The sequence below is a fragment of the Salipiger sp. PrR002 genome (genome assembly GCF_010500775.1).
Lineage (GTDB): Bacteria > Pseudomonadota > Alphaproteobacteria > Rhodobacterales > Rhodobacteraceae > Salipiger.
In genome coordinates this window covers 1-91,346 of record NZ_JAAGOU010000018.1, presented here as the reverse complement: position 1 = coordinate 91,346, position 91,346 = coordinate 1, and the positions used below count along the sequence as shown (strand labels likewise).

Annotated in this window: 82 protein-coding genes and 1 riboswitch; of the genes, 42 read left to right on the top strand and 40 right to left on the bottom strand. The window is 66.1% G+C overall.

The window, feature by feature from the left end:
* The first annotated feature begins 446 nt into the window (after positions 1-446).
* Positions 447-2,180, top strand: a complete 1,734-nt coding sequence (locus tag G0A00_RS17415; RefSeq protein WP_164183876.1) for an alpha-amylase family glycosyl hydrolase — start codon at positions 447-449, stop codon at positions 2,178-2,180.
* 130 nt (positions 2,181-2,310) lie between these two features.
* The gene (locus tag G0A00_RS17410; protein ID WP_164183878.1) at positions 2,311-2,949 is read left to right on the top strand and encodes a DedA family protein; all 639 of its coding nucleotides are present in this window, start codon (positions 2,311-2,313) and stop codon (positions 2,947-2,949) included.
* A gap of 48 nt (positions 2,950-2,997) precedes the next feature.
* On the opposite strand, the gene G0A00_RS17405 is transcribed toward G0A00_RS17410, so the two are convergent.
* The 4 genes from G0A00_RS17405 to metF form a co-directional block, all read right to left on the bottom strand.
* Positions 2,998-4,383, bottom strand: a complete 1,386-nt coding sequence (locus G0A00_RS17405; RefSeq protein WP_164183880.1) for a GntP family permease — start codon at positions 4,381-4,383, stop codon at positions 2,998-3,000.
* Positions 4,384-4,566: 183 nt separating this feature from the next.
* A complete protein-coding gene (locus tag G0A00_RS17400) occupies positions 4,567-5,787 on the bottom strand; it encodes a glycosyl transferase (protein WP_164183882.1) in 1,221 nt (406 codons plus the stop codon).
* 12 nt (positions 5,788-5,799) lie between these two features.
* Positions 5,800-6,564: a mannosyl-3-phosphoglycerate phosphatase gene (locus G0A00_RS17395; protein ID WP_164183884.1), complete on the bottom strand. Its 765-nt coding sequence runs from the start codon at positions 6,562-6,564 to the stop codon at positions 5,800-5,802.
* Positions 6,565-6,891: 327 nt separating this feature from the next.
* Positions 6,892-7,758: a methylenetetrahydrofolate reductase [NAD(P)H] gene (metF, locus tag G0A00_RS17390; protein ID WP_164183886.1), complete on the bottom strand. Its 867-nt coding sequence runs from the start codon at positions 7,756-7,758 to the stop codon at positions 6,892-6,894.
* A gap of 97 nt (positions 7,759-7,855) precedes the next feature.
* On the opposite strand from metF, the gene G0A00_RS17385 reads away from it, so the two are divergent.
* Complete coding sequence (locus G0A00_RS17385; RefSeq protein ID WP_066105724.1) at positions 7,856-8,761, top strand: LysR family transcriptional regulator; 906 nt, start codon at positions 7,856-7,858, stop codon at positions 8,759-8,761.
* Between the two features lie 120 nt (positions 8,762-8,881).
* Here the strand turns inward: G0A00_RS17385 and G0A00_RS17380 are convergent, their stop codons facing one another.
* Complete coding sequence (locus G0A00_RS17380) at positions 8,882-9,088, bottom strand: cold-shock protein (protein WP_008885598.1); 207 nt, start codon at positions 9,086-9,088, stop codon at positions 8,882-8,884.
* Positions 9,089-9,317: 229 nt separating this feature from the next.
* On the opposite strand from G0A00_RS17380, the gene G0A00_RS17375 reads away from it, so the two are divergent.
* Complete coding sequence (locus G0A00_RS17375; RefSeq protein WP_066105727.1) at positions 9,318-9,632, top strand: arsenate reductase family protein; 315 nt, start codon at positions 9,318-9,320, stop codon at positions 9,630-9,632.
* Between the two features lie 127 nt (positions 9,633-9,759).
* On the opposite strand, the gene thrS is transcribed toward G0A00_RS17375, so the two are convergent.
* Positions 9,760-11,706: a threonine--tRNA ligase gene (thrS, locus tag G0A00_RS17370; protein WP_164183888.1), complete on the bottom strand. Its 1,947-nt coding sequence runs from the start codon at positions 11,704-11,706 to the stop codon at positions 9,760-9,762.
* A 251-nt stretch (positions 11,707-11,957) separates the two neighbouring features.
* Here thrS and G0A00_RS17365 point away from each other — a divergent pair, with 251 nt between their 5' ends.
* The gene (locus G0A00_RS17365; protein WP_164183890.1) at positions 11,958-12,626 is read left to right on the top strand and encodes a DNA-3-methyladenine glycosylase I; all 669 of its coding nucleotides are present in this window, start codon (positions 11,958-11,960) and stop codon (positions 12,624-12,626) included.
* A 102-nt stretch (positions 12,627-12,728) separates the two neighbouring features.
* Positions 12,729-14,003, top strand: coding sequence for an MFS transporter (locus G0A00_RS17360; protein ID WP_164183892.1), 1,275 nt, complete (start codon positions 12,729-12,731; stop codon positions 14,001-14,003).
* Here G0A00_RS17360 and G0A00_RS17355 read toward each other — a convergent pair.
* On the bottom strand, positions 13,982-14,869 hold the full coding sequence (locus G0A00_RS17355) for a LysR family transcriptional regulator ArgP (RefSeq protein WP_164183894.1): 888 nt from the start codon (positions 14,867-14,869) through the stop codon (positions 13,982-13,984). The two genes, G0A00_RS17360 and G0A00_RS17355, sit on opposite strands and share 22 nt — an antisense overlap.
* 93 nt (positions 14,870-14,962) lie before the next feature.
* On the opposite strand from G0A00_RS17355, the gene G0A00_RS17350 reads away from it, so the two are divergent.
* The 5 genes from G0A00_RS17350 (at position 14,963) to G0A00_RS17330 (ending at position 18,041) form a co-directional block, all read left to right on the top strand.
* Positions 14,963-15,562 carry a LysE/ArgO family amino acid transporter gene (locus G0A00_RS17350; RefSeq protein WP_164183896.1) on the top strand — a complete coding sequence of 200 codons (600 nt, stop codon included), beginning with the start codon at positions 14,963-14,965 and terminating at the stop codon, positions 15,560-15,562.
* 45 nt (positions 15,563-15,607) lie between these two features.
* Positions 15,608-16,507, top strand: a complete 900-nt coding sequence (locus G0A00_RS17345) for a DMT family transporter (protein ID WP_235953209.1) — start codon at positions 15,608-15,610, stop codon at positions 16,505-16,507.
* Positions 16,508-16,653: 146 nt separating this feature from the next.
* Positions 16,654-16,851 (top strand): hypothetical protein, encoded by a 198-nt coding sequence (locus G0A00_RS17340; RefSeq protein ID WP_066105746.1) that lies wholly within the window; start codon positions 16,654-16,656, stop codon positions 16,849-16,851.
* A 249-nt stretch (positions 16,852-17,100) separates the two neighbouring features.
* The gene (locus G0A00_RS17335) at positions 17,101-17,691 is read left to right on the top strand and encodes a thermonuclease family protein (protein WP_368667711.1); all 591 of its coding nucleotides are present in this window, start codon (positions 17,101-17,103) and stop codon (positions 17,689-17,691) included.
* A 98-nt stretch (positions 17,692-17,789) separates the two neighbouring features.
* A complete protein-coding gene (locus tag G0A00_RS17330; protein ID WP_164183899.1) occupies positions 17,790-18,041 on the top strand; it encodes a YdcH family protein in 252 nt (83 codons plus the stop codon).
* 12 nt (positions 18,042-18,053) lie between these two features.
* Here G0A00_RS17330 and G0A00_RS17325 read toward each other — a convergent pair whose 3' ends face one another.
* On the bottom strand, positions 18,054-18,581 hold the full coding sequence (locus G0A00_RS17325) for a glutathione peroxidase (protein WP_164183901.1): 528 nt from the start codon (positions 18,579-18,581) through the stop codon (positions 18,054-18,056).
* Positions 18,582-18,743: 162 nt separating this feature from the next.
* Between G0A00_RS17325 and G0A00_RS17320 the strand changes: the two genes are divergently transcribed.
* Positions 18,744-19,013 (top strand): DksA/TraR family C4-type zinc finger protein, encoded by a 270-nt coding sequence (locus G0A00_RS17320; RefSeq protein ID WP_164183903.1) that lies wholly within the window; start codon positions 18,744-18,746, stop codon positions 19,011-19,013.
* On the opposite strand, the gene G0A00_RS17315 is transcribed toward G0A00_RS17320, so the two are convergent.
* The 7 genes from G0A00_RS17315 to G0A00_RS17285 form a co-directional block, all read right to left on the bottom strand.
* On the bottom strand, positions 19,006-19,353 hold the full coding sequence (locus G0A00_RS17315; RefSeq protein ID WP_235953210.1) for a hypothetical protein: 348 nt from the start codon (positions 19,351-19,353) through the stop codon (positions 19,006-19,008). The two genes, G0A00_RS17320 and G0A00_RS17315, sit on opposite strands and share 8 nt — an antisense overlap.
* 86 nt (positions 19,354-19,439) lie before the next feature.
* Positions 19,440-21,254, bottom strand: coding sequence for a M3 family oligoendopeptidase (locus tag G0A00_RS17310; RefSeq protein WP_164183905.1), 1,815 nt, complete (start codon positions 21,252-21,254; stop codon positions 19,440-19,442).
* Positions 21,255-21,422: 168 nt separating this feature from the next.
* Positions 21,423-23,717 (bottom strand): arginine/lysine/ornithine decarboxylase, encoded by a 2,295-nt coding sequence (locus tag G0A00_RS17305; protein WP_164183907.1) that lies wholly within the window; start codon positions 23,715-23,717, stop codon positions 21,423-21,425.
* Positions 23,718-23,885: 168 nt separating this feature from the next.
* The gene (locus tag G0A00_RS17300) at positions 23,886-25,478 is read right to left on the bottom strand and encodes an ATP-dependent DNA ligase (RefSeq protein ID WP_164183909.1); all 1,593 of its coding nucleotides are present in this window, start codon (positions 25,476-25,478) and stop codon (positions 23,886-23,888) included.
* The gene (locus G0A00_RS17295) at positions 25,475-26,491 is read right to left on the bottom strand and encodes a ligase-associated DNA damage response exonuclease (protein WP_164183911.1); all 1,017 of its coding nucleotides are present in this window, start codon (positions 26,489-26,491) and stop codon (positions 25,475-25,477) included. Before G0A00_RS17295 ends, G0A00_RS17300 begins: the two co-directional genes overlap by 4 nt.
* Before the next feature lie 85 nt (positions 26,492-26,576).
* Positions 26,577-27,545 (bottom strand): alpha/beta fold hydrolase, encoded by a 969-nt coding sequence (locus G0A00_RS17290; RefSeq protein WP_066105764.1) that lies wholly within the window; start codon positions 27,543-27,545, stop codon positions 26,577-26,579.
* On the bottom strand, positions 27,542-27,847 hold the full coding sequence (locus G0A00_RS17285) for an SCP2 sterol-binding domain-containing protein (RefSeq protein WP_164183913.1): 306 nt from the start codon (positions 27,845-27,847) through the stop codon (positions 27,542-27,544). The genes G0A00_RS17290 and G0A00_RS17285 overlap by 4 nt, the downstream gene beginning before the upstream one ends.
* 176 nt (positions 27,848-28,023) lie before the next feature.
* Between G0A00_RS17285 and G0A00_RS17280 the strand changes: the two genes are divergently transcribed.
* The 5 genes from G0A00_RS17280 to G0A00_RS17260 all read left to right on the top strand — a co-directional run bounded on the left by G0A00_RS17280 (position 28,024) and on the right by G0A00_RS17260 (position 33,234).
* On the top strand, positions 28,024-28,599 hold the full coding sequence (locus G0A00_RS17280; protein ID WP_235953211.1) for a hypothetical protein: 576 nt from the start codon (positions 28,024-28,026) through the stop codon (positions 28,597-28,599).
* Positions 28,600-28,652: 53 nt separating this feature from the next.
* Entirely contained in the window at positions 28,653-31,619 is a 2,967-nt protein-coding gene (locus G0A00_RS17275; RefSeq protein WP_164183915.1) for a helicase-related protein, read from the top strand.
* Positions 31,620-31,640: 21 nt separating this feature from the next.
* A complete protein-coding gene (locus G0A00_RS17270; RefSeq protein WP_066105775.1) occupies positions 31,641-32,024 on the top strand; it encodes an RNA-binding S4 domain-containing protein in 384 nt (127 codons plus the stop codon).
* 49 nt (positions 32,025-32,073) lie between these two features.
* The gene (gene fdxA / locus G0A00_RS17265) at positions 32,074-32,412 is read left to right on the top strand and encodes a ferredoxin FdxA (RefSeq protein ID WP_092430094.1); all 339 of its coding nucleotides are present in this window, start codon (positions 32,074-32,076) and stop codon (positions 32,410-32,412) included.
* Positions 32,413-32,724: 312 nt separating this feature from the next.
* Positions 32,725-33,234 carry a CarD family transcriptional regulator gene (locus G0A00_RS17260; protein WP_066105780.1) on the top strand — a complete coding sequence of 170 codons (510 nt, stop codon included), beginning with the start codon at positions 32,725-32,727 and terminating at the stop codon, positions 33,232-33,234.
* Positions 33,235-33,311: 77 nt separating this feature from the next.
* Here the strand turns inward: G0A00_RS17260 and G0A00_RS17255 are convergent, their stop codons facing one another.
* The gene (locus G0A00_RS17255) at positions 33,312-34,628 is read right to left on the bottom strand and encodes an NAD(P)/FAD-dependent oxidoreductase (RefSeq protein ID WP_164183917.1); all 1,317 of its coding nucleotides are present in this window, start codon (positions 34,626-34,628) and stop codon (positions 33,312-33,314) included.
* 354 nt (positions 34,629-34,982) lie between these two features.
* Positions 34,983-36,845, bottom strand: a complete 1,863-nt coding sequence (locus tag G0A00_RS17250; RefSeq protein ID WP_164183919.1) for a monovalent cation:proton antiporter-2 (CPA2) family protein — start codon at positions 36,843-36,845, stop codon at positions 34,983-34,985.
* A 166-nt stretch (positions 36,846-37,011) separates the two neighbouring features.
* A riboswitch (SAM riboswitch) is annotated at positions 37,012-37,088 on the top strand.
* 76 nt (positions 37,089-37,164) lie between these two features.
* Here G0A00_RS17250 and metZ point away from each other — a divergent pair.
* The 4 genes from metZ (at position 37,165) to G0A00_RS17230 (ending at position 41,555) form a co-directional block, all read left to right on the top strand.
* On the top strand, positions 37,165-38,349 hold the full coding sequence (gene metZ / locus G0A00_RS17245) for an O-succinylhomoserine sulfhydrylase (RefSeq protein ID WP_164183921.1): 1,185 nt from the start codon (positions 37,165-37,167) through the stop codon (positions 38,347-38,349).
* Positions 38,350-38,509: 160 nt separating this feature from the next.
* Positions 38,510-39,607, top strand: a complete 1,098-nt coding sequence (gene folE2, locus G0A00_RS17240; protein WP_164183923.1) for a GTP cyclohydrolase FolE2 — start codon at positions 38,510-38,512, stop codon at positions 39,605-39,607.
* A gap of 190 nt (positions 39,608-39,797) precedes the next feature.
* Entirely contained in the window at positions 39,798-40,037 is a 240-nt protein-coding gene (locus G0A00_RS17235) for a hypothetical protein (protein ID WP_164183925.1), read from the top strand.
* Positions 40,038-40,106: 69 nt separating this feature from the next.
* Complete coding sequence (locus G0A00_RS17230; RefSeq protein ID WP_164183927.1) at positions 40,107-41,555, top strand: TrkH family potassium uptake protein; 1,449 nt, start codon at positions 40,107-40,109, stop codon at positions 41,553-41,555.
* A 132-nt stretch (positions 41,556-41,687) separates the two neighbouring features.
* Here G0A00_RS17230 and G0A00_RS17225 read toward each other — a convergent pair whose 3' ends face one another.
* On the bottom strand, positions 41,688-43,061 hold the full coding sequence (locus G0A00_RS17225; RefSeq protein ID WP_164183929.1) for an FAD-binding oxidoreductase: 1,374 nt from the start codon (positions 43,059-43,061) through the stop codon (positions 41,688-41,690).
* Between the two features lie 167 nt (positions 43,062-43,228).
* Here G0A00_RS17225 and G0A00_RS17220 point away from each other — a divergent pair, with 167 nt between their 5' ends.
* A complete protein-coding gene (locus G0A00_RS17220; RefSeq protein ID WP_235953215.1) occupies positions 43,229-44,887 on the top strand; it encodes a chloride channel protein in 1,659 nt (552 codons plus the stop codon).
* 52 nt (positions 44,888-44,939) lie between these two features.
* On the opposite strand, the gene G0A00_RS17215 is transcribed toward G0A00_RS17220, so the two are convergent.
* Positions 44,940-45,368, bottom strand: a complete 429-nt coding sequence (locus tag G0A00_RS17215; protein ID WP_164183933.1) for an organic hydroperoxide resistance protein — start codon at positions 45,366-45,368, stop codon at positions 44,940-44,942.
* Positions 45,369-45,471: 103 nt separating this feature from the next.
* Here G0A00_RS17215 and G0A00_RS17210 point away from each other — a divergent pair, with 103 nt between their 5' ends.
* The gene (locus G0A00_RS17210; protein ID WP_164183968.1) at positions 45,472-45,900 is read left to right on the top strand and encodes a MarR family winged helix-turn-helix transcriptional regulator; all 429 of its coding nucleotides are present in this window, start codon (positions 45,472-45,474) and stop codon (positions 45,898-45,900) included.
* Positions 45,901-46,047: 147 nt separating this feature from the next.
* On the opposite strand, the gene G0A00_RS17205 is transcribed toward G0A00_RS17210, so the two are convergent.
* The 6 genes from G0A00_RS17205 to cobS form a co-directional block, all read right to left on the bottom strand.
* Positions 46,048-46,392: a DUF427 domain-containing protein gene (locus G0A00_RS17205; protein ID WP_203595418.1), complete on the bottom strand. Its 345-nt coding sequence runs from the start codon at positions 46,390-46,392 to the stop codon at positions 46,048-46,050.
* A gap of 56 nt (positions 46,393-46,448) precedes the next feature.
* Positions 46,449-48,227 carry an aminopeptidase P family protein gene (locus G0A00_RS17200; protein WP_164183935.1) on the bottom strand — a complete coding sequence of 593 codons (1,779 nt, stop codon included), beginning with the start codon at positions 48,225-48,227 and terminating at the stop codon, positions 46,449-46,451.
* Positions 48,228-48,439: 212 nt separating this feature from the next.
* Positions 48,440-50,317 (bottom strand): cobaltochelatase subunit CobT, encoded by a 1,878-nt coding sequence (gene cobT / locus G0A00_RS17195; protein ID WP_164183937.1) that lies wholly within the window; start codon positions 50,315-50,317, stop codon positions 48,440-48,442.
* Positions 50,318-50,406: 89 nt separating this feature from the next.
* Positions 50,407-50,772, bottom strand: a complete 366-nt coding sequence (locus tag G0A00_RS17190) for a hypothetical protein (RefSeq protein WP_164183938.1) — start codon at positions 50,770-50,772, stop codon at positions 50,407-50,409.
* Complete coding sequence (locus G0A00_RS17185; RefSeq protein WP_164183972.1) at positions 50,769-51,452, bottom strand: aspartate/glutamate racemase family protein; 684 nt, start codon at positions 51,450-51,452, stop codon at positions 50,769-50,771. The genes G0A00_RS17190 and G0A00_RS17185 overlap by 4 nt, the downstream gene beginning before the upstream one ends.
* A gap of 150 nt (positions 51,453-51,602) precedes the next feature.
* A complete protein-coding gene (cobS, locus tag G0A00_RS17180; RefSeq protein WP_066105820.1) occupies positions 51,603-52,589 on the bottom strand; it encodes a cobaltochelatase subunit CobS in 987 nt (328 codons plus the stop codon).
* Between the two features lie 234 nt (positions 52,590-52,823).
* On the opposite strand from cobS, the gene G0A00_RS17175 reads away from it, so the two are divergent.
* The 4 genes from G0A00_RS17175 to msrB all read left to right on the top strand — a co-directional run bounded on the left by G0A00_RS17175 (position 52,824) and on the right by msrB (position 55,350).
* Entirely contained in the window at positions 52,824-53,327 is a 504-nt protein-coding gene (locus tag G0A00_RS17175) for a sigma-70 family RNA polymerase sigma factor (RefSeq protein WP_164183974.1), read from the top strand.
* Positions 53,324-54,028 carry an anti-sigma factor gene (locus tag G0A00_RS17170; RefSeq protein WP_164183940.1) on the top strand — a complete coding sequence of 235 codons (705 nt, stop codon included), beginning with the start codon at positions 53,324-53,326 and terminating at the stop codon, positions 54,026-54,028. Before G0A00_RS17175 ends, G0A00_RS17170 begins: the two co-directional genes overlap by 4 nt.
* Positions 54,029-54,146: 118 nt before the next feature.
* Positions 54,147-54,698, top strand: coding sequence for a fasciclin domain-containing protein (locus tag G0A00_RS17165; RefSeq protein WP_164183942.1), 552 nt, complete (start codon positions 54,147-54,149; stop codon positions 54,696-54,698).
* A 190-nt stretch (positions 54,699-54,888) separates the two neighbouring features.
* Entirely contained in the window at positions 54,889-55,350 is a 462-nt protein-coding gene (msrB, locus tag G0A00_RS17160) for a peptide-methionine (R)-S-oxide reductase MsrB (RefSeq protein ID WP_164183944.1), read from the top strand.
* 291 nt (positions 55,351-55,641) lie between these two features.
* Here the strand turns inward: msrB and G0A00_RS17155 are convergent, their stop codons facing one another.
* Positions 55,642-56,268 (bottom strand): DnaJ domain-containing protein, encoded by a 627-nt coding sequence (locus G0A00_RS17155; RefSeq protein ID WP_066105832.1) that lies wholly within the window; start codon positions 56,266-56,268, stop codon positions 55,642-55,644.
* 72 nt (positions 56,269-56,340) lie between these two features.
* Here G0A00_RS17155 and G0A00_RS17150 point away from each other — a divergent pair, with 72 nt between their 5' ends.
* Complete coding sequence (locus tag G0A00_RS17150) at positions 56,341-56,598, top strand: BolA family transcriptional regulator (protein WP_066105835.1); 258 nt, start codon at positions 56,341-56,343, stop codon at positions 56,596-56,598.
* A gap of 7 nt (positions 56,599-56,605) precedes the next feature.
* Here G0A00_RS17150 and G0A00_RS17145 read toward each other — a convergent pair whose 3' ends face one another.
* Both G0A00_RS17145 and G0A00_RS17140 read right to left on the bottom strand, forming a co-directional pair.
* Positions 56,606-57,007 carry a DUF4177 domain-containing protein gene (locus tag G0A00_RS17145; protein ID WP_164183946.1) on the bottom strand — a complete coding sequence of 134 codons (402 nt, stop codon included), beginning with the start codon at positions 57,005-57,007 and terminating at the stop codon, positions 56,606-56,608.
* Between the two features lie 360 nt (positions 57,008-57,367).
* On the bottom strand, positions 57,368-58,534 hold the full coding sequence (locus G0A00_RS17140) for a benzoate/H(+) symporter BenE family transporter (protein WP_164183948.1): 1,167 nt from the start codon (positions 58,532-58,534) through the stop codon (positions 57,368-57,370).
* Between the two features lie 131 nt (positions 58,535-58,665).
* Between G0A00_RS17140 and G0A00_RS17135 the strand changes: the two genes are divergently transcribed.
* Positions 58,666-58,932, top strand: a complete 267-nt coding sequence (locus G0A00_RS17135) for a DUF6525 family protein (RefSeq protein WP_164183950.1) — start codon at positions 58,666-58,668, stop codon at positions 58,930-58,932.
* 97 nt (positions 58,933-59,029) lie between these two features.
* On the opposite strand, the gene G0A00_RS17130 is transcribed toward G0A00_RS17135, so the two are convergent.
* Positions 59,030-59,599, bottom strand: coding sequence for a carboxymuconolactone decarboxylase family protein (locus G0A00_RS17130; protein WP_164183952.1), 570 nt, complete (start codon positions 59,597-59,599; stop codon positions 59,030-59,032).
* 125 nt (positions 59,600-59,724) lie between these two features.
* Between G0A00_RS17130 and G0A00_RS17125 the strand changes: the two genes are divergently transcribed.
* The 3 genes from G0A00_RS17125 (at position 59,725) to G0A00_RS17115 (ending at position 62,995) form a co-directional block, all read left to right on the top strand.
* Entirely contained in the window at positions 59,725-60,321 is a 597-nt protein-coding gene (locus G0A00_RS17125) for a TetR/AcrR family transcriptional regulator (RefSeq protein ID WP_164183954.1), read from the top strand.
* A gap of 121 nt (positions 60,322-60,442) precedes the next feature.
* A complete protein-coding gene (locus tag G0A00_RS17120; RefSeq protein ID WP_164183956.1) occupies positions 60,443-62,056 on the top strand; it encodes a glucan biosynthesis protein in 1,614 nt (537 codons plus the stop codon).
* Between the two features lie 57 nt (positions 62,057-62,113).
* A complete protein-coding gene (locus G0A00_RS17115) occupies positions 62,114-62,995 on the top strand; it encodes a serine hydrolase (RefSeq protein ID WP_164183958.1) in 882 nt (293 codons plus the stop codon).
* A gap of 73 nt (positions 62,996-63,068) precedes the next feature.
* Here the strand turns inward: G0A00_RS17115 and gatB are convergent, their stop codons facing one another.
* Together gatB and G0A00_RS17105 are read right to left on the bottom strand one after the other, a co-directional pair.
* On the bottom strand, positions 63,069-64,583 hold the full coding sequence (gene gatB, locus G0A00_RS17110) for an Asp-tRNA(Asn)/Glu-tRNA(Gln) amidotransferase subunit GatB (protein ID WP_164183960.1): 1,515 nt from the start codon (positions 64,581-64,583) through the stop codon (positions 63,069-63,071).
* Complete coding sequence (locus G0A00_RS17105) at positions 64,571-65,875, bottom strand: hypothetical protein (protein ID WP_164214217.1); 1,305 nt, start codon at positions 65,873-65,875, stop codon at positions 64,571-64,573. The genes gatB and G0A00_RS17105 overlap by 13 nt, the downstream gene beginning before the upstream one ends.
* Before the next feature lie 241 nt (positions 65,876-66,116).
* On the opposite strand from G0A00_RS17105, the gene G0A00_RS17100 reads away from it, so the two are divergent.
* Positions 66,117-67,022, top strand: a complete 906-nt coding sequence (locus G0A00_RS17100; protein WP_224899701.1) for a lytic transglycosylase domain-containing protein — start codon at positions 66,117-66,119, stop codon at positions 67,020-67,022.
* A gap of 130 nt (positions 67,023-67,152) precedes the next feature.
* On the opposite strand, the gene G0A00_RS17095 is transcribed toward G0A00_RS17100, so the two are convergent.
* From G0A00_RS17095 to G0A00_RS17075, 5 genes are all read right to left on the bottom strand, one after another.
* Positions 67,153-67,893, bottom strand: coding sequence for an SDR family oxidoreductase (locus G0A00_RS17095; protein ID WP_164184966.1), 741 nt, complete (start codon positions 67,891-67,893; stop codon positions 67,153-67,155).
* Positions 67,890-70,439 (bottom strand): aminopeptidase N, encoded by a 2,550-nt coding sequence (gene pepN, locus G0A00_RS17090; RefSeq protein WP_164184967.1) that lies wholly within the window; start codon positions 70,437-70,439, stop codon positions 67,890-67,892. Before pepN ends, G0A00_RS17095 begins: the two co-directional genes overlap by 4 nt.
* Before the next feature lie 311 nt (positions 70,440-70,750).
* On the bottom strand, positions 70,751-71,104 hold the full coding sequence (locus G0A00_RS17085) for a hypothetical protein (protein WP_164184969.1): 354 nt from the start codon (positions 71,102-71,104) through the stop codon (positions 70,751-70,753).
* Between the two features lie 86 nt (positions 71,105-71,190).
* Complete coding sequence (locus tag G0A00_RS17080) at positions 71,191-74,883, bottom strand: efflux RND transporter permease subunit (RefSeq protein WP_164184971.1); 3,693 nt, start codon at positions 74,881-74,883, stop codon at positions 71,191-71,193.
* Complete coding sequence (locus G0A00_RS17075; protein ID WP_164184973.1) at positions 74,880-76,220, bottom strand: efflux RND transporter periplasmic adaptor subunit; 1,341 nt, start codon at positions 76,218-76,220, stop codon at positions 74,880-74,882. The genes G0A00_RS17080 and G0A00_RS17075 overlap by 4 nt, the downstream gene beginning before the upstream one ends.
* A gap of 254 nt (positions 76,221-76,474) precedes the next feature.
* On the opposite strand from G0A00_RS17075, the gene G0A00_RS17070 reads away from it, so the two are divergent.
* Together G0A00_RS17070 and G0A00_RS17065 are read left to right on the top strand one after the other, a co-directional pair.
* Positions 76,475-77,131, top strand: coding sequence for a tetratricopeptide repeat protein (locus G0A00_RS17070; protein WP_164184975.1), 657 nt, complete (start codon positions 76,475-76,477; stop codon positions 77,129-77,131).
* A gap of 46 nt (positions 77,132-77,177) precedes the next feature.
* The gene (locus tag G0A00_RS17065; RefSeq protein WP_164184978.1) at positions 77,178-78,497 is read left to right on the top strand and encodes a PQQ-like beta-propeller repeat protein; all 1,320 of its coding nucleotides are present in this window, start codon (positions 77,178-77,180) and stop codon (positions 78,495-78,497) included.
* 100 nt (positions 78,498-78,597) lie between these two features.
* Here G0A00_RS17065 and G0A00_RS17060 read toward each other — a convergent pair whose 3' ends face one another.
* From G0A00_RS17060 to G0A00_RS17050, 3 genes are all read right to left on the bottom strand, one after another.
* Entirely contained in the window at positions 78,598-79,590 is a 993-nt protein-coding gene (locus G0A00_RS17060) for a GntR family transcriptional regulator (RefSeq protein ID WP_164184980.1), read from the bottom strand.
* 225 nt (positions 79,591-79,815) lie between these two features.
* Entirely contained in the window at positions 79,816-81,198 is a 1,383-nt protein-coding gene (locus G0A00_RS17055; RefSeq protein ID WP_066105888.1) for an aspartate aminotransferase family protein, read from the bottom strand.
* Positions 81,199-81,230: 32 nt separating this feature from the next.
* Complete coding sequence (locus G0A00_RS17050) at positions 81,231-82,268, bottom strand: histone deacetylase family protein (protein ID WP_164184982.1); 1,038 nt, start codon at positions 82,266-82,268, stop codon at positions 81,231-81,233.
* Between the two features lie 187 nt (positions 82,269-82,455).
* On the opposite strand from G0A00_RS17050, the gene G0A00_RS17045 reads away from it, so the two are divergent.
* From G0A00_RS17045 to G0A00_RS17020, 6 genes are all read left to right on the top strand, one after another.
* A complete protein-coding gene (locus G0A00_RS17045; protein ID WP_164184984.1) occupies positions 82,456-83,151 on the top strand; it encodes a paraquat-inducible protein A in 696 nt (231 codons plus the stop codon).
* Complete coding sequence (locus tag G0A00_RS17040) at positions 83,118-83,753, top strand: paraquat-inducible protein A (protein WP_164184986.1); 636 nt, start codon at positions 83,118-83,120, stop codon at positions 83,751-83,753. The genes G0A00_RS17045 and G0A00_RS17040 overlap by 34 nt, the downstream gene beginning before the upstream one ends.
* On the top strand, positions 83,750-85,858 hold the full coding sequence (locus G0A00_RS17035; RefSeq protein WP_164184988.1) for an MlaD family protein: 2,109 nt from the start codon (positions 83,750-83,752) through the stop codon (positions 85,856-85,858). The genes G0A00_RS17040 and G0A00_RS17035 overlap by 4 nt, the downstream gene beginning before the upstream one ends.
* A gap of 14 nt (positions 85,859-85,872) precedes the next feature.
* Positions 85,873-86,430, top strand: coding sequence for a membrane integrity-associated transporter subunit PqiC (locus G0A00_RS17030; protein WP_164184990.1), 558 nt, complete (start codon positions 85,873-85,875; stop codon positions 86,428-86,430).
* A gap of 401 nt (positions 86,431-86,831) precedes the next feature.
* Positions 86,832-87,431: a redoxin domain-containing protein gene (locus G0A00_RS17025; RefSeq protein WP_164184992.1), complete on the top strand. Its 600-nt coding sequence runs from the start codon at positions 86,832-86,834 to the stop codon at positions 87,429-87,431.
* 120 nt (positions 87,432-87,551) lie between these two features.
* Entirely contained in the window at positions 87,552-88,637 is a 1,086-nt protein-coding gene (locus G0A00_RS17020) for an AbrB family transcriptional regulator (RefSeq protein WP_066105905.1), read from the top strand.
* Between the two features lie 75 nt (positions 88,638-88,712).
* Here the strand turns inward: G0A00_RS17020 and G0A00_RS17015 are convergent, their stop codons facing one another.
* Positions 88,713-90,542, bottom strand: coding sequence for an ABC-F family ATP-binding cassette domain-containing protein (locus tag G0A00_RS17015; RefSeq protein WP_164184994.1), 1,830 nt, complete (start codon positions 90,540-90,542; stop codon positions 88,713-88,715).
* An 87-nt stretch (positions 90,543-90,629) separates the two neighbouring features.
* Here G0A00_RS17015 and G0A00_RS17010 point away from each other — a divergent pair.
* Positions 90,630-91,346: helix-turn-helix domain-containing protein (locus G0A00_RS17010; RefSeq protein WP_235956749.1), on the top strand; the 717-nt coding region annotated here is incomplete at its 3' end.

Below are 91,346 nucleotides of genomic sequence, written 5' to 3'. Positions count from 1 at the left end.
GCGGCGACGATGCCGCGGGTCGAGGGGCATTGCACGGTGAGGGCGTAGGAGGAGCTCATGATCGGTCCGTTTCTTTCCCGAAGGTCTGTCTGGGGATGTCGCTGCCGCCTGCGCCGGGGGAGGTCAAGCGGAATACCGCGCCATCAAAGCGCAACTTTCTGCGCTTGCGCGGTGCCGGGGCGACATGTTTCTCGGCAGATGCGACAGGGACGTCATCGGAAACTCCTGCCCGCCTGCGCGGCATAGGGCAGGCGGCGGGCAGGCCGCGTCGCTGCCCAATGCGCGGGCGGCGGCGATGCGGGAAGATGCACCTCAGAGGTGTGTTTGCGGACTAACCGCTTGTGAAATAGGGAAGGAGGCCTTACCCCAAGGGAAAGTGCCCGGAAGTCCGTGCCGTCCTCTCGGCTTCCCGGCCTGCAAACCCGGACCCGTCGAGACACGTTTTCATGACCGAAACTTCCTTCAGCGCCCGCCTTTCAGAACTTCTGCATTTCATCTATCCCGATCTCAATGCCGACATCCTGTCCAGTCAGGTCATCGACGCCTTCTGGCCCGAGAACAAGAGCCGGCGCCGACAGCCGCGCAAACCGGGCAACAATCTGTGGTCGCAAAAAGATGCGGTGCTGATCACTTATGGCGACAGTCTGATCGACGGCAGCCACAAGCCGCTCGATTTGATGAACCACTTCCTGCGCAGCCGGATGAAGGGCGTGGTCAACGGCGTGCATGTTCTGCCGTTCTTCCCCTTCACCTCTGACGACGGCTTTGCGGTGACCGACTATCGCAAGGTGAACCCGCAGCTTGGCGACTGGGTGGACATCACCCGCATCGGCGACGAGTTTCACCTGATGTCGGATCTGGTGCTCAACCACGTCTCTTCGCAGGGGGTGTGGTTCAACGCCTACCGGCAGGGGCAGAAGCCGTTTGACGAATTCTTCTTCGAGGCCTCGCCCGACGACGATGTGTCGATGGTGGTGCGCCCGCGCACGACGCCGCTGCTGCAGGAGGTCGAGACGGCGATGGGCACGCGCTATGTCTGGTGCACCTTCAGCCACGACCAGATCGACCTCGACTTCCGCAACCCCGAGGTGCTGCTGGAGATCCTGCGCATCATCCGCCTGCATGTGGACAATGGCGTGCGGATCATCCGGCTCGACGCGGTGGCCTTCCTGTGGAAGGAGATCGGCACCAACTGCATCCACCTGCCGCAGACCCACGCGGTGATCCGCCTGCTGCGGCTGCTGATGGATTACGCCACCGAAAGCGTCATCCTGCTGACCGAGACCAATGTGCCGAAGGCCGAGAACCTCTCGTATTTCGGCCACCGCAACGAAGCGCATATGGTCTACAACTTCCCGCTGCCGCCGCTGGTGCTGCACGCGATGATGGCGGGGACGGCGAAATATCTCAACGACTGGCAGCGTGCCATGCCGCCCGCGCCGCTGGGCTGCGCCTATCTCAACTTCACCGCGTCGCACGACGGCATCGGCATGCGCCCGGCCGAGGGGCTGCTGCCGCCTGAGGAAGTGGGCAAGGTCATCGACACCGCCAAGGAACTGGGCGGGCTGGCCTCTATGCGCTCGCTGCCCGGCGGCGGCGAGAGCGTCTATGAGCTCAACTGCGCCTTCTTTGCCGCCATGGCGCGCACCTATAAGGGCGAGGATGACCAGCATCTGCCGCGGTTCCTGTGCTCGCAGACCATCGTCATGTCGCTGGAGGGGATCCCGGCCTTTTACATCCACTCGATGCTGGGCACGCCCAATGATCTCGAGGCGGTGCAGCGGCGCGGGATGAACCGCGCGATCAACCGCCACCGCTGGGACTATGGGCAGCTCAACGCCTACCTCGATGATCCAGAGACCGTGCATGCGCAGGTGCTGGAGATGCTGTCGGACCGGCTGCGGCTGCGCGCCGAGCAGGCGGGCTTCCATCCCAACGCGACGCAGTTCACGCTCAATCTCGACGAGCGGGTGTTCGGCCTGTGGCGGCAATCGCTGGACCGCTCGCAGTCGATCTTTGCGTTGCACAATTGCTCGGACGAAGAGGTGGTGATCCCGCACGAGGGGCTGAACCTGATCGCCGACGAGCATTGGGTCGACCTGCTGTCGGGTGAGACCATCGAGGCCGGGCCGGTGACATTGGCGCCCTATCAGTGCCGCTGGATCTCGAACCAAGGGTAGGGGTCTCAAGGGGGCGCTGCCCCCGTCCGCCGGTGGCGGATTCCCCCGGGATATTTGTGTCTAGACGAAGCGGGCGGTGAACCTTCGGGCGTTTTCGCGCGTTGACCTGTGCAAACGTCTGGAGGGTGGCATGTTCGACTGGATCTCGGGGTTCATTGACGCGGTAGGGGCGTTCGGCATCGGTTTGCTGATGTTTCTCGAAAACGTCTTCCCGCCGATCCCGTCCGAACTGATCATGCCGCTGGGTGGGTTCAACGCCGCCGCCGGGACCGAGCATCTCTTCTGGGTGATCGTCGCGGGCTCGATCGGCTCGCTCGCCGGGGCGCTGTTCTGGTACTGGATCGGGCGCAGGCTGGGCACGCACCGGCTGAAGCGGCTGGCCGCGAAACATGGCCGCTGGCTCACCATTCTTCCCGAAGACCTCGACCGCTCCAACGATTGGTTCACGCGCCATGGCGGCAGCGCGGTGCTTATCGGGCGGCTGATCCCGACGGTGCGCACCTTCATTTCGGTGCCTGCGGGCGTGGCGCGGATGCCGCTGGCGAGCTTCATGGCTTTCTCGGCGGTGGGCACGGTCAGTTGGACCGCGTTTCTGGCCTTCGCGGGGTTCCTGCTGGGCTCGCAATACGGACTGGTGGCGGGCTGGCTCGACCCGGTGTCCACCGCCGTCGTCGTGGGGATCGTCGGCGTCTACATCTGGCGCGTGGCCACCTACGGGCGGCGCAAGACCCGCAAGGCGGGCGCGCGGGAGGATCAGACCGAGGCATGAAAAAAGGGGCGCCAGCGGCGCCCCTTTCTCAGTCATCCGTGCGCTGCGTCAGAGACCCAGCGAGCCCAGCACGATCACGGTGATCGTCGCGAAGACCGGGATCGCCACGGCGACCACGAAGATATCGGCGTAGCTCTTCTTATGGGTCATGCCGGTGATCGCCAGCAGGGTGATCACCGCGCCATTGTGCGGCAGCGCGTCAAAGCCGCCCGAGGACAGCGCCGTCACCCGGTGCATGAGCCCCATGGAGACGCCCTGATCCATGCCCATGGCCGCGAATTGCTCGCCAAGCGCGTTGAGCGCGATGGACATGCCGCCCGAAGCCGAGCCGGTGATGCCCGCAAGCACGTTCACCGCCACCGCCAGCGAGGCGACCGGGTTCTCGGGAAAGAGGCCCAGCACGGCGTCGCGGATCAGCCCGAAGGCGGGCAGCGAGGCGATGACCGCGCCGTAGCCGACCTCGGAGGCAGTGTTGAAGATCGGCAGGAGCGAGCCCATCGTACCGTTGTTCACCGTCTCTTTCACGTCCGCGAAGCGGCGCCAGTTCAGCGCCACGGCGAGGATGATCGAGACCACCAGCGACACGATGATCGCCCAGATGCCTGCGACGCGCGACAGCGAGGTCTCGCCGTATTGCGGGTCTGCGAGGTAGTCGGCGGACATGTTGGGGATCACCACATAGGTGAAGAGCGCGTTGAGCGCGATCACCGCAATCACCGGCGCGATCGCCGCGGCAAAGCCCGGGCGGTCGGCATCCTCGGGCAGCGAGGAATCCGCCGCGGTGCGCTCATGGGTGCCGTAGCCCTCGCCGCGGCCCTGCGCGGCCTTGGCGCGGCGGCTCAGCCAGAGCGTGCCGCCCGCCAGCATGATCAGACCCGCCAGCGTGCCCAGCAGCGGCGCCGCAAAGACGTTGGTGCCGAAGAACGGGATCGGGATCGCGTTCTGGATCGCCGGGGTGCCGGGGAAGGCGGTCATGGTGAAGGTGAACGAGCCGAGCGCGATGGCTGCGGGCAGCAGGCGCTTGGGCACATCAGCGCGGCGGAACAGCGCGTTGGCGATCGGGTAGATGGCGAAGGCCACCACAAAGAGCGACACACCGCCGAAGGTGAGCACGCCGCAGGCCAGAACGACGGCGAGGATCGCGCGGTCACCGCCGACCCATTCGACGATCTTCTCGGCGATGGTCCGTGCCGCGCCGCCATCGGCCATGACCTTGCCGAAGATCGCGCCCAGCAGGAACAGCGGGAAATAGGTGATCACGTAGCCGCCGAGCGACTTCATGAAGACCTGCGTATAGGTGGCCAGAACCGGCAGACCGCCCGACATCAGCACGGCCAGCATGGCCAGAAGCGGTGCCAGGATCAGCACGTTGATGCCGCGGTAGGCCAGATACATCAGCAGGCCAAGCGACACTATGATCCCAATGAGACCCATTCTTCTCCTCCTCTCGATTTGAAGCACCCCGCGGGGAGGCACCGGGCATGGGAGGTCCGGCGCGGGCAGGGCTCTAAAAATCCTCTACTCGGACGAGAGTTAGGGGAGGTCAATGCGACGTCCCGGTGAAGGACGCGACGTCGCAAGGGATCTGTGATCACTGTGACGTGAGGTCGGCGGGCTTCAGCCGAATTCGGCCTCATCTGCCGCCACCGCTGCGCGGAAATCGGCCAGCAGCGAGGGGTCGGCGGAATGCACCCGGTTCCACGTGGGAATGAACGGCGTCTCCTGCGGGTTCTCGATAAAGAGCTGCCCGGCCCGCACGATGTTTTCGCCGAACATCTCGATGCTGCGCTCTTCGGCGTGGCGGTCGATGGTCAGGCCGTTCATCTTGGCATCCGCCGAATAGGCCTCCAGCAGGTCGAGCGCGGAGCGGTAGTAGGTGGCCTTCAGCGTTCGGAAGACATGCGGGGTGAACACCGTGCCATCGGCGGCGAGCTTGCGGAAGATCGCCTTGCAGATGTCGACGGACATGCGCGACAGACCTTTGGAGGCGTCTTCCTGCGACAGATCCTGATGTTTGTGGTCGTAGATGTCGGCGATCTCGACCTGACACACCTGCCGCGGGCCAAGGTTGCGCCACGCCTCAGACAGAACGCCGATCTCGAGCCCCCAGTCCGAGGGAATGCGCAGGTCCGGCAGCAGGCCGGTGCGCAGCGCCATCTCGCCCGAGAGCGGGTAGCGGAAGGCGCGCAGGTAGTCGATGTAATCGCGGTCTCCGATGGTGCGCTTGAGCGCGATCAGCAGCGGCGAGACCAGCAGGCGGGTGACCCGGCCATTGAGCTTTCCGCCGCCGACGCGCGGGTAATAGCCCTTTGACAGCTGATAGCTGAAAGTGGGGTTGGCCACCGGGTAGACCAGCCGGTCGAGAAGCTCGCGCGTGTAGGTGACGATATCGCAATCGTGGATCGCCATGACCGAACTGTCGGCGCAGGAGATGAGATAGCCCATGCAGCCCCAGACGTTCTTGCCCTTGCCGGGCTCCTGCGGCGCAAGGCCGAGCGCCTCCAGCCGTCCCATGATCTCGAGCATGCGCGGGCTGTCGTTCCAGATCACCGTGGTTTGCTGCGGCAGCACCGAAAAGAACTCGCGGGCGTGGCGGTACTGCGCCTCATCGGCGCGGTCGAGGCCGATGACTATGCGGTGCAGATAAGTGACCTTGCTCAGTTCCGACAGGATGTTGGGCAGCGCGTCGCCTTCAAGCTCGGAAAAGAGCGAGGGCAGGATCAGCGAGATTTTCCGGCTCTGCGCATAGGTCTCGAGCTCGTAGATCATCTCTTCGATGGGGCGCGAGCGCAGGTTGTGGAACTGGGCAATATTGCCGTTCTGCTGGAAGTCGGCCATGGCGGTAGTCTCCTAGAGCCCGAGGTCGTCGAGTAGTGAAAGAATGGCGGTGTTCCAGCCCTCGGGGCCGGGCAGGGCGGTGCGACGGATTTGGCCCGTCTGCTCGCCCGGCAAGGGCGGGATGCCGTTGCCATGATCGTTGCGGATGATGACGCCATGATCGGCGCTCTCGATCATTTCGATGTCATTGGGGGCGTCGCCAAGCGCGATGGCGGTGTCGCAACCCAGGTCGTGCAGGATGCCCGCCATTTGCTGCGCCTTGGTGCCGCCGAAGGACAGCGTGAGAAAGCGGCCGCCCTTGCGGGCGTGGATGCCTCGCTCGGCCAGCGCGGCAAGGAAGTCATCCTGCTCGGCCTCGCTGCCGGACCAGAGGCCGGGCTCGGTGAAACGCCGTTTGCGGGCCAGAGCGGCGCCATCGAGGGGCAGGCCAGTGACCCGCGCCACCTCGGCAGCGTCCATATCGCCGAAGCCTTTGAAATGCTGTGCCTGTTCCGGAAGGGCTGCCAGCGCGTCGCGCAGTTTCGCGTAAACCGGCGCATCCTCGGAGAGCGCGCCGGGCGCGATCCGATCGGCGCCGTTCTCGACGATGGCGGGCCAGTCGCCAAGGCCCAGCTCGGCATGTAGCGGCGCGATTTCAGCTGCGGTCTTGGAAGAGGCGAGGATCAGCGGGATGCCGCGCGCCTTCAGCGCGCTGAGGGCGGGCTGCGCCGCGGCATAGGAGTAGCTGCCATGATCGAGCAGCGTCCCGTCGAGATCGGTGAAAACCGCCAGCCGCAAACCCTGCTCCTTATTCTGTCCCCGAGGTCAGTTAAGCCGATGGGATCGGGGAAGGGAACAGGCCCGCGCCGAGGAAATGACTAAGATGCGGGGATTGGGTGGAAAAGAGGCAGTGTGCAACACAGGCTAAGAGCGGGGGGAGCCGGGCGAGCGCCGGCCCGTGGGGTGGCGCATCGACGAGTGAGGTCTGCGCTTTATCTCGGCCAAGTTCGTGCGAAAACCGAACGCCGTGCTACGATGAAAAAGCGCCAGCCCGCCGGGACGGGCCGGCGCTCGCCCGGCGGCTTCGCCTTGATCCCGGGCGCAGTCCAGCGCTCGCAAATGCCCTCAGGCCACGTTCTCGAGCTTGTTGTCCGGCGTCACGCCAAGGGCGTAGCACACGTCGCGGGTCAGCTCGGGGCGGTTGAGCGTATAGAAGTGCAGCTTGTCGACGCCGCCTTCGATCAGCTCGTTGCACAGTTCGGTGCACATTGCCGTGGCCAAAAGGTCCTGACGGTCGTCACGCTCGGCCTTCTCGAAGGCTTCGATCACCCAAGCGGGGATCTTGGTGCCGGTGGCTTCGGCGAAGCGGCGCGCGCCCTTCCAGTTCTCGATCGGCAGGATGCCCGGCACGATCGGTTTGTCGATCCCGGCCTTCTCGCATTCGTCGCGGAAGCGGAAGAAGCTCTCGGCCTCGAAGAAGAACTGCGTCAGCGCCTCGGATGCGCCCGCGTCGAACTTGCGCTTGAGGTATTCCACATCCGCCGTGGCGGTGGGCGCCTCGGGGTGCTTGTCGGGGTAGGCGCCGACGCGGATGTTGAAATCGCCCGCCTCGCGCAGCGCTTCGATCAGTTCGATCGACGAGTTGAAGCCCTCGGGGTGCGGGGTGAAGCCGTTGGCGCCCTTGGGCGGGTCGCCGCGCAGCGCAACGATGTCGTTCACACCTGCCTCTTTGAACTGGCGCGCGATGGCCAGCGTTTCCTCGCGGGTGGCGTCGACGCAGGTGAGATGCGCGGCGACCTTCAGGCCCGAGTTCTTATGCAGCGTCGCCACCACGTCACGGGTCAGCTCGCGGGTGGTGCCGCCCGCGCCATAGGTGACCGACACAAAGCGCGGACCCAGCGGCGAGAGCGCCTGCACGGTGTCCCACAGGCGGAAGGTCGCCTCGATGTTGCGGGGCGGGAAGAATTCGAATGAGATGTCGGGGCGCGTCATGGGCCGGGACTCCAGTTTGGATTTCGGTCCTTGTGACAGAAGAGCGTCCGTGAGACAAACTCATACTTCTCAAGAACAACATGAGGCGAACGCGAAGATGCACATCGAGTTCCGTCACCTGCGCACGATCAAAGCCATCCATGAAGCAGGGGGGCTCGCGCGTGCCGCCGATCAGCTGAACATAACGCAATCGGCGCTTTCGCACCAGATCAAGGGGCTGGAGGATCAGGCCGGGGTGGAGCTTTTCGTGCGCCGTTCAAAGCCGATGAAGCTTTCGGCGGCGGGGCTGCGGCTGCTGCGGCTGGCGGATCAGGTGCTGCCGCAGGTGGATGCGGCGCTGGCCGAGTTCGACGGTCTGCGCAAGGGCTCGGCGGGGCGTCTGCATATCGCCATCGAGTGTCACGCCTGTTTCGAATGGCTTTTCCCGGTGCTCGAGGGCTTTCGCAAAAGCTGGGGCGACGTGGATGTGGACATCCGCCCCGGCCTCGCCTTCGACGCGCTTCCGGCGCTGATGAAGGAAGAGGTCGATGTGGTGATCTCTTCCGACCCCGAGGACCTGCCGGGCATCACCTTCACCCCGCTCTTCGAGTACCATCCGGTCTTTGTCGCCTCCTCGCAGCACCCGCTGGCCGAGAAACCGTGGATCGAGGCGCAGGACTTCCGCGGCGAGACGCTGATCACCTATCCGGTGGAGCGCTCGCGGCTCGATATCTTCTCGCAATTGCTGAGCCCGGCGAAGGTCGAACCGGCGGCGATTCGCCAAGTGGAGCTCACCGCGGTGATTCTGCTATTGGTTGCATCGAATCGCGGCGTTTCAGTTTTACCGGATTGGGTGGTGCGCGAGGTGAAGTATAATTCCGATTATATCACCCGCCCGCTGACCGAAGCGGGGATCACCCGGCGGCTCTATGCGGCGACGCGCAGCGAGGATCTGGAAAAGCCCTATATGCAGGATCTGATCCGGCTGGCCGGGCAGGAGGCGCGCCGCCTGCAGGCGCAATAGGCGTTAAAGGGGCCCAAAAAACAAAACGCGCCGGAGCCACAGGGCAGGCCGACGCGCAGGCAAAGACTTATTGGACCCGACCCCAAGAAGGGGGAGGGTCAGATTCGAAGATTTTGATTTTTAAAGAGTTTTCAGGTCAGACGCCATCATGCGTCCGTCGCGACCTTCCTTGAGCTCGTAGCTCACTTTCTGGTTGTCGGCGAGGCCGGTGAGCCCAGAACGCTCAACAGCCGAGATATGGACGAATACGTCCTTGCCGCCTTCTTCAGGTGCGATGAAGCCGTAGCCTTTGGTGGTATTGAACCATTTCACGGTGCCGCTCGGCATGTCTCCGTGCTCCTTCCAACTTTCCTGTTTCTGCCCGTAATGCGGGCGCCCCGTCACATTCGCCTCTCAGGGAAAGGAAGCCGGTCCCAGCGGATTTCCTGACTTTCCGGGTCTGATCATCGAAGGTCACGACCCAAGAGTTGCATGGTGCCTGCAAAAATCAAGCGAAAGGCTTCGCACCTGCGGCATTAAGCAATAAATTGTGCCGGGAAGATGAAGGAGATGGCGTATGCTGATCTACGGGTTAAAGACCTGCGATACCTGCCGGAAGGCGGTGAAAGCCCTGCCGCAGGCGGAATTTTTGGATGTTCGCGCTGACGGTGTGCCGACCGATGTGCTGGAAGCGGCGCAGGCCCGTTTTGGCGACAAGCTGCTGAACACCCGCTCGACCACATGGCGCGGTCTGGACGAGGCAGAGCGCGCGCGCCCGCCGCTGGAATTGCTGGCCGACCATCCGACGCTGATGAAACGCCCGCTCATCGTGGACGGCGACAGCATGTATCTGGGCTGGACCAAGGACGTGCAGGCGGCGCTGGCAGGCTGAGGGTTTCGCCCGGAGCCAAGGCGAAGCCGCCGGGCCAGCGAACGCTCGGCTCTCATTGCACCGGCACCGCGACGAAAAAAGCCCCGGGCCTGTGCCCGGGGCTTTCTCATGTCACGAACTGAACAGCTCAGCGCAGATCGGGCGCGGTGGCATCCAGCGACAGCGCCGCGATCAGCTCGTCGAGCGCCTGCACCTGGGTCTGCTTCTCGCCAAGGCGGCGCACGGTGACCGTGCGTTCCTCAACCTCGCGGTGACCCACGGCAAGGATCACCGGCACTTTGCCGACCGAGTGCTCGCGCACCTTGTAGTTGATCTTCTCGTTGCGCGTGTCGGCCTCGGCCCGCACACCCGCATCGCGCAGCGCCGCGACGACCTCGTTCACATAGTCATCCGCCTCGGAGGTGATCGAGGCGACCACCACCTGCCGCGGCGCGAGCCAGAACGGCAGCTTGCCGGCGTGTTCCTCGATCAGGATGCCGATGAACCGCTCGAAGCTGCCCAGCACGGCGCGGTGCAGCATGACGGGGCGGTGCTTCTCGCCATCTTGGCCGATGTAGGACGCATCCAGACGCTCGGGCAGGTTGGGGTCCACCTGCAGCGTGCCGCACTGCCAATCCCGGCCGATCGCGTCGGTCAGGGTGAACTCCAGCTTCGGGCCGTAGAAGGCGCCTTCGCCTTCCTGCAGCTCGAAATCGTAGCCCGCGGCCTTGCAGGCATCGCCAAGCGCCGCCTCGGTGCGGTCCCAGCTTTCGTCCGAGCCGATGCGCTTTTCGGGGCGGGTCGAGAGCTTGATCGTCCAGTTCTCGAAGCCCAGATCGGAATAGATCGACGCAAGGAACTCGATGAACTTCTTGGTCTCCGCCTCGATCTGCGCGTCGGTGCAGAAGATATGCGCGTCGTCTTGGGTGAAACCGCGCACCCGCATGATGCCGTGCAGCGCACCCGAGGGCTCGTAGCGGTTGCACGAGCCGAACTCGGCCATGCGCAGCGGCAGGTCGCGGTAGGACTTCAGGCCCTGATTGAACACCTGCACGTGGCACGGGCAGTTCATCGGCTTGAGCGCGTTGATCGCCTTCTCGCGGGCATGTTCCTCGTCCACTTCGACGATGAACATGTTCTCCTGATAGTTGTCCCAGTGGCCCGAGGCTTCCCACAGCTTACGGTCCACAACCTGCGGCGTGTTCACCTCCACATAGCCGTCCCGCTCTTGGCGGCGGCGCATGTAGTCCTGCAGCGTGGTGTAGATTTTCCAGCCATTGGGGTGCCAGAAGATCTGCCCCGGCGCTTCCGGCTGCAGGTGGAACAGATCCATCTCGCGGCCCAGCTTGCGGTGATCGCGCTTGGCGGCTTCCTCAAGGAAGTTGAGGTATTTCTTCAGCTCGTCGCGGTTGCGGAAGGCCACGCCGGTGATCCGCTGCAGCATCGGGCGCGAGGTGTCGCCGAACCAATAGGCCCCCGAGACGCCCATCAGCTTGAAGGCGTCGGCGGGCAGCTGCCCGGTGTGCTGCAGGTGCGGGCCGCGGCAGAGGTCCTGCCACTCACCGTGCCAGTACATACGGATCGGCGCACCTTCGGGGATGCGGTCCACCAGCTCGACTTTGTAGCCCTCGCCGCTGTCCTCGTAGAACTTGCGCGCGCGGTCGCGGTCCCAGATCTCGGTCTTCACCTCGTCACGGGCGGCGATGATCTCTTTCATCTTCGCCTCGATCTGCCCCAGATCCTCGGGAGTGAAGGGCTCGGCGCGGTCAAAATCGTAGAACCAGCCGTATTCGGTGACCGGGCCGATGGTGACCTTGGTGTCGGGCCAGATCGCCTGCACCGCGCGCGCCATGACGTGCGCCAGATCGTGGCGGATCAGCTCGAGCGCCTGCTCTTCGTCCTGCAGGGTGTGGATCGCGATCGTGCTGTCGGCGTCGATGGGCCACTGCAGGTCCCAATGCGCGCCGTTTACGGTGGCGGAGATGGCCTTTTTGGACAGGCTCTTGGAGATGGCGGCAGCGACCTCGGCAGGGGTCACACCCTGCTCGAATTCACGCGCGTTACCATCAGGAAATGTCAGGGAAATCTGGCTCATTGGCCTAGTCTCCTCGTCGGTCTGGCGCCCACGGAACGCCCGGTTGCGGGTTATATGTCGTGCCGCCTTGTGGCGCCCGCGGGTAGGGCTGTCAAGCCAAGGGTGCTTCTTCTCTTTCTAAATACGCCGGGGGAGTCGCGGCGCAGCCGCGGCGGGGGCAGAGCCCCCTACATCACCGTAGCCATCAAGTCCGAAGGGCTAGGCAAGCGCTTGGCGATGCGCCACGCTGGCCAAGGTTCACGGAGATCTCCATGCGCACATTCGACGACATCCTTCAAATCGCCGCCGAGCGCCATGGCGGGCGCGACGCGGCGCTTGCCGACATTCCCGCGCCGCTGTCGCCCGAAGAGATCGCCGCACTGCCTGACGCGCGCTTCCTTGCGGCCATGGCCCGCGGCATCTTTCAGGCCGGGATCAGCTGGAAGGTGGTCGACGCCAAATGGCCCGGCATCACCGAGGCCTTCCACGATTTCGAACCGGGCCCGGTCTCGATGATCGAAGGTGAGGCGCTGGATGCGCTTCTGTCGGACCGGCGGGTGATCCGCTCGGGGCCGAAGATCACCGCGATCCGCGACAACGCCGTGTTCATCCTCGACACCGCCGCCGAGCATGGCAGTTTCGCCCGCCGTATTGCCGATTGGCCGGTCAGCGAGTTCGACGGGCTGCTCGATTGGCTCAAGCGCGGCGGCGCGCGTCTCGGCGGCAACACCGGCGCCTATATGCTGCGCGCCGTGGGCAAGGATGGCTATGTGCTCAGCCGCGACGTGGTGGGGCGGCTGATCGCCGAAGGGGTGATCGACAAGGCGCCGACCTCCCGCCGGGCGATGGCGGCGGTGCAGGGGGCGTTCAACCTCTGGGCAGAGCAAGGCGGCCAGCCGCTGACCACCATCAGCCGCGTGCTCGCGCGCAGCATCGGCTGAAAGGCGCGGCCCGGCGGGAACCTGCCGATGCGCTGCCGCGTTCTCCTGCCGGACCCACCGGCCCAGACCCACCGACATGGCAACAGCGGCAGGCACAGAGACATGACCCATATCGACGAGACGCGGCTCTACGACACCCTCACCGAAGGCGAGGACGGGGCGCCGCCCTCCGAGGCCCGCAACGGGCTGCGTCATGTGGCCTCGCTGTCGATGACCAAGCTCGCCGACGGGCTGATCAATCCCAAGCTGGTTCTGACGTGGCTGGCGCAGACGCTCGGCGCTCCGGCGGCGATCACCGGGCTGCTGGTGCCGATCCGCGAGGCGGGGGCGCTGCTGCCGCAGCTGCTGCTTGCGGGCGTGGTGCGGCGCTCGAAACAGCGCAAATGGGTCTGGGTCGCGGGCTCGGTCGGGCAGGGGCTTGCGGCGGCGGCCATGGTCGTCGTGGCGCTGACCCTGCAGGGGGTGGCTGCCGGGATCGCGCTATGCGTGCTGCTCGGGCTGCTGGCGCTGTCGCGCGCCGCCGCCTCGGTGAGCTACAAGGACGTTCTGGGCAAGACCGTTGCGAAAACCCGGCGCGGTTCGATCACCGGCACGGCGGGATCGGTCGCCTCTGCCGGGGTGGTGGTCTTTGCGCTGCTGCTGATGTCGGGCCTCTTGCAGGACGTGCCGCCCATCGCGGTGGCCATCGGCATCGCCGCGGCGCTCTGGCTTGGCGCGGCGGCGCTGTTCTCGACCCTCGAGGAAGAGGACAGCGCGCCCGAGACCGAAGCGCGGCACATTGATCTGTCGCCGCTGCGCGAAGACCCGCAGTTCCGCCGCTTCATCGCCTGTCGCGGTGCGCTGACCGTGACCTCGCTGGCGCCGCCCTATCTGGTGCTGCTCGAACAGCATGAGGGCGCGCTGCAAAAGCTCGGTGCCATGGTGCTGGCCTCGGCGCTGGCGGCCTTCGTGTCGAGCTGGGTCTGGGGGCGGCTGGCCGACCGCTCGTCGCGCAAGGTGCTGATGCTGTCGGGATTTGCCGGGGCCGCGGCGATGGCGCTTGCGGTTGTGGCGGCGCTGCTGGGCTGGACCGATCCGGTCTGGGTGACACCGGTGCTGCTTTTTGCGCTGCTGATCTCTTACCAAGGCGTGCGGCAGGGGCGCTCGACCTATCTCGTGGACATGGCACCGGAAGAGGGCCGCGCCAGCTATGCCGCGCTTGCCAACACGCTGATCGGCGGGCTGCTGTTGCTGACCGGCGCGCTCGGCGGCGGTCTGGCGGTGATCGGCCCGGTGGCGGCGCTGGCGGGCTTTGCGGTGCTGAGCCTCATCGGCGGCGTCATTGCCATCGGTCTGCATGAGGTCGAAACCCCGGATCAGGACGGCAAGAGCGCCTGACGCGCCTGCGCCCGCACCGCGCGGGTGAGCGGCGCCAGCGCGCCAGAGACCAGCCGGTTCACCTGCCAGTGCAGCGCGATCTCTTCGGGTTGTTCGGGGGCGAGCGAGACGAGGTCTCCGCTCGCCAGCAGCGGCGCGGCGAGATGTTCGGGGTTCAGCCCCCATCCCAGCCCCAGCCGCGCGGCCTCTACAAAGCCTTGGGTCGAGGGGATGCGATGCGTGGGGGGCAGCAGCGCCTCGCCGGTCACCCGCCGCAGCCAGTCGTGCTGCAGCGCGTCCTTGCCGTCAAACTGCAGCAGCGGCGCGCGGGCAAATGCCTCCAGCGTCGGGCCCTGCGGGAAATAGCGCGCGTGGAACTCTGGCGAGCAGGTCGCCAGATAGCGCATCCGGCCCAGCGGCACCGCATCGCATCCCTGCACCGGGCGGGCGTGGTCGCAGATCGCCGCCGACACCTCTCCGCGCCGCAGCCAATCGGCCGAGAACGCCTGATCGTCCAGTACGATCTCGAACAGCATCTCCAGCCCGGTCAGCGCGGGCAGAAGCCACGTCCCGAGGCTGTCGGCATTCACCGCCAGCCGCAGCCGGGCATGCGGCGCCATCTGTCCCAGATCATGACCGAGATCATGCGCCAGCGCCGCCTCGAGCAGCGCCACCTCCGAGGCGTGCCGCGCGAGGCGCGCACCGGCGGGCGTGGCGGTGCAGGGCGTGGCGCGGATCACCAGCGCCGCGCCCGCGCGGTCCTCCAGCGCCTTGATGCGTTGCGAGATCGCCGAGGGGGTGACGCTGAGCTGCCGCGCCGCAGCGTCGAAGCTGCCAAGCCGAAGCACCGCCTCCAGCGCGGCGAGTTGAGAGGGATCGTACTGCATTAGCCCATCTTAACTAGCCGCAGATTGTTTAACTAGTCTTTCTGAAACGCCGCGTGTTAGCCGGGCTGCAACGCTAAAAAACGGAGAGACATCATGCAGGCAGCAGCTGCCGGGTTCGCCCTTGGGCTTTCGCTGATCGTGGCGATCGGGGCGCAGAATGCGTTTGTGCTGCGGCAGGGGCTGCGCCGCGCGCATGTGCTGCCGGTGGTGCTGGTCTGCGCGCTGTCGGACGCAGTGCTGATCGTCGCGGGCGTCACCGGTTTTGGCCTTCTGGCGGCGCAGCTGCCGGGGCTGGAGACCGCCATGCGCTGGCTCGGCGCCGCTTTCCTGACGTGCTACGGCGCGCGCACGCTGCTCTCGGCGTGGCGCGGTGGCGGCGCGCTGCGGGCCGAAGAGGCTCCGGGCAATGGCACGTTGCGCCGCGCGGTGCTGACCTGCCTCGCGCTGACGTGGCTGAACCCGCATGTCTATCTCGACACGGTGATGCTGCTGGGCGCGGTCTCGGCGCAATATCCCGACCGGCTGGCGTTCGGGGCAGGGGCGGTGACGGCGTCCGTCATCTTCTTCTTCGCGCTTGGCTTTGGCGCGCGGCTTCTGGCGCCGGTCTTTGCGCGGCCCGTCGCGTGGCGGGTGCTGGACCTCGGGATCGGCCTGACCATGTGGGCGATTGCCCTCAAGCTGCTGCTGGGATGAGCGCGGCCCCTTGCGCCTGACGCTGGGCGGGCTACCAAAGAGCGCATGAGCACGAAGCAATCGAACCCGGTGCGGGGCATCCTCTTCATGGTCGTCACGGGGCTCTGCTTCGTGGCGGTGACCGTCACAGTCAAGCTGCTGGAAGGACGGGTGCCTGCGGCGGAATCGGCCTTCCTGCGCTATCTCTTCGGGCTGGTGTTTCTGATCCCGGCGTGGCGCGCGCTGCGCGATCTGCGGATGACGGGCCGCCAGTGGCGCCTGTCGGCGCTGCGCGGCGCGGCGCAGACGCTTGGGGTGATCTGCTGGTTCTTCGCCATGTCGCGCATCCCGCTCGCCGAGGTCACGGCGATGAACTACCTCACGCCGATCTATGTGACGGTGCTGGCGGTGCTGGTGCTGGGAGAGCGGCTTGCGCTGCGCCGGATGCTGGCGATCGTCGCGGCGCTTGGCGGCGCGCTGCTGATCCTGCGACCGGGGTTCCGAGAGCTTGATCCGGGGCATTTCGCCATGCTCGGGACGTCCATGATGTTCGCCATCTCCTATCTCATCGCCAAGATCATCACCGACGAGCTGTCGCCCGCCGTGGCGCTGGCGCTGCTGTCGATCTCGGTGACGCTGGGGCTGTTTCCCTTCGCGCTGTCGGTCTGGGTCTGGCCAAGCTGGACCGACGCGGCGATCCTTTTTGCCACAGCCGCCTTCGCCACCGGCGGGCACTACGCGATGGTGCTGGCCTTCGCCAATGCCCCGGTCACCGTCACCCAGCCCATCACCTTCCTGCAGCTGGTCTGGTCGATCACCATCGGGGCGCTGTTCTTTGCCGAGCCGGTGGATCCTTTCGTGGTCGCGGGCGGGCTGGTGATCATCGGCTCGGTGCTGTTCATCACGCTGCGCGAGGCGATGCTGAAACGCCGGATCACCCCGTCGGGGCCGGACACCAAGTTCTGAGGCCGAATTCTGCAGCATGGGTCGGGAGTGTCGCGCTGGAAACAGAGCGTTTCCTGATCATGAAAAATTCCCAAGTGCATCGCATTTCGGCCCCAATCCGCCCGCAGGGTTTCTCATGTAGAAACAGTTTTATTGGGTGTGTATCCATGTTTGCCGAGAACCGACTGACCGAAGAGTTTGACGCCGTCACCGCCTTTCTTCTGAGCGAGCGGCAAAAGTCCCTGTCCGAAGCCGAATGGCGCTTTCGCGTGAAGGGCTATGGCTATGCGCTGCGCCGGAGCGCGCGCGGTGTCGAGGTTTCCCGCCTGCCGCAGAACCGGCATCTGGGCACGCTTGACGCCTGAGCGCGGGGCAGGCCATGGGGCGTGTCCGAGCTTCGTGACGCCGCCGTGCCAGCCGCCACGCCGGGCTTATGCACGGCCCGGAAGGCATCTTAACGAAGGTTAATGAATTTGGTTGAACTTGCCGCGCCATGCGGCGATTTTGGCCAAATGATCTATATACGTTCACTTTTTGTTGGTGCTTTGGGCTCACTCCTTGCCCTAGCGTCACCCGCGCCTGCCGCACAATCGAGTTTCAGCGGATCGCTGCATGTGATCGACGGTGATACCTTCGATGTCGGCGACGTGCGCGTCCGTCTTTTTGGTGTCGATGCGCCCGAGCAGGGCCAGACCTGCGACGGCGACGGCACGCCGCAATGGAACTGCGGCGCTTGGGTCACCGATGAGGTGCGCGCGCGCTACGACGGGCGCCGCGCGCGCTGCGAGCGGCTCGACACCGATCGCTATGGGCGCGCCGTGGCGCGCTGCTCTGTGGATGGCGAGGACATGGGCCGCACGCTGGTGTCGGAGGGGCTGCTCTTTGCCTATCGCGACTACTCCATGGACTATGATCTCGACGAGAAACGCGCCGCCGTCCGGGGTGTCGGGCTGCATGGCGCGCAGGTGCAGCGCCCGGCGGCCTATCGCGCCGAGACCCGCCGCGCCGCCAATGCCGCGGCATTGGAAGAGGCGCCCGAGGGCTGTGTGATCAAGGGCAATATCTCGTCCAAAGGCGCACGCATCTACCACAGCCCCGGACAGCAGCACTACGGACCGACGCGCATCGACGAAAGCGCTGGTGAGCGGTGGTTCTGCTCTGCCGCAGAGGCCGAGGCCGCAGGCTGGCGACCGGCGCGGCGCTAGGGGCCGAAATGACCTCGGGGCACGTTGATCCGCATCAAAGTGGACCGGCGCGGGGCGTGGCAAGACAGGGGCAAGACAAGAAAAGGAGGCACCTGCCCATGTCCCATGTTCCGCATTCCCTCGCCGAAGAATTCCCGCAGTTCGCCGAGCGTATCTCGGTCCTGAAGCAGCAGGGCGGCCATTTCGCCACGCTGGCCGTGCGCTACTACGAGGTGAACCGCGAGGTGCATGGTGCCGAAAGCGGTCTCACCCCGATGGAGACGCTGGCCGAGGCCGATCTGCGCAAGCGCCGTGCCGCGCTGAAAGACGAGATCTACGCGCTGCTGGTGGCGGACGCCGAAGAGGCCTGAGCCCGAGAACGGTCAGTCGAGCAGCGGCTCGATCTGACCGGTGATCGGCGCCGAGAGGGGCAGCGTGGTGCTGCCCCAGCCCGCGACATAGTCGCCATCGGGGCCGATCAGCACTTTGTTGAAATTCCACGACGGGGTGTAGCCGTGCTCTTCCGACAGTTGGCGGAAGAACGGGTGCGCCTCTTCGCCTTTGACATGGGTGATCGTGGTCATCGGCAGGTCGATGTCGAAGTTCAGCTCGCAGAACTCCTTGACCGCCGCATCGCTGTTCAGCTCTTGCTTGAAGTCATCCGACGGCACGGCGACGACCACCAGCCCGCGCGCGCGGTAGCGGTCGTAGAGATCCTGCAGCCCGTCGAACTGTCCGGCAAAGCCGCAGCGCGAGGCGGTGTTGACTACCAGCACAGGCTGGCCGCGCCATTGCGCAAGGTCGAGCGTCCCGCCGTCGATCGACTGGAACTCGGTGGTCTCGGAAGCCACCGCCAGCGGGGCCGCCGCGGGCAGGGTGACAAGGCCGAGCAGCAGGGCAAGAATACGCATCACGAACATCTCCTTTGCGCTCACAAATAGTCTCGGTGACGTGAAGTCAATGAAATGAATACGCAGGCGGGCGCGGATTGGATCTGCGCCCGCGCACATTTGCCGAAAACGCTTGGAGCACGGCGGGGGCGCGCCTATCTTCACGGTTCAGGAGGTGACGCCATGGCCGGAGGCTGGAGCCGCGACGGCGCGGTACAAGAGCAGATCGAAGACAGCATCAAGGACGAGCTTGCGCGGATGCAGGCCCGCAAACGCCCCATGGGCGAGAGCGCGACCCATTGCGTCGAATGCGAAGAGCCGATCCCCGAAAAGCGCCGCACTGCCATTCCTGGTGTGAAGCTCTGCATCGACTGTCAGCAAGAGCGCGACGGCGCCTATCAGGCGCGCGGCGGGATCAACCGGCGCGGCTCGAAGGACAGCCAGCTCAAGTAGGATCGTCGTCCCGGGGCGCTGCTTGGGTCTCTGCACGGTCGGGATTGTCACGCCGCCGCAGCGCGCGGCCCCGTTCGAGCCCGCGCCGGTAAAGCGGCATCACGTCCAGCATCGCCACGGCAAAGCCCAGCGGGATCATCCAAAAGCCCAGCACCGGCAAAAAGCCAAGCACGCCGCCGCAGATCAGCAGCAGGCCCAGCACCAGCCGCAGCCCCGGCGGCACCTTGCGGCGCACATACACCAGAAAATGCTGCATCCGCCGCTTGATGCTGCGCTTCGGGCGCGTCCGGCCGGGGGCCGCTTGCGGCATGCCTTGGCTGTCATCGTCGCGCGGCGGCATGGGGCGGATCCTCTGGCTGCGGGGGAGAGCGGACCGTCATAGGTCCGAAAGGAAAGGGCGGGCACCTTCGCGCCCGCCCCGGAAGATCAGTCTTCCATCGCTTCAAGCTCGTCGATGAAGCCCTCGATCATCGACAGGCCCTTGTCCCAGAACTTGGGATCGGTGGCGTCGAGGCCGAAGGGCGCGAGCAGCGCCTTGTGGTGCTTCGAGCCGCCGGCCTTCAGCATGTCGAAATACTTGTCCTGGAACCCTTCGGGGTTGGCCTCGTATTCCGCGTAAAGCGCGTTCACCAGCCCGTCACCGAAGGCATAGGCGTAGACGTAGAAGGGCGAGTGCACGAAATGCGGGATATAGGCCCAGAAGGTCTCGTAGCCCTCCATGAAGTCGAAGGCATCGCCGAGGCTTTCCGCCTGCACCGACATCCACAGCGCGTTGATGTCCTCGGGCGTCAGTTCGCCACCGCGGCGCGCCGCATGCAGTTTGCACTCGAAGTCATAAAAGGCGATCTGCCGCACGACCGTGTTGATCATGTCCTCGACCTTGCCCGCCAGCAGCACCTTGCGCTCTGCCTTGTCCTTGGCCTGATCGAGCAGGCGGCGGAAGGTCAGCATCTCGCCAAACACCGAGGCGGTCTCGGCCAGCGTCAGCGGCGTCGAGGCCAGCATCTCGCCCTGACCGGCGGCCAGCACCTGATGCACGCCGTGGCCCAGCTCATGCGCCAGCGTCATCACGTCGCGCGGCTTGCCGAGGTAGTTGAGCAGCACATAGGGGTGCGCGTCGGTCACCGTGGGATGGGCGAAGGCGCCCGGCGCCTTGCCGGGGTTGGCGGCGGCGTCGATCCAGCCCTTCTTGAAAAAGGGCTCGGCGATCTCGGCCATGCGCGGATCGAAACCGGCATAGGCCTCCATCACGGTCTTTTCCGCCTCGTCCCAGCCGACGATCCGGTCGGTCTCCATCGGCAGCGGCGCGTTGCGGTCCCAGACCTGCATACGGTCGAGCCCCAGCCACTTGCGCTTCAACTCGTAATAGCGGTGCGACAGGCGCGGGTAGGCATTGACCACGGCGTTGCGCAGCGCTTCGACCACCTCGGGCTCCACGTCATTGGCAAGGTGCCTTGCGTGCTGCGCCGTGGGCATCTTGCGCCAGCGGTCCATCACCTCTTTTTCCTTGGCCTGCGTGTTGTGCACGCGGGCAAAGGTGCGGATGTTCTGGCCAAAGACCCGTGCCAGTTCGTGGGCCGCGGCCTCGCGCTTGGTGCGGTCCTGTTCGGTCAGCAGGTTGAGCGTGCTCTCGATGCTCATCTCCTCGCCGTCCACGGTGAAGCTGAGCCCGGCGATGGTTTCGTCAAAGAGCCGCTCCCATGCGTCGCCGACCACGCCCATGTCGTGCAGGAAATGCTCCATCTCGTCCGACAACTGGTGCGGCTTCATCGCGCGGATGCGGTCGAAGGCGGGCTTGTAGCGGCCCAGCTCGGCATCGGCGGCAAAGAGCCCGTCGAGGAGCTCATCGTCGAGCCGGTTCAGCTCGAGCGTGAAGAACACCAGCGGCGTGGTGAAATGGGTGATCTTCTCCTGACAGTCCGACAGGAACTTGGCGCGCTCGGCGTCGATGGTCAGCTGGTAGTAGCGCAGCCCGGCAAAGGACATGATGCGGCCCGCGACCGCCTCGATCTTTTCATGGCGCTGGATCATCTCGAGGAAGCCCGCGGCATCGAGCTCGCCCAGCTTGCCCTCATAGTCATGCGCAAAGCGCGCGCAGGCGTCTTCCAGCCAGTCCAGATCGCGCTTCACCTCCGGCGCATCGGGCGCGGGATAGAGATCGGTCAGATCCCATTCCGGCAGATCGCCCAGGTTTTTGCCCCCGGCAGCGGCAGTGGCATCAAAAACGGGCCGAACGGTCATCGCGTCTCTCCTTGTTCTCATTGTTGGGAGACAGGTAAGAGCCCGCCCCCCGCAGGTTCAAGGGCAAAGCGCCGCCTCGCGCTCTGCCGCTTCGTCTAGATCAAAATATCCCGGGGTGAGGCGCGCAGCGCCGAGGGGCAGCGCCCCTTGCTGCCGCGCGCCCCGATGTCACTTTGCCACGCAGTCGGCGAAATACTCCACCGAGCCGTCGGGCATGACCTCCTGCACCAGCCCGTGGATGTCGGTCTCGAAGCCGGGGCAGGCGCGGGCGAACTCGCGGTTGAACCGCAGGTAGTCGACGATGCGCTTGTTGAACACCTCGCCCGGGATCAGCAACGGGATGCCCGGCGGATAGGGGGTGACCAGCGAGGTGGTGATCCGCCCTTCCAACTCGTCGATCGGCACGCGCTGTGTGGTGCGGCGGGCGATATGGGCATAGGCCTCGCCGGGGTTCATCGCAGGCTCGAGGTCCGACAGGTAAATCTCGGTCGACAGCCGCGCCACGTCGTATTTCGCGTATTGCGCGTGGACGTGCTGGCACAGGTCCTTGAGCCCCATACGCTCGTAACGGCGGTGCTTCTGGCAGAACTCCGGCATCGAGCGGTACATCGGCTGGTTCTTGGCGTAATCGTCCTTGAACTGCTGCAGCGCGGTCAGCAGCGTGTTCCAGCGGCCCTTGGTGATGCCGATGGTGAACATGATGAAGAAGCTGTAAAGTCCGGTCTTTTCCACCACCACGCCATGCTCGGCGAGATATTTGGTGACGATGGAGGCGGGGATGCCCCAGTCGTCGAACCGCCCGTCGAGATCGAGCCCCGGCGTGATGATCGTCGCCTTGATCGGGTCGAGCATGTTGAAGCCCGGCGCCATGTCGCCGAAGCCGTGCCAGCTGTCGGTGCCGCTGCTCTCGACGCCCTCGGCATCGGTCTTCTTCAGCACCCAGTCGCGGGTGCGGCCCATGCCATCGCTGTTGTGGTCGAAATCCTCGGGGCCCCAGACTTTGAACCACCAGTCGTCGGCGCCGTATTCCTCGTCGACCTTGTGCATGGCGCGGCGGAATTCCAGCGCTTCGACGATGCTCTCTTCAACCAGCGCGGTGCCGCCCGGCGGCTCCATCATCGCCGCCGCCACATCGCAGGAGGCGATGATGCTGTACTGCGGGCTGGTGGAAGTGTGCATGAGATAGGCTTCGTTGAAGAGATGCCGGTCGAGCTTGGTCTCTTCGCTGTCCTGCACCAGCACATGGCTGGCCTGCGAAATCCCTGCCAGCAGCTTGTGCACCGACTGGGTGGCATAGGTCACCGATTTCTTGGTGCGCCCCCGTTTGCGCCCCATCGCGTGATAGGTGCCATAGAACGGGTGGAAGGCGGCATGCGGCAGCCACGCCTCGTCGAAATGCAGGTTCTCGACATAGCCGTCGAGAAGTCCTTTGATCTCTTCGGTGTTGTAGAGAACCCCGTCATAGGTCGACTGCGTGAGCGTCAGGATGCGCGGCTGCACGCTGTCGGCATCCACGTCCTTCAGCAGCGGGTTGGCGCGGATCTTGGCCTTGATGCTTTCGATCTCGAACTCGCTGCGCTGGATCGGGCCGATGATGCCCCAATGGTTGCGCGTCGGCTTGAGGAACACCGGGATCGCCCCGGTCATGATGATCGAATGCAGGATCGACTTGTGGCAGTTGCGGTCCACGACCACCACGTCACCGGGCGCCACGCTGTGGTGCCAGACCATCTTGTTGCTGGTCGAGGTGCCATTGGTCACGAAGAAGCAGTGATCGGCGTTGAAGATGCGCGCGGCATTGCGCTCGGATTCGCCGATGGCGCCATTGTGGTCGAGCAGCTGGCCCAGTTCCTCGACCGCGTTGCAGACGTCGGCGCGGAGCATGTTCTCGCCGTAGAACTGGTGGTACATCTGGCCGATGGGGGACTTGAGGAACGCCACGCCGCCCGAATGGCCGGGGCAGTGCCACGAGTAGGACCCATCCTCGGCATAGTCGAGCAGCGCCTTGAAGAAGGGGGGCTGGATGCCTTCGAGATAGCTCTTGGCTTCGCGGATGATGTGCTTGGCGACGAACTCCGGCGTGTCCTCGAACATATGGATGAAGCCATGCAGCTCGCGCAGGATGTCGTTGGGCAGGTGCCGCGAGGTCTTGGTCTCGCCGTAGATGTAGATCGGCACATCCTCGTTCTTCCAGCGCAGCTCTTCGATGAAGTTGCGCAGGTTGAGAACCGCCGGATCAAGCTCGGGGCCGGGAGAGAATTCCTCGTCGTCGATCGACAGCACGAAGGCGCTGGCGCGGGATTGTTGCTGGGCGAATTGCGACAGGTCGCCATAGCTGGTGACGCCCAGCACTTCGAACCCCTCGGACTCGATGGCTTCGGCAAGCGCGCGGATGCCAAGGCCCGAGCTGTTCTCGGAGCGGAAATCTTCGTCGATGATCACGATGGGGAAGCGGAACTTCATTCTTTTCTCCAACAGGGGGTCTTTCGTTGGGTGGATGTGCGGTCGCCGAGGCCGTGGGCCCCTGTTCCGGGCGGGTCTTCGGGGCACAGTATGATGCCCTATAATGATCGGATGTTTCTTTCTTTTGAACCCGCCGCCGTCAAGGGCCTGCATAAGAGGCGGCAACGGTCAGCCATAGGCGTCCAGCAGCGACTTCAGCCCCTCCAGCGTGTCGATCTCATCCACCGGTTTGTCGCGCCGCCAGCGCGCCATGCGCGGAAAGCGCAGCGCGATGCCGGACTTGTGACGCGGGCTTTCCTGAATGCCCTCGAAGGCGATCTCGAACACCAGCTCGGGCGTCACCTGCCGCACCGGGCCAAAGCGCTGCTGCGTGTTGCGCTTCACCCAGCGGGTGATCTCGTCGAACTCGGCGTCGGTGAGGCCGGAATAGGCCTTGGTGAAGGGCACCAGCCCGTTGCCGTCTTTGACCGCGAAGGTGAAGTCGGTAAAAAGGTTCGCACGCCGCCCGTGGCCCTGCTGCGCGTAGATCATCACCGCGTCGACGCTCAGCGGATCGAGCTTCCACTTCCACCAGTCGCCGCGCTTGCGTCCGCCCTGATAGGCCGAGCCCCGGTGTTTGAGCATCAGCCCTTCGGAACGGTGCTCGCGCGCGCTCTCGCGCTGGGCGGCAAGCGCGGGCCAATCCGCCTCGGTCAGCAGCGGCGAGGGCATCACGGCGGCATCCTCTGGCAAACCCTCTAGCAGCGCTTCGAGCCGCTGGCGGCGTTCGGACAGGGGCAGGGCGCGGATATCTTCCCCCTCATGCTCCAGCAGATCATAGGCCAGCATCCGCACCGGCGCCTCGGTCAGCAGCTTCTTGGGCACCGTCTTGCGCCCGATCCGGGGCTGCAGCTGGGCAAAGGGCAGCGGGCCGCCGTCCTTCCACGCGAGGATCTCGCCATCCAGAACCGTGCCCGGCGGCAGGAAGTCGGGGCTGCGGGCGAACTCGGGAAAGCGGTCGGTGATCAACTCCTCGCCGCGCGACCACAGATGATGCGTGCCGCCGCGCAGGATCAGCTGACCGCGAATGCCATCCCATTTCCATTCCGCCAGCCAGTCGGCAGGATCGCCGAGGCTCGCCGCCTCCGTCTCCAGCGGCGAGGCAAGGCAGAACGGGTAGGGTCGGCTTTCGTCCTCGCTGGCATCTTCTTCGGCGGTCAACTGCGCCCAAGTGGTCTCTTCGGGGTGCCATTTGCCCATCAGCCGCAGTGCCATGGCGGGCTCGTCGACGCCCGTCGCCTCGGCCAGCGCGCGCGTCATCAGCTTGCGGCTGATGCCGATGCGAAAGCCGCCGGTGATCAGCTTGTTGAAAAGAAAGCGCTCGGTGGGGTCCAAGTGATCCCAGACCTCCAGCACCGCCGCCTTGCGCGCCTCGGCCTCCAGCGGCGCGAGCCCTTTCACCACGTCGATCCAATGGGCAAGGTCACGGTCCTCGGGCGCGCTTGGCGGGGGCAGGATCAGCGCGATGGTTTCGGCCAGATCGCCGACGATGGGATAGCTCTCTTCGAACAGCCACAGCGGGATGCCTGCGCGCTCGGCGGCCCATTCGCGCAGCAGCGTGGTGGTCACCGCGCGCTTCGGACGGCGGCCCGAGAAGAGCGCCACGGCCCACAGCCGGTCAGCCTCGGGCGCGCTGCGGAAGAACTCGGTAAGGGCAGCGGTTTTCTCTGAAGTTCTGGTGGTTTGGTCGAGCTTGGTGAAGAGGCGCGCGAAGTCCTTCATGCGGCGTCTCCGGTTTTCTCGGCGGCATCCTCGTCGCCGCCGAACTCGGTGGGAACGGGCGTGGCGTCATAGCCTTCGCTGCGCAGGTATTGCGCGAAGATATCCGTGTAACCATGTGTCGGGTATATATTTTCCGCGCCAGTCTCCTTGATGGCGCGGAGCAGGGCGGGCCAGTCGGCGTGGTCCGAGATGACAAAGCCGCGCTGCACGCCGCGCCGCCGTCGCACGCCGCGCAGACGCATCCAGCCCGAGGCGAAACCGGTCTGTGCCGGGCCGAATTTGCGGGCCCAAGATGTGCCAAAGGCCGAGGGCGGCGCCACCACCATCGGCGCGGGATGCGCCTTGCGGTCGAAGTCGGGCGTCACGGGGATCGTCTCGCGGTCGAATGCGCCGATCTCGCGCAGCACGGCATTGCTGCCCTCCACCGCGCCATGGGTGAGGATCGGGCCGATCTCCGGGTCGAGCATCGAGATCAGCCGCTGCGCCTTGCCAAGGCTGTAGGCCCCCAGCAGCGAGGCGCGCCCGGCCGCGCGGTTGGCGCGCCACCAGCCGTTGATCTCGGCGGCGATCTCGGCCTGCGGCTGCCAGCGGAACACCGGCAGGCCAAAGGTGCATTCGGTGATGAACGCATGGCAGCGCACCGGCTCGAAGGGCTCGGACAGGCCGTCGGTCTCGAGCTTATAGTCACCCGACACCACCCAGACCTCTCCGCCCACCTCGACCCGCACCTGCGCCGAGCCGGGCACATGGCCGGCGGGATGAAAGCTGACGGTGGCACCGCCGATCCGCCGCGGCTCGGCATAGGGCAGCGTCTCGACCTCGACGCCCAGCCGGTGCCGGATCATCGCGGCGGTGACCGGCGTTGCGAGATAGCTGCCGTGGCCGGGGCGGGCGTGGTCGGAATGCGCGTGGGTGATCAGCGCCCGCGGCACCGGGCGCCAAGGGTCGATGTAGATATCCGCCGCGGGGCAGTAGATGCCGCGCTCGGTGAAGCTGAGAACCGGATCCGCCATGCGCGGAAGCATAGCGCGGGGGCGGCGCTCGGCCAGATCGCGGCCCGAACTGCCGGACCGAGCCAAGCGCGAACGCAGCGCCGCGTCAGGCGCGGGCCTGCGCGCCCTTGTCCTCTGCCGCTTGCCGGTACAGCGCCGAGATCTGCGAGATGACCCGCTCGCGCGTCACCGCATCTTCCATCAGCACCTCATGCTCGCCGCCTTGGATCAGCTCCAGTCGGCCACCCGGCCAACGCGCCATGCGGCTGCGGATGCGGGCACCGTCCACCACGCGCTCATTGCTGCCGAGGAAGGTGATGCAGGGCACCTCGGGCGCGGGCAGCCGCGACAGCGCAAGGCATTCGGCCAGCGCCTCATGCAGCCAGCGCAGCGACGGCCCGCCAAGCTGCAACTGCGGCACCTCGGTCACCTGCCGCAGCATATAGTCCCAGCCGCTGCGGTCGGTGGTCAGCACATTGCCCTCAAAGGCGGTGCGGGTGAGATAGCTGCCGGGGCCGGTGGAGGGGGCGTAAAAATGCCCCATGCCGAAACGCGCGCCGGACCAGCTGAGCGCCCATGCCGCCTGCCGCACCGGCCCGACAAAGCGGATGCCCCACATCGGCGCGGTGAAGCCTGCGCCCGCGACCGGCAGGCCGCGCACCAGCGCACGCAGGCCAATGGCACCGCCCATGGAGTGGCCAAGCAGATGGAAGGGCTCGGGCAGGCCAAGATCGCGCGCCGCCCCCAGCATCGCATCCACGTCGCGCTGATAGTCGGCAAAGAGATGCACATGGCCGGTCTGCGCGTCCTCGAGCATGCGGTCGGCCAGCCCCTGTCCGCGCCAGTCTATGGTCAGCGTGTGAAAGCCGCGCGCGGCAAAGGCCTGCGCGACGCGGCCGTATTTCTCGACGTATTCGGTGCGGCCGGGGAACAGCAGCACGGTGCCTTCGGCCTTCGCCGGGCCGGGATAATGGCCAAGCCGCAGGCGCAGCCCGTCTTCGGCGCGGATCCAGAGCGCGCGGGCGCCCTCGGGGCCCTCGGCCAGATCGGCATAGAAGGGGGCCTCGGCGCTCATCCGGCCAGCGTCTTGGCCAGCCGCATGGCCGCGCCCATGTCGCCATCCATCTGCAGCGCGCCCGTCATATAGGCGGTGGTGGGGTTCTTCTCACCCTCGATGATGGCGCGGAACGTCTCGGTGTCGGCGGTGAGCGTGACGTCGGCGGGCAGCTCGCCAGCCTCTGCCGCGGCTCGCGCCCCGGCTTCGTCGACGATGATCGCGCCTTTGCCCTCGATCACGAATTTCGCAACCCCGGCGAATCCCTCGCCATCCAGCTTCTTGTTCAGCGCGGCGACCGCCGCCTTGACCGTTTCGCTCATGATCCGGACACTCCTCACGAATTCCTGTGCTGGCAATCCAGCGGGCTTGGGTTACACTTTCCTGTATGAGCATGCTGTCGCGCAAAATCCAACCTAGAACGGCGCTTGCGCTGGCCCTAGTCACGTTTTCCCTACCTTGCCTCGCTTTGGCACAAGAGGGGGCGCAAGAAGGGACCATGGATGGGCCACAGATGGGCGCACAAAACGCGGCACCGGATGCGGCAATCGCCGCCGGGCCACAGGGGTCTCAGCAGGGGTCTGAAAAGGGCACCCAGAGCCGCGAGGCAGATCTGCTGGCCGAGCTGGCCGCAGCCCCCAGCGCCGAGATCGCCGACCGGGCCGAGCGTGATCTGCGCGCGGAATGGTCGAAATCGGGGTCTGCGGCGATGGATCTGCTGCTCAAGCGGGGCCGCGACGCGCTGGAGGTCGGCGAGATCGACACGGCCATCGGCCATCTCACCGCGCTCACCGATCATGCACCCGGCTTCGCCGAGGGCTGGAGCACGCTTGCGCTGGCGTATTACGCCGCCGACCGGCTGGGCCCGGCGATGGATGCGCTGGAACATACGCTGGCGCTCAACCCCAATCATTTTGGCGCCCTGCAGGGCGTTGGCGCGATCCACGAGGAACTGGGCGATCTTGACCTTGCTTATCGGGCCTATTCACGGGTAGTTGAGCTCAGGCCTTACGACGAGACTGTCACCGAGGCAATCGATCGGCTGGAGACGCAGGTGAAAGGCGTTTCCCTCTAAAGGCTACAAGCGGACCCGAGGTTCGCTGAAGACGAAAGACAAGGCCCCCTCCCATGGCCCAACGCGCGCGGATCGCGGCCGTCCTCGGCCCGACCAACACAGGCAAAACCCATTACGCCATCGAACGGATGCTGGCGCACAGGTCCGGTATGATCGGCCTGCCGCTGCGTCTTTTGGCGCGCGAGGTCTATGACAAGGTGGTCGCCGCACGCGGTCCCTCTGTCGCGGCGCTGGTCACCGGCGAAGAACGCATCGTGCCGCCGCGGGCGCAGTATTGGATTTGCACGGTCGAGGCGATGCCCGAGGGCATGGGCTGCGATTTTGTCGCCATCGACGAGATCCAGCTTTGCGCCGATCCCGAGCGCGGCCATGTTTTCACCGACCGGCTGCTGCGCATGCGCGGGCTCAATGAGACGCTGTTTCTGGGCTCGGACACCATGCGCGGGCCGATCTCGCAGCTGGTGAAGGGCGTGGAGTTCATGCGCCGCGACCGCATGAGCCAGCTGTTCTATTCGGGCTCGCGCAAGATCTCCCGCATGCCGCCGCGCAGCGCCATCGTCGGCTTCTCGGTGGACAACGTCTATGCCATCGCCGAGCTTCTGCGCCGCACCAAGGGCGGGGCGGCGGTGGTGATGGGGGCGCTCAGCCCGCGCACCCGCAACGCGCAGGTCGATCTCTATCAGAACGGCGATGTGGATTACCTCGTGGCCACCGATGCCATTGGCATGGGGCTCAACCTTGATGTCGATCACGTGGCGTTTTCCTCGCTGCGCAAGTTCGACGGGCGCCGCATGCGCGAGTTGCAACCGAACGAGTTGGCGCAGATCGCGGGCCGTGCGGGGCGGGGGATGCGCGACGGCTCGTTTGGCACCACCGGCGACGCGGGGCAGATCGACGAAGAGTGGGTGGAGGCGATCACCAGCCACCGGTTCACCCCGCTGAAAAAGCTCAACTGGCGGAATTCGGCGCTGAAATTCGGCTCGCCCGAGGCGCTGATCGACTCGCTCGAGCAGGCGCCGCCGGACCAGAATCTGGTCAAGGCGCGCGAGGCTGACGATCTGATGTCGCTGAAAACGCTCAATTCGCAGGCGGAGGTCCGCGCCCGCGCGTCCGACCCGGCCTCGGTAAAACTGCTGTGGGATGTCTGCCGTATTCCCGATTTCCGCGGCATCAGTCATAATGAACACGCGTCCATGCTGCAGGTGATCTACCAGCATCTGCACGAGCGTGGGAGTATCCCGCGCGATTTCATGGCGCGGCAGGTGAAACGCATTGATCGAACCGATGGAGATATCGATGCGTTGTCGAAACGGCTGGCGTTCATCCGCACATGGACTTACGTGGCGCAACGCAAAGGTTGGGTGGATGACGAAAGCCATTGGCGCGAGGCGACCCGCGCGGTAGAAGACGCACTGTCCGATGCGCTGCACGCGCGTCTGACGCAAAGATTTGTTGACCGCCGCACATCAGTGCTCTTGCGGCGGTTGAAGCAGAAGGAGGCCCTCTTGGCCGAGGTGAACGACAACGGAGAAGTGACCGTCGAAGGCGAATTCGTCGGTCGGCTCGAGGGGTTCCGGTTCCGGCAGGATGCCGGCGCGACGGGCCAGGAAGCCAAGACGCTGAAGACAGCGTCGCTGCAGGCGCTGGCGCCGCATTTCCACCTGCGGGCGGATCGCTTCTATAACGCTCCCGATACCGAGATCGACTTCACCGAACAGGGTGGTCTGATGTGGGGCGAGCAGGCGGTTGGCAAGCTGGTGAAGGGCGATGACCCGCTGAAGCCGCGCGTTGCCGTTTTCGTCGATGACGAGGCTGGCCCCGATGTGGCGCAGAAGGTCGAACGCCGTCTGCAGCATTTCATCGATCGCAAGATCGCCGCGCTCTTCGAGCCGCTGCTGAACCTGCAGAACGACGAGGCTCTGACCGGTCTGGCGCGCGGCTTCGGCTTCCGCCTGATCGAGGCGATGGGCATCATCCCCCGCAGCCAGGTGGCCGATGAGGTCAAGCAGCTGGATCAGGACGCCCGTGGCGCGCTGCGCAAGCATGGCGTGCGTTTCGGTCAGTACACGATCTTCATGCCGCTGCTGCTGAAGCCCGCGCCGACGCGCCTGCGTCTGGTGCTGTGGTCGCTGTCGAACGATCTCGACACCTTCCCCGAGGCACCGCCGCCGGGTCTGGTGACCGTGCCCAACATGCGCGATGTGCCGATGGTGCATTACTCGCTGTCCGGCTATCGCCCCGCGGGCGAGCGCGCCATCCGCATCGACATGCTCGAGCGTCTGGCCGACATGCTGCGCAGCGAAGACAGCCGCGGTGGCTTTGAGGCCAAGGCCGACATGCTGTCGATCACCGGTATGACGCTGGAGCAGTTCGCCGACCTGATGGAAGGTCTCGGCTACCGCGCCGAAAAGGGCGAGCGCACCAAGGTGCGTGCCGCCGACAAGGTGCTGACCGAAAGCTCCGATCCGACCGGCACGCCCGGTGAGGACGAGCCGGTGTTCGACGCCGCGCGCGAAGAAGAGGCGACCCCCGCCGCAATGGCCGATCCGGCTGCCGAGCCCGCGCCCGCGGATGTGGTGACCGGCACCGAGAGCATCGACGACGAGGGCGTTGCCCCCATCGCCGAGACGCCGGACGCGACCGAGGTGGACGACCACATCCCCGAGGCCTCGGAGACCGAAGTGCTGCCGGGCGAGAGCCCCGACGCGGCGCTGGCGGGCCCCGAGATCGAGGCGTTCTACACCTTCACCTGGGGTGGCAACCGCAACCGCGGTGGCCGTCAGGGTGGCCGTGACGCCGGTGCCCGCGAGGGTGGCCGTGAAGGCGGTCGTCAGGCGCGCGGCAAGGGTGGCCCCAAGGGCGGCGGCAAGCCGCGCGGCAAGGGCGGTCCCCGCGGTGGTGCCAAGGGTGGTCCGAAAGGGCCGAAGACCTTCGAGTCGCGCCCCGAGAAGAAGGACCGGATCGACCCGGACAACCCCTTCGCGGCCGCGCTCATGGGCTTCAACAAGGACAAGTCCTGAGCCCCTCGGGACACTGACCCAGTGACCGAACAACTCCAGAAGATCCGCCTCGACAAATGGCTCTGGCAGGCCCGCTTCTTCAAGACGCGGAGCCTGTCGGCCAAGGCCATCGGGGCGGGTCTTCGCGTGAATGGAACCAACGTATCGAAACCGGCCTTCAACGTCGGGCCGGGGGATGTGCTGACCTTCTCTCAGGCGCGGCAGGTGCGGGTGATCAAGGTGCTGGCGCTTGGCGAACGGCGCGGTCCGGCCCCCGAAGCGCAGCAACTCTACGAGGACCTCGATCCGCCGCAGCCGAAATCGAAGGACGACGTTCCACCGGTGCAGCGCCTCGAAGGCAATTCTCGTCCCACCAAGCGTGACCGCAGGAAACTCGATCTTGATCGCGGCCGGACGCTTGAATGATCCGCTGTGCTGGTCTAGCTAAGCGCCCATCAGCCTTTGAGAGACAGCAATGACCTACGTCGTCACCGAAAATTGTATCGCCTGCAAATACACCGACTGCGTGGAAGTCTGCCCGGTGGACTGTTTCTACGAGGGTGAGAATACGCTGGTCATTCACCCCGACGAATGCATCGACTGCGGCGTCTGCGAGCCGGAATGCCCCGCCGATGCGATCCGTCCGGACACCGAGCCGGACATGGAGAAATGGGTGGAGTTCAACCGCAAGTACGCGGAACTCTGGCCGGTGATCATCACCAAGAAAGACCCGCTGCCCGAAGCCGAAGAGCGCGACGGCGAGGCGGACAAGATGACCAAGTATTTCTCGGAAGCGCCGGGCGAGGGCGACTGACCGAGACGCATGACGACCGGCGCGGGGCGCGATTCGTGCCTGCCGCGCCGGAACCCGCACACGGGGGCGTGTTTTTCCCCGTAACATATTGGTACAGAAATAGTTCTTTCCGGCGCGGGCGCTCCTAGGAAAGACGTTCGTTTTGTGCTATATTCTGCGCCACTCATGTTGAAACCATGCACATACGACCGGGCCGATCTGCACCCGGGGGGTTAAGCGAAACGCGTTAACACCAGGCGAACGGAATGCTCCGCATCCCGTCCGTCTTTCTGTCGCGTGTGCACAAGGTTTTGCTGCTAAGGACGCTGTTGGATGACCAAGACCAAGAAGAACGAATTCCGCCCGAACGACTACGTGGTCTACCCCGCCCATGGTGTGGGCCAGATCATGTCGATCGAAGAGCAGGAAATCGCCGGCCTCAAGCTGGAACTGTTTGTGATCTCCTTCGAAAAGGACAAGATGACCCTGCGGGTGCCCACCCATAAGGCCACCGAAATCGGCATGCGTTCGCTGTCCTCCCCCGACGTGGTGAGCCAGGCCATGAAGACCCTGAAGGGCAAGGCCAAGGTGAAACGTGCCATGTGGTCCCGCCGGGCTCAGGAATACGAACAGAAGATCAACTCGGGTGACCTGATCGCCATCGCTGAAGTGGTGCGCGACCTGCACCGCGCCGACGATCAGCGCGAGCAGAGCTACTCCGAGCGTCAGCTCTATGAAGCCGCGCTCGAGCGCCTGACCCGCGAAGTCGCGGCTGTCAGCGGTGGCGACGAAGTGGCCGCCGCCCGTCAGGTCGACGAAGTGCTGGGGCTGCGCGCCGCCTGATAGGGCGCATTCTCTCAAAATTAAAAGGGCCGTCCCCGCGGGGACGGCCCTTTTGCTTTGCCAGGCTTTGGCGCGGCTCAGTGCAGCTTCAGCTTCGGGCGGATGCGCTTGGACGCGCCGCCGATCAGCGAGCTCAGCGTGGCGCGCCATGTGCCCAGAACCGACTTGCGGTGCAGGAAGTGCAGCGAGCGATAGGCGCGGCGGGCGAGCCAGCCCTCGATGGTGATCGTGCCGATCGCCTTGCCCATCAGCGAGCCCACAGCGCCCTCGTTGGAGATCGCCACCAGCGAGCCGTGGTCGGCATAGGAGAAGGGCTTGAGCGGCTTGCCAGCCAGCTGTGCGGCGATCTGGCGCTCCATGAACTCGGCTTGCTGCGTGGCGACCTGCGCGCGCGGCGGCAGCGAGGTCTCCTTGGCGGGCCACGGGCAATCGGCGCAGTCGCCCAGAGCGTAAATCTGATCGTCGGCCAGCGTCTGCAGGGTGGGGCGCACCTTGAGGCGGCCAAGGCTGCCGGTCTCGAAGCCTTCGAGCTGGCCGATCACCTCGGGGGCGCGCACACCGGCGGCCCAGACGGTCAGGTTCGAGGTGAATTCCGTGCCATCTGCCAGATGCACCGAACCTGGCTCGATCCGCGCCACTTTCGCACCGCAGTGCACGTCGATGTGCAACTCGCGCAGGTGCCGCTCGACCTTCATCGAGATATTCTCGGGCAGCGCGCCCAGCACGCGCGGCGCGGCTTCCAGCACGCGGATGGTCACCGCGTCGGGGCGGCGCACCTTGTGGATGCCGTTGCGGGCGAACTGACCGGCGGCCTCGCGCAGCTCTGCGGCCAGTTCCACGCCGGTGGCGCCCGCGCCGATGATGGTCAGCTCCAGCTTGTCGTTCCGCGTGCAGAGCGCGCCGGTCTGGAAGCGCAGGAAGAGGTTGAGCAGTTCCGCCTGCAGGCGTTTGGCCTGCGCGGGCGTGTCCAGCATCATGCAGTTCTCGGCCACACCCGGCGTGCCGAAGTCGTTCGAGCGGCTGCCGATGGCCAGCACGAGGATATCATAGGGCAGGGCGCGCTTGGGCGCGAGCGGGCGATTGGCCGGGTCGTTCACCGCCTGCAGGTGCACCAGCTTTTTCTCGCGGTCGATGCCGGTGAACCGTCCCAGGCGGAAGCTGTAATCATTGCGATGCGAATGCTCGAGCAGGCTGATCTCTTCGTCGAACCCTTTGGTACCGGCTGCGAATTCGTGCAGCGAGGGTTTCCACATATGCGAGAGGTTCTCGTCCACCAGCGTGATCTCGGCCTTGCCGTGTCGGCCGAACTTATGGCTGAGGCGGGTGGCGAGGTTCAGCCCGGCAGTGCCGGCGCCGACGATGACGATTTTGGGAGGCTTGGAAGTCTGTGTCATGATCGAGGCATTTCGCGTCTGTCGGACGGAGGGCGGGACGTGGCCGGCGCCTCTTGCGCGGGTCTTGGTCCACCTCCGGCGGCCTCCGCATACATGACAGGTTTGGCAGCGACAGCGACGAAAGGGCGCATTGCGCACACATTCCCGCGATCTGTGGAGAACTGGCCGCATTCTGCATGAATTTTGGGCAAATCCGAGCTTGTGCTGTCCGATTTTGCAGGCGCGGCATGCAGTGGGATACCGTAAATCCCTTATTTTATTGCTCCATAAGTCGGGAGCGCGACAAATAATGCTGCGGTGCAGCGACGCCCGCAGCCCGATTCGGACCGGCACTCTGCTGCCAAACCCGTCCTGTCAGGCCGACTCGCGCCGTTGCGCCTCGAGCGCGGCAAAGAGCGCGGTTTCGAGGTCCTTCTCCAGTTCCTGCGAGCGCTTGATGTAGGCCGGGTTCTCGGCGGGATGGGTGCCGGGGTCCCAAAGCTCGGCAAGCTCGCGCATGGTCTCGCGGTCGTGGCGGTAGAACGTCTGTTCGGCGGCGGCGGCCTCATATTCGGTCAGCCCGGCCTCTTCGAGCACGTAGCGTCCGGCCCGCAGCGAGCTGTCGAACATCTCGCGCACCATCTTGTCGGCGCCCGCCTGATAAAGCTCGTAGACATGGGTGCGGTCGCGGGCGCGGGCGATGACGAAAAGGTCGGGGCGGATGCGTTTGGCAAAGCGCACCAGCTTGGTCGTGGCCTTGGGATCGTCAAGTGCGGCGACCAGCACCTTGGCCTTGCCGATGCCCGCCGCATGCAGCAGCTCGGGCCGGGTGGGATCGCCGAAGAAGCCCTTCATGCCGAAATTGCGCATCAACTCGATGGTCTGCATGTCGTGGTCGATGACCACGGTCTGGAAGCCGGAGTTCTGCACGAGGCGATTGACGATCTGCCCGAAGCGCCCGATCCCGGCGATGATGATCGGCCCCTGACTGTCGATCCGGTCGTCGGCGCGCGGTTCGGCTTTCTCGACCAGCTTGGCCGAGAGCGTGTCATAGAGGATGAAGAGCGCCGGGGTGATCAGCATCGACAGCGCCACCACCATCAGCATGCGCTGGCCCAGTTCCTCGGTCAGAACGTTTTGCTGCAGCGCGAAAGAGATCAGCACAAAGCCAAACTCGCCCGCCTGCGCCAGCGACAGGGTGAACAGCATCCGGTCGCGGCCCTTGAGGTGAAAGAGCCCGCCCAGCACATGCAGGATCGCGCCCTTGACGAGGATCAGCGCGGCGGTGGCGCCAAGCAGCAGCAGGGGCTCGCGCAGGAAGTCGGCGAAATCGATCCCGGCGCCCACGGTGATGAAGAAAAGCCCCAGCAGCAGCCCCTTGAAGGGCTCGATGTCGGCCTCGAGCTGGTGGCGGAACTCCGAGTTGGCCAGCACGACACCGGCAAGGAAGGTTCCGAGCGCGGGCGAGAGGCCCACCAGCCCCATCAGGAAGGCGATGCCGACGACGATGAGCAGCGCCACGGCGGTGAACATCTCGGGCAGCCGCGCGGCGTTGATGTAGCGAAACAGCGGGCGCGCGCCGTAGACCCCGGCGAGGATGATCAGCGCGATGGCCCCCAGCGTGACCAGCGCCACGCCCCAGCCGGGCAGGCCTTCGACCAGCGACATGCCGTGCCCGCCGTGGCCTGCGTCGTCGGTGATCTCGGTGCCGGAGCCTAGGGCGATGAGTGGGCCGCTGAGCAGCGGCAGCAGCACCAGCATGGGGATCACCGCGATGTCTTGCGTCAGCAGCACCGAAAAGGCGCCGCGCCCGCCGTTGGTCTGCATCAGCCCCTTCTCCGAGAGGGTCTGCAGCACGATGGCGGTGGAGGAGAGCGCAAAGATCATCCCCGCGGCCACCGCCGGGCGCCAGTCGAGGCCAAAGGCCATGGTCAGCCCGGTCACCGCCCCAAGCGTCAGCAGGATTTGCAACCCTCCGAGCCCGATCAGCCGGTGTCGCATGTCCCACAGCGCGCGGGGCTCCAGTTCCAGCCCGATGATGAACAGCATCATCACCACGCCGAACTCGGCATAATGGCGCAGATCGTCGGTGTGCGAGACGAGGTGCAGCACCGGCCCGATGACGATCCCGGCCAGCAGATAGCCCAGCACCGACCCCAGCCCCAGCCGTGCGGCGATGGGCACCGCGATGACCGCAGCTGCGAGGTAGATCGAGGCCTGAAAGAGCGTGCTTTCCATGTCCGTCCCGTGGCTTGCTTCGCGCCGCCATGATGAGACGGGATCGCGGCGGATGACAAGCGGGGGTGGCGGCATGTGCCGGTGCCGGACAATTTGCCGCCGCGATTGGACTTGCGCCCGGGGGGCGCGGCTGCTGCGCGCTTGACCGAGGCGCGGCGGCGGCGTATTTCAGCCCCGTGGCGATTTGTTGACGGATTGCGGGCCACGTAAAACATGCCGCTAAAAGGTCGGACGAGAGAGCCCCTTTCGCTTGACCGCGAATGGGGCTTTTTCATTTCCGGCGCAGAGGGTTAGCCCGGACACAGAAAGGTGGAAGATCATGGCAGATTTCAAGAAGGCATCGCGCACCGAACTGGTGCACGGCGGCACCAAGCGTAGCCAGTGGGGGGAGCTCAGCGAGGCGATCTTCCTCACGCAGGGCTTTGCCTATGACAGCGCCGAGCAGGCCGAGGCGCGCTTTATCAAGACCGAGGCGGATGAATATATCTACGCCCGCTACGGCAACCCGACCGTCGCCATGTTCGAAGAGCGTATCGCGCTGCTCGAAGGCGCCGAAGACGCCTTTGCCACCGCCTCCGGCATGGCTGCTGTCTCGGGCGCGCTGACCGCCATGCTCAAGGCCGGTGACCGCGTGGTCGCCGCGCGCGCTCTGTTCGGATCCTGCCTCTACGTGCTCGAAACCATTCTGACCCGCTTCGGCGTCGAAGTGGTCTTTGTCGACGGGGCCGATCTGGCGCAATGGGAAGAGGCGCTCGAGCCCGGTGCCGAACTGGTGTTCTTCGAGAGCATGTCGAACCCGACGCTGGAGCTGGTGGACGTCGAGGCCGTCGCCAAGCTGGCCCATGCCAAGGGCGCCAAGGTTGTGGTCGACAACGTCTTTTCGACCCCGGTCTACAGCCGCGCCATCGAGCAGGGCGCCGACGTGGTGGTCTATTCGGCGACCAAGCACATCGACGGGCAGGGCCGCACGCTGGGCGGTGTGATCCTCGGCTCGCGTGAGATCATCCGCGGCGTGATCGAACCCTACATGAAGCACACCGGCGGCTCGATGAGCCCGTTCACCGCTTGGGTCATGCTCAAGGGGCTGGAGACGATCGACCTGCGGGTGCGCGCGCAGACCGCGTCTGCCGAGGCGATCGCCAAGGCGGTGATCCCCCATCCCAAGGTGACGCGCGTCAGCTATCCGGGGCTCGAGAGCCATCCGCAGCATGAACTGGCGCAGCGGCAGCTTGGGGCAGGGGGCACGATGGTGGCCTTCGAGATCGAAGGCGGGAAAGAGGCGGCCTTCCGCTTCTGCAACGCGCTTAAGGTGATCCTGATCTCGAACAATCTTGGCGATGCCAAGTCCATTGCGACCCACCCGGCGACCACCACGCACCAGCGTCTCAGCCCCGAGCAGCGCGCCGGTCTGGGCATCGGTGACGGGCTGATCCGCCTTTCGGTGGGAATCGAGGCCACCGAGGACCTTGTTGCTGATATTCAACAAGCGCTTGATGAATCGTGAAGATTTTGTGGCCGGGCAAAATAAAGATTGCCCGGCCACATTTTTGCCCGCAAGAGATGATCCATACGGATAGGTATGCTCGTATAGGTATCGTAAGTGGTGGATATTTCGGTAAAACACCTTAAGTAAGTGGAAAGAACCCCGCCTCGGAGGGCAGGCAATGAATGTGTATTCCCCGGTTGTAGACCGTGACCCGAACCGTGACGAAGCGGAGGCCGCGCTCGCGGTCCTGCGCAAATGGACCGAAACCGCTGCCGATAACGAGATCACCGATCTCGACCCTGCGCTGCTGAAGCTTCTTGGGGCCGGACAGGACTACCCTATCTTTTCGCGCCAGTATCCCGAAGGGTTCACCGTCGAGCCTTCGTACAAAGACTCGCTGCCCGACCTGCAGAATGGCCCGTCGTCGCTGATCCGTGGTGAGAACCGCCGCATTCAGCATGTGGGCATCTCGAATTTCCGCCTTCCGATCAGCTATCGCACCAAGGAAGGTGCGCCGCTGACCGTCGAGACCTCGGTGACCGGCACGGTCAGCCTCGAGGCCGACAAAAAAGGCATCAACATGTCGCGCATCATGCGCAGCTTCTACACCCATGCTGAAAAGACCTTCAGCTTTGGCGTGATCGAAGCGGCGCTGGATGACTATAAGTCCGACCTCGAAAGCTTCGACGCGCGCATCCAGATGCGCTTCCGCTTCCCGATGCGGGTCGAAAGCCTGCGCTCGGGTCTGTCGGGCTATCAGTATTACGACATCGCGCTGGAACTGATCGAGAATGACGGTGTGCGCCAGCGCGTCGTGCACCTCGATTATGTCTACAGCTCGACCTGCCCGTGCTCGCTGGAGTTGTCCGAGCATGCGCGCCAGTTCCGTGGCCAGCTTGCCACGCCGCACTCGCAGCGCTCGGTGGCGCGCGTGTCGGCGGTGCTGACCGACGAAGAAGACTGGATGTGGTTCGAAGACCTCGTGGGGCTCTGCCGCTCTGCCGTGCCGACCGAGACGCAGGTCATGGTCAAGCGCGAGGACGAGCAGGCCTTCGCCGAGCTCAACGCCGCCAATCCGATCTTCGTCGAAGACGCGGCGCGGCTCTTTGCCGAGGCGCTGCAGGCCGATCCGCGCATCGGCGACTACCGCGTGCTTGCCAGCCATCAGGAAAGCCTGCACTCGCATGACGCGGTGGCGCTGCTGACCGAAGGGCCGACCTTTGCGCAGGCCAGCCTCGATCCGACGCTCTTCCCGAGCCTGATCCATCAGGGCTAAGGAGGGGCAGGGACAGGCGCCGCCCATGGCTCCGCCGCTGCCGCTTTCCTGAGCAACAGCTTCATGCCGCCGGTCACTCCGGCGGCATTTTGCTGCAATGCAGCAATTTCTGCCGGTGCAGAGGTGACGGGGCATGGCTGCCGGACCATCTTGAAGGTGGAGGGCAACGCAACCCACCGGAGGTCTTGGCATGACCACGAGCACTACAGCGGAAAACGTGATGATCGGCATGGGGCGCGGCTCGCTGCGCGCGCGGATCGACAGCTATTTCACCCAGCTTGGGCTGGGGGTGAACGCCGCCGGGTTGGCCCGTGCGCGGCTGCGCGAGATCATCGTGCTGGAAAGCCAGAGCGATGACCGGCTGGCTGAGTTGGGGCTCACCCGCGAGCAGATCTTGCCACATGTCTTCCGTGACCTTTTCGGCGACTGATCCTTGCCTGAGCGCGGCACCTGACGGGGGCGCTTGACAGGGGGACAGCGCCGGGCGAAGGCTCTGGCCATGTTCGACATCCGCCCCGTTGCCTATGTTCTCGGCCTGCTCGTCACGACGCTTGGTGCCTGCATGCTCGTACCGCTTCTGGTGGATATCGCCGAGGCGCGCGGCGAGTGGCATGTCTTTCTTGAAAGCGCGCTGCTGACCATGCTGATCGGCGGGCTGATCGCGCTGGCCTGCGCCAATGCCGGGCGGCAGGGGCTGACGCTGCAACAGACCTTCTTGCTGACCGTCGGCGCATGGGTGGTGCTGCCGGTCTTTGGTGGCATCCCCTTCATGCTGGGCGCCACCGAGGCGCGGCTGGTGGATGCGGTGTTCGAGGCCATGTCGGGAGTCACCACCACCGGCTCGACGGTGTTCATCGGGCTCGATGATCTGCCCAAGGGCATCTTGCTGTGGCGCGGCATGCTGCAATGGCTGGGCGGGGTGGGGATCATCGTCGTCGCCATGGTGTTCCTGCCCGAACTGCGGGTCGGCGGGATGCAGATCTTCCGCTCCGAGGCCTTCGAGACCATGGGCAAAATCCTGCCCCGCGCCACCGAGATCGCTTCGTCGATCTCGACCATCTATGTGGGCATGACGCTGGCCTGCACGGCGGCCTATATGGTCTGCGGCATGGACGCCTTCGACGCCACGGTGCATGCGCTCACCACGCTCTCGACCGGCGGGTTTGCCAATTACGACGCGTCTTTCGGTACGTTCTCGGGCCCGGCGGAATATGTCGCCGCCTTCTTCATGGTCGCCGCCGCGCTGCCCTTCGTGCGCTATGTGCAGATGCTCAACGGCAACCAGCGCGCGCTTTGGCGCGACAGTCAGGTGCGGGCCTTCTTCGCCACGATCTTCACGCTGGTGCTGGTGATGAGCGTGACGCTGGTGATCAAATTCCCGCATCACCCCGAACAGGCGATCCGCGAGTCGCTGTTCAACATCACCTCGATCATCTCCGGCACCGGCTACGCCTCGGTGGACTATATGGGTTGGGGCGCCTTCCTGATCACGCTCTTCTTCTTCATCGGGCTGATCGGCGGCTGCGCGGGCTCGACCGCCTGCTCGGTGAAAATCTTCCGCTACCAGCTGCTCTTCGCCTCGATCCGGGTGCAGCTCAAGCGCATCCGCGCGCCGCATGGCGTCTTTACACCGCGCTTTGAGGGCCGCCCGGTCAGCGACGAGGTGCTGAGCTCGGTGATGGCCTATTTCGTCTTCTTCGTGGTCTCGCTCGGGGTGCTGTCGGTGGCGCTCGGCTTCACCGGGCTCGACTTCGTGACCTCGGTGTCGGGCGCGGCCACGGCGCTGGCCAATGTCGGCCCGGGTCTGGGCGACATCATCGGCCCGGCGGGCAATTTCGCCACGCTCAACGACACCGCCAAATGGCTGCTGGTTTTTGCCATGCTGGTGGGGCGGCTGGAGATCATGGCTGTCTTCGTGCTCTTCACCGCCCGTTTCTGGCGCGATTGAGAGCGCCTCCGGCGGGCGTATTTAGGGGAACAATGAAAGCCCGCACGTGCCAATTCATTGTTCCTACAAATACGCATCTGCGCCCGCCACCGCAGCAATGGCCGGGACAGCGCGACGCCCCGGCCATCAAGGTCAGTCCTGCGGCACAAGCTTGCCGGGGTTCATGATGTTCTGCGGATCGAGCGCGCGCTTGATCTGCCCCATCACCTGCCAGCCGGCCCCGTGTTCGGCCTCCATATAGGCCATTTTGCCAAGGCCCACGCCATGTTCGCCGGTGCAGGTGCCGCCGAGCCGCAGCGCCCGTTCGGCCATGCGGTGCGACAGTGCCTTGGCGGTCTTCAGCTCCTCGGGGCTGTCGGGGTCGATGAGCAGCACCGCGTGGAAGTTGCCGTCGCCCACATGGCCGAGGATCGGTCCGGGGATGCCGCTGGCGGCGATGTCGGCCTGGGTTTCTTCCACCGCCTGCGCAAGCTCCGAGATCGGCACGCAGATGTCGGTCACCACCGCGCGCGCGCCTTTGCGCGAAGCGAGGATGGCGTAATAGCCGTTGTGGCGCAGCGCCCAGAGCGCGCGGCGCTCTTCTTCGCGGGCAGACCATTCGAACGGGCTGCCGCCATTGTCGGCGACGATCTCGGCAAAGCGCTCGGCGTCCTGCTTCACGCTTTCGGGCGAGCCGTTGAACTCGACCAGCAGGTGCGGGCTCTCGGCCATCTCCATGCCGGAGTATTCCGAGAAAGCGCGGGCGGTGGCGGCATCGACGAACTCGATGCGCGCCATGGGGATGCCCATCTGGATGGTCTCCATCACCGTGGTGACGGCGCTGCCCATGTCGTCAAAGGCGCAGATGCCCGCCGAGACCGCCTCGGGGATGCCGTGCAGCCGCAAGGTAAGCTCGGTGACCAGCCCCAGCGTGCCCTCCGAGCCGACGAAGAGCGCCGTCAGGTCGAACCCGGCGGCGGATTTGCGGGCGCGGGTGCCGGTCTCGATCATCCGGCCGTCGGCCAGCACCGCCTTCAGCCCCAGCACGTTGTCGCGCATGGAGCCGTAGCGCACGGTGGTGGTGCCCGAGGCGCGGGTCATCGCCATGCCGCCAAGCGAGGCATTGGCGCCGGGATCGACCGGAAAGAACAGGCCGGTGGCGCGCAGTTCCTCGTTCAGCGCCTCGCGGGTGACGCCGGGCTGAATGGTCACATCCATGTCGGCGGGCCGGATCTCCAGCACTTTGTTCATGCGGCTGAAGTCGACGGTGACGCCGCCTTTCACCGCCTGTCCGTGGCCCTCGAGCGAGGTGCCGGCACCCCAGCCGATCACCGGGCAGCCGTGCTCGGCGCAGATCTGCACGATGCGCTGCACCTCTTCGGCGGTTTCGGGGTAAGCGACGCCATCGGGCGGCGTCAGGGGGAAATAGGACTCGGATCGGCCGTGCAGGTCCAGTTCGGACTTGGAGCGGGTGAATCGTTCGCCTAGGAAGTGATCAAGAGCCTCCAGGGCTTCGGCGACGGGCATAGAGAACCTCCGTGGAAAGTCGGGGCGACCTTATCCGCGCCGGGCGGGCTGCGAAAGCCATGCTACACATGGGCGTGAACGGCGCAGCGATGCGCGCCGCGGCGGCGGGGCTCTGGGACGGACGGGCAGAACGAGGACGGAACCGAGCGATGCTGAGCCAGCTAGCCATGCAGTGGCGCGAGACACGCGCGCTGTGCAACCGGGGGTGGGATACGCTGCGGCACAAGGGGCCGGGTCAGATCACCTTTTGGATCATCGCTCTGTTCGTCGGCGCCGCCGCAGGCTTTGCCGCGCTGCTCTTTCGCCTCGCGATCCAGCGGCTGCAGGCCTTCGTCTACGGTACCGAGGACGTCAACCTGCTGCATAGTTTCGCGCAAAGCCTGCCGTGGATCTATGTGCTGCTGGTGCCGGTGGTCGGCGGCGCATTGGTCGGGCTGATTTTGCAGAAGTTCACCCCCGACGGGCGGGTGCGCAGCGTCTCTGACGTGATCGAGGGCGCGGCGCTCAACGATGGGCGGGTCGAGAAGAAGGCGGGCATCGCCTCGGCGCTCTGTTCGTGGATCACCCTCTCGACCGGCGGCTCGACGGGCCGCGAGGGGCCGGTGGTGCATATCGCCGCGATGATCGCCTCTTGGGTGTCGAACCTCTTGCGCGTCGACGGCATCACCGGGCGCGACCTTCTGGGCTGCGCGGTGGCGGCGGCGGTCTCGGCCAGTTTCAACGCGCCCATCGCCGGGGCGCTTTTCGGGCTTGAGGTGGTGCTTCGCCATTTCGCTCTGCACGCCTTTGCCCCGATCGTGGTGGCCAGCGCCGCGGGCACGGTGATCAACCGCCTCTATTTTGGCGATGTGACCGAGTTCGTGCTGCCCGGCACCACTACGGTGCAATTCTACCTCGAACTGCCCGCCTTCTTCCTGATGGGCCTCGTCTGTGGGCTGGTGGCGGTGCTGATGATCAAGGCGCTGTTCTGGTCTGATGGCGTGGGCACGGCGATCCAGAAGCGCCTCGGCCTGCCGCATTGGCTGCGTCCGGCGGTGGCGGGGCTGATGCTGGGGGCGATCGCGATCTTCTACCCGCATATCATCGGCGTCGGTTATGAAACCACATCGCGCGCGCTGTCGGGGCAACTCACGCTCAGTCAGGCGATGATCTTCGCGGCGGTGAAAGTGGCGGCGGTCTCGATCACCATGGCCGGGCGCATGGGTGGCGGGGTGTTCTCACCCTCGCTGATGCTGGGGGCGCTGACCGGGCTGGCCTTTGCGCATGTGGCCACCGGGCTGTTCCCCGAGCAAAGCTCTGTCTTCACGCTCTATGCGCTGGCGGGCATGGGGGCGGTGGCGGCGGCAGTGCTGGGCGCGCCGATCTCGACCACGCTGATCGTGTTCGAACTGACCGGCGACTGGCAGACCGGGCTGGCGGTGATGATCTCTGTGTCGATGTCGACCGCGCTGGCCTCGCGCCTCGTGCATCGCAGCTTTTTCCTGTCGCAGCTTGAGCGGCGCAACGTGCATCTTGCCGCCGGGCCGCAGGCCTATCTGCTGGCGATGTTCCGGGTGCAGGGGGTGATGCGCAAACCCAATGACGAGGGCGCGGCGGATGAGGAAGCCTGCCTGCGGATGATCGAGCAGGGGCTTTTCCTCAACGCGCAGGCGACGCTGGAGGCGGCGCTGCCGCTCTTCGACAAATCCGGCGTGGCCTATCTGCCGGTGGTGACCCGCAAGGGCCCCGACGACGCGCCGGTGCTGCAGGGCGCGCTGTTCCATGTCGACGCGCTGAAGGCCTACAACCGCGCTTTGGCCGCAACCGCGGCGGAAGAGCACAGCTGAGGCCTTTGCCCCGGCCCGCACGCGGTGGCCGGGGGCTTTGCACGTCAGCGCATCACGCCAGTTCGAGCGTTACCTCGATATTGCCGCGCGTGGCGTCGGAATAGGGGCAGACCTCATGCGCGCGCTTGAGGATCGTCTCGGCGGTCTCACGCTCCAGCCCCGGCATCTTGGCGATCAGTTTCACCACCAGCTCGAAGCCGCCGCTCTCCTTGGCACCGATGGCCACTTCGGCGTCCACCGTCGCCTCGGCGGGCACGGTGCCCAGCTTTTCGGTCTGCGCGACAAAGCGCATCGCGCTGAGGAAACAGGCGGCATAGCCCATGGCAAACAGCTCTTCGGGGTTGTGGCCCTTGCCGGCGCCGCCGAGTTCCTTGGGCGCGTTCATCGTCACGGTCAGCAGGCCCGAGGTCAGCTTGGTGATGCCGTCGCGGCCATTGCCCGATGCCTGCGCCTGCGTGCGATACTTGATGTCGAGTGCCATGGGAGAATCCTTTGTGAGCGATTATATCGTGCACGATAGATATGCGCCGCGTGGGATAAGTCAATCGCTTGAGAAAGGATCGCGCGCGATTTATATCTTGAGCATGACACTCGCCCCCCAAGACATGGTCTGTTTCTCGCTCTATTCCGCCGTGCATGCGCTGCAGCAGGCGTATCGTCCGCATTTGGAAAAGCTTGGGCTGACCTACCCGCAGTTTCTGGTGATGAGTGCGCTCTGGGCCGCCGAGGAGGCGCCGACCGTGGGCCTGCTGTCGCGGCAGCTGCAATTGGAATCGAGCACTCTGACACCGCTGCTGAAGCGGCTCGAGGGGATGGGGTTGGTCAGTCGCCGCCGCGACGAAAGGGACGAACGGCAGGTGCGCATCAGCCTCACCGAGCAGGGCGCGGCGATGGAGGCGCGCACCGCGCATATCGCGGGCTGCATCTCCGAGCAGTCGGGCATGAGCGTCGACGAGCTTTTGGCGCTGCGCGATCAGGTGAGCCGGCTGCGGGACAATCTGCGCGGGGCGTGATGCGCCTTTCAGGGGCAGGGCGCATACCGAAAAAGCCGGCCCCAAGGGGACCGGCTCTCATGTTTTCAGGGTAGGGCTTTTCGGGTCAGGGCTTTTGGGGGCGGGGCTTTTCGAGCCAGCGCGATGCCCGCCGGTCCAGAGCCTAGCTCAGACCTGTTCGACAGCCACACCGTCCTGCAGATCGAAGGCGAGATAGCCCTTGATCTGCGAGGCTTCCGGTTTGGGATCGGTGTAGGAAAACACCGCATTGTCGTAGCTGCGGCTCTTCGAGGCGATATGGTAGTGCTCGGCGTCGCCAAGGGCGGCGCTGGTGCTGCGGTATTCGCTGGGCTCGAGGAAGGCCATGGCCACATCCTCGCGCGGGAAGTAGATGGTCTGGGGCTTGTCGCCCTCGGTCAGTTCGAGCGCGCGGCTGCTCTCGCCGAGAACGGCGCCCCCAGCGCGAATGACCCAAGTGCCCGTGGCCGGGCGCACGGCAATCTGTTTCAACATCATGTCTCTCCCGTTATCCGCCCATCATATACCAACGCCAGTGCGACAGTCCTGTGTCAAAGCGGCGCGCAGGCCGCTTCGAGCCAGTCCCGCACGGCGCCTGTGACAAGCGGAGCGATGCGTTCGAAAACCTCGGTGTGATAGGCGTTGAGCCAATCGTGTTCCGCGGCGGTCAGCAATCCCGTCTCGATCAGATGCCGGTCGATCGGCACCCAAGTCAGCGTTTCGAAGCGCAGCATAGAGGCCACGCTCTGGCCAGGAAGGGGGGATGCGGGTTCCACCGCGATGAGGTTCTCGATGCGGATACCATAACTTCCTTCCCGATAGAAGCCCGGCTCGTTGGAAAGGATCATCCCCGGCTCCAGCGGCACGGTGCCGGTGCGCGCGATGCGCTGCGGCCCTTCGTGCACCGACAGGTACGAGCCGACACCGTGCCCGGTGCCATGGCCATAGTCGAGCCCCGCTTCCCACAGGTGCACCCGCGCCAGAGCGTCGATGTCCCGCCCGGCCAGCCCCTTCGGGAAGCGCAGCCGCGACAGGCCGATCATCCCCTTGAGCACGCGAGTGAAGGCGGCGCGTTCCTCGTCGCCCACGGTGCCAATGGCCATGGTGCGGGTGATGTCGGTGGTGCCGTCCACATATTGCCCGCCGCTGTCGATCAGCAGCAGCTGGCCCGCCTCGACGGTGCGGTTGGTCTCTTCGGTGACCCGGTAGTGCACGATGGCGCCATTGGGCCCGGCACCCGAGATGGTCTCGAAGGAGATGTCACGCAGCGCGTTGGTGGCGCGGCGTTCCTCTTCGAGCGCTTTGACCGCGTCGATCTCGGTAAACTGCCCGGGGGTCTGGCTGTCGACCCAATGCAGGAAACGCACCATGGCCGCGCCGTCGCGCAGATGCGCCTCGCGCGCGCCCTGCAGTTCAGCGGCATTCTTGCGCGCCTTGGGCAGCAGGCAGGGATCGGCGGCCTCGATGATCTCGCGGCCCTCGAGCGCATCCTGCACCGCAACCGGGCAGCTGGCCGGGTCGATCTGCACCGGGCCTTCCAGCGCCGCCAGCGCATCGGCAAAGGCTTCGGGGTCCTGCACCGCCACCTTGGGGCCGAAGTGATCGCCCAGCCCGCCAAGCTTCTGCGCTGCCATGAAGAGCGTCACGCGCCCGCCCGCGTGCAGGATCGCAAAGCCATGCGGCACCGGGTTGCGCGCCACGTCCGAGCCGCGGATGTTGAGCAGCCACGCCAGACTGTCGGGCAGGGTGATCACGCAGGCCGCTGCCTTGCCGAGACCTGCCGCGAGCCGGGCGATCTTGTCCTCATGCGCCTCGCCCGCCAGATCGACGGGCTGGGCAAAGACCGCACCCATGGGCGGCTCGGGCTGGTCGGCCCAGACCCGGTCCACGAGGTTGTCGCAGCGGCGCAGGGTCACTGCGCCCAGACCGCGCTCCAGCGCGCGCATCTGATCGACCGAGAAGAGCCACGGATCGATCCCGACGGTGCCCCCCTCGGGCAGCGCCTCGGCGATCCATTCCGCGAGGCCGACCTCGGGCCAGTCCACCGGGGTGAATTCCGCTGCGACCTGCGCCTTGACCTGCACGCGGTAGCGCCCGTCGACAAAGACACCGGCCTTCTCCAGCAGCGCCGCGCAATAGCCCGCCGATCCTGTGAAGCCGGTGAGCCAGGCCAGCCGGTCGTCATGCGGCGCGACATATTCGCCCTGATGGGCATCGGCGCGCGGCACCAGAAAGCCGCTGAGCCCTTCGCGCGCCAGTTCGCTGCGCAGCGCCGCCAGCCGCGGCGGGCCCTGCTCGGGGGATGCGCTCTGCTCGAAAGTCTGGAACATGCGGCGGTCTCCTGAAGTCTTGTGCGGAAAAGAAATGAGGGGCGCTGCCCCTCGTCGTCATCGCGCTTGCGCCGATGGCGCAAACTGGCGCGCCAGCTGGCCAATTCACCCCGGGATATTTGCACCAAGAGGAAGCGGCACGCGCGCATCTTCGTCTAGACGTAAATATCCCGGGGAGCCCGAGGGGCTGGCCCCTCGGCCTTGGTACGGGCTCAGCCCGCGCGCTTGATGCCCATAACGCGCGCCCGGGCGCGCGGGTCGGAATCGAAGAGCGCCGCAAGCTGCTCGGTCATCGCGCCGGCCAGCTGTTCGACGTCGGTGATGGTCACCGCGCGCTCGTAATAGCGCGTCACGTCGTGGCCGATACCGATGGCCAGCAGCTCGACCTGCTTCTTGCGCTCGACCATGGCGATCACGTCGCGCAGGTGCTTCTCGAGGTAATTGGCCGGGTTCACCGAGAGCGTGGAATCATCCACCGGGGCACCGTCGGAGATCACCATGAGGATCTTGCGGGCCTCGGGGCGATGCGCCATGCGGCGGTGCGCCCATTCCAGCGCCTCGCCGTCGATGTTCTCTTTCAGCAGGCCTTCCTTCATCATCAGCCCGAGGTTGTCGCGCACCCGGCGCCATGGCGCGTCGGCGCTCTTGTAGATGATGTGGCGCAGGTCGTTGAGGCGTCCGGGCTGCTGCTCGCGGCCTTCGTTGAGCCATTTCTCGCGCGCCAGTCCGCCCTTCCACGCGCGGGTGGTAAAGCCGAGGATCTCGACCTTGACCGAGCAGCGCTCCAGCGTGCGCGCCAGCACGTCGGCGCAGATCGCGGCGATGGAGATCGGGCGCCCGCGCATCGAGCCCGAGTTGTCGAGCAGCAGCGTCACCACCGTGTCGCGGAACTCCATGTCCTTCTCGACCTTGAACGACAGCGGCGTGGTGGGGTTGGCGACGACGCGGGCGAGGCGGCCCGCATCCAGCACGCCCTCTTCCTTGTCGAACTCCCACGAGCGGTTCTGCTGTGCCTGCAGGCGGCGCTGCAGCTTGTTGGCCAGCCGCGAGACCGCGCCCTTCAGCGGCTCGAGCTGCTGATCGAGATAGGCGCGCAGCCGTTCCAGCTCCTGCGCCTCGGCCAACTCCTCGGCGGGGATTTCCTCGTCGTGGGTGGAATCAAAGACCTTGTACTCGGGGTCGGCCTCGGAGACCGGCGCCGGGGCGGGGGGCTCCATCGGGGCCTCGCCCTCGGGCATCTCGGCTTCTTCGCCAAGCTCCTGATCGGCCATCTCATCGGCGGACACCTGAGCCTGGCTCTGGTCCTGCGTCTGTTCCTGCGACTGCTCGGGCGAGGCTTCGGCCTCGTCGTCGTCCTGATCGTCCTGACCGGTGCTGTCGGGCTGCTGCTCTTCGTCCGAGCCGGGGTCAGCCTCGTCCTCGGCCTCATCGTCCAGCTGATCGGGATCCTCGCCGAGCTGGTCGCCATAGCCGAGATCGGTGATCACACGGCGGGCGAAGCGGGCAAAGGCCGCCTGATCCGACAGCGTTTCCTGCAGGTCTTCGAGCGTGCCGCCAGCCTGTTCCTCGATGAAGCCGCGCCACAGTTCCATGACGTGGGCGGCATCTTTCGGCAGGTCGCGCCCGGTGGCGAGATGGCGGATGAGATAGCCCGCGGCGACCGGCAGCGGCGCCTCCGAGGCTTGAGTGATCTGGCCATAGCCGCGGCGCGCCGCCTCATGGCCGATCTTGGCGTCGATATTGCCTGCGGTGCCGGGCATGTCGCGGGCGCCCATGGCCTCGCAGCGGGCGGTTTCCATCGCCTCGTAAAGCTCGCGCGCGATGTCGCCCGGCGGGGCATAGCGAGCGTGGGTCGCGCCATCGTGGTAGCGGCGGTAGAGCGCCAGCGCGTCGGCGGTGCCGCGTGCCAGCAGCACCTCGTCCCGGCTCATCCGGCGCGACACCTGCGGCAGGCGCATGATGTCGCCGGAGACGCCCGAAGGGTCGACGGAATAGTTCACCGAAAGCTCGGGGTCGTCGGCCATGACCTTGGTGGCCTCGGCCAGCGCCTTCTTGAACGGATCTGCGGGGTTGTCGGTGTCGCGTGCCATGGGCACAGGTTTCGCGCCGGAGCGGGGAATTGGCAAGAGGGAAGGCGCGCGGAGCGCGCATCTTTCGCGCGCGCCCCGAAGCCGGAGGGTCAGCTGCCGCCCTGCAGCCCGGCACAGGCGGCGGCGCGGCGCTCGAAAAGCGCGGCGCTCTGCTGATCGCCCTTCAGCACCGAACGATAAAGCAGCCGCGCATCGGGCAGATCTTCGACGATGACCTCGCGCAGCGTGCTGCGTGACAGACCCGCCGCGCGCGCCTGCGCCGCGAAGTCTCCGGCAAGCGCTTCGGTGGCCGGCGCAGTGCCGGCAAAGGCCGGATGGTCGCTGGCCTCCAGCGCGGCGCCCTGCCAGAGCGCGGCGCAACGGGCGGCGGCCTCGCCTTGGGCAAGCGCGCCGGTGGTCGGCTGGGCGAGGGCAGGGGCGGCACTCAGCAGAAGAATCGCAAGGATTGGTTTCACAGCGCGTCCCTCCCGGTGGCGAGGCGCGCGAGCAGATCCACATGCACGTCGAGCGCATCAATCACCCGGTAGCCCGGATCGCGCGTGCCGTCGAAGGCGAGCCCAAGATCGGTGCCCGCCAGAACGATGGCCTCGGCGCCCTGTTCCTCGACCATGCGGCGGCCCGCGTCGAAGAACAGCTGCCGGTCGGCCTCGCTGCAACGCCCCATCACGGCCATGTCCTGATAGCGCTGGCCCAGCATCTCGGTCTCGGCGTCCAGCGCCACCGCTTCGGTGCGCGCCAGCTGACCGTAGAGCCGCGTGCGCATCACCACCCGCGTGCCCAGAAGCCCGACGCGCGACAGCCCCTCGGCGGCAAAGAACGCGTCCAGCGGCGCCACGGCAGAGACCAGCGGCAGCGGCGACAGCGCCCGCGTCTCGTCAAAGCAGAAATGCCCGCCGAGCGAGGTGATCGCGGCGCAATCGCAGCCAGCGTCCGCCAGCCGCCGCAGCAGCCGCGCATAGCTGTGGGCCTGCGCGGCGCGGTCGTCGGCAAGATTGTTGCGGATCAGTTCCGCCACATCCGCATGCACGATGGTTAATTCCAGCGGCTCGCCCATGGCGGCGACGGCGGCGGTCAGCCGCTGATAATAGACCAGCGTGGCGGCCACGCCGATGCCGCCGATCAGCCCGATATGCAGAGGTTTCCCCATGTTCTCCTCCCCTCGTCAAAAGGGCGCGGACCGAGATCGATCCGCGCCCCTGAAACTTCCTCTTGGCTCAAATATCCCGGGGGAGTCCGCGCAGCGGACGGGGGCAGAGCCCCCGCTCTCCGGGATCGCCGCCCGGCCTTACGCCAGCGACAGCGAGGCGGCGCTTTCCGGCAGTTCCTCGTCAAAGCAGCGCTGGTAGAACTCGGCCACGGTCTGGCGCTCGAGCTCGTCGCATTTGTTGAGGAACGACAGGCGGAAGGCATAGCCCACGTCGCGGAAGATCTCGGCGTTGGCGGCCCATGCGATCACCGTACGCGGCGACATCACGGTCGACAGCTCGCCGTTCATGAAGGCGCGGCGGGTGAAGTCGGCCACGGTGACCATCTGGCGGATGGTCTTGCGGCCCTTCTCGTTGTTGTAATGCGGCGCCTTGCTCAGCACGATGTTCACCTCGGCGTCGATGCTGAGGTAGTTCAGCGTCGCCACGAGGCTCCAGCGGTCCATCTGGCCTTGGTTGATCTGCTGGGTGCCGTGATAGAGGCCGGTGGTATCACCAAGGCCAACGGTGTTGGCGGTGGCGAAGATGCGGAAATATTTGTGCGGCGTGATCACCTGGTTCTGGTCCAGAAGGGTGAGCTTGCCGTCGGTCTCCAGCACGCGCTGGATCACAAACATCACGTCGGCGCGGCCCGCGTCATATTCGTCAAAGACGATGGCGGTGGGGTTGCGCAGCGCCCAGGGCAGGATGCCTTCCTGGAACTGGGTGACCTGCTTGCCGTCAACCAGCTTGATCGCGTCCTTGCCGATGAGGTCGATCCGGGAGATGTGGCTGTCGAGGTTGACGCGCACGCAGGGCCAGTTGAGGCGGGCGGCGACCTGTTCGATGTGGGTCGACTTGCCGGTGCCGTGGTAGCCCTGAATCATCACGCGGCGGTTGTTGCGGAAACCCGCGAGGATCGCCAGCGTGGTGTCGGGGTCGAACTTATAGGTGCTGTCGACGTCGGGAACGCGGTCGCTGTTCTCGGGGAAGCCGTGCACCACCATGTCGGTGTCGATGCCGAACACCTCGCGGACCGAAATCTCCTCGGTGGGTTTCGCATTGATGTCGATCGTGCCATCCGCCATGGTTCTGCCCTTGTCCGGTCGTTAAGAAAACTTGCGCACCGTCGTGCCCCATATCGATGGCAAGGGCAAGGGGGCGGCGCGGGCTTTGCGCACCGCCATGAAAATGCCCTGCGATAGTGTTTGCGTGGGCGGCACTCGGCGCATTAGGCTGCCCGGGATACCAAAAGCAGACAGGCATGTTTCTTGGCGAGTTCTCCGCATCCTGACATCGAGGATCTGATCGCGCGCGTGGCGATGGCCGACCGGGCCGCATTTGCTGCGCTTTACGAGCGGACCTCGGCGAAACTCTTCGGGGTCTGTCTGCGTGTCTTGCAGGACAGGGCGCAAGCTGAAGAGGCGCTGCAGGACACCTACGTGAAGATCTGGACACATGCCGGCAAGTATCGGGTCAACGGGTATTCTCCGATGACTTGGCTGATCACCCTGGCGCGCAATTCCGCTGTCGACCGTCGCCGCCGCCGCGATGCGGGCAAGCCGGTCGAGCCCATCGAGATAGACGAACGTCTGGCCGATCCCGGTCCCGGTCCGGCCCAGCAGGCCGAGGCGCGGGCCGAGGCGCAGGCGCTGGCCCTGTGCATGGGAGAACTGCCGCCGGATCGCGCCGAGATGGTGCGCCGCGCCTATCTCGAGGGCGCAACCTATGCTGAGCTTTCCGAGGCCACCGGAGTGAAGCTCAACACCGTAAGAACATGGCTGCGCCGCAGCCTGATGAGCCTGAGGGAGTGCCTGAGCCGATGACCGGGCCGCAGCAACAGGATCTGCCGGGAGGTGCCGAAGCCTCTGCGGCGGAATACGTCCTCGGGCTTTTGCCCGAGGCCGAGCTGCGCGGTTTCGAAACTCAGTTGGCGCGGGATCCCGACCTGCAGCAGGACGTGGCCACTTGGCGCGAATATTTCGCCGCGCTCACCGATCCGATCACCGAAGAGACGCCGCGGGCCGAGATCTTCCGCCTGATCGAGGCGCGGCTCTATGGCGCGGCCAAGCCCGCGCCGCGCGGGCTCTGGCGGCAATTGATGCCCTATGTGCTAGGGGCGGTGGCCGCGGCGGCGATTGCATGGACGGCGATGGTCTCGGGTCTTTTGACCATCGGCGAGCCCGAGCCGCATCTTTATGCCGATCTGGTGGCGGGCGAGCAGGGGCTGCAGCTTCTGGCGCATTACGCGCCCGACAGTGGCACCTTCATGGTGCGGCGCGATGCGGGCGATTACCCGGCGGACCGCAGCCTCGAGGTCTGGCTGCTGTCCGATGCCGAGCAGGCGCCGGTGTCAATTGGTCTGGTGGATCGCGAAGGGCTGACCGAGATTCCGCTCGCCTCAGAGATCGCGGTGCAGCTTGCCGGGGCCACCATCGCCCTCTCCGAAGAGCCCGCGGGCGGCTCTCCCACCGGGCTGCCCACGGGGCCGGTGATTGCGCTGGGGCAATTGGCGCCGCGCGGCTGACAGGGACGCTATTTGGGCGGCTCACGCCGACGTTATCCGAAACTCCGAAACTCTTGCGCGCATTGCTGCGTGGCTTCTTCCGACCCCGACCAAAAGGGGCTTGAGGAGGAGGAAAGAGATGACGAGTAAGATTTTTGCAGCCGCCCTGATCGCCCTGCCGCTGGCGGGGGCTGCGGTCGCCGCCGAGAACCCGATGGTCGGCGGCGCCGCCATGTATCCCGACAAGACGATTGTCGAGAACGCGGTCAACTCTGCGGATCATGAAACGCTGGTGGCCGCGGTGAAACAGGCCGGACTGGTGGACACGCTGAATTCCGCAGGGCCGTTCACCGTCTTCGCGCCGACCGACGCGGCTTTCGACAAGATCTCGGACGAGAGCCTGTCGCAGCTGATGATGGATGAACACAAAGAGCAACTGGCCAAGATCCTGACCTGCCATGTGGTCGCCACCAACGCGCTGTCCGACGCGATCGCCGGAATGATCGCCGATGACGGCGGTATGCATCCGGTGCCCACGGTGGGCGGCTGCACGCTGCAGGCCAAGATGGAGGGCGGCACGATCACCCTGACCGACGAGCAGGGCCGGACCGCCAATGTCACAATCGCGGATGTGCGCCAGTCCAACGGCGTCATCCATGTCATCGACCGGGTGCTTCTGCCGGCGATGTAAAGAGATCCCGTTCGGTTGCCAGCCCCACCGCGAAAGCGGGGCGGCCGGGCGGGGGCCGCGCTGCCGCGGAGCGGAATTGTGTGAGTATCTACGTTTCCGTATCCGCCTCCCCGGCGGCGCGTTGCTCCCGGCTTGACCTCGGTCGGGCCGGGAGCGCATGTTTCGGGGCAGGAGGAGAAGGAGGAGACCCATGCGACGCAGGGGATTTCTGGCCGTGCTCGCCGCCGTAATGGGCGTCGGGCAGGCGGGGCGCGCCGGCGCGGGCTTTGAGGTGTCGCGCAGCGCCGACGATTGGCGCGCGCGGCTCAGCGATGCCGAATACCGGGTGATGCGCGAGGCCGGGACCGAGCGGGCCTATAGCTCGCCGCTGAACAACGAACGGCGGGCGGGCACCTATTTGTGCAAGGGCTGCGATCTGCCGCTCTACAGTTCCAAGACCAAATTCAACAGCGGCACCGGCTGGCCCAGCTTCTATGAGGCGCTGCCCGGCGCGATCGGCACCCAGCGTGACCGCTCGCTCTTCATGACGCGCACCGAATGCCACTGTAGCCGCTGCGGCTCGCATCTGGGCCATGTGTTCGACGACGGGCCGCCGCCGACGGGCAAGCGCCACTGCATCAACGGCATTGCGCTGCGTTTCCGCGCTGGCTGAGATGATCGGGAGAGAGGAGTGGGCCTGCACGACCGGGGGAGGGACATGCAGGCCCTTTGGTGGTACGTGTGTGCCCACGACAGGGAGCTCGGGCCACAGTGCGCCAGCGTGTAAATTCCGCTGGCATCTAAAGCGTGACACAACCCTAAGCTTATTGTCAAACGAAACACACCAATAAGTTGTTAAAACTTTCCGTTACGGCAAGCTGCCACTTTTGCGGGCGTCACACCAAAGAAAAACACCCTCCGAAGCAGGCTTCGAAGGGTGCTGTTCTGAGGAACTGCCGCCGCCTTACTTGAAGTTGCGGCTTTCCTTGATCTGGTCCCACGCCCAGACGACTTCCTGCAGCTGCTCTTCCTGAGAGCGATCGCCGCCGTTCATGTCGGGGTGCAGCACTTTGATCAGCTTCTTGTACGCCTTGCGCACTTCGGCCTTGGTCTCGGCGGTCTCGACCTCGAGGATCTCCAGCGCGCGCTTCTCGGTCGGGGGCAGACGGCGGCCACCGCCCGGAGCCTTGCGGCCGGGGTTGCGGGTGGCGTTGTCGCCCAGCACCTGATGCGCGTCCTCAATGCCAAGCCGCGCCCATGCGCGTTGCTCGGGGTCGCGGTAATCCTTGGTCCTGCGCTCCCACACCTTGTCGGCGCTCTGCTGCGCGTTCATCTCGGCTTCGGTCTTGCCGTCGAAGAACGACCATTTCTGATTGTACTCGCGCACGTGGTCCTTGCAGAACCAGTAGAATTCATCAAGCACGTCCGGTGCCTTCGGAGCGCGGAACTTGCCCGGCTCCTGACAGCCCTCGTGTTCGCACACGCGGGTGGAGGTTTCCTGTTCGCCGGTCATGCCACGCCGGCCACGCGGGTTCTTCTTCTTGGCCGACTTAATCGACATGTCGAAACCGAAGGGGTCGGGTCTGCTCATGGTCTCACCTTTTCGACTCGGACGAGGGAGTTTAGACAATCCTGACCGAACTTGAAGAGGCAGGAGCCAAAAATGTCGCGAGCGAAACTGATCGAGAGCCGGTTGCAGGATGCGTTCGATCCGGCCGAGCTGGAGGTCCTGGACGAAAGCCAGAAACACGTGGGTCATAGTGGCTATCAAGAGGGCGGCGAAAGCCATTTCCACGTGCGGATGCGGGCTGCCGAACTCGGCGGAATGACGCGCATCCAGCGCCACCGCGCCGTGCATGCCGCGCTTGGCGAAGACCTCGTGGCGGCGATCCATGCGCTGTCGCTGGATCTGCAGGGCTGAGGCGGGTTTAGCTGGCGCGGTCGGGGTCGCGGTCGTCGTTGCCGGGCACCGGCGTCAGCTTCTCCTCTGCCGTAGCGGGAGGCGTGATGGGGGTCACCACCGGGCCGCCAATCCCAGCAACCGGCGCAGTATCTGGCGCAGCCTCGTGCTGAACGGCGACGCTCTGCGGCGCTGCCGGAACCGGGCGCGAGAACACCAGCACCGTGCGCCAGACGGTCTGGCTTGACGTCAGGCCGCTGCGTTCTTCGCTCGGCAGGGTGTCGGCGCGGATGTACTCCCAGCCCTGTTCGGCCATCTCGTTGAGCAGCCGGCTCATGGCCGCGGCAAATTTCGCCTCGGCACCTTTGATGGCCTTGGCCTTCTCTCCCTTCGTGGGGGCCGGGATCACCTTGTATTCGTGGGTCATCATCGCGGCTCGATCCCTCTTAACAAACGTTAACCAATCTCCCCCAAGGGGTAAGGCGCGCGGGCCTGCAAGTAAAGGCCAGTGGGATTTGTTCGAGGCGGCATTGGGGGCCGGGGGCTTCGCGCCGGGGCGGCAAAAAAATTGCCGGGAGCAGGTTGCCCTGCATCCCGGCGGCGTCATGAAACTCGGGTTGGAAAAGCCCGAAACGAATAAATTGATCCCGCGACCCCGATAAATGCTGGGAACGGAGAGGGCGGCTCACGGTCCACCAACACACAATCCAGCTAGAGCGGCGAAAAGCCCTGACCAGAGGGAAAAGTCATTTACAACTCAGGGGTGTGGCTGGCTCTCGCAGGCGTCCTGTCAGCGCCGCTTCGGCAGGCGAACCGCCAACACGATGCCGCCCAGCACCAGCCCCCAGACCGCCGCGCCAAGCCCCCAGAGCGTGATCCCCGAGGCGGTGGCGAGGAAGGTCACGGCGGCGGCCTCGCGGCTTTCCTCGGCCTGCAGCGCGCCCTGTGCCGAGGTGGCAAAGACCGGCAGCAGCGCGACGCCCGCCAGCACCTGCAGCGTCATGGCGGGGGCAAGCGCGGCCACGGCGGTGACCGCCACGGCGAAGAGGCCGAAGATGGCATAGAACACCCCCGCCATCACCGCCGACCAGTAGCGCCGCGCGGGGTCGGGGTGGCTGTCGGCGTTCGAGCACATGCTGGCGGTGATCGCCGCGAGGCAGGTGGCGGGGTTGCCGAAGGGAGCGGTCAGCAGCGAAATGCCGCCAACGCCCGCCAACAGCGGACCCGGCGGCGGCGTGTAGCCAAAGCTGCGCAGCACCGCCACCGCCGGAATGTTCTGCGTGGCCATGGTGACGATGAAAAGCGGCAGGCCAAGCCCCAGCACCGCCTCGAGCGAGAACACCGGGGTGACCCAGACCGGATGGCTCAGCCACGGCCCGCTCATCGGCAGCGAGAAATCATGCGCCCAAAGGGTGACGCCAAGCGCGGCCAGCACGGCGGCCGGCACCGCGAGGATGCGCTTGATGCGACCGACGAGGAACCAGCTGAGCAGGATCGGCAGGGCCACCTCGGGCGCATCCACCAGCGCGCGGAAGGGGGCCATGCAAAGACCCGCCAGAACACCGGCAAGCATCGCCTGCGCCAGCGCGGTGGGAACCGAGGTCACCAGCCGCGCCAGCGCGGGCCAGAGCCCGGCGAGCGCGATCAGCCCGCCCGCGACGATGAAGGCGGCCACGGCCCCCGGAAACCCGTCAGCCAGCGGCTGCGATGCTGCCAAGAGCGCCACGGCAGGCGTCGACCATGCACAGGAGATCGGCTCGCGCCGCCACCACGCCAGCACGATGCCCGCGATGGCCATGGCGAGCGCGGCTGCGGCGAGGCCAGCGCCTGCCTGATCGGGCGTCGCCCCCATGGCGATCAGCCCCTGCAGCACGATGGGGAAGGAACTGAACACCCCGACGATCGCCACCATAGCCCCGGTCGTCACGTTCTGCAGGTCGGGTCCGGGTCGGCGCATGAGGGGATCCTTACGTTGGGGCGTTAATCGCCCATAGGCAGAGCGCCGGGGAAGTGCAAGCCGTGGCGGCTTGCGGGAGCATAGGGTCACGCGATAAGGTACGTTATAACATATCGTAATGAGGTTTGTGCATGGCACGTCAGCATTTAGGAAATCTCGGTGCCCCGGCCAATCGCCGCCGCGAGGGCGATCCGATGTCGGCCTTTGACCGTCTGCCGCCGGATCTGCGCGCGTGGCTGTGTACGGCGGCACTGCCATGGTCGCCGCGTTCGGCGCTGCGGGCGTGGCGCAGGGCGCTGCAGGAAACGGGCTGCGCCGAGGCGGCGGCGGCACGGCTCACCGCCATCGAGGCCGGGCAATTGGCGCGGCAGGCGCCGCGCGTATGGGGCGCCTCGTAGGGACGCGCGTTGGGGAGCCCCTTGGGGTCTTGGGGCGGGGACAAAGAGATCGGGCGCGCCAAGCTGGCGCGCCCGTTTGCTTGCGCAGGAGGAAGGTTTAGGCTTCCGCCTCTGCCTTTTTCTCCCACGCGAATTTTTGCATCACCGCGTCCACCGGCGTCTCGGCGAGGTGGTTGGTGTAATTCGACATCACCTTCTGCGCCACGCCAAGGATCACTTCGAGGATCTGCTGGCGGGTGAAGCCTGCCTGCAGAAACGCCTCGACCTGCGCCGCGCTCAAATCGCCGCGCTGGCGCACCATTTGCAGCGTGAAGTTCCGCAGCGCTTCGAGCCGCGCATTGGGCAGGGGCGTCTCGTCGCGCAGCGCCTCGGTGATCGCGTCATCCACCTTCATCATCTTGGCGATGCCGGTGTGGGCGGGCACGCAGTAATGGCACTCATGCTCGACGTTGATCGTCTGCCAGACCACGGTGATCTCATCCTTGTCGAAGCTGGTGGCCTCGCCAAAGAGCCGGTGCAGATGCTTGTAGCCGTCGAGCAGCGCCGGGGCTTCGGCCATCACCGCGTGCAGACCGGGCACCCGGCCAAAGCTGCGGTTCGAATCCTCGAGCAAGGGACGGCTGGCTTCGGGGGCGCTTTCGAGCGTGTGGATGGTGAAGTCGGTCATGGGGGTTCCTCCGATTCTTGAGCGATTGCTCAAATTGTTGCGGAAGGCTTAGCTTTACCTGAGCGATCACTCAAGATATATTTTGAGCAATCACTCAAGTGAGCGGAAAGGAGCGCGCCCGCGCAATGGCAAGACAGGCACGGCATGACCGGCAAGAGGTGCTGGAGAAGGCGCTCGCGCTGTTCTGGGCAAAGGGCTATCACGCCACCTCCCTGAAGGATCTCGAGGCGGCGCTCGATATGCGGCCGGGCTCGATCTACGCGGCTTTCGGGTCGAAAGAGGCGCTCTTTGCCGAGGCACTGCGGCTTTATGCGCAAAGCTCGAAGGCGCAGTTTCAGGACATGATGGCGCGCGGCCCGACGCCGCTTGCGGCGCTGGCGGGGCATGTGCGCAGCCTCGGCTGTCCCGAGGCGCGGCAGGCTCCGTCGCGCGCTTGCATGCTGGTCAAAACGCTGCTGGAAACGCCCGACGATGATCCGGGGCTGCGGGCCGAGACCGAGGATCTGATGCGCCGCATGGAGGCAGCATTCGCCGAGGTTTACCGTGATGCGCAGCGGGTGGGGCAACTGCCCGCCGGGGCCGATCCCGAGCGGCTGGCGAGCCGCCTGCAGGCCGAGATTTTTGGCCTGCGTGCCTATGCGCAGCGCACCGACTCGCAGGCGCGTGTGGCGCAGCTGGCCGAGGACATCGCCGGAGATATCGAGGCGTTGGCAACAGGCTGAACAATCGGGCAAAATGGCGGCGCCATCGGCGAAGCCTCGCCCATCTTGACGCTGGGTAATTGCTGCTGCGCAGAAAAGTGCCAAATAAGCGGTCAAAGACATGCAGTTTCCGGAGCCTCCTATGTCCGATGACACTCTCGATCGCCGCGCCTTCCTCGCATCCGCCCTCGGTGCGGGGGCCTTTTGCCTCCTGCCGGAACTGGCCCGCGCACAGGGCGACGCCATCGCATCGGGCATCCCGCTGGGGCCGCCCGAGAGCTTCAGCTTCGAGCGGCTGAAGGAACTGGCGGGCAATCTGGCGAAAGAGAGTTTCACCCCGATGGCGGTGCCCGACCGCGAGATCCTGCAGCAGATCGACTATGACGCCCATGGCGCGATCAGCTTCCGCAAGGAAAAGGCGCTTTGGGCCGATCAGGGCAACGCGCAGCCGGTGCGCTTCTTCTTCCCGGGCCGCTATTTCCCCGAGCCGGTGCACGTATATGCGCTGGAAAACGGCACCGCGCGCGAGGTGCCGTTCTCGCGCGATCTCTTCGACATTCCGGTCGGCAACCCGGCCAACCGGCTGGAAAAGACCGAAGGTTTCGCCGGCTTTGCTGTGCAGGACCCCAAAGAGCGGCTCGACTGGATGGCCTTCCTCGGCGCGTCCTACTGGCGCACGGCGGGCTATTCGGGGCAGTTCGGCCTGTCGGTGCGCGGGCTGGCGATGGATACGGCGATCCCCGATGGCCCCGAAGAGTTCCCGCGCTTCACCCGCTTCTGGCTGGAGCAGGGCGAGGATGGCGCGCTGACCACCTATGCGCTGCTGGAAAGCCCGCGCGCCACGGGCGCCTATCGCATCGCCTCGCGCCGGGACAACGGGGTAATCCAAGACGTCTCTGCCGAGGTCTTCCTGCGCGGCGATGTAGAGCGGCTGGGGCTGGCGCCGCTGACCTCGATGTATTGGTACGGCAAGCCCGACCGCCATATCGCCGCCGACTGGCGCCCCGAGGTGCATGACAGCGACGGGCTGGAGATTCATCTGGGCAATGGCGAGCGCATCTGGCGGCCCTTGGGCAACCCGCCGCGGGTGATGGCCAACAGCTTTGGCACCACCGACCCCGCGGGCTTTGGGCTGATGCAGCGCGAGCGGGAGTTCGAGCAATATCAGGATGATGGCGTGTTCTACGAGCGCCGCGCCTCGGCATGGGTGGCGCCCAAGGCCGGATGGGGCGAGGGCGCGGTGACGCTCATTGAGTTGCCCACCGACGACGAGATCCACGACAATATCGTCGCCTTCTGGACCCCCTCCGAGGCGGCGGTGGCGGGCGGCTCGTTCAGCTTCGAGTACCAGCTGACATGGCTCGAGGATTGCCCGGTGCCGCCGCGCAGCGCGCGCTTCCGCGCCGTGCGGATCGGACGTGGCGGCATTCCCGGCCAGCCGCGCCCGGCGGACACGGTCAAGATCGTCTGCGATTTCGAGCCCATGGGCATGGAGGGCATCGAGCGCGGCCCCGAAACCCTGCCGGTGGTCAGTGCCTCGCGCGGCGAGATCTCGGGCGAGGCGGCCTATCAGGTGGTCGATGCCGAGAACTGGCGCGCGATGTTCGACCTCGATTTCTCGGCGCTGGAAGAGGGCGACGACGAGCCCATCGACATGCGGGTCTACGTGGCGCATGAGGGCGAGGCAAAGACCGAGACAATGATCCTGCAACTCTTCCCCAGCCAGTTGCGCGCGCTTCTCGCGGCCACCGGCTGAGGCGAGCTTGCGATGCGCCCAACCCGCGCTAGGTGACTGGGTAAGGAGGGCGAAACGATGGATGCGTTTTGGATCACCGCGCAGGGCTCTGGCAGCGAGGGCGTGCCGGAGCGCGTGTTTCCCTACTGGAGCTTCACCAAGACCGTTCTGGCGATCTGCGCCCTAAGGCTGGCTGAGGATGGCGAGCTCGATCTCGACGCGCAGGTCAACGACGCACCCTGCACCCTGCGCCAGCTTCTGGATCACAGCGGCGGGCTGCCCGATTACGGCCCGCTGCCCGCCTACCGCCACGCGGTCGCGGCGGACGAGGAGCCGTGGCCTACCGAGACCCTGTTTCGCCGCACCATGGCGCAGGGCGTGCGCTTCGCGCCGGGACAGGGCTGGGCCTATTCCAACCTCGGCTACATGCTGGCCCGGCAGCACATCGAGACGGTCTCGGGGCAGCGGTTCGGAGCGCTCATCCGGGACATGATCGCCGCGCCACTTGGGCTGCGGGGCTGCAGGCTGGCCGAAAGCCGCGAGGATTTTGCGCAGGTTCATTGGCCCGCCGCGCGGCGCTACCATCCGGGCTGGGTCTACCACGGCTGCCTCATCGGGACCGCCGAGGATGCCGCGCTGATCCTGCATGCGCTGTTCGACGGGCGCCTTCTGTCAGCGCAAAGCCTGACGCAGATGCTCGACCGGCACGAGCTTGGCGGCGCGCTGGAGGGGCGGCCCTGGACACTATGCGGCTATGGCCTTGGGCTGATGACCGGAGAGGTGGGCGCAGCAGGGCGCGCTTCGGGGCATTCGGGCGCCGGGCCGTTCAGCGTCAACGCCGTGTATCACTTCCCCGATCTGCCGCGCCCCGTCACGGTGGCGAGCTTCACCGATGGCCATGACGAGGGCGTTGCCGAGTTTGACGCGCTGCGCATCGCGCTGCGCGAGGGCGGGGCCTGAGCGGCTCGAGGCGCACAGCAAAGAAAAAGGCCGCCCAAGCGGGCGGCCTTTCGTGTCTCAGTGAGCGGGTCTGTCAGAGGCCCAGCTTCGCGGCGACGATATCGTTCACCGCCTTGGGGTTGGCCTTGCCGCCGGTGGATTTCATCACCTGACCGACGAACCAGCCCGCGAGCTTGGGGTTCTGCTTGGCCTTTTCGACCTGTGCCGGGTTGGCCGCGATCACCTCGTCCACCGCGGTTTCGATCGCGCCGGTGTCGGTGACCTGCTTGAGGCACTTTGCCTCGACGATCTGCGCCGGGTCACCGCCTTCGGTGTAGAGGATCTCGAAGACGTCCTTGCCGATCTTGCCCGAGATGTCGCCCTTTTTGATCAGTGCGATGATCCCCGCAAGCTGCGCCGGCGAGACCGGGCTCTCGGTGATGTCATGGCCCTCTTTCTTGAGGCGGCCAAACAGCTCGTTGATCACCCAGTTGGCGGCCAGCTTGCCGTCGTTGCAGGCGGTGACCACCTCTTCGAAATAGGCCGAGTTCACCACTTCCGCGGTCAGCACGCCCGCGTCGTATTCCGACAGGCCGAAGTCCTTGACGAAACGTGCCTTCTTCTCGTCGGGCAGTTCCGGCAGCGAGGCGGCGATATCATCCACCCAGCCCTGCTCGATCTCGAGCGGCAGCAGATCGGGGTCGGGGAAGTAGCGGTAGTCATGCGCCTCTTCCTTCGAGCGCATGGACCGCGTCTCGCCCTTGTCCGGATCGTAAAGACGGGTCTCCTGATCCACCGAGCCGCCGTTTTCGAGGATCGCGATCTGGCGCTTCGCCTCGTAGTCGATGGCCTGCTGGATAAAGCGCATGGAGTTCATGTTCTTGATCTCGCAGCGCGTGCCGAGGTGGCTGAAGTCCTGCGTTTCCTGATACTTCTCGTATTGGCCGGGACGGCAGACCGAGACGTTCACGTCAGCGCGCAGGTTGCCGTTTTGCATGTTGCCATCACAGGTGCCGAGATAGCGCAGGATCTGGCGCAGCTTCACCACATAGGCCGCCGCTTCCTCGGGGCCGCGGATGTCGGGGCGGCTGACGATCTCCATCAGCGCCACGCCGGTGCGGTTGAGGTCGACGAAGGACATCGACGGGTCCATGTCGTGGATCGACTTGCCCGCGTCCTGCTCGACGTGGATGCGCTCGATGCGCACTTTGCGCGCGATGCCCGGCTCCATGTCGACGATGACTTCGCCTTCGCCCACCAGCGGGTGGTAGAGCTGCGAAATCTGATAGCCCTGCGGCAGGTCGGGGTAGAAGTAGTTCTTGCGGTCGAAGGCGGATTTCAGGTTGATCTCGGCCTTCAGACCCAGCCCGGTGCGCACGGCCTGCTCGATGCAATACTCGTTGATCACCGGCAGCATGCCGGGCATTGCCGCGTCCACGAAGGCCACGTTCGAGTTCGGCTCGGCACCGAATTGGGTGGAGGCGCCGGAGAACAGCTTTGCCTCGGTGGAAATCTGGGCGTGAATCTCCATCCCGATCACCAACTCCCAATCGTATTTGGCGCCGGCAATGACCTTGGGTTTGGGGGGCTCGAAGCTCAGGTCAAGCATGGGGGGTCCTCGTCTCTCAGGTTGCGACGGGGATACGCCAGAGCGGGACAGGGGGCAAGGGTGCAGGCGCCGCCCGGTGCGGGCTGCAGGCGGATGCCGGTTTCGGTGAAGATCACGCTGCGCCCGCGCGCCACCTCGTCGGCGAAATATTCGGCCAAAGCCGAACGGGCGCGGCTGGTGCCAAGCCGTAGGGCGGCGGCCGGATCGGCACAGCCGGGCAGGGGGCGGGCAGCGGTCCAGATCTCGGGGTGCACTTCGCGCAGGTGGTCCTGTACGATCCAGTCGAAACAGCCGGTGATCCGGGCGCGCGCCGAAGCGGGCGGCGCGTCCCCGGAAAGCGCGAGGCCGCAATAGGCGGCAAGCTTGTTGGCCATGTGCTGGCCCGGGCGCGCCTCGATGATGTCGTGCAGCGCGGCGACGAAATACTCGGCCTCCACATGCGCAAAGCCCGCGGGCTGCTGTGCAAGCACATCCCACCACATCCACGCATAGGCCCCGCTGCCCCAATGCGCGGCGGTCAGCATGGCCATGCGCCGCGCCGCCCGGTCGAGCGCGGGCCAAGAGCCGAAACGGGCCGGAGACAGGTCGACCCCATAGGCGCGCAGATGCGCCGGGCAGTCGGGCTCGGTGGCGACAAGCGCCTCATATTCGGCGGCGAGCCGCGCTTCGGGGCCGGGCATCAGTTCGATCACGCGGCAGCGCGCCGCCGCCAGCGCTGCCGAGCCCAGCCTGCGCGGATCATGCGGGCGCAGGGTCATGAGCGCGGCCTCTAGGTGCTCCAGCGCGGCGGCGGACCGCGCGGCATCGGGCTCCGCGGCCCCCGGCGCCCCGCGGAAAAGCGCCGCGACCGCTAGCTGCGCGCTGGCGAGCAGCAGTGCGCGCCATGGCGCCTCGACCGTCGGGCCAAGGGCGGCGGCCCAATTGCGCAGCACCCGATGCGCGGCCTCGCTGTCACCTGAGCCGGTGGCGCGCCGGGCACAGGATATCGTGTCGGCAAAGGCCCCCTCGCAAAGCAGCCGCGCCACGGGCATGCCAGCGGGGGTGCGCTCGTGCCCGAGGTCGGCGGCGCGCAGCATCTCTGTGAGGTCGTCCCAGCGCTCTTGCCGGGCGAGGCGGCTGGCCTGCTGGCGGTAGGTGCCCCGCGCCTGCGTCTCTGGCGCGGGGCTGCGCAGGGGGAAATCAATCGCCAGCGGCGGAGTCGAGGCCATACCCTCAGAGACCGAATGGCCGCCCGTCGCATCGGCGTCCCGCTGCGGCGCGCGCCCTGCCAAAGTGCCCAGCCGTGCGAGCATCCGGGGCGGCGGGAGAGGGTGTCTGGGGCGAGAAGGATCATGGCGCATGATCTAAAAACTGCCGAGGGATTCGGGCGGAACGGCGGCGGACCTCCGCTGACGCAATGGCGAATTGTTCGAAATTTAAGGAGTGTTGCGGGGCCGCTGTAGGCAAGAATCCTTCGGAGATTCAACCATTTCCCGGCGCGATCGGCGATCCGCCGCCCATCGGTGGCGCTAAGGGTTGTCGGAAATGTCCGGGATGGGCAAGTTTCGCCTCATGCTGAACCGTTTCATTCCAGCCCTTGCGGCGCTCATGATTGTGCCATCGATCGGATCGGTGGCGCAGGCCAACACGGGCCCTTCGTCCGTCGCTCAGGCCGCGCTCGCGGTCGCGGCGCCCACGATGCCCCGGGTCTCGCCCCATGCGATGCCCGACGCTCCGGAATCGCTTCAGGCGGTGTCTGTGTCGCGGCGCCCGCTGGCGCGCCGTGTGGCCATCCCAAAGGCCCGCTGGGGAACCTCCGGTGGTCGCAGCACATGGTCGCTGGCGGTGCTTTCGTCGCTGCGCGGCCCGGCCAATGCGCTCCCCGACGTGGTGCCCGCGGATATCGACACGTGGTGCCCGGCCTATGAAAGCGGCTCGCGCGAGCAGCGCGAGGCATTCTGGCTCGGTCTCGTCTCGTCGCTGGTCAAGCACGAGAGCACCTTCCGTCCCACCGCAGTTGGCGGCGGCGGCAAGTGGATCGGCCTGATGCAAATCCTGCCGTCGACCGCGCGCCTTTACGGCTGCCAAGCCACCAACGTCGAGGCGCTGAAGAACCCGCGGGCCAACCTCGCGTGCGGCTTGCGCATCATGGCGCGCACCGTGGCGCGTGACGGCGTTGTCAGCCAGAACATGCGCGGCGTGGCCGCCGACTGGGGTCCGTTCCACTCGCGCAAAAAGCGCGAAGACATGATCGCATGGACCCGCGCACAATCCTATTGCACCGGCATGGGCCGCTCGCTGCGCCCGGTCGAGCGTCCGGTCAGCCTGCTGCCCGGCATCATGGCGGCGAACGAGCCGGGTCCGGCCACCAGCCCGCTGGAGCATTCGCGCTCGCTCGACGCCAGCTATGCGCATGCGTTCTTCTCGACGCAGGGCCGCCTGCTCGAAGACGACAAGTGATCTGCTGAAGATCGTTTCAGAATAAAAACGGGCGGAGCCAGAAATGGTTCCGCCCGTTTTTCATTCCGCGTTCAGTCCGTGATCGCACCGCCCGAAGGATCAGGGGCAGAGGATCAGGGGGCAGGGCGCCTCAGCGCCCGCCGCCCACGTCGAGGATGCTGCGCGTGACATAGCCCGCGCGGTCCGACAGCAGCCACAGGATGCTCTCGGCAACCTCTGTGGCGGTTCCGGCGCGGCCCAGCGGCGGGGTATGGCCGATGCGCGCAAGCCGGTCGGGCTCGCCGCCCTTGGCGTGGATGTCGGTTTCGATCAGGCCCGGACGCACGGCGTTCACCCGGATGCCCTCGGGAGCCAGCTCATCCGCCAGCCCCAGCGTGAACGTGTCGATGGCGCCCTTGCTGGCAGCATAGTCCATGTACTGCCGCGCCGAGCCCAGACGCGCGGCCACCGAGCTGACGTTGACGACGCCGCCGCCCGCGTGAGCCCGCATGTAGGCCACCGCCTGCCGCGCCACCTCGATGGCCCCAAAGACATTCACCTCGAAGACCCGGCGCACCCGGTCCGGCGTCAGATCGGCGAGCGCGCCGGTGGGCGCGACGATCCCGGCGTTGTTGACCAGATCGAGCGGCCCCGGCGTCAGCGCGGTCAGCTCGGCGAACAGCTGCGCCACTTGCGCATGGTCCGAGACATCGGCGCCGACCACATGCGCCTCGGCACCCGCTGCTCGCACTTCCTCTGCGACACGCTCGGCCCCGGCCTTGTCGCGCCCGTAGTGTACCACGACGCGCTCCCAGCCACGGGCGGGGGCGAGGCGGCAGCAGGCCGCCCCGATGCCGGCGCTGCCGCCAGTGACCAGCAGCAGGCGGCTCATGACAGCAGCCGCGTGACCATTTCGGTCACGTCCCGCGACAGGCCCGGCTTGGCGGCGATGCGCTCGAGCTGCGCCTTCATCAGACCCCGGCGCGTCTCGTCATAGCGCTTCCACGTCTGGAAGGCCGAGCACATGCGCGCCGTGGTCTGCGGGTTCTTCTCGTCGAGCTTGATCAGCCAGTCGGCGAGCAGCTGGTAGCCCGCGCCGTCGATGCGGTGGAACCCGGCGTGGTTCATCGCCAGCGCGCCCATCACCGCGCGGAAGCGGTTGGGGTTCTTCATGTCGAAGTCGGGATCCTCGGTCAGCGCCTTGGCGCGGTCGGCGGTCTCCGAGGGGCCAGAGGCCGCGACCTGCAGGCCGAACCATTTGTCCATCACCAGCCGGTCGCCGTTCCACTGGGCGCGGAACTTCGCAAGCGCGTCCTCGCCCGCGCCCGCCTGCACGAGGCAGGCCAGCGCCGAAAGCTGCAGCGTCATATTGTCGGCACTCTCGAACTGCGCCTTGGCAGCCTCGCCGCCATCAAGACGGGAGGTCAGCGCCAGAACGGCGGAGCCAAGCGCGCGCTTGCCGGATTGCTCGGCGTCGGGCTGGTAGGGCTCGGTGACCTTGGCCTCTTCGGCAAGCTGCGGCAGCAGTTTCGACCAGCGCTCTGCGCGGGTTTTCTTCAGCGTCTCGGTGGCGGTCCAGATCGCATCGGGATCGGGGGTGACGCCGCGCTGGTGCAGCACCTGCGCCAGTTCCGATTGCGTCGGCAGCCCCAGCATCAGCGCGCGATAGGCCGGGTCGAGCGCGCTGTCGCGGATCACCGCCTCGAGCCCGTCGAGCCATGCGGTGTCGGGCTCTGCGCCCTCGGTGATCATCGCCACGAGGCATTCGCGCGCCAGATCGCGGCTCGCTTCCCAGCGGTTGAACGTGTCGGTGTCATGCGCCAGCAGGAAGGCGCGCTCTTCCTTGGAGGTCTCACGCTCCAGCACCACGGGGGCCGAAAAGCCGCGCAGGATCGAGGGCACGGGCTTGGCCGAAAGCCCCTCGAAGGTAAAGCTCTGCTCCGCCTCGGTCAGTTCCAGCACTTTGGTCGGCAGCGCCTCGTCGCCGTTGGGCGAGAGCAGGCCCACGGCCACCGGGATCACCTGCGGCGCCTTGTCGGGCTGGCCGGGGGTGGGCGGCGTGTGCTGCTTGAGGGTCAGCGTGTAGGTGCCATTCTCGAAGGCCTCGGAGACCGCCACATGCGGCGTGCCTGCCTGCGAATACCAGCGCTTGAACTGCGTCAGATCGCGCCCGGTGGCATCCTCGAAGACCTTCAGCCAGTCCTCGATGGTGGCGGCATCCCCATCGTGCCGCTCGAAGTAGAGGTCGAGCGCCTTGGCATAGGCCTCGTCGCCGACCAGCGTCTTGAGCATGCCGATGACTTCCGCGCCCTTTTCGTAGACGGTGGCGGTGTAGAAGTTGTTGATCTCCTGAAAGCTCTCGGGGCGTACCGGGTGCGAGAGCGGGCCCTGATCCTCGGGGAACTGGCGGCCGCGCAGGTCGATCACGTCAGAGATCCGCTTGACCTCGGCGCTGCGCATATCAGAGGTGAACTGCGCGTCGCGGAACACCGTCAGACCTTCTTTCAGGCACAGTTGGAACCAGTCGCGGCAGGTGATGCGGTTGCCGGTCCAATTGTGGAAATACTCATGCGCGATGATCGCCTCGATGCGCTCGAAGTTGGCGTCGGTCGAGGTTTCGGGCGAGGCGAGCACGGCGGAGGAGTTGAAGATGTTCAGCCCCTTGTTCTCCATCGCGCCCATGTTGAAATCATCCACGGCGACGATGTTGAAGATGTCGAGGTCGTACTCGCGGCCATAGACCTCCTCGTCCCATTTCATCGACTTCTTCAGCGCCTCCATGCCGAAGGCGCATTTGCCCTCGTCGCCGGGGCGCACCCAGAGGTTCAGTTCGACCTCGCGGCCCGACATGGTGGTGAAGGCGCCGGGGTGGTTGACCAGATCACCGGCCACCAGCGCGAACAAATAGGCGGGCTTCGGCCACGGATCGTGCCATTCGGCCCAGCCGTCGCCCTGACCCTGCGGGTTGCCGTTCGACAGTTTGACCGTCTCATCGCCCTCGATGCGCACGGTGAAGACCGACATCACGTCGGGGCGGTCGGGGTAGAAGGTGATCTTGCGAAAGCCCTCGGCCTCGCATTGGGTGCAATACATGCCGTTCGACATATAGAGCCCTTCGAGGGCGAAATTCTCCACCGGGGCGATCTCGACCTCGGCCTCCCAGATGAACGCGCCCTCGGGCACGGCGCAGGTGAGGCCGGTCTCGGTGATCTCGGGGCTCACCGGCGCGCCGTCGATGGCAAAGGAGATCGGCTTGAGCTGCTCGCCATGCAGAAAGAAATCCTGCTGCGGCGCGTCGGGGTTGGGCGCAAAGCGGATGCGCGAGCGGACGCGGGTCGCCGAGGGCGCAAGCACGAAGGTCAGATGCACCTCTTCGGCGGTCCAGCCGAACGGGGTGTAATCCTTGAGGTAGATGGTCTGGGGGCTTGCGTCCTTCATGGGCGTCTCCTGGCCTATTGGGGTGGAGGGCTTTGGCCGCGCCGGAACCGGCGCGTCAGCGGGACGTTATGCCCATGAGAGAGGCGCGGCAACCGCCCGCCTCGCGGAAAGTCCGGATGGCACGCCGGATCTCGGCCGGCCCTGTTCCCTCGGGCCGGCCGGGCCGCTCTGGACGAACCGCAGGCAGCAATACCGCCCGTCAGCGACGGGCCGAGGTTTGTGACGAGTGATCGCCGCCGTGGGTCCCCCCCTTCGGCGGCTTTTTCACGCGTATCGGTCTGGTGTTGGGCCGAAGCCGCGGCGCGCGCCGGTCACTCGCAGCGGGTGATACCGTTGGCGTCGGTGGTGCAGGTCTGATTGCCGCGGCGCATGGTGCTGGGCGGGCGCTTGTTGCTGATGGTGCCGCCCCGGTCGACGGTGGGATCGCCGGGGGCAATGAAATAGCCGCCGCCGGTGTTGTCGCGCACGATGCCGTTCTTGTCGGTGGTCTGCGGCGCCGTGCGATGCTCGCGGGTGATGCCCAGATGATCGGTCGAAAAGGTCGACGGTCCGGGGCAGCGTGTGATGCCATTCTTGTCGGCAACGCAGCCCTTGATCTGCGCGGCAAGCGGCGCGGGCAGGGCGGCGCCCGCGATCAGGGCGAGGGCAATCAGCGACGGCTTCACAATGCGGCTCCCGGTGATGGGCGGGCGCTCAGACGCGCCCGCTCTCTATAATATAGGTGCCGCAGCTCTGGGTGCCATGACAGGCGTCATTCCGCCGCGCGCATGGAACTGGTCGCGCCGGGGCTGCTGCCAGCCGCGTCCGGGTCGTCCCAGAGGATCAGCGGCGCCTTCACCTTGCGCGCCTCGCGCTGCAGCGCCCAGTCCCGGGCTGCCCGGCTGCCGCGCCCGAAGGAGGCGATGGCCAGCAGCCGCGCCAGCCAATGCGCGTAGGTCGACAGCCACACCCGCAGCGCCAGCATCGCGGGGGTGAAGACCAGCGTCAGCACCGTTGCCACCGACAGGCCGAAGACCACCGCCGAGGCCAGCGGCTTCCACCACAGCGAGGTCGGCGCGTTGAGCGTGTAGCCGCCGCCGAAGAAGTCGAGGCTGAGGCCGATCATCATCGGGAAAAGGCCCGCGATGGTGGTGATCGTGGTCAGCAGCACCGGGCGGATGCGATCCTCGGCGGTGCGCACGATGGCCTCGATGCGGGGCATGTAGCGCGAGTAATCCTGAAAGGTGTCGATCAGCACAATGTTGTTGTTCACCACGATGCCCGCCAGCGCCACCACACCAGTGCCCGACATGATGATCGAGAAGGTCTGGTCGAGCACGATCATCCCAAGGAACACCCCGGCGGTCGAAAGGATCACCGCCAGCAGCACCAGCACCGAATTGTAGAAGCTGTTGAACTGCGCCAGCAGGATGATGAACATCAGACCCAGCGCCGCGGCGAAGGCTTGCGTGAGGAAGGCTTGGCTTTCGGCTTCCTCTTCCTGATCGCCGGTCCATTCCCAACTGATGCCATCCGGCAGCGGGGCGTCCTGCAGCCATTCGGTCAGCGCGGCGATGCGCTCGTTGGCGGTCACGGGCACAGAGGCCAGCGTGCCCGCCTGCGCCGCGTCGGTGATGGCGCTTGGCTCCACGCCCGCCTCGGTGCTGGTGATGTCATAGCCGGTGCCGCGCAGGCTCACCGCGCCGCCCGGGGCCTCGCGGCCATAGCCAAGCACATCGCCTTCGGAGGTGAATTTCACCAGCCCCTCGGCCACGCCCGCCTTCACGTCGAAGTGGCGCTTGCGGCCTTCGCGGTTGATCTCGGCAAGCTTCGGCACCGGGGTGCGGGTGATGAAATGCGACAGGGGGATCAGCCCCTCGGTGGTGCGCACCCGCAGGTTGTCGAGCGTCGAGAGCACCCGGTTCTCCTCGGGCAGACGCACGCGGATGTCGATCTCTTCGTCGGAACTGTCCACCGGCATGGTGTCGAGCGTCACGCCGCGCGTCACAAGCTGCACCATGGCGCCGACGGTGGCCACATCGGCGCCGTAGCGCCCGGCTTCTTCCACGTCGACGTCGATCTGCCAGTCGATGCCGGGCAGGGGGCGGGTGTCCTCGATCAGCCGCAGCCCGGCGGTGTCGTCAAACTGCTGCCGCGCGGTGCCCGCGGCCGCCAGCAGATCGTCCCAATTGTCGCCCTTGAGCCGCAGATGCACCGGCTTGGCCGAGGCCGGGCCCATGGCGAGGTTGAGGATCTCGGTCTCGATGCCGGGGATGGTCGACAGGTCCTCGGTCAGCTCGGCCAGCACGATGTCGCCGTCAAGCTCGGGCTGGTTGCGGCGGTCTTCCCACGGCACCACTTCAAGCTGGATCTGCCCGATGGTGTCGGTGGGCGGCTGCGCGCCGCCGGTGTTCGACTCCAGCCCGCCGTCGCCAGCAAAGGAAAAGGCGGTCTCGATGCCGGGGTGCGCCAGAACGATCTGCTCGGCCCGTTTGACCAGCGCGTCCTTCTCGGCCAGCGAGAGGTTGCCGCGGGCGCGGACATAGACGATGGCCTGCTCCGGCTCGCTTTCGGTGAAGAACTCGGTGCCGTTGTTGTTCTGTCCGTAGTAGCCGAAGACCGAGATCACGAAGAAGATCACCGCGCCGATGGTCACCAGCGGCATCACCGGGTTGCCGGTGACGAAGTGGATCACCCGGCCAAAGATCGTGCGGCGGTAGGTCTTGCGCACCTTGGTGCGCTTGCGCTCGATCTGCGCGGCGTCGAGCGTGATCGAGGCCATGACCGCCGAGATCAGAAAGATCACGATCCCCGGCACCCGTGCGCCGCGGCCTTCGATGAGCGTGAAGCCAAGCAGCGAGGGGTTCAGCACCAGCAGCGCCCCCAGCAGCATGCCCCCAAGCGCCAAGGGCACCAGCGCCGCGCGCACGGGCCATGTCTTCACCAGCTTGCGCAGGCCAAGCGAGGCATTGTGCAGCAGGCGTGAGAACCGTCCCGAGACGCCGCCCATCACCGGCAGATAGACCAGCGCGACGATCAGCGAGGCCGAGAGCACAAAGATCAGCGTCACCGGCAGCATGCCCATGAACTCGCCCGCGACCCCCGGCCAGAACAGCATCGGCAGGAAGGCACACAGCGTGGTGGCGGTGGAGCTGACCACCGGCCAGAACATCCGCTTGGCCGCCTCCACATAGGCGTGCATCGGCCCGACGCCTTCCGAGATGCGCTTGTCGGCGTATTCCACCACGACGATCGCGCCATCGACCAGCATGCCCACCGCAAGGATCAGCCCGAACATCACGATGTTCGAGATGGTGATGCCCATGACCGCCAGCAGCACGAAGCAGAGCAGGAAAGAGGTGGGGATGGCAAAGCCGACCAGCAGCGCTGCGCGGGTGCCGAGCGAGCCCAGCACCACGATCATCACCAGCGCGATGGCTGTCAGCACCGCGCCTTCAAGCTGGCTGACCATGGAATCCACGATCCGCGACTGGTCATTGCTTTCCTCGACCACCACGGTGGCGCGCAGCTCTTGCGGCCAACCGTCCTGCGCCTCGGCCACGGTCTCACGCACCGCCTTGGCGGTGTCGATGAGGTTATAGCCCTTGCGCTTAACCACCTGCAGCGCCACCGCTGTATCGCCGTTGAAGCGCGCGGTGCCGGTGCGGTCCTCGAAGGTAAGGCGGATGTCGGCAAGATCGCCCAGCGTCACCACCCGGTCGCCGTTCACCTTGATCGGCAGATCGAAAATGTCCTGCGGCTCGCGGAAACTCGAGGGGATTTTCACCGAGAAGGTGCCGCGCTCGCTGCGCACTTCACCCGCCGCAATGAGCTGATTGTTGTTCTGAACGGTCTGGATCAACTCGTTGGCGGTGACGTTGTAGCTTTCCAGCTTCAGCGGGTCGATCACCACCTCCAGCATCTCATCGCGGTTGCCCGCGATGCCCGCCTCTAACACCGAGTCGAGCGCCTCGACCCGGTCCTGCAGATCCTTGGCGACACGCGCCATGGTGCGCTCGGGCAGGGGGCCGGTCAGCGAAACGATGATGATCGGGAACTCCGAGAAGTTGATCTCGGAGATCGTGTATTGCTCGGCGCCTTCGGGGAATTTCGCCTCGGCCTTGGTCATCGCGTCGCGCACTTCGGCCATGGTCTCGGTGCGGTTCCAGCCGAACTCGAACTCCATGGCGACACCGGCGTAGCCTTCGGAGGCGACGCCGCTGATCTTGTCGAGACCGTCGATGTCGGAAAGCTCGGTCTCCATCGGCTTGACCAGCAGCGTCTCGGAATCCTCCGCCGAGATGCCGGGGAAGGGCACCGAGACGAACAGCGCGGGGATCTCGATGTCGGGCTCGCCCTCTTTGGGCAGCGTGGCATAAGCGAAGGCCCCGGCGACGATCGACAGCACGATGAAGGCCAGCACCATGCGGGCGCGTTGCGCGGCCCAGTCGACGATGCCGGTCATTGGCTCATCTCCTCCGGGATGATTTCCTGATAGCTCGGAGCCACCGGCACGCCATCGGTGACATATTCCTGCCCCAGGGTGATCACGTCGACCTCATCGGGCAGCCCAGCCACCCAGACCCCCTCGGGCGTGTCGCGCAGGATGCTGACGGGCACGAATTGCGCGGTCTGCTCGGCGCTTACGATACGCAGCCCCATGCGGCCATCGTCGTTCAGCGTGAGCGCGCTTTGCGGCAGCAGATGCGCCATGGCACCGGCGGCTTCGATCAGGATGCGCGCGGTCTGCCCGGCGCGCAGTTTCAGATCGGGGTTGGCCAAAGTTACCTCGACGCGGAAGGTGCGGGTGGTCTCATCGGCCTGACGCGACACAAAGGTCACCTCGCCCTGCCACATCTCGCCCGCGATCTGCGCCCCGGCGCGCGCGCCCAGCGTCACGCGGGTGATGTCAGCCTCGGGCGCGTAGCCCACCAGCCGGATCGGATCGAGCTTCAGCACATGCGCGCAGCTGGCATTGCCGGTGGTGCTCATCAGCAGGCCAAGCTCGGCGGTGTCGCTTTCCAGCACGCCCGCGAAGGGCGCGGTGATGGTGAGGTTGTCCACCGCCTTGCGGGCGCTGGCGACGGCAGCCTCGGCGCTCTGGATCGACGCTTCGAGGCTGTCGGTGCCCGCGCGGGCGGCTTCGAGCCCGGCCTCGGCGCTGCGGACGCTGGCCTCGGCGGCGCGCATCTTGGCCTCGGCGGAGGCGACGGTGGTGCGCGAGGAATAGCCGCCCTGCGACAGCTCGCGCGCGGCGGTGAGGTTGATCTCGGCCTCGGCCACGGCGGCCTGCGCCTGTGCCAGCACCGCCTCGGCTTCGGGCAGGGCGGCCTCGGTCTGCGGGCGCTGCGCGCGGGCCTCGGCAAGCCGCGCCTCGGCCTCGGTCAGTGCCGCGCCGGTGGTGCCGGGGTCGAGCTTGCACAGAACTTCGCCCGCGTCGACCATCGTGCCCTTGGGCAGCGGCTCGGAAATCACCCGGCCACCTGCCTCGGCCAGCACCTCGACCTCGCGCGAGGCCTGCGTCTCGCCGCGCAGCAGCACGGCATCGTCGATCTCTTGCGCTTTGGAGTGGCGCGCCATGACCGCAACCGCCCCGGGCTCGGGGGCCGTCGTCTGCGGCTCTTGCGGCTCTTGCGGCGCATCGGTGGCCGCGGTGCCGTCGGAGGTTTGCGCAGCACTGTCCGCGGCACTGTCCTCCGGCGCGCCGCCGCGCGCCCAGCCCATCAGCCGCTCGCGGTCGAGCACCACCGCATAGAGCGCGGCGGCAACCACAAGTGCGGTGAGAATAGAGATGAGTTTCATGCTGGGCTTCCCGTGTTCGCTGCCGCGCCAAGGCGTGGCAGGGCGGTTGCCCCAGTTGCGCGGGGCCGCGCGGAGATGTGACTGAACTGACCAGTTCAGAATACGGTATTTTGGAAACCGTTCAAGCGGCGTTCTGCCGCGTCTGCCCAGTCTTCGGCGGAGCTGGGGATGTGGCAATGGCTGCGCGGGCTTGGCCTTGGCAGCCTGCGCCAGCCGCGTTAAGAGAGGGCAACATTCGAAAGACGAGGCAGCCCGTGAGCAATACCGACAGTTTCATCGATGAGGTGACCGAGGAGGTCCGTCGCGACCGGCTCTTCGCGCTGCTCAAGCGCTATGGCTGGGTTGGCGTCGTGGTGGTTCTGGCCATCGTCGGCGGCGCGGCATGGCGCGAATACAGCGCGGTGCAGCGGCAGGCGCAGGCGCAAGCCTTTGGGGACGCGCTGCGCAGCGCCATCGACACCGACGCACCGGCGGATCGCGCCGAGGCACTGCAGGCGGTGACCGCACCAAGCCCGGAAGGCGCCGCCGTGACCGACATGCTGGCCGCCAGCGAGTTGGTCAACGCCGAGGACCCCGCCGCCGCCGCCGCGCTGCTGGAGCAGGCGGCCTCGGAAGAGGGGCTTCCCGAGATCTACCGCGAGATCGCCGCCTTCAAGGCGGTCAGCCGCACGGATTCGGGCCTGTCAGACGATGAGCGCCGCGTGCGCCTCGAAGCGCTGGCCGTGCCCGGCAAGCCGCTGCGCCTGCTGGCCGAGGAACAGCTTGCGCTGCTCGACATCAAGGCGGGCGAGAGCGACGCGGCCCTCGAAAAACTGCAGCGTATCCTGCAGGATGCCGAGATCACCGCGGGCTTGCGCCAGCGCGCAACGCAGTTGATTGTGGCGCTCGGCGGCGAGCCCGATGCGGGCTGAACCGGACCGCGACGCGGCAGTGACAAAGTTTGACGGGAGCAGTGTTTTGCGCATCACCACGATTTCCGCGGCGCTTCTGGGGCTGACGGCGCTGAGCGCCTGCGAGCGTCCCGAAGCGGTGCTCACCGGCGAACGGCTGGGCGTCCATGAGGTGCTTGAGGGCGGCTCGGCAGAGGCCACGCCCGCCAACCGCGCGGCCCCGGTGTCGGTTGGCGCGGCCACCGGCGGGCTCGCGGCGCAAAGCCCGGTTTCGCCCTTCGCGCGCAGCAACCACGCGGCGCTGTCGCTGCCGCTGCAGCAGGTTTTCGCCACGTCGATCGGGTCGGGCGATGGCAAGCGGGCGCGGCTCAACGTCGATCCCGTGGCCGCTGGCGGGCGCATCTTCACCATGGACTCGGGCCACACGGTCAGCGCCGTCGGAACCAATGGCAGCGTGCTGTGGCAAAAGAGCATGGTGCCGAGCCGCGATCAGGCGAAACAGGCGCAGGGCGGCGGTCTTGCGGTCGAGGGCAACCGGCTTTACGTGGCCTCGGGCTTTGGCAAGGTGACCGCGCTTGATGCCGCCACCGGCGCCGAGGTCTGGACGCAGCAACTGGGTGGCACGGCCACCGGTGCGCCGACGGTGCGGGGCGGGCTGGTCTATCTGACCTCCGGCGATTCCGTCGGCTGGGCAATCGAGGCCGACACGGGCCGCGTGCGCTGGCGCATCGACTACCCCGAGGATTACAACAATGTCGCCGGGGCCCCGGCGCCCGCGCTCGACGGCGAGATCGTCGTTTTTGCGTTTGGGTCGGGCGCGGTTCAGGCGGCCTTCCGTCAGGGCGGGCTGCGGCGCTGGAGCGCCGATGTGGCTGGCAGCCGCACCGGCAGCGCGCTGGCGACGATCACCGATATCACCGGCGATCCGCTGATCTCGAACGGCAAGGTCTATGTGGGCAACCACTCGGGCCGTGTCGTGGCGCTGAGCCTTGCCAGCGGCGAGCGGCTGTGGACGGCGCGCATGGGCGCGCTCGACGCGGTCTGGCCGGTGGGCGATTCCGTCTATCTGGTCTCGGATCAGAACCAGTTGGTGCGGCTTGACGCGGACACTGGCGCGCAGATTTGGGCGGTTGACCTGCCGGGCTACGAGCCGGTGCGGCGTCCGCAGAAGCGCCGCGACAGCGCCTTTGTGCATCACGGCCCGATCCTTGCGGGTGGGCGGCTGATCGTCGCCTCTTCGGACGGGGTGCTGCGGGCGTTTGATCCCGCCTCTGGCCAGCTTGTAGGCACCACGCAGATCGAAGGCGGCGCGACCACGCGCCCGATCGTTTCGGGCGGCACGCTCTATGTGGTCTCGGGCGACGGTACGCTGCACGGCTATCGCTGAGCGTCGGCCACATACGGCAAGAGATAAGAAAAGGGCGTTCCCAGCGATGGGGACGCCCTTTTTCCATGATGGCGCATAGGGGGCGGCCGCAGTCTCGGCGTCAGCCCCGCGTGGGCCTTTGGCGGCAGCGCTCCAGCATCGGCAAAAGCTCTTCGCGAAGCTCTGCGCTGTCGGGGCTGTGGCGGTATTCGAAGGCGCTTTGTCCGGGCTGCAAATGCGCCGCCATCTGCTCTGCGCCGGTGGAATAGACCAGCACGTCGGCGCTGGCGATCTTGGCGCGCGCGGCCTCGCTCTCGTCGCCGCGCACCACCATGTCGAGCCGCGCCAGATGCGGGGCGTAGCGCATGAGATTGGCCTTCATCATCGACACATAGGTGGGGAAATACGAATAGCCCACCACCGCCGCAGTGGGCGGGATCGCGGCAAGCGCGACGCGCGTCGCCTCGTTCGGCAGGACCGTCAGCCCCAGAACTTCGATGGCCGGAAACAGCGCGCGCGCCTGCGGCAGCAGGGTGCGCGGCGTCAGGACCAGATCGTAGCCCTGCGGCGGGTCTTCGGAGATATCGTCGAGGATCGCCGTCTCGATGCTGTCGCCAAGCGGCAGATGGGGGCGCACATCGGCGGCATAGTCCCGCGTCGCGGCGGTGAAATTGCCCAGCATGAGCAGACGCAGCGGGCGCTCGCCGCTGGTGCGGTCCATGCCGATGCGGGTCGCCAGATCGTCGCGGCTGATGCCGCAGTCCCGCGCAAGGGCGATAAGCTCGGTGATCGCCTTCTCCAGCGCGTGGAACTTCTCGGGGTCGGCCACCGGCGCGTTGCGGCTGACAAAGGTGCCAGAGCCCACGCGCCCCTCCAGATGGCCCGCGCCCTGCAGCGCGGCATAGACGTTGCTGACCGTCACCGGCGAAAGGCTGAGCTTTCGCGCCATGCTGCGCACCGAGGGCAGGCGGGCTCCAATGGGAAGCTGGCCGGAGGCGATGCCAAACTCCAGTGCGCCGCGCAACTGCTGCGGAACGGGAACGCTGGACTCAAGGTCGATGGCGGCGGCGATGCGGGTCAGCGCTGCGTCAAGTTGGGCCTGTTTACTGGTCATCGGAGTGCATTGGTCAAAGCGAGGAAAATGGGCAAGCGATGCATAGAGATATATTTTTTATTTTGAATGCGAAAGATCTGTAAAGCTGAAGTTTAACACGTCCGGTGTCGAAATATTGTCGCAATACCGGTCAGATGGGCCCGACAAAAGGCTTGCAGTGGCACGAAATACACGAAAAAGGGCGCCGCGCGGGCGCCCTTGTAAATATCTGTAGATTCGAAGCGGTCAGACCAGACCTTCGGCCTGCACCCATTCCCAGCCACGGTCGAGCGCCTTGCCGAGCCGCGCGAGGATCTTGTCGATGTCTTCCTCGGTGACGATCAGCGGCGGGCAGAGCGCCACGGTCTCGTAGACCGCGCGCAGGATGAGGCCCTCTTCGGCGCAGAATTTCACCACCTGCGGGGCGACCTTGCCGCCGGGCTCGAAGCTCTGGCGCTTTGCCTTGTCCTTGGCCAGTTCGATGCCGCCGATCAGGCCGACGCCGCGCACTTCGCCCACCAGCGGGTGATCGGCAAACTTGCGCAGACCTTCTTGGAACTTGGCTTCGAGACGGGCGGCGTTGCCCATCAGGTCCTGCTCTTCGATGATCTTGAGGTTCTCAAGACCCACGGCGCAGGCGACGGGGTGGCCCGAGCCGGTGAAGCCATGGCCGAAGGTGCCCAGCTTGGCGGTGTGATCGGCGATGGTGTTGTAGACCTTGTCGTTCACGATGATCGCGGCGAGCGGCATGTAGGACGAGGTCAGCTGCTTCGAGGTCACCATGATGTCGGGGGTGAAGCCGTATTTCTCGCAGCCGAAGGGGGTGCCGCAGCGACCGAAGCCGTTGATCACCTCGTCCGAGACCAGCAGGATGTCATACTTGTCGCAAAGAGCGCGGATGCCCGGCCAGTAGCCCTCGGGCGGGGTCATCACGCCGCCAGCGCCCATCACCGGCTCGCCGATGAAACCGGCGATGGTCTCGGGGCCTTCTGCGAGGATGGTGTCCTCGGCCTCTTTCAGCAGGCGCGCGGTGAAGTCGGCCTCGGTCTCGCCTTCCTCGGCCCACTTCCAGTAGTGCGGGCAGGTGAGGTGGGTCACCGGGATCGCCGGCAGGTCGAAATCCTTGTGGTTCGCCGGCAGGCCGGTGAGCGAGCCCGAGGCGATGGTGATGCCGTGGTAGGCCTTGTTGCGGGCGAGGAACTTCTTCTTCTCGGGGCGGCCAAGGGCATTGTTGTAGAACCAGACCATCTTGATGACGGTGTCGTTCGCCTCGGAGCCCGAGTTGGTGAAGAACACGCGGTCCATGCCCTCGGGGGTCATCTCGGCCAGCTTCTCCGCGAGGCGGATCGAGGGCTCATGCGCTTTGTGGGCGAAGGTATGGTAATAGGGCAGCTCGGCCATCTGCTTGGCCGCTGCTTCGGTCAGGCGCGGCTGCGAGAAGCCCACGGCGACCGACCACAGGCCCGCGAGCCCTTCGATGTATTCCTTACCTTCGGAATCGTAGACGTGGACACCCTCGCCACGCGTGATGATCATCGGCCCCTGTTCCTCATGCAGACGCATGTTGGTGTAGGGGTGCATGCTGTGCGCGATGTCCGAGGCGTGCAGCGAGTTGGGGATCTTGTTCATGTCATATGTCTCCGAATTCCAGATGCGCGCCGTCAGGCCGCGCGCGGGTCCTTGCCGAGGAAACCGCCCATGAAGGCGGCGAGGGAAGTGGGCAGATCGGGCGAGAGATACCCGCCTTCCTGTACGATCACCGTGGGGAGCCCCGCCGCGGCAATCCGGCGTCCGGCTTCGGCGAAACCATCGAAGCTGACCTTCATGCCGTCAAGGGGGTCATTTTCATGCGCGTCGAGCCCGAGGCTGAGCACCAGCGCGCCCGGCGCATAGGCCTTGATCCGCTCCAGCCCCTGATCGACCGCGGCAAGCCATGCCTCCGAGGTGGTGCTGCGCGGCAGCGGCAGGTTGAGGTTGAACCCCTGACCGGCACCGGCGCCGGTTTCATGGGCATAGCCGGTGTAGAACGGATAGTAGTCGTGGGTCTCGGCATGGACCGAGACCATCAGCACATCGGCGCGATCATAAAAGATCGCCTGCGTGCCATTGCCGTGGTGCACGTCGATATCCAGCACCGCCACATGCTCATGCGCGGTGCGCAACTGTTGCGCGGCGATGGCAGTGACATTCATCAGGCAGTGACCGCCCGCCACATCGGCGGTGGTGTGGTGCCCTGGCGGACGGCACAGCGCATAGGCGGCGGGGGCGCCGTCGATCACCGTGTTGGCCGCAGCCACGGCGCAATCGGCAGAGCGACGCGTCGCCTCCCAGCTTTTCGCGCCGATCGGGGCAGAGGTATCGGACATATGCCAGCCCGCGCGGGCGACGATGGTCTCGGGGTAGGTGGTCATTTCGCCGCGGGGAAAGACGTTGGGCACAACCTCGGGCCCGGCGTTCGGCAGCTTTTGCCATTCCTCCCAGCCGGTTTCGAGGAAGCTGACGAACTCGGGCGTATGCACGGCCTCATAGGCGGCGCGCGGCGCTTCGGGCGGGGTCTCGGCGGTCAGATCGAGGCGCGACAGCCCTTCGAGCAGCAGCTTGGCACGTTCGGCGCGCTCGGCGTTGCGCACCACGGTGCCATGGGTGAGGCGGAACTGCGGATCATGACCTTCGGTTTCGGGAGCGTAGAAACATCTCATGGGCAGTCGGGACCTCCGGTCTTGCAGTGTCATTCTGCCCAAGGTGGTAGCGAGTCGAATGTGGATTGTCGACAATTCTGCGGAGGTGCCGCAGCGAAAGCACACCCGCTGCCTGCTTCGCGGGCAGCGGCAAAGCTCTGGACGCTCAGACCTTTCCTTGGGGTGCGGGGACCTCTAGATTGGGCGCATGAGCCTCGCCGATGTGGTTGCCGAAGAACTCCCGCCGGAGATCAATCCGGTCCTGCCGCCGCCCGCCTTCACCGCGGAGCAGGCAGAGCACCTTATTGCCTGCCCCTTGTGTGACACGCTGCATGAAGAGCGCGACATCGCCCCCGGCGAGACCGCGCGCTGCGTGCGCTGCCATGAGGTGCTGGAGGCGCCGCGCGCCTCGGCGATGACGCGGATCATCATGCTGGCGCTCTCGGCGCTGGTGCTGATGGTCGCGGCGATCTTCTTTCCGTTCCTCGAGCTTTCGGTGGCGGGGAGGGTGCAGCGCAGTTCGCTGCTCGACACGATCCTCGCCTTCTCGAATGGGATGACCGCGCCGCTGACCATCGTCATGGCGGCGCTGATCGTGATCCTGCCGTCGATCCGCTTTCTGTCGCTGGTCTATGTGATGGCGCCCATGGCCTTTGGCCACCGTCCGGCGCGCCATGCCGAGTTCTTTTTCCGTCTCGCCGATCACCTGCGGCCCTGGGCCATGGCCGAGGTGTTCATCGTCGGCGTCGCCGTGGCGCTGGTGAAGGTGGCGGGGCTGGCGCATCTGTCGATCGGACCGGCGTTCTGGGCCTTCGTGGCATTGGTCCTCGTGACCGTGCTCAAAGATACATTCATGTGCAGGGTAACCCTATGGAAGACGCTGGAAGCGCGCCGCGAGTCCTGACCGCGCGCGCCGCGGGCATGATCGCCTGCACCGAATGCGGCAAGGTCCATGTGCCGGGCCCCGAGCGCTGCGAGCGCTGCGGCTCGCATTTGTCGAGCCGCGACGAAACCTCGCTGCAGCGGGTCTGGGCATGGCTGGGGGCGGGGCTGGTGGTCTATGTGCCCGCCAATGTCTATCCCATGCTGAAGACCACCATGCTGGGCAAGACCACCAACAGCACGATCTTCGGCGGGGTGGTCGACCTTATCCACCATGGCAGCTACGGCATCGCGGGGATCGTGTTCTTTGCCTCGATCATGATCCCCGTCGCCAAGTTCATCGCTATCGCCTATCTGGCGCTGAGCGTGACGCATCGGGTGAAACTCTCTCCGGGCAAACGCCAGCATCTTTACGAGGTGGTGGAATTCGTCGGCCGCTGGTCGATGATCGACGTTTTTGTGGTGGCGATCCTGACGGCCCTTGTGCAGATGGATTTCGCCGCCGCCATCAACCCCGGGATTGCAGCCATCAGTTTTGCGCTTTCCGTTGCATTTACAATGCTTTCGGCGCAGAGCTTCGACCCAAGGCTGATCTGGGACGCGAGTGAAAGTGACAAAGAATGAGTGATCCGAAACCGGCGCAGATGTCGGTCGAGCCCAAGCGCCGGTCTGTCTGGCGCAACCTCTCGCTGGTTTGGCTGGTGCCGCTGGCGGCCATCGCGGTGACGCTGTTCATCGCGTGGCAGAGCTTTGCCGAACGCGGCGCGCTGATCGAGATCACTTTCGAGAACGCGGCGGGCATCACCGCCGAGGAAACCACCATCCGCTACCGCGACGTGATCATCGGCACGGTCGAGGAGGTGGAATTCGCGGGCGATCTGGCCACCGTCGAGGTCAAGGCGCGCATCGATCGCAATGTCGTCGACTCGCTGCCTTCGGATGCCGAGTTCTGGGTGGTCCGCCCCGAGGTCTCCGCCTCGGGTATCTCGGGCCTGTCGACCGTGCTGTCGGGCGTCTACATTGAGGCGGGCTTCACTCCGCAAGAGGGCGCGGGCGGCACCACCAAGTTCCGCGGCCTCGACGAGACGCCGCTGGTGCGTCCGGGCGTGAAGGGCACCCGCATCACCATCCGCGCCGAGGACGGCACCCAGCTGTCGCCCGGTGCGCCGATCTTCTATCAGGGCATCGAAGTGGGGCGGATCGAAACGCCTCGCCTGCTCGAGCGCGGCAATGGCGTCGCCGTGGATGCCTTTATCGAGGCCCCCAACGATCGCCGCATCACCACCGCGACGCGCTTTTGGGACACCTCGGGGTTTTCGGTGAACTTCGGTCCCAGCGGGCTCAACCTGTCGGTGGGCTCGGTCGCGGCGCTGATCCGTGGCGGCCTCGCATTCGACACGGTCGTGTCGGGCGGCAACCCGGTGCCCGCAGGCTATGCCTTTGACCTTTATGACGACGAGGAGTCGGCCCGCGACAGCCTGTTCTCCGAGACCATCTCCAACGCCGTGGAACTCACCGCAGAGTTCGACGAGTCGGTGCGCGGCCTCGAAGTCGGTTCGGCCGTCACCTACCGCGGCCTGCGCATTGGCCGGGTGACCGAGATCGGTGCCTTCATCGACGGCGAGGGCGAAGAGCAATCGGTTCGCCTGCGCACCACACTGTCGATCGACCCGCGTGCGCTGGGTCTGGATGAAGAAGCCCCGCAATCGGAGACCATCGCTTTCCTGTCGAACGCGGTGAAGAACGGGCTGCGCGCACGGCTGGCCTCGCAGAACCTGTTCAGCCAGTCGCTGGTGGTCGAGCTTGCAGAGATCCCCGATGCTGCGCCCGCCACCTTCGGCATCTTCGCGCAGGACGCGCCGCTCATTCCGTCGGTGCCGTCGGATCTGCCCGATGTCACCGCCACCGCCGAGGGCCTGTTCCAGCGCATCAACGATCTGCCGGTCGAAGACCTGATGGATCAGGCCATCGACACGCTGTCGTCGATCGAAAGCTTTGCCGCGAACCCGCGCCTGCGCGACGCGCCTGACGCCGTGATCGGCCTTGTCGAAGACGCGCGGGGCCTGCTTGGCAGCGATGAAACCCAAGCTATTCCGGGCGAGTTGCGCGGCGCCGTGGCCGACCTGCGCGGGGTGATCGAAGACATGCGCAACGCCGGGGCGATCACCCAGTTGGTGTCGGCGCTGGAAGCCGCCGAGGCCGCTGCCGAAGAGGTCACCTCGGTGGCCGGTTCGGTCGAGGAAAGCGCCGCCGGTGTGCCCGGTCTGATCGAAGACCTGCGCGCGCTGACGCAAAAGGCCACCGCGCTGGACCTCGAGAGCTTCGTGGCCGAGGCCGGAGAGTTCCTCGATGGTGCAGGCAAATTCGTCGATCAGGACAGCACGCGGCAGCTGCCGTCCGACCTTTCGGCGATGCTGCAGGAGGCGCAGGGCGCGCTGGCCGAATTGCGCGCAGGCGGGGTGGTCGAGAACACCAACGCCACGCTGGCCTCTGCCCGCGACGCCGCCGCGGCGGTGGAAGAGGCGGTCGCCACGTTGCCCGAGCTTTCGGCCCGCATCCAGCGGCTGGTGGCCGAGGCGGAGTCGGTGATCTCTGGCTATGATGGTCAGTCCGCCTTCAACCGCCAGACCGTCTCGGCGCTGCGCGAGGTGCAGAGCGCTGCAGAGGCGCTCAACAAGCTCGCCCGCTCGATCGAACGCAATCCCAACTCGCTGCTCTTCGGGCGCTGAGAGGAAAGATGACCATGACTATGAAACTCCTGCCGCTTCTCCTGCTCCCGCTGCTTGCCGCTTGCGGCACCGAGCCGCGCTATCGGATCGACAGCGCCGCGCCGGTGACCGCTCAGCGCCTCGCGGTGTCGACATTGGAGGTGCGCGAGGTCTCGCTGCCCGCCTATGCCGAGGCCTCGGAGATCCTGATCGAGGACGCAAGCGGCGCGCTCACCCAGGTGGAAAGCGCGCTCTGGGCCGACGATCCGCGCCGCGCCATGACCCAGAGCCTCGCCGAGCGTCTGGGCCTGATCAGCAGCGCCACCGTCGCCGCCGAGCCCTGGCCGCTGGAAGAGCCGTCACAGGCGGCGGTGCATGTGCGCGTCTCTTCGATGGTGGCGCGGGCGAACGGCACCTTTGAGCTTTCGGGCCAATATGCGCTCTCGTCCTACGACCGGATCATCCGCGAGCGGGTGACACGCTTCGACATCCGCACGCAGCTGCCCTCCGCCGGGGCCGCAGGCATCGCGGCGGCAGCGGGCGCGGCCACCGATCAGCTTGCCGACCGGATCGCCAGCGACCTGTCGCGCTGAGCAGGCGCCAAGGCAATTCGCGCATACACCCATCTGAAGCGCCGTGCTCGGCTTCGGGCGCGGCGTTTTTCGTTGCGTGGGCCGCGTCAGAACTCTCCTTAGAGATGCAAAGACCCGCATCAAACTGTGGCAAACTTGCTTATCTCTTGCGGAAACGTGCAACGCTGTCCGCAAGTTACCTTGAGCGAGGGTTAACGAATAGTTACCGACTTGACCCTAGGTAGAGATCGTCCGCGGCAAGCTACCGAGAGGTTCCATGGGCTGCGCGCGGGCTTGGGTTCAGGCATCCGGGCACAAACCTCTCACCGCTGACCGTGCCCGGTCCAAACCCAGAAAAAGCCCGAAGAAACGGGTTCAACACGCTGGCCGCACGACAGGCCAAGACAAGGGCAAGAAGCAGTATGCACCGAGACAAGAGGAAGTACCTGCGGGAGGTTCCCGACACTTGGGTCGAGGTCCCGACCGACTATACAAATTCCGCGAAATGGTCGCCGCGGATCGGCGAATTCTTCCCCAATTTCTCGGGCCAGTCGACCACGGGGAAACTGACCTTCCATCCCTATATCAGCGGCAGCTGGGCGATCTTCTTCAGCATCGCCGATCCCTTCTCGATGACCTGCACCAAGGAACTGGCCCGCATCGCAGCAATCCAGCCGAGCCTGCGCAACGCCGGGGTCAAGACCGTGGGCATCGCGCGCAACAGCGTGCCCGATCTGCAGCGCTGGTGCGACAAGGTTGCAGAGCGCAGCGGCAAGGAGATCAGCTTTCCGATCGTCTCTGACACCGACGGGATGCTGTCGAACACCTTTGGCATGATCCACCCGCAGGAAGATGCCGACACGACGATCCGCAAGACGATCATCATCAACCCGAGCCTGCGGGTCAGCATGTTGTTCGAATATCCGCTTTATATCACCCGCTCCACCAAAGAGCTGCTGCGTACGCTGGAAGGCGCGCGCCGGTATTTCAGCGATCTGGATACGCAGGGCGCGATGGCCTGAGAGGGCCTGAGAGGGTGGTCTGACGGACTGGTCTGACGGATTGCCCGGAACATGGCGCGCCGGTGTGTCGAAGCACCGGGCGCCATTGCACCTTGCAGTGGCTTGGGCTTATGTCCGGACATGAGTCTCTCAACGCTTTCCCTCCGGATGATCTTCACCACTGGCTGCCTGCTCATCGCGGGCGGCATCGGCGGCTGGCTGGCGCAGCTGGCGCATCTGCCGATGCCCTTCATGCTGGGCTCGCTGTTCACCTCGGGCCTAGCGGTGGCGCTGTTTCAGAAGAGCGCGCTGGCCGACTACGGCTTTCCGATGAAGTTCCGCACGGTGTTCATCGGTCTCATCGGGGTGATGATCGGCACGCAGGTGACGCCGCAGATCCTCGCGCTGCTACCGGAACTGCCGCTGACCCTCGGCGCGCTGGCGGTGTTTGTGGTGCTCTGCCACAGCGGCAATTTTCTGATCTTCCGGCGGCTTGGCGGCTATGACCGCGCCACGGCCTTTTACGCGGGCACGCCCGGCGGGCTGATGGAAAGCCTCGTGCTGGGCGAGAAGGCGGGGGCCGATCTGCGGCTGCTGACCGCGCAGCAATTCCTGCGGATCATTCTGGTCATCTCGATCCTGCCCTCGGCGCTGTCGCTCTGGGTCGGCCATCCGGTGGGCAGCGCGGCGGGACAGAGCGTGATGCCCTCGGGGCCGGTCACCCTGCGCGAACTGGCGCTGATCGTGATGGCGGCGCTGGCGGGACTGCTGATCGCCTCGCGCATCAAATTGCCGGCGGGGCAGATCACCGGGCCGCTGCTGCTCTCGGCGGGGCTGACGCTGTCGGGCGTGGTGGATATGCATCTGCCGTTCTGGCTGATCGCTGCGGCGCAGGTGGTGGTGGGCAGCTCGCTCGGCGTGCGCTTCAGCGGCATGACGGCAGCGATGCTGCGCCGCTCGGCATGGCTGAGCCTTGTGTCGGTGCTGTGGATGCTTGCGCTGGGGGGCAGCTTTGCGCTGGCGCTGGCGGCGGTGACCGACATTCCGTTCCTGCACCTGATGATCTCTTACGCGCCGGGCGGGGTGACCGAAATGTCGATCATCGCCCTGTCGCTGGCGGCGAACCCGGCGCTGGTCAGCCTGCACCATGTGGTGCGGATCCTGCTGACGGTCGGCTTCATGGTGATCGCCGAGAAACGCGTGCCGCTGGGCCAGCCCGGAGAGTGAGGCCGCAGAGGTGAGCCGGGCAGGGCGCAAGAGCCTTCGAAGGCTCTTGCAAATCTCTTCGAAGAGATTTGTCCCTCAGGACGCCTCTTCGGCCTTTTCCGCCAATTCCAGCCATTCCTCTTCGGCGGCGGCCAGTTTCTGCTGCCGCTCGTCCAGCGCCTCGGTGGCCTTTTTGAACTTCACCGGCTCGCGGGTGAACAGCTCGGGGTCGGCCAGCAGCCCTTCGAGCTTGCCGATCTCGGCGGTCAGCCGGTCGATCAGTCCGGGCAGCTCTTCCAGCCGGTGCTTGTCCTTGAAGCTCATGCCCTTCGGCTGCGCTTTCGGTTTCGGCGCGGCGGGGCCGTCCTTGGCGGCTTTGGCGGCGGGCTTTTCCTTGGGCGCGGCTTCTGCCTCGGCTTCGGCCTTCTGCGCCTGATAGTCGCTCCAGCCGCCGGCGTAGGGGATGGCGAGGCCGTCGCCCTCCATCGCGATGGTGGTGCTGGCGACGCGGTCGAGGAAGTCGCGGTCGTGGCTGATCAGCAGCACCGTGCCGTCATACTCGCCCAGCAGGTCCTGCAGCAGGTCCAGCGTTTCCACGTCGAGATCGTTGGTCGGCTCGTCGAGCACCAGCATGTTGCTTTCGCTGGCCATGATCTTGGCCAGCAGCAGCCGCGCCTTCTCGCCGCCGGAGAGCGAGCGCACCGGCGCGCGGGCCTGCCGCTCGTCAAACAGGAACTCTTTGAGATAGCCCACCACGTGTTTGGGCTGGCCGCGCACCAGCACCTGATCGGCCTTGCCCGAAACCCGCATCTCGGGATCGCCGGTGAGGCTTTCCCACAGGCTCATATCCGGGTCGAGCCGCGCGCGGCTCTGGTCGAAGATGGCGGGCATCAGGTTGGTGCCCAGCTTGACGCTGCCCGCATCGGGCGCGATCTCGCCCATCAGCATGCGGATGAGGGTGGTCTTGCCCACGCCGTTCGGGCCGACGAAAGCCACCCGGTCGCCGCGCATCACGGTCAGCGAGAAATCCTTGACGATCTGCTTGTCGCCAAAGCCCTTGCTGAGCCCGGTCGCCTCGATCACCTTCTTGCCCGAGGTCGGGCCAGAGGAAAGCTCCATCGCCGCCGTGCCCTGACGGCGGATCTGCGACGAACGTTCGGCGCGCAGCGCCTGCAGCGCGCGCACCCGGCCTTGGTTGCGGGTGCGGCGGGCCGAGATGCCCTCGACCGCCCATTTCGCCTCGGCCTTGATCTTGCGGTCGAGCTTGTGGCGAGCCTCGTCCTCTTCGGCCCATGTCTTGTCGCGCCACTCTTCGAAACCGGCGAAACCCTGTTCCTGACGGCGCACCGCACCGCGGTCGATCCATAGCGTGGCGCGGGTGAGGTTCTCGAGGAAGCGCCGGTCGTGCGAGATCAGCACAAAGGCCTTGCGGGTGCGCTTGAGTTCCGCCTCGAGCCAGCCGATGGCGGTGATGTCGAGGTGGTTGGTCGGCTCGTCGAGCAGCATGACGTCCGGGTCCTGCGCCATCAGCTTGGCCAGCGCGGCGCGGCGGCGCTCGCCGCCCGAGGCGGTGGCGACCGGGCGCTCGGGATCGAAGCCGAGCCCTTCGCCCGCCGCTTCGACCTTGTACATCTCTGCCGGGCCAAGCCCTTCGGCGGCATACTCGCCCAGCGTCTCAAAGCCCGAAAGGTCCGGCTCCTGCTCCATATATCCCACTGAAATGCCCGGAGGCACGATGCGGTCGCCGGTGTCGGGCTCGACGAAGCCCGCCATGACTTTCATCAAGGTGGATTTGCCCGAGCCATTGCGCCCGACCAGCGCGACGCGGTCGCCGGGCTGGACGTTGAGCGAAAGGCCGGAGAAGACCGGCTCGCCCCCGAAGGTGAGCGAGATGTCGGAAAGCTGGAGAAGGGGTGCCTGTGCCATGCGCAGAGCGCTAGGGCCGCGCCGCGCAAAGGTCAAGTGGGCGCGTGTTTACCCTGTCTTGAGACGTTGCGCGCTATGGGGGTGCGCATGGAGACGCTCTGTCAAACCCGGCTGACGCTGCTTGGCAACCCGCTGCGCCTGCGGCTGATCCGGCATCTGCCGCATCCGCTGCCTGCGGGCGCTCTGGCCGGCGCGCTCGGGGTGCCGGGCTCGACGCTTTCGGCGCATCTGGCGGCGCTTTGCGAGGCGGGGCTTTTGGTGCAGCGGGTGCGCGGGCCGCTGCGGCTCTATCATGCGGTTCCGGCGGCGCTGGGGCAGGTGGTGGACTGGCTGGCGGCGGATGTGGCGCTTGGTCGTCTGTCCGAGCTCGACGCGCCAACGCCGGGGGTGGCAAGCGGACGAGATCGGGGTCGCCGGGCCGGTGGCTTGCCGCGCGTGCTGTTTCTCTGCCGTGACGGGGCGCAGCTGTCGCCGCTGGCGGCGGCGCTGGCACGGCGGCGGCTCTGGGGGCAGGCGGTCTGGATCTCGGCGGGGGTGCAGCCCGCGGGGCGGGTCGATCCGCTGCTCGCGGCGGTGCTGCAGGCGCAAGGGATGCTGCCCGCCGAGCCGCCGCGCCCCATGCAGGCGTTTGCGCCCGCGCAGGTGGTGATCGCGCTCGACAGCGCCTCGGCCGAGGCGCTGCCGGGGGGGCTGCGCTCGGCTCCGCCGGTCTGCGCCTATTGGCCGCTGCCGGTGCCGCATGGCGAGACCGGCGAGAGGGTGATCCCGCGCGCCGTGGCGCTCGACGCCGCGCTGCGCGCGCTT

Excerpts from the sequence above, each read along its gene's own strand:
- G0A00_RS17175 (WP_164183974.1), top strand. The coding sequence starts at position 52,824 with ATGGCCGACCGGGCCGCATTTGCTGCGCTTTACGAGCGGACCTCGGCG.
- G0A00_RS17285 (WP_164183913.1), bottom strand. The coding sequence starts at position 27,847 with ATGAGCGAAACGGTCAAGGCGGCGGTCGCCGCGCTGAACAAGAAGCTG.
- G0A00_RS17340 (WP_066105746.1), top strand. The coding sequence starts at position 16,654 with ATGTTTGCCGAGAACCGACTGACCGAAGAGTTTGACGCCGTCACCGCC.
- G0A00_RS17115 (WP_164183958.1), top strand. The coding sequence starts at position 62,114 with ATGGATGCGTTTTGGATCACCGCGCAGGGCTCTGGCAGCGAGGGCGTG.
- G0A00_RS17405 (WP_164183880.1), bottom strand. The coding sequence starts at position 4,383 with ATGGGTCTCATTGGGATCATAGTGTCGCTTGGCCTGCTGATGTATCTG.
- G0A00_RS17200 (WP_164183935.1), bottom strand. The coding sequence starts at position 48,227 with ATGTTCCAGACTTTCGAGCAGAGCGCATCCCCCGAGCAGGGCCCGCCG.
- G0A00_RS17235 (WP_164183925.1), top strand. The coding sequence starts at position 39,798 with ATGACCACGAGCACTACAGCGGAAAACGTGATGATCGGCATGGGGCGC.
- G0A00_RS17380 (WP_008885598.1), bottom strand. The coding sequence starts at position 9,088 with ATGCCGAGCGGCACCGTGAAATGGTTCAATACCACCAAAGGCTACGGC.
- G0A00_RS17135 (WP_164183950.1), top strand. The coding sequence starts at position 58,666 with ATGGCACGTCAGCATTTAGGAAATCTCGGTGCCCCGGCCAATCGCCGC.
- G0A00_RS17220 (WP_235953215.1), top strand. The coding sequence starts at position 43,229 with ATGCAGTGGCGCGAGACACGCGCGCTGTGCAACCGGGGGTGGGATACG.
- G0A00_RS17105 (WP_164214217.1), bottom strand. The coding sequence starts at position 65,875 with ATGCTCGCACGGCTGGGCACTTTGGCAGGGCGCGCGCCGCAGCGGGAC.
- G0A00_RS17360 (WP_164183892.1), top strand. The coding sequence starts at position 12,729 with ATGACCCATATCGACGAGACGCGGCTCTACGACACCCTCACCGAAGGC.
- G0A00_RS17060 (WP_164184980.1), bottom strand. The coding sequence starts at position 79,590 with ATGACCAGTAAACAGGCCCAACTTGACGCAGCGCTGACCCGCATCGCC.
- G0A00_RS17330 (WP_164183899.1), top strand. The coding sequence starts at position 17,790 with ATGTCCCATGTTCCGCATTCCCTCGCCGAAGAATTCCCGCAGTTCGCC.
- G0A00_RS17280 (WP_235953211.1), top strand. The coding sequence starts at position 28,024 with ATGGATGGGCCACAGATGGGCGCACAAAACGCGGCACCGGATGCGGCA.
- G0A00_RS17250 (WP_164183919.1), bottom strand. The coding sequence starts at position 36,845 with ATGGAAAGCACGCTCTTTCAGGCCTCGATCTACCTCGCAGCTGCGGTC.
- G0A00_RS17225 (WP_164183929.1), bottom strand. The coding sequence starts at position 43,061 with ATGCCCGTCGCCGAAGCCCTGGAGGCTCTTGATCACTTCCTAGGCGAA.
- G0A00_RS17310 (WP_164183905.1), bottom strand. The coding sequence starts at position 21,254 with ATGACCGTTCGGCCCGTTTTTGATGCCACTGCCGCTGCCGGGGGCAAA.
- G0A00_RS17300 (WP_164183909.1), bottom strand. The coding sequence starts at position 25,478 with ATGAAGGACTTCGCGCGCCTCTTCACCAAGCTCGACCAAACCACCAGA.
- G0A00_RS17080 (WP_164184971.1), bottom strand. The coding sequence starts at position 74,883 with ATGACCGGCATCGTCGACTGGGCCGCGCAACGCGCCCGCATGGTGCTG.
- cobT (WP_164183937.1), bottom strand. The coding sequence starts at position 50,317 with ATGGCACGCGACACCGACAACCCCGCAGATCCGTTCAAGAAGGCGCTG.
- pepN (WP_164184967.1), bottom strand. The coding sequence starts at position 70,439 with ATGAAGGACGCAAGCCCCCAGACCATCTACCTCAAGGATTACACCCCG.
- msrB (WP_164183944.1), top strand. The coding sequence starts at position 54,889 with ATGCGACGCAGGGGATTTCTGGCCGTGCTCGCCGCCGTAATGGGCGTC.
- G0A00_RS17320 (WP_164183903.1), top strand. The coding sequence starts at position 18,744 with ATGGCCGGAGGCTGGAGCCGCGACGGCGCGGTACAAGAGCAGATCGAA.
- gatB (WP_164183960.1), bottom strand. The coding sequence starts at position 64,583 with ATGCTTGACCTGAGCTTCGAGCCCCCCAAACCCAAGGTCATTGCCGGC.
- G0A00_RS17020 (WP_066105905.1), top strand. The coding sequence starts at position 87,552 with ATGAGTCTCTCAACGCTTTCCCTCCGGATGATCTTCACCACTGGCTGC.
- cobS (WP_066105820.1), bottom strand. The coding sequence starts at position 52,589 with ATGGCGGATGGCACGATCGACATCAATGCGAAACCCACCGAGGAGATT.
- G0A00_RS17365 (WP_164183890.1), top strand. The coding sequence starts at position 11,958 with ATGCGCACATTCGACGACATCCTTCAAATCGCCGCCGAGCGCCATGGC.
- folE2 (WP_164183923.1), top strand. The coding sequence starts at position 38,510 with ATGAATGTGTATTCCCCGGTTGTAGACCGTGACCCGAACCGTGACGAA.
- G0A00_RS17415 (WP_164183876.1), top strand. The coding sequence starts at position 447 with ATGACCGAAACTTCCTTCAGCGCCCGCCTTTCAGAACTTCTGCATTTC.
- G0A00_RS17125 (WP_164183954.1), top strand. The coding sequence starts at position 59,725 with ATGGCAAGACAGGCACGGCATGACCGGCAAGAGGTGCTGGAGAAGGCG.
- G0A00_RS17275 (WP_164183915.1), top strand. The coding sequence starts at position 28,653 with ATGGCCCAACGCGCGCGGATCGCGGCCGTCCTCGGCCCGACCAACACA.
- G0A00_RS17015 (WP_164184994.1), bottom strand. The coding sequence starts at position 90,542 with ATGGCACAGGCACCCCTTCTCCAGCTTTCCGACATCTCGCTCACCTTC.
- G0A00_RS17350 (WP_164183896.1), top strand. The coding sequence starts at position 14,963 with ATGCAGGCAGCAGCTGCCGGGTTCGCCCTTGGGCTTTCGCTGATCGTG.
- G0A00_RS17315 (WP_235953210.1), bottom strand. The coding sequence starts at position 19,353 with ATGCCGCCGCGCGACGATGACAGCCAAGGCATGCCGCAAGCGGCCCCC.
- G0A00_RS17255 (WP_164183917.1), bottom strand. The coding sequence starts at position 34,628 with ATGACACAGACTTCCAAGCCTCCCAAAATCGTCATCGTCGGCGCCGGC.
- G0A00_RS17385 (WP_066105724.1), top strand. The coding sequence starts at position 7,856 with ATGCACATCGAGTTCCGTCACCTGCGCACGATCAAAGCCATCCATGAA.
- metZ (WP_164183921.1), top strand. The coding sequence starts at position 37,165 with ATGGCAGATTTCAAGAAGGCATCGCGCACCGAACTGGTGCACGGCGGC.
- fdxA (WP_092430094.1), top strand. The coding sequence starts at position 32,074 with ATGACCTACGTCGTCACCGAAAATTGTATCGCCTGCAAATACACCGAC.
- G0A00_RS17375 (WP_066105727.1), top strand. The coding sequence starts at position 9,318 with ATGCTGATCTACGGGTTAAAGACCTGCGATACCTGCCGGAAGGCGGTG.
- thrS (WP_164183888.1), bottom strand. The coding sequence starts at position 11,706 with ATGAGCCAGATTTCCCTGACATTTCCTGATGGTAACGCGCGTGAATTC.
- G0A00_RS17355 (WP_164183894.1), bottom strand. The coding sequence starts at position 14,869 with ATGCAGTACGATCCCTCTCAACTCGCCGCGCTGGAGGCGGTGCTTCGG.
- G0A00_RS17120 (WP_164183956.1), top strand. The coding sequence starts at position 60,443 with ATGTCCGATGACACTCTCGATCGCCGCGCCTTCCTCGCATCCGCCCTC.
- G0A00_RS17145 (WP_164183946.1), bottom strand. The coding sequence starts at position 57,007 with ATGATGACCCACGAATACAAGGTGATCCCGGCCCCCACGAAGGGAGAG.
- G0A00_RS17205 (WP_203595418.1), bottom strand. The coding sequence starts at position 46,392 with ATGTTGAAACAGATTGCCGTGCGCCCGGCCACGGGCACTTGGGTCATT.
- G0A00_RS17095 (WP_164184966.1), bottom strand. The coding sequence starts at position 67,893 with ATGAGCCGCCTGCTGCTGGTCACTGGCGGCAGCGCCGGCATCGGGGCG.
- G0A00_RS17140 (WP_164183948.1), bottom strand. The coding sequence starts at position 58,534 with ATGCGCCGACCCGGACCCGACCTGCAGAACGTGACGACCGGGGCTATG.
- G0A00_RS17040 (WP_164184986.1), top strand. The coding sequence starts at position 83,118 with ATGGAAGACGCTGGAAGCGCGCCGCGAGTCCTGACCGCGCGCGCCGCG.
- G0A00_RS17215 (WP_164183933.1), bottom strand. The coding sequence starts at position 45,368 with ATGGCACTCGACATCAAGTATCGCACGCAGGCGCAGGCATCGGGCAAT.
- G0A00_RS17290 (WP_066105764.1), bottom strand. The coding sequence starts at position 27,545 with ATGAGCGCCGAGGCCCCCTTCTATGCCGATCTGGCCGAGGGCCCCGAG.
- G0A00_RS17295 (WP_164183911.1), bottom strand. The coding sequence starts at position 26,491 with ATGGCGGATCCGGTTCTCAGCTTCACCGAGCGCGGCATCTACTGCCCC.
- G0A00_RS17025 (WP_164184992.1), top strand. The coding sequence starts at position 86,832 with ATGCACCGAGACAAGAGGAAGTACCTGCGGGAGGTTCCCGACACTTGG.
- G0A00_RS17325 (WP_164183901.1), bottom strand. The coding sequence starts at position 18,581 with ATGCGTATTCTTGCCCTGCTGCTCGGCCTTGTCACCCTGCCCGCGGCG.
- G0A00_RS17155 (WP_066105832.1), bottom strand. The coding sequence starts at position 56,268 with ATGAGCAGACCCGACCCCTTCGGTTTCGACATGTCGATTAAGTCGGCC.
- G0A00_RS17410 (WP_164183878.1), top strand. The coding sequence starts at position 2,311 with ATGTTCGACTGGATCTCGGGGTTCATTGACGCGGTAGGGGCGTTCGGC.
- G0A00_RS17050 (WP_164184982.1), bottom strand. The coding sequence starts at position 82,268 with ATGAGATGTTTCTACGCTCCCGAAACCGAAGGTCATGATCCGCAGTTC.
- G0A00_RS17045 (WP_164184984.1), top strand. The coding sequence starts at position 82,456 with ATGAGCCTCGCCGATGTGGTTGCCGAAGAACTCCCGCCGGAGATCAAT.
- G0A00_RS17230 (WP_164183927.1), top strand. The coding sequence starts at position 40,107 with ATGTTCGACATCCGCCCCGTTGCCTATGTTCTCGGCCTGCTCGTCACG.
- G0A00_RS17075 (WP_164184973.1), bottom strand. The coding sequence starts at position 76,220 with ATGAAACTCATCTCTATTCTCACCGCACTTGTGGTTGCCGCCGCGCTC.
- G0A00_RS17400 (WP_164183882.1), bottom strand. The coding sequence starts at position 5,787 with ATGGCCGACTTCCAGCAGAACGGCAATATTGCCCAGTTCCACAACCTG.
- metF (WP_164183886.1), bottom strand. The coding sequence starts at position 7,758 with ATGACGCGCCCCGACATCTCATTCGAATTCTTCCCGCCCCGCAACATC.
- G0A00_RS17100 (WP_224899701.1), top strand. The coding sequence starts at position 66,117 with ATGGGCAAGTTTCGCCTCATGCTGAACCGTTTCATTCCAGCCCTTGCG.
- G0A00_RS17035 (WP_164184988.1), top strand. The coding sequence starts at position 83,750 with ATGAGTGATCCGAAACCGGCGCAGATGTCGGTCGAGCCCAAGCGCCGG.
- G0A00_RS17345 (WP_235953209.1), top strand. The coding sequence starts at position 15,608 with ATGAGCACGAAGCAATCGAACCCGGTGCGGGGCATCCTCTTCATGGTC.
- G0A00_RS17210 (WP_164183968.1), top strand. The coding sequence starts at position 45,472 with ATGACACTCGCCCCCCAAGACATGGTCTGTTTCTCGCTCTATTCCGCC.
- G0A00_RS17260 (WP_066105780.1), top strand. The coding sequence starts at position 32,725 with ATGACCAAGACCAAGAAGAACGAATTCCGCCCGAACGACTACGTGGTC.
- G0A00_RS17150 (WP_066105835.1), top strand. The coding sequence starts at position 56,341 with ATGTCGCGAGCGAAACTGATCGAGAGCCGGTTGCAGGATGCGTTCGAT.
- G0A00_RS17030 (WP_164184990.1), top strand. The coding sequence starts at position 85,873 with ATGACTATGAAACTCCTGCCGCTTCTCCTGCTCCCGCTGCTTGCCGCT.
- G0A00_RS17055 (WP_066105888.1), bottom strand. The coding sequence starts at position 81,198 with ATGAACAAGATCCCCAACTCGCTGCACGCCTCGGACATCGCGCACAGC.
- G0A00_RS17305 (WP_164183907.1), bottom strand. The coding sequence starts at position 23,717 with ATGAAGTTCCGCTTCCCCATCGTGATCATCGACGAAGATTTCCGCTCC.
- G0A00_RS17130 (WP_164183952.1), bottom strand. The coding sequence starts at position 59,599 with ATGACCGACTTCACCATCCACACGCTCGAAAGCGCCCCCGAAGCCAGC.
- G0A00_RS17170 (WP_164183940.1), top strand. The coding sequence starts at position 53,324 with ATGACCGGGCCGCAGCAACAGGATCTGCCGGGAGGTGCCGAAGCCTCT.
- G0A00_RS17165 (WP_164183942.1), top strand. The coding sequence starts at position 54,147 with ATGACGAGTAAGATTTTTGCAGCCGCCCTGATCGCCCTGCCGCTGGCG.